Source organism: Terriglobales bacterium (assembly GCA_035764005.1).
Taxonomy (GTDB): Bacteria; Acidobacteriota; Terriglobia; order Terriglobales; family Acidobacteriaceae; genus Gp1-AA112.
Map to the genome: position 1 here is coordinate 1 of DASTZZ010000124.1, position 115,343 is coordinate 115,343.

98 protein-coding genes and 2 tRNA genes (1 of these 100 running past the window's edge) are annotated in these 115,343 nt (G+C 55.6%); 55 read left to right on the forward strand and 45 right to left on the reverse strand.

All coding sequences use genetic code 11. The features are described 5' to 3' along the window. Window positions 1-786, forward strand: a 786-nt coding sequence (locus tag VFU50_20345; GenBank protein HEU5235219.1) for an efflux RND transporter permease subunit, incomplete at its 5' end; no start/stop codon positions are given. Window positions 787-827: 41 nt separating this feature from the next. Next, the gene (locus VFU50_20350) at window positions 828-1,169 is read left to right on the forward strand and encodes a hypothetical protein (GenBank protein HEU5235220.1); all 342 of its coding nucleotides are present in this window, start codon (window positions 828-830) and stop codon (window positions 1,167-1,169) included. Window positions 1,170-1,564: 395 nt separating this feature from the next. On the opposite strand, the gene VFU50_20355 is transcribed toward VFU50_20350, so the two are convergent. The 8 genes from VFU50_20355 to VFU50_20390 form a co-directional block, all read right to left on the reverse strand. After that, complete coding sequence (locus tag VFU50_20355) at window positions 1,565-2,482, reverse strand: hypothetical protein (protein ID HEU5235221.1); 918 nt, start codon at window positions 2,480-2,482, stop codon at window positions 1,565-1,567. Between the two features lie 177 nt (window positions 2,483-2,659). Beyond that, window positions 2,660-3,037 carry a response regulator gene (locus tag VFU50_20360; protein HEU5235222.1) on the reverse strand — a complete coding sequence of 126 codons (378 nt, stop codon included), beginning with the start codon at window positions 3,035-3,037 and terminating at the stop codon, window positions 2,660-2,662. A 190-nt stretch (window positions 3,038-3,227) separates the two neighbouring features. Next, window positions 3,228-3,932, reverse strand: a complete 705-nt coding sequence (locus VFU50_20365) for a PilZ domain-containing protein (GenBank protein HEU5235223.1) — start codon at window positions 3,930-3,932, stop codon at window positions 3,228-3,230. 1,080 nt (window positions 3,933-5,012) lie between these two features. Next, entirely contained in the window at window positions 5,013-6,386 is a 1,374-nt protein-coding gene (locus tag VFU50_20370) for a sigma-54 dependent transcriptional regulator (protein ID HEU5235224.1), read from the reverse strand. Window positions 6,387-6,498: 112 nt separating this feature from the next. After that, the gene (locus VFU50_20375) at window positions 6,499-6,831 is read right to left on the reverse strand and encodes a hypothetical protein (protein ID HEU5235225.1); all 333 of its coding nucleotides are present in this window, start codon (window positions 6,829-6,831) and stop codon (window positions 6,499-6,501) included. Window positions 6,832-7,132: 301 nt separating this feature from the next. Beyond that, window positions 7,133-7,486 carry a response regulator gene (locus VFU50_20380; GenBank protein HEU5235226.1) on the reverse strand — a complete coding sequence of 118 codons (354 nt, stop codon included), beginning with the start codon at window positions 7,484-7,486 and terminating at the stop codon, window positions 7,133-7,135. 871 nt (window positions 7,487-8,357) lie between these two features. After that, window positions 8,358-8,783, reverse strand: coding sequence for a hypothetical protein (locus tag VFU50_20385; GenBank protein ID HEU5235227.1), 426 nt, complete (start codon window positions 8,781-8,783; stop codon window positions 8,358-8,360). Between the two features lie 133 nt (window positions 8,784-8,916). Further along, window positions 8,917-9,246, reverse strand: a complete 330-nt coding sequence (locus tag VFU50_20390) for a hypothetical protein (GenBank protein ID HEU5235228.1) — start codon at window positions 9,244-9,246, stop codon at window positions 8,917-8,919. Window positions 9,247-9,317: 71 nt separating this feature from the next. Here VFU50_20390 and VFU50_20395 point away from each other — a divergent pair, with 71 nt between their 5' ends. Then, window positions 9,318-9,887 (forward strand): hypothetical protein, encoded by a 570-nt coding sequence (locus tag VFU50_20395; protein ID HEU5235229.1) that lies wholly within the window; start codon window positions 9,318-9,320, stop codon window positions 9,885-9,887. A 48-nt stretch (window positions 9,888-9,935) separates the two neighbouring features. On the opposite strand, the gene VFU50_20400 is transcribed toward VFU50_20395, so the two are convergent. Both VFU50_20400 and VFU50_20405 read right to left on the reverse strand, forming a co-directional pair. Next, window positions 9,936-10,067 carry a hypothetical protein gene (locus VFU50_20400; GenBank protein ID HEU5235230.1) on the reverse strand — a complete coding sequence of 44 codons (132 nt, stop codon included), beginning with the start codon at window positions 10,065-10,067 and terminating at the stop codon, window positions 9,936-9,938. Between the two features lie 39 nt (window positions 10,068-10,106). Continuing rightward, a complete protein-coding gene (locus tag VFU50_20405; protein HEU5235231.1) occupies window positions 10,107-10,403 on the reverse strand; it encodes a hypothetical protein in 297 nt (98 codons plus the stop codon). A 1,378-nt stretch (window positions 10,404-11,781) separates the two neighbouring features. Between VFU50_20405 and VFU50_20410 the strand changes: the two genes are divergently transcribed. Both VFU50_20410 and VFU50_20415 read left to right on the forward strand, forming a co-directional pair. After that, window positions 11,782-15,246 (forward strand): arabinofuranosidase catalytic domain-containing protein, encoded by a 3,465-nt coding sequence (locus tag VFU50_20410; GenBank protein ID HEU5235232.1) that lies wholly within the window; start codon window positions 11,782-11,784, stop codon window positions 15,244-15,246. Between the two features lie 73 nt (window positions 15,247-15,319). Continuing rightward, window positions 15,320-16,966, forward strand: coding sequence for a glycoside hydrolase family 28 protein (locus tag VFU50_20415; GenBank protein HEU5235233.1), 1,647 nt, complete (start codon window positions 15,320-15,322; stop codon window positions 16,964-16,966). 352 nt (window positions 16,967-17,318) lie between these two features. Here VFU50_20415 and VFU50_20420 read toward each other — a convergent pair whose 3' ends face one another. Next, window positions 17,319-20,858, reverse strand: coding sequence for a TonB-dependent receptor (locus VFU50_20420; GenBank protein ID HEU5235234.1), 3,540 nt, complete (start codon window positions 20,856-20,858; stop codon window positions 17,319-17,321). A gap of 405 nt (window positions 20,859-21,263) precedes the next feature. Here VFU50_20420 and VFU50_20425 point away from each other — a divergent pair, with 405 nt between their 5' ends. From VFU50_20425 to VFU50_20440, 4 genes are all read left to right on the forward strand, one after another. Continuing rightward, window positions 21,264-24,035 carry a hypothetical protein gene (locus tag VFU50_20425; GenBank protein HEU5235235.1) on the forward strand — a complete coding sequence of 924 codons (2,772 nt, stop codon included), beginning with the start codon at window positions 21,264-21,266 and terminating at the stop codon, window positions 24,033-24,035. Next, entirely contained in the window at window positions 23,987-24,787 is an 801-nt protein-coding gene (locus VFU50_20430) for a type II CAAX endopeptidase family protein (GenBank protein HEU5235236.1), read from the forward strand. Before VFU50_20425 ends, VFU50_20430 begins: the two co-directional genes overlap by 49 nt. 90 nt (window positions 24,788-24,877) lie before the next feature. After that, entirely contained in the window at window positions 24,878-25,288 is a 411-nt protein-coding gene (gene tsaA / locus VFU50_20435) for a tRNA (N6-threonylcarbamoyladenosine(37)-N6)-methyltransferase TrmO (protein HEU5235237.1), read from the forward strand. A gap of 87 nt (window positions 25,289-25,375) precedes the next feature. Further along, window positions 25,376-26,710, forward strand: a complete 1,335-nt coding sequence (locus VFU50_20440) for an alpha-L-fucosidase (protein ID HEU5235238.1) — start codon at window positions 25,376-25,378, stop codon at window positions 26,708-26,710. Window positions 26,711-26,769: 59 nt separating this feature from the next. Here the strand turns inward: VFU50_20440 and VFU50_20445 are convergent, their stop codons facing one another. Together VFU50_20445 and VFU50_20450 are read right to left on the reverse strand one after the other, a co-directional pair. Beyond that, window positions 26,770-27,180 carry a type II toxin-antitoxin system death-on-curing family toxin gene (locus VFU50_20445; GenBank protein HEU5235239.1) on the reverse strand — a complete coding sequence of 137 codons (411 nt, stop codon included), beginning with the start codon at window positions 27,178-27,180 and terminating at the stop codon, window positions 26,770-26,772. After that, entirely contained in the window at window positions 27,177-27,404 is a 228-nt protein-coding gene (locus VFU50_20450; protein ID HEU5235240.1) for an AbrB/MazE/SpoVT family DNA-binding domain-containing protein, read from the reverse strand. The genes VFU50_20445 and VFU50_20450 overlap by 4 nt, the downstream gene beginning before the upstream one ends. Before the next feature lie 256 nt (window positions 27,405-27,660). Between VFU50_20450 and VFU50_20455 the strand changes: the two genes are divergently transcribed. Further along, a complete protein-coding gene (locus tag VFU50_20455; GenBank protein ID HEU5235241.1) occupies window positions 27,661-27,924 on the forward strand; it encodes a hypothetical protein in 264 nt (87 codons plus the stop codon). Between the two features lie 108 nt (window positions 27,925-28,032). Here VFU50_20455 and VFU50_20460 read toward each other — a convergent pair whose 3' ends face one another. Continuing rightward, window positions 28,033-29,643, reverse strand: coding sequence for a hypothetical protein (locus VFU50_20460; protein HEU5235242.1), 1,611 nt, complete (start codon window positions 29,641-29,643; stop codon window positions 28,033-28,035). Window positions 29,644-29,883: 240 nt separating this feature from the next. Here VFU50_20460 and aceA point away from each other — a divergent pair, with 240 nt between their 5' ends. Next, complete coding sequence (gene aceA, locus VFU50_20465) at window positions 29,884-31,314, forward strand: isocitrate lyase (protein HEU5235243.1); 1,431 nt, start codon at window positions 29,884-29,886, stop codon at window positions 31,312-31,314. A gap of 78 nt (window positions 31,315-31,392) precedes the next feature. Here the strand turns inward: aceA and VFU50_20470 are convergent, their stop codons facing one another. The 3 genes from VFU50_20470 to VFU50_20480 all read right to left on the reverse strand — a co-directional run bounded on the left by VFU50_20470 (window position 31,393) and on the right by VFU50_20480 (window position 33,715). Next, window positions 31,393-32,262: a slipin family protein gene (locus VFU50_20470; GenBank protein ID HEU5235244.1), complete on the reverse strand. Its 870-nt coding sequence runs from the start codon at window positions 32,260-32,262 to the stop codon at window positions 31,393-31,395. 3 nt (window positions 32,263-32,265) lie between these two features. Next, a complete protein-coding gene (locus VFU50_20475; protein HEU5235245.1) occupies window positions 32,266-32,682 on the reverse strand; it encodes a GntR family transcriptional regulator in 417 nt (138 codons plus the stop codon). A 232-nt stretch (window positions 32,683-32,914) separates the two neighbouring features. Then, window positions 32,915-33,715: a VOC family protein gene (locus tag VFU50_20480; GenBank protein HEU5235246.1), complete on the reverse strand. Its 801-nt coding sequence runs from the start codon at window positions 33,713-33,715 to the stop codon at window positions 32,915-32,917. A 138-nt stretch (window positions 33,716-33,853) separates the two neighbouring features. Here VFU50_20480 and VFU50_20485 point away from each other — a divergent pair, with 138 nt between their 5' ends. Beyond that, window positions 33,854-34,618, forward strand: a complete 765-nt coding sequence (locus VFU50_20485; protein ID HEU5235247.1) for a DUF4197 domain-containing protein — start codon at window positions 33,854-33,856, stop codon at window positions 34,616-34,618. Window positions 34,619-34,642: 24 nt separating this feature from the next. Here VFU50_20485 and VFU50_20490 read toward each other — a convergent pair whose 3' ends face one another. The 3 genes from VFU50_20490 to VFU50_20500 all read right to left on the reverse strand — a co-directional run bounded on the left by VFU50_20490 (window position 34,643) and on the right by VFU50_20500 (window position 39,362). Then, window positions 34,643-36,466, reverse strand: coding sequence for a glycosyltransferase family 39 protein (locus VFU50_20490; protein ID HEU5235248.1), 1,824 nt, complete (start codon window positions 36,464-36,466; stop codon window positions 34,643-34,645). Between the two features lie 3 nt (window positions 36,467-36,469). Beyond that, complete coding sequence (locus VFU50_20495; protein ID HEU5235249.1) at window positions 36,470-36,742, reverse strand: oxidative damage protection protein; 273 nt, start codon at window positions 36,740-36,742, stop codon at window positions 36,470-36,472. A gap of 118 nt (window positions 36,743-36,860) precedes the next feature. Further along, on the reverse strand, window positions 36,861-39,362 hold the full coding sequence (locus VFU50_20500; GenBank protein HEU5235250.1) for an RNB domain-containing ribonuclease: 2,502 nt from the start codon (window positions 39,360-39,362) through the stop codon (window positions 36,861-36,863). A gap of 180 nt (window positions 39,363-39,542) precedes the next feature. Here VFU50_20500 and VFU50_20505 point away from each other — a divergent pair, with 180 nt between their 5' ends. From VFU50_20505 to VFU50_20515, 3 genes are all read left to right on the forward strand, one after another. Further along, the gene (locus VFU50_20505; GenBank protein ID HEU5235251.1) at window positions 39,543-40,589 is read left to right on the forward strand and encodes a hypothetical protein; all 1,047 of its coding nucleotides are present in this window, start codon (window positions 39,543-39,545) and stop codon (window positions 40,587-40,589) included. Between the two features lie 103 nt (window positions 40,590-40,692). Further along, window positions 40,693-41,550 carry a hypothetical protein gene (locus tag VFU50_20510; GenBank protein ID HEU5235252.1) on the forward strand — a complete coding sequence of 286 codons (858 nt, stop codon included), beginning with the start codon at window positions 40,693-40,695 and terminating at the stop codon, window positions 41,548-41,550. 299 nt (window positions 41,551-41,849) lie between these two features. Continuing rightward, window positions 41,850-42,245, forward strand: coding sequence for a hypothetical protein (locus VFU50_20515; protein ID HEU5235253.1), 396 nt, complete (start codon window positions 41,850-41,852; stop codon window positions 42,243-42,245). 24 nt (window positions 42,246-42,269) lie between these two features. Here VFU50_20515 and VFU50_20520 read toward each other — a convergent pair whose 3' ends face one another. From VFU50_20520 to VFU50_20535, 4 genes are all read right to left on the reverse strand, one after another. Next, window positions 42,270-43,001 carry a tryptophan 2,3-dioxygenase family protein gene (locus VFU50_20520; GenBank protein ID HEU5235254.1) on the reverse strand — a complete coding sequence of 244 codons (732 nt, stop codon included), beginning with the start codon at window positions 42,999-43,001 and terminating at the stop codon, window positions 42,270-42,272. Window positions 43,002-43,072: 71 nt separating this feature from the next. After that, complete coding sequence (locus VFU50_20525; protein HEU5235255.1) at window positions 43,073-43,747, reverse strand: ABC transporter ATP-binding protein; 675 nt, start codon at window positions 43,745-43,747, stop codon at window positions 43,073-43,075. Between the two features lie 140 nt (window positions 43,748-43,887). Then, window positions 43,888-44,325, reverse strand: a complete 438-nt coding sequence (locus VFU50_20530) for a response regulator (protein ID HEU5235256.1) — start codon at window positions 44,323-44,325, stop codon at window positions 43,888-43,890. Between the two features lie 364 nt (window positions 44,326-44,689). Continuing rightward, a complete protein-coding gene (locus VFU50_20535; GenBank protein ID HEU5235257.1) occupies window positions 44,690-45,622 on the reverse strand; it encodes a PhzF family phenazine biosynthesis protein in 933 nt (310 codons plus the stop codon). Window positions 45,623-46,147: 525 nt separating this feature from the next. Here VFU50_20535 and VFU50_20540 point away from each other — a divergent pair. The 5 genes from VFU50_20540 to VFU50_20560 all read left to right on the forward strand — a co-directional run bounded on the left by VFU50_20540 (window position 46,148) and on the right by VFU50_20560 (window position 50,349). Beyond that, entirely contained in the window at window positions 46,148-46,834 is a 687-nt protein-coding gene (locus VFU50_20540) for a peroxiredoxin (GenBank protein HEU5235258.1), read from the forward strand. 300 nt (window positions 46,835-47,134) lie between these two features. After that, window positions 47,135-47,209 (forward strand) — tRNA-Cys (locus VFU50_20545). Between the two features lie 145 nt (window positions 47,210-47,354). Beyond that, entirely contained in the window at window positions 47,355-48,452 is a 1,098-nt protein-coding gene (locus VFU50_20550) for a glycosyltransferase (protein HEU5235259.1), read from the forward strand. Beyond that, the gene (locus VFU50_20555; GenBank protein HEU5235260.1) at window positions 48,449-49,222 is read left to right on the forward strand and encodes a sugar phosphate nucleotidyltransferase; all 774 of its coding nucleotides are present in this window, start codon (window positions 48,449-48,451) and stop codon (window positions 49,220-49,222) included. The genes VFU50_20550 and VFU50_20555 overlap by 4 nt, the downstream gene beginning before the upstream one ends. Window positions 49,223-49,539: 317 nt before the next feature. Continuing rightward, entirely contained in the window at window positions 49,540-50,349 is an 810-nt protein-coding gene (locus tag VFU50_20560) for a hypothetical protein (protein HEU5235261.1), read from the forward strand. Between the two features lie 59 nt (window positions 50,350-50,408). On the opposite strand, the gene VFU50_20565 is transcribed toward VFU50_20560, so the two are convergent. After that, window positions 50,409-51,116: a metallophosphoesterase gene (locus VFU50_20565; GenBank protein HEU5235262.1), complete on the reverse strand. Its 708-nt coding sequence runs from the start codon at window positions 51,114-51,116 to the stop codon at window positions 50,409-50,411. Window positions 51,117-51,249: 133 nt separating this feature from the next. Continuing rightward, the gene (locus tag VFU50_20570) at window positions 51,250-52,056 is read right to left on the reverse strand and encodes a nucleotidyltransferase (protein ID HEU5235263.1); all 807 of its coding nucleotides are present in this window, start codon (window positions 52,054-52,056) and stop codon (window positions 51,250-51,252) included. A gap of 185 nt (window positions 52,057-52,241) precedes the next feature. On the opposite strand from VFU50_20570, the gene ligD reads away from it, so the two are divergent. The 4 genes from ligD (at window position 52,242) to VFU50_20590 (ending at window position 56,163) form a co-directional block, all read left to right on the forward strand. Then, a complete protein-coding gene (gene ligD, locus VFU50_20575; GenBank protein HEU5235264.1) occupies window positions 52,242-53,282 on the forward strand; it encodes a non-homologous end-joining DNA ligase in 1,041 nt (346 codons plus the stop codon). Between the two features lie 41 nt (window positions 53,283-53,323). Beyond that, window positions 53,324-54,055: a DUF72 domain-containing protein gene (locus VFU50_20580; protein ID HEU5235265.1), complete on the forward strand. Its 732-nt coding sequence runs from the start codon at window positions 53,324-53,326 to the stop codon at window positions 54,053-54,055. Between the two features lie 279 nt (window positions 54,056-54,334). Then, window positions 54,335-55,258, forward strand: coding sequence for a tyrosine recombinase (locus VFU50_20585; GenBank protein ID HEU5235266.1), 924 nt, complete (start codon window positions 54,335-54,337; stop codon window positions 55,256-55,258). After that, a complete protein-coding gene (locus VFU50_20590; protein HEU5235267.1) occupies window positions 55,255-56,163 on the forward strand; it encodes a tyrosine recombinase XerC in 909 nt (302 codons plus the stop codon). The genes VFU50_20585 and VFU50_20590 overlap by 4 nt, the downstream gene beginning before the upstream one ends. A gap of 5 nt (window positions 56,164-56,168) precedes the next feature. Here VFU50_20590 and VFU50_20595 read toward each other — a convergent pair whose 3' ends face one another. Next, on the reverse strand, window positions 56,169-58,925 hold the full coding sequence (locus tag VFU50_20595) for an AMP-binding protein (protein ID HEU5235268.1): 2,757 nt from the start codon (window positions 58,923-58,925) through the stop codon (window positions 56,169-56,171). 95 nt (window positions 58,926-59,020) lie between these two features. On the opposite strand from VFU50_20595, the gene VFU50_20600 reads away from it, so the two are divergent. Continuing rightward, a complete protein-coding gene (locus VFU50_20600; protein HEU5235269.1) occupies window positions 59,021-59,593 on the forward strand; it encodes a DUF892 family protein in 573 nt (190 codons plus the stop codon). A gap of 203 nt (window positions 59,594-59,796) precedes the next feature. Here the strand turns inward: VFU50_20600 and VFU50_20605 are convergent, their stop codons facing one another. Further along, window positions 59,797-60,015, reverse strand: a complete 219-nt coding sequence (locus tag VFU50_20605; GenBank protein ID HEU5235270.1) for a cold-shock protein — start codon at window positions 60,013-60,015, stop codon at window positions 59,797-59,799. A gap of 579 nt (window positions 60,016-60,594) precedes the next feature. Here VFU50_20605 and VFU50_20610 point away from each other — a divergent pair. Beyond that, entirely contained in the window at window positions 60,595-61,518 is a 924-nt protein-coding gene (locus VFU50_20610) for a YihY/virulence factor BrkB family protein (GenBank protein HEU5235271.1), read from the forward strand. Between the two features lie 20 nt (window positions 61,519-61,538). After that, window positions 61,539-63,659 (forward strand): SpoIIE family protein phosphatase, encoded by a 2,121-nt coding sequence (locus VFU50_20615; GenBank protein HEU5235272.1) that lies wholly within the window; start codon window positions 61,539-61,541, stop codon window positions 63,657-63,659. Window positions 63,660-63,726: 67 nt separating this feature from the next. Here VFU50_20615 and VFU50_20620 read toward each other — a convergent pair whose 3' ends face one another. Beyond that, on the reverse strand, window positions 63,727-65,358 hold the full coding sequence (locus VFU50_20620; protein ID HEU5235273.1) for a Na+/H+ antiporter: 1,632 nt from the start codon (window positions 65,356-65,358) through the stop codon (window positions 63,727-63,729). 254 nt (window positions 65,359-65,612) lie between these two features. Here VFU50_20620 and VFU50_20625 point away from each other — a divergent pair, with 254 nt between their 5' ends. Continuing rightward, on the forward strand, window positions 65,613-65,990 hold the full coding sequence (locus VFU50_20625; protein ID HEU5235274.1) for a response regulator: 378 nt from the start codon (window positions 65,613-65,615) through the stop codon (window positions 65,988-65,990). Window positions 65,991-66,231: 241 nt separating this feature from the next. Here VFU50_20625 and VFU50_20630 read toward each other — a convergent pair whose 3' ends face one another. Further along, window positions 66,232-67,134 (reverse strand): DUF72 domain-containing protein, encoded by a 903-nt coding sequence (locus VFU50_20630; protein HEU5235275.1) that lies wholly within the window; start codon window positions 67,132-67,134, stop codon window positions 66,232-66,234. A 124-nt stretch (window positions 67,135-67,258) separates the two neighbouring features. Here VFU50_20630 and VFU50_20635 point away from each other — a divergent pair. Both VFU50_20635 and VFU50_20640 read left to right on the forward strand, forming a co-directional pair. Next, window positions 67,259-67,348 (forward strand) — tRNA-Ser (locus VFU50_20635). A 1,205-nt stretch (window positions 67,349-68,553) separates the two neighbouring features. Beyond that, window positions 68,554-69,972, forward strand: a complete 1,419-nt coding sequence (locus tag VFU50_20640; protein ID HEU5235276.1) for a DUF4382 domain-containing protein — start codon at window positions 68,554-68,556, stop codon at window positions 69,970-69,972. 1,188 nt (window positions 69,973-71,160) lie between these two features. Here the strand turns inward: VFU50_20640 and VFU50_20645 are convergent. Beyond that, the gene (locus tag VFU50_20645; protein ID HEU5235277.1) at window positions 71,161-72,078 is read right to left on the reverse strand and encodes a hypothetical protein; all 918 of its coding nucleotides are present in this window, start codon (window positions 72,076-72,078) and stop codon (window positions 71,161-71,163) included. Window positions 72,079-73,237: 1,159 nt separating this feature from the next. Between VFU50_20645 and VFU50_20650 the strand changes: the two genes are divergently transcribed. The 3 genes from VFU50_20650 to VFU50_20660 all read left to right on the forward strand — a co-directional run bounded on the left by VFU50_20650 (window position 73,238) and on the right by VFU50_20660 (window position 78,004). Beyond that, entirely contained in the window at window positions 73,238-74,716 is a 1,479-nt protein-coding gene (locus tag VFU50_20650; protein HEU5235278.1) for a hypothetical protein, read from the forward strand. Window positions 74,717-75,916: 1,200 nt separating this feature from the next. Further along, the gene (locus VFU50_20655; protein ID HEU5235279.1) at window positions 75,917-77,470 is read left to right on the forward strand and encodes an alkaline phosphatase family protein; all 1,554 of its coding nucleotides are present in this window, start codon (window positions 75,917-75,919) and stop codon (window positions 77,468-77,470) included. 330 nt (window positions 77,471-77,800) lie between these two features. Further along, window positions 77,801-78,004: a cold-shock protein gene (locus VFU50_20660; GenBank protein HEU5235280.1), complete on the forward strand. Its 204-nt coding sequence runs from the start codon at window positions 77,801-77,803 to the stop codon at window positions 78,002-78,004. A 174-nt stretch (window positions 78,005-78,178) separates the two neighbouring features. On the opposite strand, the gene kdpC is transcribed toward VFU50_20660, so the two are convergent. The 7 genes from kdpC to VFU50_20695 all read right to left on the reverse strand — a co-directional run bounded on the left by kdpC (window position 78,179) and on the right by VFU50_20695 (window position 86,257). After that, on the reverse strand, window positions 78,179-78,763 hold the full coding sequence (gene kdpC / locus VFU50_20665; protein ID HEU5235281.1) for a potassium-transporting ATPase subunit KdpC: 585 nt from the start codon (window positions 78,761-78,763) through the stop codon (window positions 78,179-78,181). A 9-nt stretch (window positions 78,764-78,772) separates the two neighbouring features. Next, a complete protein-coding gene (gene kdpB / locus VFU50_20670) occupies window positions 78,773-80,794 on the reverse strand; it encodes a potassium-transporting ATPase subunit KdpB (protein HEU5235282.1) in 2,022 nt (673 codons plus the stop codon). Between the two features lie 32 nt (window positions 80,795-80,826). Next, entirely contained in the window at window positions 80,827-81,024 is a 198-nt protein-coding gene (locus VFU50_20675; protein ID HEU5235283.1) for a hypothetical protein, read from the reverse strand. Between the two features lie 16 nt (window positions 81,025-81,040). Continuing rightward, the gene (kdpA, locus tag VFU50_20680) at window positions 81,041-82,837 is read right to left on the reverse strand and encodes a potassium-transporting ATPase subunit KdpA (protein HEU5235284.1); all 1,797 of its coding nucleotides are present in this window, start codon (window positions 82,835-82,837) and stop codon (window positions 81,041-81,043) included. Between the two features lie 219 nt (window positions 82,838-83,056). Beyond that, on the reverse strand, window positions 83,057-84,301 hold the full coding sequence (locus tag VFU50_20685; GenBank protein ID HEU5235285.1) for an outer membrane beta-barrel protein: 1,245 nt from the start codon (window positions 84,299-84,301) through the stop codon (window positions 83,057-83,059). A 148-nt stretch (window positions 84,302-84,449) separates the two neighbouring features. After that, entirely contained in the window at window positions 84,450-85,136 is a 687-nt protein-coding gene (locus VFU50_20690; GenBank protein HEU5235286.1) for a response regulator transcription factor, read from the reverse strand. Then, on the reverse strand, window positions 85,136-86,257 hold the full coding sequence (locus tag VFU50_20695) for a histidine kinase (GenBank protein HEU5235287.1): 1,122 nt from the start codon (window positions 86,255-86,257) through the stop codon (window positions 85,136-85,138). The genes VFU50_20690 and VFU50_20695 overlap by 1 nt, the downstream gene beginning before the upstream one ends. A gap of 81 nt (window positions 86,258-86,338) precedes the next feature. On the opposite strand from VFU50_20695, the gene VFU50_20700 reads away from it, so the two are divergent. Further along, window positions 86,339-87,754 (forward strand): DUF4118 domain-containing protein, encoded by a 1,416-nt coding sequence (locus VFU50_20700; protein ID HEU5235288.1) that lies wholly within the window; start codon window positions 86,339-86,341, stop codon window positions 87,752-87,754. A gap of 32 nt (window positions 87,755-87,786) precedes the next feature. Here VFU50_20700 and VFU50_20705 read toward each other — a convergent pair whose 3' ends face one another. The 3 genes from VFU50_20705 to VFU50_20715 form a co-directional block, all read right to left on the reverse strand. Beyond that, window positions 87,787-87,951: a hypothetical protein gene (locus tag VFU50_20705; GenBank protein ID HEU5235289.1), complete on the reverse strand. Its 165-nt coding sequence runs from the start codon at window positions 87,949-87,951 to the stop codon at window positions 87,787-87,789. A 292-nt stretch (window positions 87,952-88,243) separates the two neighbouring features. Beyond that, window positions 88,244-88,645 carry a hypothetical protein gene (locus VFU50_20710; protein ID HEU5235290.1) on the reverse strand — a complete coding sequence of 134 codons (402 nt, stop codon included), beginning with the start codon at window positions 88,643-88,645 and terminating at the stop codon, window positions 88,244-88,246. Window positions 88,646-88,869: 224 nt separating this feature from the next. Beyond that, window positions 88,870-89,559 (reverse strand): response regulator transcription factor, encoded by a 690-nt coding sequence (locus VFU50_20715; GenBank protein HEU5235291.1) that lies wholly within the window; start codon window positions 89,557-89,559, stop codon window positions 88,870-88,872. Between the two features lie 475 nt (window positions 89,560-90,034). Here VFU50_20715 and VFU50_20720 point away from each other — a divergent pair, with 475 nt between their 5' ends. The 6 genes from VFU50_20720 (at window position 90,035) to VFU50_20745 (ending at window position 95,463) form a co-directional block, all read left to right on the forward strand. Then, window positions 90,035-90,448 (forward strand): PilZ domain-containing protein, encoded by a 414-nt coding sequence (locus VFU50_20720; GenBank protein ID HEU5235292.1) that lies wholly within the window; start codon window positions 90,035-90,037, stop codon window positions 90,446-90,448. Further along, window positions 90,445-91,155 carry a polysaccharide biosynthesis/export family protein gene (locus VFU50_20725; GenBank protein HEU5235293.1) on the forward strand — a complete coding sequence of 237 codons (711 nt, stop codon included), beginning with the start codon at window positions 90,445-90,447 and terminating at the stop codon, window positions 91,153-91,155. The genes VFU50_20720 and VFU50_20725 overlap by 4 nt, the downstream gene beginning before the upstream one ends. 11 nt (window positions 91,156-91,166) lie before the next feature. After that, window positions 91,167-92,705: a hypothetical protein gene (locus VFU50_20730; protein ID HEU5235294.1), complete on the forward strand. Its 1,539-nt coding sequence runs from the start codon at window positions 91,167-91,169 to the stop codon at window positions 92,703-92,705. Beyond that, entirely contained in the window at window positions 92,705-94,042 is a 1,338-nt protein-coding gene (locus VFU50_20735) for an AAA family ATPase (GenBank protein HEU5235295.1), read from the forward strand. Before VFU50_20730 ends, VFU50_20735 begins: the two co-directional genes overlap by 1 nt. Further along, window positions 94,039-94,809 carry a CpsD/CapB family tyrosine-protein kinase gene (locus VFU50_20740; protein HEU5235296.1) on the forward strand — a complete coding sequence of 257 codons (771 nt, stop codon included), beginning with the start codon at window positions 94,039-94,041 and terminating at the stop codon, window positions 94,807-94,809. The genes VFU50_20735 and VFU50_20740 overlap by 4 nt, the downstream gene beginning before the upstream one ends. Before the next feature lie 99 nt (window positions 94,810-94,908). After that, window positions 94,909-95,463 carry a UpxY family transcription antiterminator gene (locus VFU50_20745; protein ID HEU5235297.1) on the forward strand — a complete coding sequence of 185 codons (555 nt, stop codon included), beginning with the start codon at window positions 94,909-94,911 and terminating at the stop codon, window positions 95,461-95,463. Here VFU50_20745 and VFU50_20750 read toward each other — a convergent pair. Next, the gene (locus VFU50_20750; protein ID HEU5235298.1) at window positions 95,460-95,774 is read right to left on the reverse strand and encodes a hypothetical protein; all 315 of its coding nucleotides are present in this window, start codon (window positions 95,772-95,774) and stop codon (window positions 95,460-95,462) included. The genes VFU50_20745 and VFU50_20750 overlap by 4 nt on opposite strands. Between VFU50_20750 and VFU50_20755 the strand changes: the two genes are divergently transcribed. The 12 genes from VFU50_20755 (at window position 95,764) to VFU50_20810 (ending at window position 109,806) form a co-directional block, all read left to right on the forward strand. Beyond that, complete coding sequence (locus VFU50_20755; protein ID HEU5235299.1) at window positions 95,764-97,059, forward strand: sugar transferase; 1,296 nt, start codon at window positions 95,764-95,766, stop codon at window positions 97,057-97,059. The genes VFU50_20750 and VFU50_20755 overlap by 11 nt on opposite strands. Window positions 97,060-97,139: 80 nt before the next feature. After that, window positions 97,140-98,216, forward strand: coding sequence for a hypothetical protein (locus VFU50_20760; GenBank protein ID HEU5235300.1), 1,077 nt, complete (start codon window positions 97,140-97,142; stop codon window positions 98,214-98,216). A gap of 29 nt (window positions 98,217-98,245) precedes the next feature. Then, a complete protein-coding gene (locus VFU50_20765; GenBank protein HEU5235301.1) occupies window positions 98,246-98,953 on the forward strand; it encodes a class I SAM-dependent methyltransferase in 708 nt (235 codons plus the stop codon). A gap of 3 nt (window positions 98,954-98,956) precedes the next feature. Continuing rightward, window positions 98,957-100,279 (forward strand): ATP-grasp domain-containing protein, encoded by a 1,323-nt coding sequence (locus VFU50_20770; GenBank protein HEU5235302.1) that lies wholly within the window; start codon window positions 98,957-98,959, stop codon window positions 100,277-100,279. Beyond that, window positions 100,276-101,553, forward strand: a complete 1,278-nt coding sequence (locus VFU50_20775) for a hypothetical protein (protein ID HEU5235303.1) — start codon at window positions 100,276-100,278, stop codon at window positions 101,551-101,553. Before VFU50_20770 ends, VFU50_20775 begins: the two co-directional genes overlap by 4 nt. Before the next feature lie 65 nt (window positions 101,554-101,618). Beyond that, window positions 101,619-102,965, forward strand: a complete 1,347-nt coding sequence (locus VFU50_20780) for a hypothetical protein (protein HEU5235304.1) — start codon at window positions 101,619-101,621, stop codon at window positions 102,963-102,965. 28 nt (window positions 102,966-102,993) lie between these two features. Then, window positions 102,994-104,469: an O-antigen ligase family protein gene (locus VFU50_20785; GenBank protein HEU5235305.1), complete on the forward strand. Its 1,476-nt coding sequence runs from the start codon at window positions 102,994-102,996 to the stop codon at window positions 104,467-104,469. Window positions 104,470-104,475: 6 nt separating this feature from the next. After that, window positions 104,476-105,225, forward strand: coding sequence for a polysaccharide deacetylase family protein (locus VFU50_20790; protein ID HEU5235306.1), 750 nt, complete (start codon window positions 104,476-104,478; stop codon window positions 105,223-105,225). 15 nt (window positions 105,226-105,240) lie between these two features. Continuing rightward, window positions 105,241-106,449 (forward strand): glycosyltransferase family 4 protein, encoded by a 1,209-nt coding sequence (locus VFU50_20795; protein HEU5235307.1) that lies wholly within the window; start codon window positions 105,241-105,243, stop codon window positions 106,447-106,449. Window positions 106,450-106,494: 45 nt separating this feature from the next. Beyond that, window positions 106,495-107,571: an NAD-dependent epimerase/dehydratase family protein gene (locus VFU50_20800; GenBank protein ID HEU5235308.1), complete on the forward strand. Its 1,077-nt coding sequence runs from the start codon at window positions 106,495-106,497 to the stop codon at window positions 107,569-107,571. A gap of 34 nt (window positions 107,572-107,605) precedes the next feature. Then, a complete protein-coding gene (locus VFU50_20805; GenBank protein ID HEU5235309.1) occupies window positions 107,606-108,409 on the forward strand; it encodes a WecB/TagA/CpsF family glycosyltransferase in 804 nt (267 codons plus the stop codon). Between the two features lie 170 nt (window positions 108,410-108,579). Further along, window positions 108,580-109,806: a glycosyl hydrolase gene (locus VFU50_20810; GenBank protein HEU5235310.1), complete on the forward strand. Its 1,227-nt coding sequence runs from the start codon at window positions 108,580-108,582 to the stop codon at window positions 109,804-109,806. Window positions 109,807-110,131: 325 nt separating this feature from the next. On the opposite strand, the gene VFU50_20815 is transcribed toward VFU50_20810, so the two are convergent. After that, the gene (locus tag VFU50_20815; protein HEU5235311.1) at window positions 110,132-110,578 is read right to left on the reverse strand and encodes a hypothetical protein; all 447 of its coding nucleotides are present in this window, start codon (window positions 110,576-110,578) and stop codon (window positions 110,132-110,134) included. A gap of 115 nt (window positions 110,579-110,693) precedes the next feature. Between VFU50_20815 and VFU50_20820 the strand changes: the two genes are divergently transcribed. Further along, complete coding sequence (locus VFU50_20820; protein ID HEU5235312.1) at window positions 110,694-110,840, forward strand: hypothetical protein; 147 nt, start codon at window positions 110,694-110,696, stop codon at window positions 110,838-110,840. A gap of 9 nt (window positions 110,841-110,849) precedes the next feature. Here VFU50_20820 and VFU50_20825 read toward each other — a convergent pair whose 3' ends face one another. Next, a complete protein-coding gene (locus tag VFU50_20825) occupies window positions 110,850-113,276 on the reverse strand; it encodes an ABC transporter permease (GenBank protein HEU5235313.1) in 2,427 nt (808 codons plus the stop codon). Window positions 113,277-113,422: 146 nt separating this feature from the next. Further along, the gene (locus tag VFU50_20830; protein HEU5235314.1) at window positions 113,423-114,088 is read right to left on the reverse strand and encodes a TMEM175 family protein; all 666 of its coding nucleotides are present in this window, start codon (window positions 114,086-114,088) and stop codon (window positions 113,423-113,425) included. 219 nt (window positions 114,089-114,307) lie between these two features. On the opposite strand from VFU50_20830, the gene VFU50_20835 reads away from it, so the two are divergent. Together VFU50_20835 and VFU50_20840 are read left to right on the forward strand one after the other, a co-directional pair. Continuing rightward, window positions 114,308-114,778: a VOC family protein gene (locus VFU50_20835; GenBank protein HEU5235315.1), complete on the forward strand. Its 471-nt coding sequence runs from the start codon at window positions 114,308-114,310 to the stop codon at window positions 114,776-114,778. 134 nt (window positions 114,779-114,912) lie between these two features. Further along, window positions 114,913-115,343: the beginning of an alpha-glucosidase gene (locus VFU50_20840; protein HEU5235316.1), read on the forward strand. 1,321 nt of this gene lie beyond the right edge of the window; the window shows 431 of its 1,752 coding nt (coding positions 1-431); its start codon is at window positions 114,913-114,915; the stop codon falls past the right edge of the window.

A 115,343-nucleotide genomic window follows, 5' to 3' on the forward strand; every position in this document is an offset into this window, starting at 1 on the left:
GGGTCGCAGATCCCTATCAATCAAATCGCGCGGCTTTCATACTCGCGCGGGCCAACGATGATTCGAGACGAAGAAGGCGCTCTCACTGCTTACGTTTACCTCGACCTGAACACGCGAAACTATGGAGGATTCGTTGAAAAAGCCGAACGCCTGCTCCGGGACAATCTCCGTCTGCCGGCGGGCTACAGCTATCGGTGGGCTGGCGAGTACGAATTCGAGCAGCGTGCCAAGGCCAGATTGAAGATTGTGCTTCCAGTCGTGTTCTTTATCATCTTTATGCTGCTGTACATGGTGTTCCGCTCGGTTGCGGAAGCGGCAGTCCTGATCTTCCCCACAATTTATGCGCTCACCGGAGGTCTCCTCCTGCAATGGGCGCTTGGGTACAACTTCAGCGTCGCCGTTTGGGTAGGCTATATCGCGCTGTTTGGAATTGCTGTTGAGACGGGAGTCGTGATGGTCGTCTACCTTCATGAAGCATTGCAACACCGCATCGCAGATGGTGTGCCGATCACCAACGATGAAATACATGCCGCAGCGGTAGAAGGCGCAGTACATCGGCTGAGGCCCAAACTGATGACGGTGACTGCCGTTCTCGCGAGTCTCGCTCCGATCCTGGTCGAAACGGGCATCGGCTCGGATGTGATGAAGCCCATTGCGGCGCCCATAGTGGGCGGGATGATTACATCAACTATCCACGTCCTCATTTTGGTGCCGGTGTTTTTCGTGCAGCTGAAGGAGCGGGCGCTCCGTCGCGGCACACTCATACGGTCGGATGAGGCGATGTAGCAGACAACTGAACTGAAATAGACTCCGACACCGGATGTCGCATGGCTGAATCAAAGCAAATCGAGATTGCAACAATCGATGATTGGCAATTGAAGCCGATCAACCGTCTCCAATGGTTAACAGTAGCCTGGATGTGTGTGGAGGTCGCCGTCGCACTGTTAGCTGCGATGCGTGCGCGTAGCGTCGCTCTCGCCGGGTTCGGTGCGGATAGTGGCATCGAGCTATTGTCGGCGGTAACTGTTGTGTGGAGGTTTCGCAGTGCTCGGGAACACGCCGAAATCATAGCCACAAAAATAACCGCGGGGCTTTTGGTGGCATTGGCAATCTACATCGTCGCAGCTTCGATCTTTACATTCATTATTTCGGCGGAAGCCAGAAGCTAGCTATTTGGGAACGATCTTGCTTCTGGCCGCCACGCTCGTTATGCCGTGGCTCGGCAGGCAAAAGCGAAGACTGGCCGGGGCGGCACACAGCGCAGCTCTCCGAGCCGATGCAGCACAAAGTTCAATTTGCGCTTACCTTGCATCGATTGCGCTTGCCGGATTGCTCCTGAACGCAGTCGCGCATATATGGTGGGCTGATCCGGTTGCTGCTCTGTGCCTGATACCCCTCGTCATTAAAGAAGCAAAGGAGGCGTTCGAAGGGCGGTGCGAGCGCTGTTAAGAACAAAAGCAACTATGAGCCTGTACGCAAAATATGTTCTCCCACGGCTGATCAACCCCGTTATAAGAAACAAGGACCGGCTGCAAAGCCGGGCTTTTCAAGTTTGCGACGACGACTATTGCTGAGTTGCGCTACCCGTCACCTTAAGCAGCATTTGTGTACCGCTATCCAGGCGAAGGTTTTTCCCCGCTGACGTGATGACCGACTCCTGTACTGCGGCCGAAGTGGCTGAGTTCAGCGCCATTCCAGGCAGACCTACGACTCCACTCGATGTGGAATTCAGCGAGCCTGCAAGCGATCCGCCAACAGACGTTGCCGAATTCGCCGTGCCACCGACTGTGCTTCCCAGATTGGCAGTCGTATTGGTGACAGCGCCGCCGGCTGCGCCGACTCCACCGAGTAGTCCACCTCCAGCACGCGCACCGCTTGACACCGCGCCCATTCCGTCTGCTGACATCGAGCCCGTATCATCCATGCCGGAAGCGCTGGCCGCGGTTTGCGCTGCAGCAATCGCCTGAATGCTTGTATTGAGCGGCACCTCTTGCCCGTTCTTCAGAATCGCGTGGTCGAACACGATTCCAAGGCTCGATTCGCTTGCTCCTTCACTGCGAGCGCTGGCCTGCGTCACGTGGCCGAATATCCGTGATCCTTTGGGAATCACTACGCGACCATCCGACTTCACGTCTCGCGTCGTTTTGGCAACGACAGTGTCGCCGGGCTTGTTCTTCCCGGCATCTACCGGCTTCACCAAAGCAGCATTGATGGCAGTTCCGCTCGCCAGCTCTCCGGTGCTACTCGCGCCTGCTGATTCGCCGCGCCTCTCGGGCTGGCGGCGATTGCGTTCCTGATGCGACATTTGTGCTGAGGCATCAGCGCTTGCTGATGTGTTTGACTGCGCCTGCGCGCCTGATTGGTTCGCCGATACTGAAGTGTTCTGCGATGCCGACGCATTTATGTTTGCGCCAGCGCCTGTCTGCCCAATTGCTACTCCAGAAAAAACAAGAGCAGCGACAAGAATTTGCAACCTATACATGTAACCTCCGTGATCGTCAGCGACTTGCTCGTGACCCGACCTGTTGTACGTTCCTGGATTGGGATCACCAACAACGAAGAATTTTCTAACCCCGCATCATAAGCCGAGTTGCTGAACTGGTGGCCTCCCCCCAGAGAGTAGAACTTACGTACAAACCGGAATAAATCCCAAAATTGTTCACGTTCCATATCGCTGGGCCGATGGTAATAATCGCAAAATTGCATGTCTGAGTTCTTTCGAATCCATCGGCTTGGGCAGAATCAGATCAACGCCCTTTGAGTCGTCACTCCAATTCGGCCATCCTGATGTCAGCACAACCAGTAGATCGGGACGGCTCCGCTTCATTGTCAGCGCGAGCGCGATTCCATTCATCTCCGGCAATAGGTAATCAGTCAAGAGCAGATCTACCTGATATTTCGCGAACATCCCTAGAGCGTCTTGCGGCGTAGCAGCCGTCAACACGCGATATCCGACTCCTTCGAGTTGCAATCTGCGCAACTCGAGAAGATAAGGCGCATCGTCCACGCACAAAATCGTGGGGCACTGTACCGACACGATTACTCCTCCCTGCAAGAGCGTCAGTTTGAAACACCATCGTGCTGCGTTGTGGGATGCGGCATTTCCAGCGATCAACGAGCGGACCAGAGGCGGAATAGATTACTTCGGTAATCGTGCGCTGGCGCTGAAGTACAGCGGCTTGAATCGTACTGCTGAGGTCCGCCGGCGGACACTAAAGGGGGCTGATTTAATCAAGTCCGAGGAACGAATCGATCCAGCTCTTCACTCCCTGCCGTCCCGAATCGGATGTCTCGAACTGCAAGCCCGTGCTGTCACCGTTTTGCCAACACACAACCGCTGCAACGCTCATGGACGGTTTATCGGGCAGACTGAATGAGAGGCGCACCTTGCCTGAGAGCTCAGGATTCCCGGTGAACTGAACCGACATTCCTCCACCACTGATTTCGCGTGTCGAGCCGAAGAACCTTTGTCCGCTTTGGCTTTCTGCGGAGATGGCGATCACGAGCGGAATCCTGACATAGCGACGTAATTCATGCAGCAGAAGGGCGCAGGTGGAGCGCACTGCGTTCAGAACTGAAGTGCGATCGGGCCTCGGACCGAGAAGTGTGTTGATGCCATACCTCGAGAAGGCCCGCACATCGATTCCCGCGCTCACAATTCCATACAGAATCATGCGGCGATTGGACCGGGAGGAGCGCACTGCGTCTAGGGTAATCAGCGCATGTTCATCCAAGTTAACGACGCAGCCCTGGAACTGTTCTTTAGCTAACCGAGTGGCAAAATCCTCGTAGGCAACAACTGTGTCGATCCCGCATTGCGCAAATGCCTTTTGAAGGATCTCGACCATCGCTGAATCGAGTTTGACCAACGCGACGCGAGGAGCGAAGTTGGAACTGTTTTGAGGGGGTCTGGAAACCAGAGTAGCGCTCATAAATGCACCACAGCCGCCGACTTGCGCAGATCACTGGGTGCAAGTGCGAACAGGAAGAATGGTAATACCACTTTCGTGCAATGGAAAAGTTACCGGCGTAACGAGTTCTCTAGGCCGATAGGCTCAGGAGGCGACAAACCCGCCAGAGCTCGTCGGATTCGCGGCGCGTCAGCTTATAGAACTCCAGTCCGCATCGTTCAAGGCTAGAGTGTTTGACTGTTGCGCAGACCGTGAAGTGCCATTCGGAATGAGGCAGGGTGAACTGCAAACTGATCTGCTCGCCTTCCTGGAACTGTACGGGAATTTGCAAGGCGATTCCTGCTTCACTGATATCGTGGGCGGTGCCCTCGTGAGCCTCAGCCCTTGCCAACACTCTAATTGGGAAATCAGTTCTGAATCTCGGATACCGTCTTTCAGCACTCTTTCCAAATCTGACGTCTGTGGATCCTGTGCTGGTCGCCAGCCGTTGTGGAGCACCGAATGGGATCGTGCCTTGCGCGGTTCGATTCACGCATGGAAGTTTCCCGCGATACCGCAGGACAAACAAGGCACCGAGGTAATAGGACTCATCTCAGCTGGCACGAATCATGTCCAACCAAAATCGGACGAGGAGCATCAGGCGGCTATTGGTTGCTCTTAGTGATATTAGGCTAAGTTGCGCAGGGTTGGGCGCTGAGTTGATGAGGCAGGTAATTTTGATTCTTGGAGAACGATGTTGATCAAGCGATAGAAGCGCCGCTCTTCACGAGTCAATTCTCTACCGAAGGCCGCGCGGAATTGCCGTTGAAACTCCTCAAAGGGCGGAAGGACCGAAGCGGTTTTACGAACAATACGCATGCTGAAAAAACGAGAACTCAGTTTAGAAGGGCCACAAAATCGCCGAGCCAACTCCGCTGCGTTGTGAAATCGTCTTCCCAGATAAGCACGACGACAGAGTACCCCGTGGTCCACACCAATGGACAGGTGCCTTTAGTAACCCACTCCTACTGACCGCCGAATGGAAGCGGTGGACTTCACGCCTTACCCGAATCAGGAGCTAGATGGAGCGAACTCCTCCTCCCTACTTTTCCCTTGTTGGGTTCACTCGTTGGTTACAGCAGGCAAGTCGGAGAGTATGTTGTAAAGTGTCGAACGGCTGATGCCGAGAATCTCCGCAGCTTTCTGCTTATTGCCAGCGAACGCTTCCAGCACTTCGCGCGCATATTTTCTTTCGAGTTCCTGCAAAGACACGAACTTCGTATCAACGGTCTTCTCGGGCGACATGCTTAGCGCGGCCGGAAAATCGTCCAAATCCAGCACGGGGCCTTCGCTGAGAATGCATGCACCAGCAATGACATTTTCAAGTTCACGAATATTGCCAGGCCAATCGTGGCGGGCGAGCATGTCTTGCGCACGGCGGCTGATGCCGGTGAAGATCCGTCCATATTGTTTCGCATATTTCTCAAGAAAGTGTCGCTCGAGCAAAGGCAAGTCTTCTTTCCTTTCCGAAAGCGGGGGAAGATGCAACCGTACCGCCGACAAACGATAAAACAGGTCCTCGCGGAATCGGCCTTCGGCTACCTCGGTAGTAAGGTCTCGATTGCTGGCAGCGATTGCGCGAAGATGCAGTTTACGCGACTCCACCGACCCGAGTCGTTGAACCTCATCGCTTTGCAGGACACGCAAGAGCTTCGCCTGCATCGCAATCGACATCTCGCTGATTTCATCGAGAAAGATCGTACCGTGATCTGCGCTTTCGAATAGTCCGGGCGTGTCTTGAAACGCGCCGGTAAACGCTCCTTTGCGAAACCCGAAAAATTGGCTTTCGGCCAGGGATTCAGGAAGCGCAGCGCAGTTGCAAGCGACGAACGGTCCCCGGCTTACTGGCGAGAGATTGTGAAGCGCACGCGCGACCAGTTCCTTGCCAGTTCCCGAAGGTCCGGTCAGGAGCACTCTAGTGAAATGAGGTGCGATGCGGGCAAGCTTGTTGAACACGTCAAGCATGCGGGGGCTACGCCCGATCATTCCATAAAAACTGAATGATGCTCGTAATTGCGTCTCCAACTCGCCGGTTCGACGCTTCTTGGCCGCGTCCTCCAACGCGCGAGCGACGCGGGCTCGAAGGCCAGACACATCCACTGGCTTAACTAGAAACTCTGCGGCTCCTTTTTGAATTGCTTCGATCGCAATGGCCGGAGAGTACTCGCCCGACAAAAGAATCACTTCAGCCCCCTGGTCAAAGCCAGCGATACGCGCCAGGAGATTCATTCCATTAGTGCCACGAAGCTTCAAATCGAGGAAGACGAGGCGAGGCCGATGCTGCCGGAAAAGAGACCAGCCCGCTTCCTCATCCTGGGCTACAAGGACTTTGACCGGCATGTCAGCAAAAATTTCGGGCATTACAGCGACGACGTTTTCCTCGTCATCGACCACTAGCACCCGAAAGGCTTCTTGCGACTCAGATGCTAAGACCATTGGTGCCTTTGCGAATGAGCCGATTTCGGACAGATAACTGTCGCAGCGACGATCCGATTCACTGTTGGGTTTGCCGTGCGGAAGTGGGTTGGCGAAAGGGATGTATCGGTTTCTACGATAGACAAAGCTGTAATACCGGTCGGTGAGTCACAGTGAACTTCTGCTCCAGATCGAGCAGAAGAAATGAAAGTCGGTCGCATTGGTTGAATACTGCGTCAGACAGCAGCAATTCCGAAACTTCCGAGAGCGTGCACCGCGCTTCACTCGTGCCGATGAGTTCGAGGTCCTGCGCCAGCTCGGCTGCGATCTGGCGTGCATCGAAGATCGCGCGCGCCTGCAGTGCATGGATCAGGCGCCCTGTTTTCGACCGAATTTGATCATCGACCTGAAGGCGAAGCCAGGACAGGATTTTTGCGATCTCCTCTTTTCTCGCTTTTTGGCCCATGTAGATTTCTCCTTCAAAGCCTATCTACAACTGATGGGCCATTGCAAACAAATGAGACAAATGATTCCCGCAACTGAGCGTTTCTCCCTACGCGCCGACTCTCTCAGAGCACACTCCTGAAGCTGATTTTGCCCGTGTCACGGTTTTCATCGTGAAATCGCTAACAAAGGACATTGTCCGCGGGTAACTGAAGACAGTTCCCCAAGTTGCCGAGCGAGTGAAACTTGAACACAGTTCCAAAATTCAGACACTCGGCTGGCGGCGCCCGGTCCCGTTTCGGGCTTTCTACAGCTCCAGCCAGCTAAGCTTTCGTCAAGAGTCTTGCGATCTCAGCGATCAGTTCCTTCGGGGAAACAGCTCCCTTCGTAACGCTCAGGTCGGCAAGCTCAATTCCTGTTGGAACTTCCAGCGAGCCGCTGAACACAATCACAGGCACAGTCGGTTTTACTCGTTTCAGTTCAGCGACAACATTAATGGTTGTGCCGTCCCGAAGATGCTGATCGCTTACGACGAGATCAACGGGATTTCGCGCAAACAAATCGAGTCCTGCGGTTGCATTCGTCGCGGTGATCACGTGGAACCCAGCACGCCACAACAATTCCGAATAGAGCCGGAGCTGATCCGTATCGTCGTCGATCCAGAGAATTAAAGACAATGAGCCGTAACCGCCTACTCAAAAGTTGTCGATCCAGAAAATCAACCAGCGAGGGACTCGTCCTCGGCTAGAACTGGAAGCTGGTACAGAGTCACCGAAAAGTCGCTTGCTTTATGGACAGCCGGGGCTGGTCGCACCAACTCGAAATAGATTGGATCGGAACATCGTGAGCAACGAGGAAACAACTGATCTTTAATGAGGGTGACTTCCTGCGGAAGCTTATGCTCTGGATGAATCACACGGTAGATGCCACTTTGGGAAATGGAGCAGCCCGTTCGCAGATCATCTAGTTTCGCCACTTTGCTTTGCCTGTTCTTTCTCGGCCCGTTATTTTGCGCTTCTGAATGGTATAACCCGAGCTCGCACGGTGGTCGCCTGCATGCCGAGTTGGATGTTATGCTCTGTGACGCGCAGTCGGATTTTAATTGGTCATCCGACTCTTTGGAAACACCGAAATCTCCACAGCCGTAACTGGTTTGACACAGGAAATTCAGGAACTCTGGACAACCAAATTTGACAGGTAAAGCATCAAATGCCTTTCGCCAATGGCGGCTGCCGCAGCAAGAAGAAAACGGAACTCAGAAGGAAACGCCGACGATCGGCCCGGGACCGCCGATGGCATGTGGATCGATTTGGCTCACCTTCCGACCACTTTGGCACAGAAAGGGAAGAAGAATGAATTGAAGCCGTTGGAGTCCTGGTTAGGTGGAAGGAGACGGCATCCTCCTAGTCGGCTTCTCGATTATGCCGACCTGGTGCTCGGGATCGAGCGTAGAAGACGAGCTGTGGACAAGAAGAAATGATTAGTGAGAGCCACTGGCGTATCTTGAGGGCAACCTGGCTCAAGACTGCGGCCCGCTCGTCGTAGGTCCTATTTCACCAGTGCGCTCTGACTGACAGCCGGTTCTGGTCTGACCATCTGCATCGACGTCACTGAGTATTCGTGTTCTTTGCCGTCGAGCTCGGGCACCGCCAACAAAAGCTTGTCCTTCTTAATGCGGAACTCGGCGCGTTCTCCCACCGGTAAGAGCACGGGGTGCTTCTCGTCACGTGGACGAATGCGATAGATGACACGATCGGTCTTGAGGACGTACTCCTGGCAAAGAAGCGCACGCGTCTTCTTATGCCCTGCGTCCGTGCCCAGAACTTCTCCAGCGAAACTCTTGCCACTATTCTCATCCAGACCGCATTCCACGGCATCCATGGCCGTAATCGTGCCTTGTTGGTGAAATACCGGATCTTTCGCGAACGCCGAGCTAGCAATGAACAATAATGCCGTCGCGAATATCGATTTCATCGGTGATCTCCTTCATCAAAAGGGTCGATTGGATGGTCAGATTAGCAGTGCTAGGGCGTGATTTGGAGTTACCAAAGTTTATTCCTTGCTGAGCACAGACTGGATGGCAGAAGCCTTCGCTGCAAGACGACTCTCAAGTATTCCGGTGCAGCTTGGCTCCCGTTTCGGTCCGCAAGGATACGTCCGCTAGCTCCAAAAAGCGGGCACTGGTTGGCAATTCTTCCTCGTAATGTATTCCGTCCATCAGCTTCATGCCTTGCCGGCGTGGCGTTCCGCTTCTGGTGTTCTTCGCCAGCTGTGTGGGGAGGTGGCGGGGATCAATCCATAGACCAGCCGCGCGTGGACTGTTCAGTTCGGCTTCGGGTTCTATTTTGCGGGTTTTCTTCGCTGCGGCCATCATATTTAAAGAGGGATGTCTGCCCTGAGATGAGGGTTCCAGCAGCTCCGGTTGGTCACCATTCATGACAATTCTGTGGAAATCTTAATGACCTCGGGAACTTGTGGTGGTTACACCACTCGAGTAACTATTGGACCATGAAGCTGGATGTCCCCGGAACCCGGAAGAGGGATTGGAAAGCGCGCACCGACAAAGCAACGGCCACTCGCGTTCGCAATAATGCTCTTCGCAACAGCCGCAAAGGCAGGCTCCTGTTGGTTCTTGAGAGATGCGTCTTGTTGAACCCAGGCGAATGGCAGCGAAATACTCGCGCTTTCAAGAGGGTTCTAGAAGAGCTGCGTTACGCCTGCGAACTTGCGAAAGCCGCTGGCGTTCCCTGTGGATGGCTCGCAGTCGAAGGGGAACAGTGGCTCGTAGCCTTTGGCCTTAACAAGGGCGATGTGGTCTTTAATACACAGGAAGAGCGGCTTGGACCAGCCCGCTTTCCGGCGACGATCCGGCGAGACAACAAAGAAATCGTCGCCGCCGAAATCGCGGAATTGCTGCGTCAGCAGCCGGTCATGGGCCTCGCCGAACCAGTCGACGCCAAGCAGCGTCGGCAGGCTTCTTGGATCTCGATGACGAGGTTAGGCCCAGAATCCCAAAATTGTGGACATTTGAAAAACGGGTCGAATCCATCTTCCGCTGTTCCTGAGAAATTTCGTTGAAGTCCGTTTCCAGACAGCGTCGCTATTCCGCCGCATTGGCCGCGCGGTTCATCCGCGCCAATACCGTCGTCGCGCCTTCCGCGCTTCATCGTAGGTGCTGAACTTCTTCAGGTCAATGATCTTGGACAGACCATCACGGTGCAGGACGTAATACCAAACGTTTCCGTGTCCGCGTGGCATTTCAGGTTTGTAGTATCTCGGCGACGTATCATCCTTCCGTTATTCGTTTCGGATTTTCCTCCATCGTCCGCGTCCTGCACGTCTCGCTTTGGCTTCAGCGCGTTCTGCCTTATTCGCTTCATGTTCCTTGTGGCTTTCCATGGAATTGATAACGTGGGAAGCTGCACGCAAAATGTTGGAAGCAGAATGAACGTTCGTCGCCATGCGCGAAACGATCTCCTTGTATTCCCCTGATTTCTTAGCCATGGCTGAAAGGGAATTGCGAATCTCGTCGAGCTGGTCTGCGTAATCGCGGAGTTCGAAGGGAAGGTTCGAGTTGAGAGTAAGCGCTGCCATTAGCAGCCTCAGACTTTCTGGCCGTTCATGGCTCATTACAACAGGTCTGTTGTCGGTTAGTTACGTTAACGTGCGCCAATAGCTCGCCGGTTCTACCCGGGTCTTGAAGTTGCTCGATTCGGACAGTGGTTAACTGCGCACGCAGAACGCTGCATTTTTCACGCAGTGCCTCAGACGCACGGATGAGCACTGCGGAACGTTCCTCTAGTTCTAGGGACTGGATTGAAAGTTCTTGAAAACGTCTGCACATTCTGCGCCTTTCATCTGCTCACAAAACGGTCGCCTCAGAGGGCGGAAGAATGCGGAGGTGTCGCTATCACACGCTCCTCAGTGTCGGATCTACTCTCCTTTTCTCCTTTTCTCCAACTCTGTCCGAATCGGAAATCCCGAGGATTGCTTCGGCTTTTCGTTGCATGCCAAGACGGCCTGAAAGTCCTCGATGCAGGACCGTCAGGCATAGCGGTTCGGACTTTATATCGTTGTTCACGGCTATTGCTTCCTGACCGGCTCAACGCCGGGATTCGTGTCGCGGTGATTGGCCAGCGCATGTTCAGCCCATTCGAGAACCGTGTCGAAGACCTCTATGCATTCTGCACAGCGAAACACATACTCGCCTTCCAGTGTTCGAAGGTCGCTGAGACTCGGGCCATCTCCGCTGAGAGGGAAAACGTCACTGTGTTCATTCCGCGACATCGACAGGAATTTTAGCAGCGGAGAGCAAACGCGCCGATCGAGATCAATTTCGAAAGCTTACCTGCTGCACACTTGCTGCATGCTAGGCTGCAAATGGGAACCTTCTGTGCAACTGACGTGCGGCTAATCAAACAAAACAGAGTAGGGTCGGTCTGTACGAATCGAGCAGGAGGTTGAATTAGCGAAACGCCGCCAGAAACAACTCAGTATCAGTTCGATGAGCGTGTTAGGTGCCGATTAGCATCGCTGAATCCCTATAGTGAGGGTTTACACGAAAGGGTTTACAAAGATCCCAAACTGGGATGATTGAGCAGGAATGACACGGTCGAAGCACCACTGTACAAGATTGAAAACATTCGGCACGACAACCTAATCCCTTTTTCGGGACCAGGGGGTCGGAGGTTCAAATCCTCTCTCCCCGACCATCTATTGGCGTGACCTCCGGCTATGAGCAGATTCTGCTTGGTGCCGTAGTCCGGAGATTCGGTACAACCGCGATTCCAAAATCTCGCGATCAATCCAGCGGCTAAGGGAGAAACTCTCTAGTATGCTGTGCCCGGGGGAGTATCCATCGCTCGGGTGAGTGTTACTGTTTATCGGTTTGCGGCAGCAAACGTTAGCGCCGCTATGCCTCGTATCAAGAACCCGAATGTACCAAAGCCTGAACAAGGCAGATAGGAAAAGCGTGAAGACGAGAATCTCTCTTGCAGTTACGCTTGCACTGACGTTCCCGTTGATTTCAGCCATCCTGGTCATGGCACAACAGAGCAACCCTGGTTCGCGCGTTGCTCAGCAGAGGCCCGAAGGCCCATGCGACATCTATGCTGCTGCCGGCGATCCCTGCGTGGCTGCGCACAGCACCACACGCGCGCTGTACGCGTCATACAACGGCCCGCTGTACCAGGTTCTTCGTCAGTCGGATGGCAAGACTTTGGACATTGGCGTCGTCGAGCCGGTCGCATCGCCCGTACCGGACGCGGGTGGGTATGCCGACGCCGAGGCTCAGGACAAATTCTGCGCCAACACTTATTGCTGGATCAGCAAGATTTACGATCAGTCGCCGCAACACAATGACCTGACTCAAGCGCCACGCGGCGGATTCAGCGGACCTGCACTCGGCGGGTTCAACAACCTTCCCCTCGCCGACATGGCTCCCATTACCATAATGGGACACAAAGTCTACGGCGTGTTTATCGAACCTGGAATGGGACTCCGCCAGAACGATGCCAAAGGCACAGCAGTGGACGACCAGGCGGAGGGACAGTACTGGGTCATCAACGGTCTGCACTATAACTCCGGCTGCTGCTTCGACTACGGTAACGCCGAAATCGACAGCCGCGACGACGACAACGGCACCATGGAAACGGCCTATTTTGGGAATGCTCGTGCATGGTTTCACGGTAATCCCCCGGGCCCGTGGGTCATGACGGATCAGGAGAACAATCTCGTCGGGTGTGTTAACCCGGATGGAACCAAACTGTGCGTCAACCTGCCAAGCATTACCTGGCGCTTCGTGACCGCAATCGCTAAGGGAGAACCGCACCATTGGACCTCGATGGGCGGCAACGCACAAACGGGCGAGTTGTCGGTAATGTTCAGTGGACCGCGCGTGAACCGCACGTATGACCCAATGCGCAAGCAAGGAGCGATCCTTCTCGGCAATGGCGGCGATAACAGCAACGGCTCGCAGGGAACGTTCTATGAAGGCGCAATGACAGCCGCAGGCACATTCCCTACCGACGCTACCGACCAACGCGTGCAGGCCAACATCATAGGAGCAAGATACGATGTGGCTCCTCTGACGCTTGCGCCAGCGTCCGCGACGGCTACTCCACCAGGAGTCCAGACGTTCTCACCCGGCTCTGCGCAGGAGATTACGGCAACCTTTACAAACACCGCCGATGCGCCGGTAGCGGACGTCACGTTGAGTATCGCTGTACCCAACAAACAGTGGACCTCGTTTGCTTCGAGCTCTACAGAGACTTCGAAAAAATTCAATGATCCGGTCGCGCCCGGTGCGACCGCGAGCGCGACCTTCAAAATCACGTCAGGCCAGGGAGCCTTCAATGGCGATCTCGTGGGCAATGCGTCGTGGACGAACACGAAGACTGGCGCGAATCAAACCACGACAGTGGTCGAGAAGGTGCGGAACGTGAGCCCGATCAAGATCAACGAATTCCGTATCAGCTCGGGTTCTGCGAACACAACGGATTCCTTCATCGAACTTTACAATGGAGGATCCAGTACAGTTGACATCTCCAACTGGACGCTGACCCTACACCCGGCACAGCAGGCGATCTTCTCTACACTTAAGATTCCGGCCGGCACGAAACTGGCGACCGGAGGCTTTTATCTGTTTGGTCTCTCCAACTCCGGGCTTGTGGTTCCTGCACGCGTCGGCGATAGCACTATCTACGTCAGGAATACGAATGGCATGTCGGTGGGCGATACGGTCGCTGTTGACGTGGGTTCCAATTTGGAAAGGCGCAAAATCGCAAACCTCGGAACCGCAGCCGGCAATCACACCGCACTGTGGCAGCCTCTTCCAGATGGTCCCGTGATCACTGTTCCCGCCGGTTCGACCAATGTGCCAGTCGCGAGCACGTCCGAGTTCGCGGTCGGCCAGAAGATGGCGATCGGCTACGGCGCTACTTACCCCGCCGTCGCACGAGATCTAGAGCAGTACGAGGTGGTTACGGTCACTGCGGTTGGCAAGCAGGGCACGCAAGCCTATCTGGCGGCAGACGCGCCCGCCGGCTCGACCAACATTAAAGTAACGTCAGTCTCCGACATCTCAGTAGGTGACAAGATCAGGTTGGACATCGACAGCCGCGGACACGGCGTCGAGACCGTCACGGTTACGCGCGTCGGCAAGCAGGCGTACCGCACGAACCTCGCCGCTGATGCGAGCGCCGGCGCCACCAACATCAAAGTGCGCAACGTAAATGGCCTGGCTGCGGGCGACAAACTCACCATCGGTACTCCTGCGAATAAAGAAGAGGTCACCGTCAGCACCGTTGGCACGGCAGGGCCAACGGGCACCGGGGTTGAATTCACTCCAGAACTCGCCCAAGAGCACGGCCGCGACGGGACAGTGATGGCCGTGGGCACGGGCCTCGATTTAGCCGCGCCTCTGAAGTTCAGCCATGCGTCCAATCTTCCGTTCAGTGACCGCGGAACGGGAATCAGCTTCCAACCGGCTACCGCGTTTGCCCACTCGAGCAACGAGCCCGTGCAAGCGCTGGGTACCGGCATCGCGCTCGACCGCGCATTGGCCAAAGCTCATGCCATCAATTCAGCTGTGCGTGACTCCGCAGTTACCACAGCGGGTTATCAAGGAACGCCCGCACCCAACCAGTGGTTCGGGGGACCCGAGCTAGTAACCAACTATCCTCTTTTTGGCCGCACCATCGCGCTCAGACAAGGCAGCATTGTGCTTCGAGACGCTCCAGGCCTGGTGGTCGACAGTCTCAACTACGGCGGCCTCGTCGATCCATGGGCCGCGGAAGGATACCAAGCCAAGTCCGGTTTTGATCAGAGTGGATGCTTCGTCCGTGCGCCTGGCCCGGCGGGCGGCTTTGGGCCAGCTGCCGTTAGTGCGATAAACCAGAGCGCGGGCCGCTCGCCAGACGGCGCTGAGGCAGACAGCAACTGCACTGACTTCCTTACGCAGGCGGTTACCACTCTCGCGGCTGCGTCCGAGGCTGGTGAGACCAATGTCAAGGTCGCCAATGTCGAAGGTTTTGAGGTCGGTCAGAAGATCACGATCGATACAGGCGCGAACGAAGAGAACGGTGTCATCGCGACGGTTGGTACATCAGGCGCGACCACGGTCGACACCTCCACCGGCGCTGGTGTCTCCGTACTTCCTGTCGCCAACCCAATTGGTTTCCGCGACGGCCAGACCATCACGATCGACAGCGGCGCAAACTCTGAGACAGCAGTCATTGCCTCCATCCGAAGGTTTGGCGCCAGCTCAATCACAGTCAGCGCGCCGCTCACTCATGCGCACGCTGCCGGCGCACAAGTTTCCGGTTCTGGCATCAGCGTCACAAATGCATTGACGCGGAGCCATGCCATCGGGGCTCAGATCTACGACGGTGTGCCCACACCCGGTGCGCCTAATCACTATTCAGAGAGACCTCACTGACCGCTGTGAAGGTTTGTGAGCTAACGGCAGGTGGCCTCTCTTTGGAATTCGAAGCTGTTATGCTTCTGCAACTATGGAACGTCGCGACCTGCTCAAGTTGTCTCCCTTAGCTCTTGCTGCCACCGTAGGCCATGTCTCACTCGCCGACGCGCAGAGCGTATCGCCGTCAGCACAACCGATTTACAACGTCCGGAGCTTCCGCGCTACGGGCGATGGCAAGACGGTCGATAGTCCGGCCATCAACAAAGCCATCGAGGAGGTTGCCGCGGCGGGTGGGGGCACATTGGTGTTTCCTGCCGGCACGTACATGTGCTTCACGATTCGGCTCAAATCGCATGTCGACCTGTACCTATCGCATGGCTGCACCATCCTCGCGGCCGATTCTCCCAAACCTGGCGAGACGTCTGGCTATAACGGCGGCGCGTACGACGCAGCTGAGCCCAACGATCCCTGGACTCCTTACCAGGACTATGGCCACAACCATTGGCGCAACTCTCTGTTCCACGCGGAAAACGAGCACGATTTCGCCGTATTCGGGCCCGGTCTCATCTTCGGCAAGGGGCTTTCATTCGGCTCGCGCGGCGCACGCGGAGACTATCAATCGTTCGTCGCCGAACAACCTGGTGTTGGCAACAAAACGTTCGGACTGAAGAACTGTCACAACGTCCTGCTGCGCGACTTCAGCGTGCTGAAAGGTGGACACTTCGCGCTCCTTGCCACCGGGGTAGATAACCTCACGATTGACAATTTGCTGGTCGATACCGATCGCGACGGGCTCGACATCGACTGCTGCCGCAACGTTCGCGTTTCCAACTGCACGATCAACTCGCCCTGGGACGATGCGATTTGCCCGAAGTCCAGCTACGCACTCGGATACGCGCGTTCAACAGATAACGTGACGATCGCGAACAACTACGTGACTGGCTGTTACGAACTGGGCAGCGTCATCGATGGAACGTGGAAGAAATTCCCAGATGACGCACGTGTCTCCCGCAATGGCCGTATCAAATGCGGGACGGAATCGAACGGCGGTTTCCGGAACATCACAATTACAGGAAATGTGATCGAAGGATGCAAGGGCATTTCGCTCGAAAGCTCGGATGGAGCCTACCTCGAAGATATTGCCGTCACCGGAAACACCATGCGGGACATCGTCGATGCGCCGCTCTTTCTTAGGCTGAACCGGCGCAACCGCAATCCCAAGGAGACCCTCCGCACGGGTACGCTGCGGCGCGTGCTGATCGCGAATCTTGTCAGCTACAATTCAGCGTCATCGACCTCGTCGCTGTTTTCAGGAATAGCTTCCAACCTCATCGAAGACGTGAAGCTTTCCAATTGCTACTTCGACCATCGCGCAATGCCCAGCACGGTGCGCGTGAACCGGGAAGAGTCGAAGCCGATGCCGGATTGGCATACTATTCAGGTCCCGGAGTTAGAAGACGCGTACCCCGAACTGCTCCGATTTGGTCCCACGCCGTCGAATGGCTTTTTCATCCGCCACCTGCGCAATCTGGAGATGTCGCATGTGGAGGTCGCGCCCTCCGGCCCCGATCCCCGGCCGGCGTTCTGGCTCGAGGATGTCCACCGGGCTGACTTCTTCGCCATAACAGCGCCACGGCAGGAGAACTTCTCGCTTCACAACGTGTCGGATTTTCGTTTGCTCTGGTCGCGTGCGGCTAAAGACGCGACGTTCGCGGCCGCCGGCGATCATCTCCTGTAGCAGCGGCGCCGGTCATATCAGGACCGAGAGCATTGCGAGGAGTTGCGCAACCGCTAGACGAACAGCGCTACAGCATTTTCGGAGTTAGTGTGATCTGTGTTGGTGTTGTGGCACGAGTTCTACTGGACTCATGATGGTTCTTTCGCCGACGCTTTCAGCCACTGTCATCCTGAAACGCTTCTTTTGCGTGAAGGATCTCCCGGAATGTGTCGGACTGAATTGCGCTTTCCTGGCTCTCGGCCAATGAAGACAAAGGTTTTCTGGTGAGAGCCAAGCCACAGCATTTCAGCCTGAAGCGCACGTGACTATTCTTGCCATCATCCTTGCCGAGCTCGTACAGAAATAGCACGGGTCAAAAAACGAAACGCGCGCCAAGCTGCAGCTTGCGGGGAGAGTTTGCCTGCGACGAGAACACTCCAAAGCTGGCGTTGTCGATGTTTGTTCCCGGAGCTGCGAAGTGATGTTCATTGGAGACGTTGAAGGCATCCGCCTGGAACATTAGCTTCATTTGCTCCCGAATTGGGAACTCCCGGCGAAGACTCAGATCGAGATCTTTGTTGTAGGGTACACGGAGACCGTAGGGAGCTGTGCGCGGAACGTTTCCCGCCGTGAACTGCGCCGGATCTACGAAAGCTGCTTTGTTGAGATAAACGGTTTTGGCAACGTTCGCTCCACCGCTGCCAATCGGAGTGTTCTGCCAAACGCTGCCAGAAAAACTCGGATTGTAATTGGGATAGCAAACGGCATCGATAATTCCCCCGCCGGTGCAGGTACCGGTTATCGTTAGTGGTGCGCCAGTGGCAACGGTGAATATGCCTGAGATCTGCCAGCCACCTGCAACTCCGTTCAGAACCGGATTATCGAAACTCCAGTGCCGCCCTTTGCCGAAAGGTAGCTGGTATAGAAAAGTAGAGTTGAGCACATGCGTATGGTCAATCGTTCCTACACTTCTCTCCAGGTCATTCCGGAGCGGAATACGCACATTCGCCAGATCATCCATTTCCTTACTCCACACATAGTTCACCATCGCGCTCAAGCCCGCGGATATGCGCCGGTTCAGTGACGTTTGCATCGCGTGGTAGTTCGAGTTCCCGACGTCGAGCCAGGGATTGCTCAGACCTGCATATTGAGGAAACGGCCGGAGCGATTGCGCCAGCGTTCCGGTGAAGCCGGGGAATGGTACGGCAACTTCCGGAAACTTAGCCTGAGCCTGAGTTAGTACAGAGTTATTTACCGTACCGTTTGCAGAAACCAAGGTCTGGGAAAGCAGAGCTCCCAAGGGGAGATACTTCAGAGGAATCTGATTTGTGAACTGATTGGCTACGGTTGCGCCTGGCAGCCAATGGCCTTCGTTCCCGACGTAGGCAACGCTCACCGTAGTGTTCTTGCCAAATGAATGTTGGACATTCAAAGTCCAATTTTCGTAATAGGGAGGCTTGCCGCCATTTTCCGGATCGCCATAAACCAAAGTTTGTGCGGTGCCTGGGCCTGCCCACGGATCACTGGCTGCCTGCGCCACCGACGTCTGAACGAAGCCGGTACCGAAGCTCGGGTTAAAGAATGGGGGCTGTATCGGGTTGCCGGGATAGCCGTTGTCCCAGAAATAGATGGGACTTCCAGTGGCGGTCTGGCTCAGGCTGCCGTTGCTGTTGAACCCAATCTGGCTTAATCCTTGCCTTCCATTCACACGCCCACCCACACCACCGGCGTGAGCGTAGGCAATGCCAAACGACGCTCGAATAGCAGTGTTGTCCCCAACGCGATACGCGAGGCCCACGCGTGGACCGAGGTTCACATTGTGCTGCTTGACGGGAGTACTGCAGTTACATCCATCGGTTCCGGAACCTGCGAACTGAAGGGCACCTGCTCTTCCTCCTGCGAGCGGATTGGCAAGAGTCGGATTAAAGAAGGACATGTAGTTGTTCGTTTCCGTGAACGGACCCCAGATGTCCCAGCGCAGGCCAAGATTAAGAGTCAGGCGTGGGCTTACCTGATAATCGTCCTGTGCCCAGAAGGCGTAATCTTTGTAGCGTCCTCCGGTTTCCCTCACGCTGAATATCGGTATTGCGCTTGCATCTACAGCTCCTAACAGGAAACTGGCGTATGGATTTCCTGTGGATGTATCAATCGTTCCATTCGATTTAAAGTTCGCGGTCTCGTTGGTTGCGAAGGTAAAGCTGCCTTCGGGAGCAAACGTCTCGTTGTCCTGCAGGGCCTGCCACTGAAATCCGAAGGTGAAGTTGTGCCTGCCGGTGCTCCACAGCAGATTTTCCTGAGCGGTAAATGTGGTCTGCGCTTCGTTGAAGGTATGAGAGTTTGTCCCGGCCCAACTGATGGGGGGATTATTCGCAGTACCGAAATTGATATCGGGAAAACCTACACCCGCGGGGTAGCCAGTGAAGCCAGCCTTCGATAAATAGTTGCCGCTGGCCGAAAGGCTCGTGAGCGGAATCCACAGACGGCTCATTCCCAAACTGGCCTCATTAATAAGATGGGAACTCAGCGTATAGGTGTGCTTCACCTGCGCAAGGGTGGCGTACTCAAGTACATTTCTCGCCTGAGTATAGGGCGGCGGCAGGGTAGAGGTAGTACCTACAGTGAGACTTCCGGTAAGTGGATTAGCATAGTCTCCGCGGGAAAAGAGTCCGAAGATCTTTTGTTTGTCGGACAAATTGACGTCTACTTTGGCGACGCCGCTGTTGTTAGTTACACGGTCCGGCAGAGTGGCGAGATAGTTGTTCGTAATTCCACCATTGGCGAAATTGGTGGGCAGATACGATTGCAGCGACTGCGAAACCTTGGATATCCGGGCCGGATCGATCACATTCAGTCTGCCTTGGAAGGAGAACTGCTGCCGCGTGCAGACGCCGTTGTTGCAGGTTGTGGTGGCCGGATCGAAAATCGGCTGCGGGAAAGCGCTGAAATCCCCCAAGCGTTCGGCAGCGGTCGGAATGGTCTGTAGGGCCGGCTGCGTTGCCGACGAAAAACGATACGCATCGTAGTTCGCGAAGAAAAAAATCTTGTTCCTTTTGATCGGGCCGCCCAGACTCGCTCCAAACTCATTCTGATGCTCAGGCGGACGGATAGCGGAGAAGTATGGTTTGGCGTCGAAAACTGTGTTGCGGAGGTACTCATAAACCGCGCCATGGAACGAATTCGTACCTGACCGGATGACGTAATTCGAAAGTCCCTGCCCTTCGTTCATGGCCTTAGAGCCGGTAGTCTCGACTTGGAACTGGTCCACCGCCTCAACCGAGACGCCGAACGCCAGGTTACGCGTGTCGCTCTCAGTTCCGGCGCTGGTCAGCGGAATGCCTTCGACATAAGTTTCATTCTGGAACGGTTGTCCACCGCTAAACGATCCAGTCGAAGGACCGGCAGCCTGAGTTGAGTAGTTTTGAACTCCCAAGGCGAGACCTACAAAGGCCGATGGATCTCGTGCGGATTTATTCATCGAGAGCGGAAGGGCATCATAGACCTCATTCTCCATTGTGGTGCCAAGAGCAACATCATTGGTCTGGAGCATGGCGGATTCGCCGCTGACGGTGACAGTGTCAGCGACTGCTCCAACCTGCAGAACAGGGTCTACCGAGACCACCTCGAGCGCATTCACCACTATGTGCGTCTGGCTGAAGCCTTGAAACCCATTGGCCTTCACCGTAACGGTGTATACGCCAGCGGGTAAGAGCGGAAGCACAAAGGTGCCGGCTGCAGTTGTCTGGCGCGTGATCTGAACTCCCGTCGCGTCGTTCGTCGCGGTAACGGTCGCGCCAGTGACTACGGCTCGGGAGGAATCCATCACCGTGCCCTGGATCGAACCTGTTCCTCCAACTTGAGCGAATGCCGACGCAAAGAAAATTGCCAGTCCTCCGCAAAGTGTGAGATAGCGCATACACTGCTCCTTCCTTATCTCCGTCAGCTGCAGCCGCCCATTTCGGAAATTGTCGCGTGTAGCTGTAGTCGGGTTCCGTGGCGCAAGTCAAGAAAGTACTGATGGGAAGCAAATGGTTTCTCAATGCGAAACCACCTTCAAAACCCAGGAGGCACATACGACGGAGTGAGAGCGGGTTTTTGCGGAACTATCCGTCATGCGGCCTTTGAAAGCAGTTGTGCATAGCGAAACAAAAAAAATCAGCAATGCCTCGTTTCCCACAAGACAATACTGTCCCTCGACCTGAGCGATTGCCCAGGCGGTAATCGCGCTGGGCGCGCGACTATGCGCCTCTGTCGTACGTTTCAGGTGTTTCAACCTTGGGTTCGGTTCGCCCGCTGAATGAGGAAGTTAAGGAGATGAAATTTGAAGCCTAAAACAAGACGTGATTTCCTCAAACAGACAGCTCTCGTTGTGGGAGCGATTCATGCAGACGCATTCAGTAGCTCGAAAGAATTGGACCTTCTGGCTGCATCTACGCCTGTCGAGGTACACACGGCGACTCCCGAAGAGGGAACTGACATTCGCCTCTCGTGGGTCGGCGAAAAGCCCCCATCACATGCGGCAGGGATTAGTTTCGGTGTGCCTTGGCCTCAAGGCGCAGTGCGGTCCGTATCCGCGTTTCGCCTTCGTACTGCCGGCGGGGAACTACCACTCCAGAGTTGGCCGCTTGCCTACTGGCCTGATGGATCATTGAAGTGGAGCGGATTCGCAACCGTCGTGCCGGCAGGCCTGAGCGAGGCTGCCATTCTTTCGCGCGATTCGTCCTCGGCAAAAGGAAGCGTATCCGTGAAAAAGAATGGCGCCACTGTGGTGGTGAATACGGGCCCGATGAGTTGCTCTATTCCTTCTTCCGGAACCAGTCTGTTCGATTCGATCATGCTCGGGAACAAGCAGATTGCTGGATCCGCGCAGTTGGCGTGCATCCTGCAAAACGGACCGCAAAATCTGCCCGAGGACTCGCCTGCCCGGGAGCGGTTTGTCAGCGAGGTAAAAAGCGTCATCGTGGAGCAGTCTGGGCCGGTTCGGGCGGTGATCAAGATCGAGGGTGTTCATCGCGGCGAGCGCTCCAAACGCGGATGGCTGCCGTTCACCATCAGGCTTTACTTCTATACCGGTCTGAGTTCGTTGCGGCTTGTTCACACGATCCTTTTCGATGGTGATCAGGAGAAGGACTTCATACGCGGATTGGGACTCCAAGTTGAAGTACCGATGCGGGACGATCCGAAAAACCGCAGTGTGCGCTTCGCAGGCGAGGAGAACGGTCTATGGTCCGAACCGCTCCAGCCTGGTGGTGGAAATGTCGCGCAGGAATCAGGTCAGCCTTTCGCCGGAAATCCTGTCTTCGATAAAAATGCGATTTGGGATGATTTCAGACTGGCGCAGCCAACGCCGCACGGCTTCACCATCGTCAAGCGTACAAATCCCAACAGCACATGGCTATTCTCTGCGGCAGGAAAGAGGTCGCAAGGTCTGGCTTCACTCAGCGACCTAAGTGGCGGGCTGGCGGTTGGGATAAAAAACTTCTGGCAGTCTTACCCCGCAGGACTGGAGGTGCAAGGAGCCAGTGGCACGGGCCCGAAGCTCGTTGCCTGGTTGTGGTCACCCGATGGTCCTGAGATGGATATGCGCTTCTATGATTCCCACGGCCATGGCCTCGATGCCGCATACGAGGACGTTCAGCCCGGATTGAGCACCGCATACGGAGTCGCGCGAACCAGTGAATTGACGTTGTACGCCCTCGACGGCTGGCCGCAGCGAAACGATTCCGTGATCATGGCGCAGGAAGCAAACCAATTACCGCTGCTGGCGTGCTCCCCCGAGTACATACATTCCACCGGCGTGTTCGGAGTGTGGAGTTTGCCCGATCGATCCACCGCATTTAAGAAGTCCATCGAGGACGGACTCGATTCCGTGCTCGCGTATTACCAACGACAAGTCGATGAACGCTCATGGTACGGCTTCTGGCAGTACGGTGACTTCATGCACTCGTATTCGGCGCCACGCCATCAATGGCACTACGACTGGGGTGGTCACGCCTGGGACAATACGGAACTCGCGGTCCCATTATGGCTATGGGAGAGTTATCTGCGTACCGGCTGTTCTGCCCTCTTCCGCTTCGCTGCCGACTACACCCGCAACACCAGCGAGACAGACGTGTACCACCTGGGTCCGATGCGCGGCCTGGGCTCGCGTCACAATGTCGTGAAATGGGGAGATGGAGCTAAGGAAGTTCGCATCAGTCAGGCTGCGCACTGGCGGCCATTCTATTACCTCACTACAGATGAACGCACAGGCGATCTAATGCGCGAAGCTGCGGAGTGGGCAGGAGTATCAATCGCGAACTTCGATCCGATGCGCGAGGCGGCGCCCGCCACTCCGGGTGAGCCCAAGGTCCGCATCCGCGTCGGACCTGATTGGTTTGCCATGGCCGGGAACTGGATGACTGAGTGGGAGCGTACCAATGATGTGCGTTGGCGCGATCACATTCTTGCCGGAGTCGATTCGATCCGGGCAATGAAATTCGGCTTGGAAACGGGCAAACCGACCGAGAAAGCAACGGCTGAGGCCGCGATTGTCGGCTATGACAATGCAACCGGAAAACTCTCACCGATTCCCGATATGAAAACAGGACAGTATGGAGTGGCCAACTACAACTTAGCCACCATCCAGGGAGGCGCGCATGTGATGTTCGAACTTGTTCCACTCCTGGGGCGAGAGGACTTCGCTAAGGAGTGGCTGCGGTTATGCCGGTTGGCGGTAGCTCCACCGGAGGTCTGGATCAGAGACAAGACCACCAACAGCGAAGGAATCGACGCGCAATACGTTGCTCCGGGGCAGGGTGGCGCAAGGCTGGCAGCATGGGCTTATTCCAAAACCGGCAACAAGGCTTTTGGGCAAAAGGCGCTCGAGATGTTATTGCAGCAACGTGCAGGCTTCGCAACTGTCCGGAACGTCGCCGGGCCAGACACTCTAAGTCCGATCGAGGAGGACCCGCGCATTTCGACCAACGAAGCCTCGCAAACCGGTCTGACTTGCATCGAGGTGCTCGAGTTGTGCAAGGATATTCTGCCCGCCGAAGCTGCCGTGTGGCACATCCGCGAATTTCGCAGGCGACCAGCGGCGCCGAGTCGGTAGTTGGGAATTTCATCCGGCGTAAGAGCTGCTATCGTACGAAAAAAGTGAACATGGCGACAGGCTCATTATCTCCTCAGTCGGAGAAACTCGGGGAGCGACAGAACTTTGCGGCACGGCTGCGAGGTTTTGGGCCAGTGGGCATGCTGGCGATTGCCATCATCCTGGCCGGAGCAATGATCAATTCGCTGGTTGCCGCGGCGTTGGTCATTTTGTGGGTTGTGCTCTCGAAGACGCCATGGCCTGAGGTCGGCTATGTGCGACCTGAGAACTATGTCGTTACGATCGCAGGTGGCGTGGCATTCGGCGCAGCCTTGAAGCTGTTGTTGAAGGCAGTAGTCATGCCGCTGTTGGGTGCCGATCCCATCAATCGCGCCTATCACTTCCTGGCGCACAATTCTGCGGCGCTTCCCGGATTTCTAGTCCTGGTCGTGGTCGGCGCAGGGTGGGGAGAAGAAACTTTCTGGCGCGGCTACTTATTCGAACGCTTGGGGCATAGGTTCGGTTCCAGTCCAGCGACAAAAACGATAGTTGTATTGGTGACCTCAGTGCTGTTCGGAATGGCTCATTATCAAGTGCAGGGACGCGATGGAGTCGTGCAGGCGATCATTACTGGTCTGACCTTTGGTTCCATCTTTGCTTGCACGGGCAGGTTGATGTTCGTGATGATCGCGCATGCCGCATTCGATGTGGCGGCGGTGCTGATTATCTACTTCGACATCGAGACGCGCATCGCGCATTTGGTGTTTCGATAACGTTTGCTGGCACTGAGCAGTGCCAGCCGCCAGGGTGCTATGTCGATGACTGATGCAATCAAAAAACCACACCGGAGGCGCAGCTCTCCCATGCGGATTCCGTCTTTTCGTTCCATAGGCGTCATTCATTCCACGCTGAAACAACGCAAGAACGCTCCGCGCCAGGGCGCTGAAGGCGCGCCCGACGCGTGGCTGGAGGTGCATGCGTTCGCTGCTCCTGCGCTGGAAGGTCTAGCTGTAGGCGATGCGGTGGTCGTTCTTACCTGGCTTCACCAATCGCGACGCGAGACTCTGAAAGTTCATCCGCGAGGCAACAAGCAGAATCCGCTTACCGGCGTTTTCGCCACGCGCTCTCCGGACCGCCCGAATCCCATCGGTCTGCATCAGGTGACGGTGCGGCGAATCGAGGGAAGCCGCCTGCTGGTCGGACCAATCGAAGCCATCGACGGCACCCCAGTCGTCGATATCAAGCCCTTACTGTGCCCGGGGCAGGATTCTTGAGCAGCTAAGTTATGTCGAGAAACCTCTGCGTAGCTCGAAGGAGAAGGATTGGACTCTGACCGAGATTCCAGGAAGAAAACTCGCTTCGTGCAATCTCTACTAGCCATCTCGCTTGCGCTGATGCTCACATCTTTCGCGTTGGCGCAAAATGCCGTTGATCTCAAGCCTTCGCCGCAGCAAGTCGAATGGCAGGATCTTGAATTCGGTGTGCTGATCCATTTTGGAACCAACACTTATCTCGATCGCGAGTGGGGAGACGGCACCGCCGGCCCGCAGGTCTTCAATCCGACACAGCTCGACGCGGAACAATGGTTGCAGGCGGCCAAAGCTGCGGGCGCTAAGTATGTGGTGCTGGTGGCCAAACATCACGACGGCTTCTGCCTGTGGCCCAGCAAACAAACAACCTACAGCGTAAAAAGCAGCCCATGGGAGAGCGGCAAGGGCGACGTAGTGAAGCGTGTCTCCGACGCGGCGCACAAGCTGGGCATGAAGTTCGGCGTCTATCTCTCTCCCTGGGACCGCCACGAGCCGCGCTATAAAAATTCCGCCGAATACGATGACTATTACGCAGCGCAGCTCGACGAACTCACCTCGCACTATGGCGATCTGGTGGAATTCTGGCTTGATGGCGCCGGCAGCGCCGGACACGTTTACAACTTTCCACGCATTATCGAAACATTACGCATCAAGCAGCCCAACACGCTGGTGTTCGCCGATGCCGCGCTGTTCGAGTACGGCGACATCCGTTGGGCCGGCAATGAAGACGGCACCATTCCGTACGAAAACTGGAACGTGCTTGACCGTCACGGATACTTGCGCTGGCGTCCAGTCGAGGCGGATACGCCACTGCACAAGCAGCACTGGTTCTGGCATCCCAATGACGAAGGCACGCTGAAATCGGTCGATGAATTGATTTCGATTTATGAGAACACCGTCGGACGCGGCGGCCAGCTCATGCTCGGACTTGCACCTGATCGGCGCGGCCTGGTGCCCGACGCCGACGTCAAGCGACTCGAAGAATTCGGAGCGGCAATCCGGAAGCGGTACGCGACGAATCTGATTGCAAAAGAGCACGTTCCCAATTCGGTATCCGAAGCCGCGTTCGATAACGATCCTGATACCTTCTGGTCCGCTCCCACCGGCTCACACCATGCAATTCTCGAAGCCACTCTCCACAAGCCGATCACCTTCGATCACACGCTGACAATGGAGTGGCTGAACGATGGGCAGCACGTCGATCATTACAGGATCGAGATTTGGGACGGCAAGAACTGGAAATCAGTCGCGGAAGGTCACGCACTTGGACACAAAAAGATCGACAGCTTTCCGCCCGTGACCGCGGCTCGCATACGGCTGAATATCCTCTCCAGTTCTGCGGAGGCACACATTCGGGAGTTTCAAGCTTTCCGCACTAGCCAATGATGTGTATCCGTGCGCCAACAACCCTGAGGGAGGCTTCTAGTGCGCAATACTCCGGGCGTTCACTTCTTTCTACGCGAGTCTTTATCCGCCGATGAGTGTGCGCGAAGAAAAGCCGTGTAGCCGGCTTCGTCGAGTTTGCCGCTCGCCAGTTCGATGACTGCGCGCGCCGCGTCTTCTTCGCTTGCGGTGAAGCGATAGCCGTTCAGTTCAAGAAAAAGGATTCCCGTAACAAAACCCGTGCGCTTGTTACCGTCAATGAATGGATGGTTTCGCAAGAGCCCAGCGGTGTAAATCGCGGCCAGCGCGATTACGTCGAGAGATTTGCCGTACGCAAAATGCTGTTGCGGTCTTGCCAATGCCGACTGCAGCAAAGAACGATCACGCACTCCCGCTGCTCCGCCATGCAGGCCAAGGAGGCGATCGTGCAGCGTCAAGGCGTCATGCTCGTCGATCCACAGCGGTTCCTTCACTTGGCGAGCACGTGTAGCGTGTTGCGATATCGGCGCATGATCTCATCGGCCTTCCGCATCTTTTTCGCGAATGTCGGGTCGTAGGGCGTAAGCCGATATTCGCCCTCTGGAGCCTCGACCAGAAACAACGGCTCACCATCGCCTGTGCCGAGACGGCTGATTACCTCCCTTGGCAAAACCACTCCAAGCGAGTTTCCAAATTTTCGGACTTTGAGCTCGACCATAGGCTACCTTCAGCTACGTTATTACAATTGTAATAACTCAAAAGCTCATTGGCAACCGGAATGTCTGCTCTCAGACTCATAGTTGCTCTCGTTGGCTGTCTTCTCGCGGATCAAATTACTCACTATGAGTTTGTGCACCCGACTCGCGCCTTAAATTTCTTGCTCGGTTTGGCGAGCAACCTGTGGTATGTTCGCTTTGCCGCCACTTCCATTCGCTCTCGAAGCGAAATTCCCCGGCCCCTTTGGAGGTGGTGCATTGAATACAGAAGCGCAGCAGCCCGAATTTCCCTACAACGTAAGAATCGAGACCTCGTCCGGCCAGTCAGCCAGTGTTCCCATCGCGTTCCTCACGCGGCAGCAAGTTGAAAACTTTGTTCAGTTCGACTTCAAGCGACTGGTGGAGGAGGCTGGGATCAAAGGCGCTCGTATTCACGTAGAACGCGCCACTACGGCCGACTATGACAAGGTCCTGGGCGATGTCGCGGCCTGCCTGAAGACCGCAAGCAGCAAAGTCGCATAAATCAACTATCCAATCAGGTGCGCCGCTCGTTGTGTGGTACGAGGAGCGGCGCACTCCATCATCGGGGTAGTCGTCCTTCGCCATCCAGTTTCCGCAATCGCTTGTGATTTATCGCTCTGCTGTGAGTAATCCAGCATTCCGCAGGATTCGGCGGACCTTCTTGGGCGAGACCGACAACTTCTTTGCTACACGCAGTACTTTCCGCCCTTCGCGTGCCCACACTTTTGGAATCACAATCTCGGCGAATTCCTCTGTGACCTGCTGGAAGGTCTTGTCCCCTAGCATTCCTTCCGACCAGGTGCGCAGCGTGTCATCGATCTTCGATATACGCAGAATTCGCGCTTTCAGCATTGCCATTTCTTCCCAGAGATGATCGCGGTCCTCGCTGCCGATCAGCGCGGAGGCAAGCTCGACATATTTTTTCGCCTCTTCCCAATCTTGGAAAAAGTCGTTCGCTGCTGCGCTGCCGCGCGCGAGGTAGGCTCCGGCTTTGAGACGCCGATTTTCTGTTTGCGTCGCAAGTGCAATGGCCTCCTCGGCGTATTGACGTGCAAGATTGGCATGAAGCGCCAAATCGGAATCTTCGGTTTCATCCTCCACGCGGGCGTTTTCTGCAGCCGACTGCAGCACGCGAGCGCGGGCCATGAGAATGTGATCATGCTTCTGTTGCGCCAATTCGTAAGCTTTCAGCGCTTCATGCGCCGCGCGATCAATATCCCCTTGATCGAGATGTAGCTGTCCGGCGTTGACCAGCACGGTGCCCGTCCCGCCGTGGTGCTGATGATGCGCGTAGATTTCTCCAGCGCGATGAAGTTGTTCAAGAGCATCGCGACAAAGCTTGGTGTACCGAGCGTGAGCGCCGCCGCGCGATTCGCCGTCGCCTGACTTGGCTGAGCTTGCGGCGCGCGCGTCAATCTGCTTGCGAAGCTGCAGCGCGATCAAGCGCTTCACGTAGGCGGCATTGACCAATGCCCGCGCGAGATTGCGGTGGTTGGGATAACGTTGCGCGTAGACGGCTACGGCGCGATCGAAATGATGCAGCGCCTGTGCGTATTCGCCCGAGCGGCGCACGATGCGTCCACGGGCCGATTCGATGTTGCCGAGCGCCAGATAGTCATCGGTTTGCTTCAACTCAGCCTCGGCTTGGTCGAGTACACGCAGTCCCTCTTTGGGACGACCAAGCTGGAAGTCAATCCAGCCTTCCTGAATGTGAATCAGAGCGGTAAGCTTCGATTCCTTCACACGGCTAGAGAGGCGTCGAGCTTCGGCGATGTCGTGCAATGCCGCTTCGTACTCCCCTTTTTTGCGGTGCGCTCGTCCCTTCCAGAAATGGCACAGCACCATCAATCTCGGATCGTTTAGTTCGCGTTCAGCCTGCAGGACAAATTGCAGCAGGGAGATCGCGGAATCCGCGTCTTCCTTTGCAATGCAGGAAAATGCCTCGGCCATGCGCAGCAGCAAGTACTCCGCAACCGGCATCTGGCGCCGGTAGTCCATGGAGAAGCGCGCGAGCAAAGATTCTATGAGGCGATGATCCGAGTAGCCTGCATCGACCCACTCGGCCACGCAGAGCACGATGGCTGCGGCATCGGCTTCGCTCGAGTCTGCCTGTTCGACAATGGACGAGGAACTTTCGAGAAGTCGAAATCCGTCTTCAATGCGTCGCTCGCGCACAGCTCTGTTCAGATCGCGAGTCAGTTCCTCCAGGAGTCCGGCCATGCCGGAATTGTACCGCTCTCATCCATATCGGTCTATTGGGAATCTCTAGTGCACATTGCTGATGAGCTTAAGTGTAAATATAAGTCGCATATATGCAATTGTTTACGACTCTTGCATCAGCATATATAGGCCTTAAAGACACTGGTCCGAATCGGGCTACATGGATTGCTCTCTGCTCAATTCTGGCTTCTAATGAGGTGCGCTTGAGGCAGTAAGCAATCCTCGGCTGGGAGAGAACGTATGATTCGGACTCAGGAAATAAATCAAAACGGGAATGGCACACGCTGGGCGGGCATTATTCGTCCGTATTCAAATCACGACGTAGATCGCTTGCGGGGAACGGTCCGAATCGAGTACTCGCTGGCCCGGGCCGGCGCCGAAAAGCTCTGGAAACTCTTGCACGACGAGCCATATATTGCCGCTCTCGGCGCACTGACCGGAAACCAGGCTGTCGAGATGGCTGCGGCTGGTCTGAAGGCAATCTACCTTAGCGGATGGCAGGTGGCAGCAGACGCCAACCTCAGCGGGCAGATGTATCCTGACCAGAGTCTTTACCCCGCGAACAGCGTGCCCGCCGTTGTGCGCGCCATCAACAACGCTCTTGTCCGTGCGGATCAGATTGCGCACAGCGAAGGGCGCGACGGCATCGATTGGATGCTGCCCATCGTCGCCGACGCCGAAGCCGGATTCGGCGGATGTCTGAACGCGTTCGAATTGATGAAAGCCATGATCGAAGCCGGCGCGGCTGCCGTGCATTTCGAAGATCAGCTTTCTTCCGCGAAGAAGTGCGGACACCTTGGTGGGAAGGTTCTCGTTCCCACGCAGGAAGCCGTTCAGAAGCTGGTCGCAGCCCGTCTAGCAGCCGATGTTCTCGGAGTGCCGACGCTGATAGTCGCGCGCACCGATGCCAATTCGGCACAACTGCTCACCAGCGACTGCGATCCATGCGACCGTGAGTTCATCACCGGCGCGCGCACCGTGGAAGGCTTTTACTGCATGCGCGGCGGACTCGACGCCGCTATCGCGCGCGGTCTCGTCTATGCTCCCTACGCCGACTTGATCTGGTGTGAGACTTCGGAACCCAACATGAAAGAGGCGCGCCGCTTCGCCGATGCCATTCACGCCGAGTTCCCGGGCAAGCTGCTTGCGTACAACTGCTCGCCGTCATTCAATTGGAAGGCGAAGCTCTCCGAAACCGAGATCGCCGACTTCCAACGCGAGCTAGGCAAGATGGGCTACAAGTTTCAGTTCGTGACGCTCGCTGGATTCCACGCGCTGAACCTCTCCATGTTCGAGCTGGCGCGTGACTACGCGCACAGCGGAATGTCTGCCTACTCGCAGCTTCAGCAGCGCGAATTCCAAATGGGGGAGAAGCATGGCTACGGCGCGGTGAAGCATCAACGCTTTGTCGGAACCGGATACTTCGACTCCGTCGCCACTGTGATTTCCTCGGGACAGACATCGACGTGCGCTTTGGCGGGATCCACGGAAACAGAGCAGTTCGAGGCAACGCCGACCCATCGTCATGCAGGCGCGATCCGAACCAACGGTCACGTCAGGAACGGCAATGGCCACTCACACACAAATGGATCGGCGCCGAGCTTCCATGCGGAGGAAAGCTTTCCTGCAACTGAAGAGGAAGAAATCGCGTTAATGCCTTCAGGCGACTAAAGTCTGATCTCTGGCCGCCAGTTGCGCGCAACAGCGGCTCCGCTTGAGAACCATCGGCGGAGCCGCCAACTGATTGAGCTAGGGTTTCGCGCCGCCCAAAGCCGCCGTTGCAAGACTTCCACCCAACCCCATCGTCTCGACTGCCGACGAAGGCACAATCACCATCGAGCCGCGCTCTTTGATGGCTTCGTAAAGCATGTTCATCGCGCGCAGATGCAGCGCGACAGGATTGTCCTGATAAGTCGCCGCAGCCTGCGAGAACTTGTCGGAGATCTCGGTTTCAGCTTGACCTAAAATGATACGTGCCTGTCGCTCGCGTTCTGCCTGGGCCTGACGCGACATCGCGTCTTCGAGCGCCTGGGGGATGCGTACATCGCGAATCTCTACTGACTGTACGGTGATTCCCCATGGATTCGTCTTCTCGTCCAGGATGCGCTGCAACTCGCGGCCGAGCGTCTCGCGTTCGGTGATCATCTGCGAAAGTTCGTGACGACCGATTGACTCGCGCAGTCCAGTTTGCGCGCTCATCGTGATCGCCTGCACGAAGTCTTCAACTTCGAGAATTGACTTCTCCGCGTTCCACACCATCCAGAAGACGATTGCGTCCACATTCACCGGGACGGTATCGCGCGTGAGTGTCGATTCAGCGGTTACGCTGGCGACGCGGATACGCTGATCGACGAAGCGGCTCAGGCGATCCACAATGGGAACGACGTGGAACAGGCCTGGCCCGCGCAGGCCAACGTAGCGTCCGAAGCGCAGCACGGCCACCTTCTCCCACTGATCAGCGACCTTGATGGCAAACAGCAGGTAAATTCCCACCGCCAGGCACACATAAAAACCCGTGCGGCTGCCCAGCGCCATCATCAGCGCAAATCCGATTCCGATGGAGATGACGCATAACGCCAGCGCCGTGCCGCTGATCCGATTTTGATTGATGTTCCACATAAATCACCTTCGCTTTCTTACTTCGCTCCGCATCTCTTCGAGTTGTTCGATGAGTTCTTCGACCGTGAATCCGGCTGCGCCCGCGCGCGCCGCAAAATCGGCGACGAGTTGATCGAGGCGGCGGCGCCGGTCAGCGTCGTTGTGATTTACCTTCTGCTTGCTGATGAAAGTTCCTGTCCCTTGCTGCGTCTCCAGAATTCCGCGGATTTCCAGCTCGCGATAAGCACGAATCACCGTATTCGGATTGATCGCGAGATCCACAGCAAGCTGACGCACTGTTGGAAGCTGATCGCCTGCAGCTAGCGCGCCGGCAGCGAGTCCGCCCGTAACCTGGTCAATGATCTGCCGGTACACCGGCACCCCGCTATGGACATCAAGCTCGAACCGGAACGGCTTGCGTTTTGGGAGTGCGGGACTCACGGTACATATAATGTACTAGTTTTATAGAACAGTCAAGGAATGCATTGGTTGCCCCGGAACTGACGCTGTCTTGGCTGTCGATGAAGGCCCCCTGCGCTTCACTCCGGACAAGCCTGAATCCCGTCCATGGAGCCCGCGAATTCTGCTGCAAGTACCGCAAACGGCGCGTTACTCAAAAATGATCGTGGAATGTCGATGCCGCTGAGATTTGAAATGTGGGAAATATCAGATTTCACCGCGAACCCTTGGTACGCGCAAACACAATCACAACCCCATCTGGATCGGCGACCGAAACTGAGTCGGCATTCTCCTCAGGTTTCAGACCGCGTTTCCGCAATTCGCTGGCTGCGCGCTTCACATCAGGGACTGCAAACACGACTTCGGTAGGCGCGTTGTTGCTTTGGAGTTGAATTCCTTCACCAGAATCCCCAGGCAAGCGCAGGCGAATTCCATTTTCGGAACCTGCATCCTCGAAGCCCAGCTTCTTGTAAAAGGAATGCTCGGAATCCAAATCCTTCACCGGCACGCTTGGGCGCACCATCTTGTCTCCAATGCGGTTCGCTCCGAGATGCATGCCGCGCGCCTCATAATGCAGTGAGCCAGGCATGTACTGCGTGAATTCGAAGGTCTGTCCTTCGGGATCGTGGAGGACGAACAGAAGATTGCCGGCTCGAGCTTTGCGGGGGGCAGGCGCGTCCACTCCCTGCTCAACGTAATAGGCGTGGAGCGATTCGAGATCGCTCGCCTCATAGCAGACGTGCATGAGTCCCAGCGGCTGCGATTGGTCTTTGCGCTGGTACAGCTCGATGTACTGGCGATCGTTCACCTTCACGTATGACACCGGCGGCTTGCCCGGATCGTTGAACGCAAACGCCTCTTCGAATCCGAGAGCGCGATAGAACTCGCGCGATTTGGGAACGTCAGTTACGTGAAACGCTACATGCGCGATTCCCGCGAGATTCGGCGACGGCTTTGGAGCCGGCGTCGCTTGCATTGCAAATAGCAGAAAGAGGCTTACAAGATTGGTCAGCATGGGTGAGCCGCCTGGGCGTTCACAGGCTACAACGCTGACAAATTCGTTGTGCGTGGATTTTGATAAATGAGAACACGAGGTCATGACCTCTCGTGTCTTCTGCGCACGCTCGAGGCTCGTTATTCTCATGAGAACACCATGCGTACTTCGTCTCTCGCTCGAAAGGCTGCCTCTGTCCTGATCCCCGCGCTCGCTTCGGTTGTCGCGTTTCAGGTCTGCACTGCGCAATCGACGCTCGCCAAAATTTTCCAACGCGCCAAAGCCGCACACTCAACCAGCGTAAACGGTCTCACGAACGACAAGATCGTTGCTGGATTAAAGGAAGCATTGACCGTGAGCACTCGGAACGCTGTGGCCTCGACAGGACGTCCGAATGGCTTTCTCGAGAACGAAGCGATCAGGATTCTGCTGCCCGATAAGCTCAAAAGAGTCGGCAACGGCTTGCGACTTGTCGGCATGGGATCGCAGGTGGACGCGCTCGAAGTCGGCATGAACCGCGCTGCCGAGCAAGCGACGCCTGCGGCCAAGCAGATATTTATCAATGCGGTAAAACAAATGAGCTTCGCTGATGCGCGGCAGATCCTCTCCGGCAGCGATACGGCGGCAACGGACTATTTCAAGCGGCAGAGTTCAGAGCAGCTCAGCGAGGCCTTCGCGCCGATTGTGCATCAGGCGATGGAGAACGTTGGCGTGGTGCGCCAGTACGATCAGCTCATGAAAAATCCCATGGCGGCACGAGTTGCCGCGAGCCAGAACTTCGATCTCGACGATTATGTCGTCGGCAAGACCGTCGACGGTCTCTTCTATGTGATGGCTCAAGAAGAGACGAAGATCCGCAAAGACCCAATGGCGCGGACTACGTCGTTGTTGAAGGAAGTGTTTGGAAGCGGCAATAAGCAATAGGCAATAGGCGATAGGCTGCACAGGCTACTGATTGCTCAGAATCTGCTTGCCGGATACTTCCGCGAAGACGCGGGGATCATTTCCCAGAATAGACCTGACTTTGTCACTGTCGTCCGCGGTCACGAAGAGGAATACGCGATGTGGGCCGCTCCATTCCCTCAGTAGATCTTGACTGTTCAGGAATATGTGTGGAGCGTCAGGATATTTGGATCCCCAGAGCAGGGAAGTGCTTCGTCCATTCACGAGCAGCACCTGTCGCTGAAGGTAAAAAGTCAGTGAAGACCCATATGCCTGGTCGCCGTAAATCATTACCTCGTCTCCTGGACGAAGCTCGCGCTGGATGTCGCGCGCAAGAATCCGCGAAGACATGAACGGACCAAAACGAACCAGCGCAATATGTGCGGCGAATAGAAACGTGGCCGAGCTGATGGCGAGCGTCCAAACCGCAGTTCGTGATGAGCGGCGATGAATGATCAAGGCGAACAGCGGGCCGAGCAGCAGAGCGAAAGCAGCGAGCAACGCTGGGAGACGCAAACCGGCAAACGCCGCCCCAGTCAGATCGAAGAACTTGGACATTGAGAGCGTGTTATCGGCGACGCGGCGGTCGGCGAGGACTGCTCCCAAATCTGGTGGTACCGGCAGATGCCGCGAAGACCACACACCCGCAATCAACGCCACGCCCGCTGCAGTTCCCAGAACGGAAAGCATTGCGTACGCGACCGTGCTCCAGCGACTGCGAATGCGCTCGGAACTCAGGGCGTCGGCGGCGAGCAGGAGCAACGGTAAATAGGCAGGGAATGTGTAGTACTCCTGATTGGTCGAGATCGCGAAGAAGACCAGAATCAGGCCCGACCACACGAGGCAGATCATGCGCGTGCGATCTGCGAAGGTCCATTCAGTAGGAGCGCGCTCTTTTGCGCGCTGTCGCAAGTTCTCGACTACGCGTGCGAGGAAGAGACTCCACGGAAACAGCCACACAAAGTGCAAAGTCCAGTAGGCGATTGCCGGCAGCTTGTTATAGTCCTTCGGATACCGCTTGCCCAGGAATCGCAGCACGTGCTCGTTGATGAAATAAAACCAGAAGAATCCCGTGTTGCGGACGCCGGCGAGTATATGCCAGGGCGCTGCGATTAATAAGAACAGCAACGTGCCGGTGAACAGATGAAATTCGCGCCAGCGCTTCCACTCGCCGGTCACGAGTAGATACGCGATCAGAGTTCCGCCTACGAAGATGATCGCGACCAATCCCTTCGCGAGAACAGCCAGTGCTAAACACACGTAAGCTGCATACCAAAGCCGCGACCTGTTTCCGCGCTCCAGCGCCAACACGGAAAAATACAGCGCTCCCGCGATCATGAGTGCCAGCAACGCTTCGGGAATCAGAATGCGCGTAAAGAGATAAAACCCGATCGCCGTCACTACAAACAGCGCAGCATAGATACTCGCCCGTACGCCAAAAGCTCGTCGGGACCAGTCCGCAGCGAGCAGCGTTAATAAAAAGATCGTGATCGCCGTCGGAAGTCGAGTTGATGTCTCATTAACCCCGAACAGTTCATAGCACGAGGCGACGAGCCAATATGGGAGTGGAGGCTTCTCCAAGTAACGAATGCCATCGACATGCAGCGTCACCCAGTCATGAGTCGCCACCATTTCTCGCGCGGCTTCCGCATGCGTGGCGTCAGCGTCGTCGAAGATTGCAGGCGAGGAGAGAGAGCCTAGATAAACGAAGCAGAAGATAAGAAAAACCGCCAACCACGCCGGCCAGTAGCGGCGAAGAACTTCAGGCCATGTATTGGCAGAGACCTGCGGCGGACGCAGTTCGATTATGGGTGGGGGAGCTATTGCCAAGTTCTATCTTGAAGGCGGGACGTATTCTTGCGGCAATTGGGAACCTTCGCCGAAGAAGTACGCCTGCAGTTGCTGCGCCAGAAATTCCTGCGCTTCTCTCTTCCAGGGCTGCAGCCGGTATTCGTTCATCAACATCTTCTGGTGCTCGCCCCAATCAGCCCACGCTTGCTTCGAGACATTCTCGTAAATCTTTTGGCCGAGTTCGTTGTCGAAAGGCGGTTCGTCGAGGCCCTGCATCTCCCGGCCATACTTCACGCACCGCACCATATGTGCCATGTGCTTCTACTCTCCTCCGTGGCTAAACAAACGATTTTACAAGAACCGGGCAAGAGCGAACACGAAGGTCACGGAGGCAAAGCAGGAGGTCACAAAGCTGCTTCGTGACCTTACTGCTCTACCTTCGCCACCTTCGTGTTTGCCTCTTGGTTTTTCGTTCTTCTTCCGCAATCGCGAACTGCAGCTTCCGCTGAACACGATCAATCCGGTCAAGAATGACCTGCGCGCGATCGCCGATTGAGTACGCATGCCCAGAGCGGTCGCCGATAATCTGCCGCGTGTTTTCGCGGTAGGTGTAGCGATCGTCCGAGAGTGATCCGATTGGCACTAAACCTTCGACGAAGAGATCCTCGATCTCCACGAACAGGCCGTACTTGGTCACGCTCACGATAAGCGCCGGAAACTCGTCGCCGATTTTGTTCTGCATGAACTTGATCTTTTTCCATTCGATCAGCTCGCGTTCGGCCTCGTCGGCTCGGCGCTCAGTCATGCTGGAGCCGATGGCGATGTCGTGGAGTGCATCGAGCGGAATAATTTCGGTTGGCTGCTTCTTTTGTTTTTCATCCTCTTCTCTGCGCTTCGACCAGGGCGAGGCATTTTCGCTTGAGTGGGAAACACCCGGGCGAGGGCGCCCGGCTCCACGTTGTCCATCGTGTCCACTTCGTCCACTGTGTCCATCCATCTTGTCGTTGAGCACAGCTTTCAGAATGCGGTGAACAATCAAATCGGGGTAGCGGCGAATGGGCGAGGTGAAGTGCGTGTACGTGGGCGCGGCCAGCGCGAAGTGGCCTTCGTTCTGTTCTGAGTAGCGCGCCTGCTTGAGCGAGCGCAACATCAGGTAAGAAAGAATTCGCTCCTCCGGCTTGCCTGCGATCTTCTCCGTGAGCTTCTGGTACATACGCGGCGTTATGTGTACCTCTTCGGGAATTTCGTGTTGCCGAGGATTGCGTCCACTGCCGTGGCGCTCACGCCGTTCTCCGCGGGTTTGAAATCGCCGCACAGGCAACGACACGCCGAGCGAATACCCAAAAGCGGCCGCTAGCAGTTCGAAGTCATAAACCTTCTTTGCATCAGGCTTCTCGTGAATGCGATATAGCGAAGCGATGTCATGGCTTTCGAGATATCCCGCGACACATTCGTTCGCAGCAAGCATGAACTCTTCGATGATGCGATGCGAGAATTTGCGTTCTGAGCGTGTAACGCCGCGCATGAGTCCGGCTTCGTCAAACTCGATCACGGGCTCAGGCATGTCGAAATCGATGGAGCCGCGCTTCTCGCGCTTGCGATTGAGGATCTTCGCCAGCTCCTCCATGCGCTGAAACTCGCTTACTAGATGCGCGTATTGTTTGCGCATGCTCGGATCGCCGTCGAGGATCGCCTGCACTTCGTTGTAGGTCATGCGAGCAGCGGAGCGGATCACGCCTTCGTGCAATTCGTAGCCGACGATCTCGCCGGCATGATCGATCTCCATGATGCAGGAGAGCACCAGCCGCTCGACCTGCGGACGCAGGCTGCACATATCGGTCGAGAGCTCCAGCGGAAGCATCGGCACGGCCCGATCTGGGAAGTAAACCGAGGTTCCTCGTAGCCCCGCTTCGGCGTCGATAGCCGAGCCGTCGGTCACGTAATGAGCGACATCCGCAATGTGCACCTGCAGCTCGTAATTGCCGTTTTCCAGTTTGCGGACGAGCACAGCGTCGTCAAAGTCGCGCGCAGTCTCGCCGTCGATGGTCACAATCGGTAGATCGCGATAATCCTTGCGCCGCGTGACCTCGCGTCGATCCAATACGGCCGTGAACCCCTCAGCCTCCTCCAACACCTCGGCGGGAAAAACATGAGGGATATGGTGCTTGCGAATGACGATCTCGACATCCACGCCGAAATCATCTTCGTAACCGAGCACCTCAATGACTTTTCCGCGCGCATTCTGCGTACCTGAAGGCCATTGAATTACCTCGACATCGACGACCATGTCTTCGAGATCGGAGTGCTGAGTACGTCGGGATTCTTTGCCGATTACGCGATGCCGCGACTCGCGGCCGGGTGCGGGTGGTGAGGGAGCATGGCCCGCCCTAGCTGTAGATTCGGGAATCTCCATCCCGCGCGGAATCATGATCGGATCAGCAAGCTTGTCGTCCATAGGTTGGACGTAGTTGTAACGGTCGCCGTAATGAAACGTTCCGACCACCGTCGGATGTGCCCGGCCCATCACCTTGATGATCACCCCTTCGACGCGGCCGTCTCCGCGACTTGATCCGAGTTCGACGAGGACAGAGTCGCCGCTCATCGCGGCGTTCATGTCCCGCGGAGATATATAGATGTCGCCCTGAATCCGGTCGCGCACTGCCGGATCGCGCGGGCGCACGAAGCCATAGCCGTCCCGATGAACGGACAATTCCCCGGCAACCAGGTTCTTCTTCGCTGCGGCGGTCGGCAGACCAAAGCGGTCCCGTCCGGTGCTCACAAGCTCACCCCGGTCAACCAGCTTATGCAGTCGATGTTCCAGATCGCGCCGTTCGGATCCGCCGCTCAGGCGAAGCTCGCGGACGAGTTGCTTGAATCCGGCAGCCTGGTTCGGCTGTCGCGCGATGCGCGCGAGAATCTCGCGATCAGTGGCCATATCGGGATTGTACGAAAACCTCTTTGTTGGCGACTTGTGTGCACGCTGACACAGCCGTGTACCGGCAGAAACGCGCTGCTGCTCACGATTGCGCACTAAGTCGCGTGAAATCAATGCAGGTCATCTTGGAAGACGCCTTGCAATTCTGTGGGCGACTGCGCAAGCAGCGGAGGTGACAACGTGAAACACTTCAACCGGATCTCTTCAACTTCAATGAACGTCGCGGCCAATGCGGTGACGCGCGTCGTTCCCAGCGGCAAAGCAGTGATTGCCCCATTCGCTGCCTTGCTGATTACCGCCTTCGCCCTCGGCACTGCCGGGTGCGGAAAAAGTAAGAGCAACAACCAAAGCGCGAACCAGAGCCAGCCGGTTCCACAGAGCGTTTCTAACCAGAACCTCGCGGAGACAACGCCGAGCGCGATCCGGGCCGCGGTGAACCAGCCTGAAACGGGAAAGAAGATCTCGGTGAAAGGTCCCGTCAGGAGAGCGTCGGTTCGGACCTTCAAGGACTCTGACTCCGGAGTTTCTTTCCTCTATCCGCGCAAAGCCGTGCTGAAGGCCGGCGAGAAAGCTGAGAAGGATTCAACTTCGCAGGATCGCTTGCCGATGAGCTACGTAGGTCCGGGCGGGTCAACCCTCGCGGCGATCGAATTACCGAGCAACAAGAAAGATGAACTGGGCGATCTATTTCTTCTAAACGTGAATCAGGAGCTGACTGCCGATCAGTGCAGCCAGTTCCCTGGCGATTCCCAAACCGGTTCGGACGAGTTGCAAACCGACGGCTCCGCCAATCAACAGCCAGTGTTTGTGCCAGGAGTGAAGACTAGCTTTCGCGGCGTGGAGTACTCCGAACTTGATAAGCAGAACGACCAGACCCTAATCCGCTACTATCATCGCTTCGTGCCGGGAGCGTCGGCCGACAAAGGCGTTTGCTACGAGTTCGGCATGTTGGTGAATGCTGAACCAAAGCAGGATGTCAATGTTGTATCAAACTCCGAGCACAAGGATCTGTTCACTAAGCTGGAGAGAATTCTGGCTACGGTGAAGATCGAGCCCAAAAACGAGAATGACATAGTAGAGACCGCCAAGATCGAAGCCGGCGAAAAGAAGGATGCGGTTGAAGCCGCAAAGGCCGATTCTGTGACTACCACCGATTCGTCAGTGAAAGCCGATGAACATACGGCAGAAACTGCGAAGGCGATCGTCAAAGATGAGAACCCGCGCTAGCTTTACTTGAACAGAGGCCAGAGTGGGTCTGGCCTCTGTACATCCTGCTACAAGCCTTCAGTCATCTTGTAAAAGAACAGCGGTTCGCGCATAACAGAGAGCCATGCCGGCCGTGCTCCAGGACGAGTTGTCGCTGAAGCGCAACGCAGCGTTTCGTCGCCCAAGCTTTGGCCGTCGGAGCACCCTGCAAATCATCCTTGTCGCCACATTCTTCTTCTCGACAGACGCTCTAAAGGAGCTCTCTGCACAATCCTTCGGTCCTGGTTTGAGAACGGCGGAAACGATCGAGCCACCCATTCCGACGTCCGCAGTCGCCAACAGTCGCAGTTGCGATCGTCTTGCGCATCTCTCCGGGCAATTGCAAAGCCGAATCGAAAGTGAGGATCTCTGGCACAGGCCGCCGTTGACTCCGAGCGGCAAGTTTCGACTGGCGCTCAGGAACTTTTCCGACCCTGTAAATATCGGCGGTACAGCCCTTGATTCCGAGATCTCGAATCTCACCAGCAGTCCAACGTCTGCCTTTGGGACCGGCTGGACCGGCTTCGGAAAGCGATTTGGCATGTCGATGGCGGACGATGGGCTGAATGAATTCTTTTCGACGTTTCTGGTTTCGTCGCTCGCGCGCCAGGACCCACACTATCACCGCGATCCCGGATCGAGCACGACCAGGCGCATCTTCTACGCGCTTTCGCGAGTCGTCGTCGCACGTTCCGATTTTGGGAAACCGATGTTCAACTATGCAGAGTTCGTGGGCACGACTTCTTCAGCCCTGCTCGAAACCACTTATCACTTCGAGCGCGACGAGAGCCCAGGAGCGATCTCGAGCCGGATCTTCGTGAGCATCGGCTCGGACGCGGCGTGGAACCTCATGAACGAGTTCCTGCCGGACGTTGCCAAGCACGTGAACCCACGGTTTTTCTTCCTCCGCAGGCTGGCGGAGAAAGCGGCGAAGCAAAACTAAACTGTCCACAGTGTCCACGAAGTCCATTTAGATCGGCATGATCTTGTTTAGCTCCGCCGTGGTGACGCGTTGCACGAGAAAGTGGGACTCGCCTGTTGCTTTCACCTCGCACGATGTCGAGCAAACCGCTCATACCGAGCATTCGTCCCGTCCGCCTCGTCACAAAAGCGATGCAATTGTGGAAAAGCTCCTTAGCATTTTGAGTGGAGTGGGTGAGGGATGCGAGCGTGAAGGTATTTAGGTTCTTGGTGGTATTCGCGGCGGCGGGACTGTGTGCGTGCGGAAATTATTCTTCCTCTATGCCCGGGGCCAATCAGACGGCAATTGTAACCGGCACGTGGAATGCGGTTTTTGCTGCAGGATCGACGATGCCGAGCACAACACTGACTATTGATTTTAGTCAGAATGGGAATTCACTGAGTGGGATGGTGACGGCCGTGAATAATCCGTCCGGTTCATGTTTCCCGGCGATCGCCGCGACAGGCACAAGCTTCACCGTTACTGGGCAAGTTACTTCAGCGGCAAGTTCGAACTTGACCGTGTCAGTAGGTTTTGTTTCGGGATCATCAAACGGCACCCTTATGGGGACCGGAAGTTTGGCTTACTTGAGCACCAGCGCGAACGGTACTTTTAGCTTTCCCGCCGGAGCATCCGGATGTACCAGCGGTACATTTACGATGACCAAGGTTGGTTGAGCATCACGTCATTACTGTAGACAATCAGGCACGTGGTCCTTGTGCTCTTCCATGCCCCTGCCCTTTCATCTGGGTCTTCGCGTTCACACGTGAGGTGATTTCGTTTCTTACTTCCCACAATTCGCGGTAGAGCACGTGTTGTTGACGTTGCCGTAGTATGTCGACTGGACGTCCGGTGGTGCCTAGGACGTCCCCTCCAATGATGCGGTGGGCGAGCTTCATGTGATGAAACCGGAAGAGCTGCATGCGTTCATCGAAATCCAGCAGCTTTTCGGCGACTTCGTGCAGCGTCAAGAACTCAGCGCTGCGGCGATAGAGTTCTTCGGCGCCAAGACCCGCACGGTCAAGTTGATCGAAAAATGCCGCTCCCAACCTGGGAGCGAGATGCAGAAGAGAAAGAAAGCCCGGAGAATCGAGACCGCTGCCGTGACCGAGTCCGGCGCGGATTACGTGGTACTCGTATGGCGTGAGTGTCTCGAGAACATTGAGCAGATCGATCGCTCGATCCAACAGACGAAACGACCGATCCATCAGCTTGATTGCACGAGTGTAGTCAGCGGCGACAATCGATTCGCGCGCACGATCAAGCTCATTCGCGGTGCCCTTCAGAATCAGCTCCGACGCCTGATGCACAACCTGGAACATCAACTCGTCGGCATGTGAGCGTTCGTCCGGAGGTTTTTGCAGCGACAGCAGTTCGTCGGTCCGCAGATAGCGTTCGTAGTCTGTCGCTGCCGTGCCCGGCAAAATCGGCACACTCATCTCTCGATTTTGTGGAATGAGTGGCTGACGTTTTTTCGCGGAGCGCTGCTTCGACGGCTTCTCCGTCAATCGACGATCTCTCCGTCGCGCATGTGAATGATGCGATCGCCGATCGCGGCCGCGTCAGGATTGTGCGTGATCATCAACACGGTTTGTCCGAGCTCCTGGTTCGACTGCCGCAGCATATTGAGCACGACGCTCGAATTCTTGGTGTCGAGATTGCCGGTCGGCTCATCGGCAAGGATCAGCGCTGGATGATTGATCAATGCCCGCGCCAGAGCCACGCGCTGCTGCTCGCCGCCAGAGAGCTCGCTGGGTCGATGACGAAGGCGGCCTTTCAATCCGAGCAGGCCGATAATCTTCTCGAGGTACTCATGGTTGAAGCCGCCGTTTTTACCGGCGATTTCGTGTGCGATGTGGATGTTGGTCATCGCGTCGAGCGTAGGAAGCAAATTGAATTTTTGAAAAACGAAACCGATCTTGCTCTTACGCAGCGCCGTTCGCTTCGCATCAGAAAGTTGTGCAAAATCGACGTTATCGATCAGCACGCGTCCGCTGGTTGCGCGGGTGAGACCACCGAGAATATAGAAGAGCGTCGATTTACCGCTGCCCGATGGGCCGACGATGCTGACAAACTCACCCCGTTCGACATTGAACGACACGCCCCGCAACGCCGGAACATTCACTTTCCCAACGTGGTAAACCTTGCTGACGTTCTCGGCCTGAATAATGTGCGGCATGGCAAATTTTCAGTTTACACGGGAACCAAAAACACGACACGGATCACACGGATTTTACGGATTGCACGGATAATTCGAAGATGCCGCAGCCGCAGGGGCTGAATCCGTAAAATGCGCGTGATCCGTGTCGCGTTTCGAATTCAGCTCGCCGCAACCTGGTGTGACGGCTCTGTTCCCGAACTGGGAAAGGGAGGGGTGAGTTTCCTCGGCCCGCGCTTCTTGATCAGAAGAATGCGAATTCTTTCCAGCAGCTCCGCCGCAGGATAGGTACCTTTGGGAAGGAAGATGTCAGCGACTGTGTTCTTCTCATACATCCGAACTTTGCCGCTGACGAGAATCATAGGCACTTCCGGAGCGAGTTCTTTCAGAACGCGAATCACTTCCGCGCCGTCCATCTCCGGCATGAGCAGATCGGCGAGGACCAGATCTACGGTTCCGGCTTGCTGAAAAGCTTCGAGCGCTTCGCGTCCGCTGCTCGCGGCGAGCACGCGATAACCGCGGGTTTCGAGCATGAATTTTCGAATCGAGAGAGATTGTTCGTTGTCGTCAACGCAGAGAATGACTTTCTTCGGTCGCATCTGGGGATCCTTGCAGTAAAAGCTCCGCGCTTCGGCGGAGTGCAGCGGAGGTCGGTGCTGAAACCGCGGTGGCGCCGCAATCTGATGTGGACTGACGAAAGGCGCTGCATCGTTCTTGAGATGCGCGACGCACAAGTTCCACATGAGCGGCGCCTGAACCGTGATCCAGACGGCCTGCCTGTTTTAATTTTTTCTTCGAAAGGGCGAACGTTTCAGTGAGAAACGGTTCGTGCATCCTACGGCTGAGAGAGTGTTCATGTAAAGTGCCTTCGATGCAACCCGAGAAATTTTTTTGGCATGAAAATGCGAAGAAAACTTTTCGCAAAAAATCGGCGGAAATTTATCGATTCACTGAGCGCGCGACTCAGATCCAGAGTTCTCCTTGCGCGACTTCCACACAATATCCACCGACATGCACATTGATCACTTTGTCACCTGCCTTCTCGGCGCGCACATAGATGCGACTCGGACGGTGCACTTCGATGCCTTGCTCGATGATCGCCTGCTCTCCGCGCGCGAGCACACCGTGCATCGCCATCCATGCAGCGCAACATCCTGCAGCAGATCCGGTCGCGGGATCATCGCCGTTGTAGAAAGGCATGCGTGCGTGCAGCTTCGCGTCTGAGGCAATCGTCTCTTTCGTGACAAAGTAGAAGAACCTTCCATTAGTACGTTCAAGATATTCAGCCATGCGGCTCCATGGTCCAGCCTTGCGAATTGCGGCGAGTGATGTGACAGGAACGATGGTGAAGGGCAAGCCCGTGGAGAAAGTTTGCACCGGAAGGTCGGCAACGAGTTCGTTCAGCGCTAATCCACTTGCATTAGCAACTTCTTCTTTATTGTGCACCTTCCCTGCTTCAGGATCGCGTTGCCGCATCTCGCCGAATGATCTTCCTGATTCTTCACGACGAAAGTGCACGGGAATTCTTCCGACGTTCAGATCGAGCCAGATTTCATCATTGCCGCCGAAGCGATGCAAAAAGTACGACGTACCAAGCGTCGGATGTCCGGCGAAGGGAAGCTCTTCCTGCGTGGTGAAGATACGCACGCGCGTTCCATTGCTTCGCTCTTCTTCCAGCTCTCGCGGAAAAATGAAAGTTGTTTCCGACAAATTCGTTTCGCGCGCGATGGCCTGCATTTGTTCCGTCGTGAGTCCGCGCGCGTCGGTGATGACCGCGAGCTGATTGCCTTCGAGTGGACGATCGGTGAAGACGTCCATGAGAACGTAGGGGAGACGACGGCGGGTGATGTCGATCATGAGGTCCATGGTAAACGTCGGGACTCTCTCGTTTGTCATTCCGAACGCAGGCGCACGCGAGCCTTTCGCGTGAGCCCGAGTGAGGAATCCCTTCCAACTTACAGGCAGTACAAGAAGCTTCTGTCCCTTTGTTCTCACCACGGAGACACGGAGAACACGGAGAAGGCGTTGAGAATGGCAGGACGCCTATCAAACAGGGACATGTCGTTGGATCGAAAATTTGGCTAACTAACGCGCCCAAACAGCAGCGATTGATCACGAACGAACAATCCTGACGTCTTCTCCGTGTACTCTGTGGCTCCGTGGTGAGAACTTTGGTCCGATCCATAGGGATTCCTCGCGCCAACATCAGGCGCTTCGGAATGACAAGACAAAAAAAGCGAATCGCGCTACAATTGAGCGCAATCGAATCATGCGAATGAGCTTCCCAGTCCGGCTTTGTACCTGCTGTTGTCAGGAGTCTACTTAGAGCTGCCGACCGGGAACTCGTCCCACAAGTTCTGAAACCCACCCGGCTTGGCGCCAGGTGGGTTTTCTATTTTGAGTTCCGATACAAGGAGATTTATGAGTACAGAAACGACTGTCAGCCGTATTCCTCGCATCAACGAACCTGCCCCGGAGATCGAAGGCAAGTCAACCCATGGCGTGATTCACATCACCGACTACACCTCGAAGGGCAAGTGGGTCATGCTGTTCTCACATCCCGCCGACTTCACTCCTGTTTGCACCACTGAATTTGTCGAGTTTGCCCGCCGCCATGCCGATTTTGAGCGCCTGAATGTGCAGCCTATCGGAGTCGCCGTCGACAGCGTCTATGCGCATATCGCGTGGATTCGGAACATGGAACAAAACTTCAAAGTGAAGGTTCAGTTCCCGGTGATCGCAGATCTCGATCAGAAAGTGGCGAAGGCATTCGGCATGGTGCATGAAGCTGTGAGCGATACAGCAGCAGTTCGCGCCGTCTTCTTCATCGATCCGAAGAACACGATTCGTGCTCTGCTTTATTATCCGCAGAATCTGGGCCGCAGTGTCGACGAACTCTTGCGTGTCTTCGAAGGACTGCAGACCTCCGAGCAGAACGCTTGCTCGATCCCGGCGAATTGGAAGCCGGGCGATTCAGTCATTATCGGGGCACCGATCACCCAGGCCGACGCCGAGAAGCGCGTAGCCTCGAACGGCAACGGACTCGAAGTGACCGACTGGTACTACACAAAGAAGAAGCTGTCAGCGGCAACGGCCAAGGCCAGCTAGCGCCGGTTTTGCGTTTCTTGTCTTTACGGGTGGAATGCTCTTAAGCCTGTCATCCTGAGCCCTGCTGTTGGGGCGAAGGACCTCCCGGGATGCTTCGGAGTTAAACTGCACTCGCTAGGCTCTCGGCCAAGAATCGATGTTTCTTCGTGCAGGAGCCATGCCGGCAGCAATTCAAGAGCGATACATCACGGGAGATCCTTCGCCCAAAAGGAGGGCTCAGGATGACAGGCTTAAGAGTTGTGGCTTTCCAACAAGCTTGAAGCCCTCACCCAATGCTGAGGGCAGGATCCCCAACGTTGAGCACCGGTCGCCAAGTGGCTAAGGCACGAGCCTGCAAAGCTCGTATCGCCGGTTCGACTCCGGCCCGGTGCTCCAACTTCTTCCACGCCGAATCACGTCATCCAGCTCTCCTAGCCAACGGCTCGGGGCGGAATGCATCTCACCAAAGGTAAGTACGTTGTCCTGAGGGCCTGTTTTGCCGGCCTGCTGAGCTGCACCTACCACTCTGTTGGAGGAGCGGGTGAAGATCACCATCTTCGGGCTCACGATTTCCTCATCCTGGGGAAACGGACATGCCACGCCCTATCGCGCCATCATCAAAGGCCTTTGTCGGGATGGGCACGAAGTCCATTTTTACGAAAAAGACGTTCCGTACTACGCCCGGCATCGCGACTTTTCCAGCAGCCCGCATTGTGAACTAAAGCTCTATTCCGATTGGGATTCGGTGCGGACTTCCGCCCTCGCGTGTGTGGCCGGCAGTGATGCCGTGATTTGCTCGAGTTTTTGTCCAGAAGGAGCTCGCATCATCGACGAGGTGCTCGACGTTGATGGCCCAATAAAGGTCTTCTACGACCTTGATACGCCAGTCACACTGGGAGCACTCGAACGCGGCGGTGTTGAATATCTTCGCTGCGAGCAGATTCCGAAATTGGGTCTTTATCTCTCCTTCACCGGCGGCGGAACGCTCAACGAACTCACGTCGCATTGGCATGCGCAGCTGGCTCTGCCGCTGTACGGATGCGTCGATCCAGAAGTCCACATGCGAACGACAGTCCCGCCGGAGTATCAGTGCGATCTGAGCTATATGGGAACCTATGCCGCCGATCGTCAGGACAAGCTGGAACAGCTATTCCTCGAACCCGCACGCCGGGCCTTGGGGAAGACCTTCGTTCTTGCGGGATCGATGTATCCATGGGGATGGCAGTGGCCTACAAACGTGAAGCGCTTTGAGCATGTGTCCCCGGCTGATCACTCGGCCCTCTACTCTGCCTCGCGGCTCACGCTGAACATCACGCGCAGGGAAATGGCGCGCTGGGGATATTGCCCATCCGGCCGATTCTTTGAGGCCGCCGCGTGCGGCACGCCGATCGTGACCGACTGGTTCGAAGGATTGGACTCATTCTTCGATCTTGAACGCGAGTTGATAGTGGCAAATTCAACGGAAGATGTCTTGCACGCGCTCGAACTTCCCGATTCGGAACTGGCACAGATCGCACAGCGAGCCCGCGAGCGCACGCTTAGGGACCATACCGGCGAACATCGTGCGCGGGAGCTGGTTGCCGCCATCGAACAAGCTGCAAGCGCAGATCACTCACGAGCAAGGAGCGAAGTCGCATGATCGGAATTATTCCCGCAGCCGGCGCCGGACAGCGCATTCAACCACTTGGTTGCTCGAAGGAGTTGCTGCCCGTCGGATGCCGCGTAGTCGATGGAGTGGAGCGCCCGAAAGCTGTGGCCGAGTATCTGGTCGAACGCATGATCGCCGCCGGTGTCGAGCAGATATGCATGGTGATCTCGGCGGAGAAGACCGATCTCATCCGCTACTTCGCCGAGCGCAGCTACGCCGCAGAAATCTTCTACGTCGTGCAGCAGAAGCCGCATGGGCTATGCGATGCGCTGTTTCGCGCCGAAGCTTTCGCGCGACACCATGACTCCGTGCTGATAGGGCTTCCCGATACCATCTGGTTTCCAGAAAAGGGATTCCGTCCTACACTTTCGCTCCTCGAAGGCGGCAAGGCGGATGTCGGGCTGCTCCTATTCCCGGTAGACAATCCGGACGCCTTCGACGCCGTCGTCTCTGACGACTTCGGCTACGTACAGGAAGTGGAAGTAAAGCGTGCCGACGCGCACTCGCACTGGATCTGGGGAGCGGTGACAACCACCGGCAGCGCATTCCATGATCTCAAGCTGCTGTGGGAAGCGCGCCATCGCGAAGACGAATATCTCGGCTATCTCCTGAACGCCTATATCGCCGCCGGAAACATCGTTCGCTCCACTTGCTCCGGCGAGATTTACATGGACGTGGGAACCCTGGATGGCTACCATCAAGCGCTGAATTTCCTGCGCTCCCGTCCGCCGCTGCGGGACGAGACAGCCAAGGCCGCCTAGCAAACAGAACCGCCGGCGGTAGCCGGTGGGCCGGAGACGGCCGTATCGCCGACTCCGGAGCATAAGACGCTGCGAGCATTTTCGTGACGCGCAGCCGCAACACAAGCGGCTGCCCCACCGGCTACCGCCGGCGGTTCCGTTCTTCAAGCAACCATTCGAGATTCGGGTAAAACTCACCAGTCGAGGCAGAAATTTCGCGAGATCCATTCTTCGGGAGACCAAGATCCATCCGCAAATCAGTTACTTACAAATACATGCCACTGGAAGCAAAGTTGCTCGTCGTCAACTTGGGTTAAGTCATTCCTCGGAGTTTTCCCATGCAAGAAGAAACGCCTCACATTGAAACATCCTCCCCCAGTTTTCGGCTTGGAGCCTTACTTATCGTTTTGCTCGCTTTCATCGGGCTGCTCGGATATGCCGTCCACGAGCGCAACGCCGCCCAGCAGGTCGCGGCCGAAAACGCTCAAACCGCTGCGGCTTTGAAAGATACCCGCAGCCAGATCGAAGCTCTCACCGCCAAGCTCGACGCGTTGACGGCACCACCAGTGCAAGCGGCAGAGCCGCTGGTCAAGCATTTGAGCCATGCCCGAATGATCCCTGCGGTGCGTCACGGTAAGCCCGATCCGCGCTGGAAGCGATTTCAGACGCAGCTAGATTCACAAGGCAGAGCCATCGATCAGACGCGTCAGGACCTCTCCTCCACCCGCACCGAACTGCAAGGCTCAATTGCCACCAATCACGAGCAGATCATCGCGCTCCAGCGCAAAGGCGAGCGCAACATCTATGAGTTCGACATCAACAAATCGAAGCAGTTCTCGCACGCCGGACCGATCGGAGTGAGCTTACGTAAAGCGAATACCAAGCAGCAGTACGCCGATTTGAAGCTGATGGTGGACGATCGCGAGGTTTCAAAAAAGCACCTGAACCTGTACGAGCCGGCGTTGTTCTATGCAGACAGCGTCGAACAGCCGATGCAGGTGGTGATCAACAGCATCACCAAGAACCACATACACGGCTATATCAGCACGCCAAAGTACAAGGCGTCTGAGCTGGCCGCGATGTCAAGCGATGCGCCAGGGGTTCCAGTGGGCGATTCAACGGGAAACCCTCAGTTGCATCGACGCTGAGTTTCAGACCTCAGCGAACAGGGAGGATCGAACGATTTCGATTCTCCCTTTTGCCTTTGCTAAACGTCGAATAATCGATAGGGTGCAGATGGCGTTCTGCCCATCAATAACGGCAGGGCAACGTTGTAGACAGGGATGCCTCCTGTCGTCGTTCCCTCAAGGCTGCCGTGATGCGCGTGTCCGTGGACAGCGAGAATCGCCTGATGACGGTCGATGACTTCTGCCAAGCGTCCACTGCCCAAATAGGGATAGATTTGCTCCGGCTCACCTTTCACGGTGGCGACAATGGGCGCGTAGTGGGTGATGACGATTCGCTTCTCGGTGCGCAGCATCGATAGTGCGCGCTCCAATTTGAGCGTTTCATCGACCGCGCTCTGCACGAAGGCTTTTACTTCCGGCTCCCCAAACGCGGTTAGCACGCCGCGGCCGAAGCCGCCGAGAAAGCCTTTCGTTCCCGCAAATCCGATGCCGTCACGCTCGTAACCGCTGCCGTCGAGGAGCTTCATCCCTTCGGCGATCATCATCTTTGCGAGCTCCTCGTGTTTGCCGGCCTCGTAATCGTGGTTACCGAGCACCGCCACGATGGGCACGCGCAGGCGCATGAACGTCGCCAGCAGGGACTCCATCTCTTCCGGTTTTCCCAAATTGGTCAGGTCGCCGGCAAGGATGAGCAGGTCGGCTTCATCACGCAGCCGGGTCATCTGCTCGCGGATGCGGTCGTAGCTCTGGGGAGAAAAATGAAGATCAGCGATGGCAGCGATTCTCATACGTTCTGGAATGCGCGAAGACGCTAGTCGTTGTCATTCCGAGCGAAGCGAGGAATCTCTACTATTCCCGTGCAGCCTGGGTTCAGTAGGGATTCCTCGCTTCGCTCGGAATGACAAGGCGGAAAGGACCTCCTCACGCCGCAGGCTCCTTTATATCGATCTTCGGCTGCGCTTTATCCCTATATTCCTCCAGCAGGTTCTGCAGCTTCCACTCCAGCACATCAATCGAGAACATCTTTTCGTCGATCAGGCTGCCTCGGAACTTTGCTTCGGAATCCGGACTTTCGAGATCGGCGCGGAATTTCGTGAGCAGCTCGTCCCACACCAGCATTGGCACCGCGGCCGAGGCCGGGTAAATGTAATGGAAGAGCACCAGCGACCAGAGCAGCATCTGCCAGTGGTCGCCGATTAACGAGAGTAGCCGACTCCAATCCATGGTCGTGCCAGCGGCATAAACAATGTGGGCAATGTCCGAGCCATCGAAGCGTTCGCGAAAAGCGACAAAAACTTTGGACGCGATCAGCTCTTCCGGAGCGAGTACCTTCGTAGGAATCCCCAGAACTTCGGAATCGAAGCTGCGGTCGATCCACGATTGGTCTACGCGGATTACGGCATTGCTCATTCCCGAAATGAGATCGACAAAGTAATCGCCACGGCGTATCTTGCAAAGCCAGACTGGATCGCAGATCTCGGTCTGAAAGCCACGTTCTTCGAGAAGGTCGAGCGCCGGAGAGACTTGTTCGGGCGTAAGAAAGATGTCGAGGTCCTTGGTGTCGCGCCAAATGCCTGTATGCTCATGCAGCGCGAAAGCACCGGAAATGACATGCGGGACACCCTGCTCGTTCAGCAGCAGCATCACTTCCCGAAACAGGTTTTCCTGCTCGGGCGCGAATTTCGGCGGCTCCGACGAACTGACCGGTAATGGCTTGTCCTGAGGCACGGCTTAACCTTAGATGTGCAAATTCGGGCTGCATGTTGCGGTGGAATAAGAGAAAATCAACCCGGGAACGGCGAACACGAAGTTCATGAAGGCAACAAGGTCACAACGCTCCGTGATCTCTGGTTTCGGCTCCTTCCTGACCTTCGTGTTCGCCGTTCCCCAGCATCCCATGTGAAGGAGCGTTCGTGGCCAAGAAAGACACAGTCATCGAGATCGAAGGCAAGCAGCTCAAGCTCTCGAATCTCGACAAGGTGTTGTATCCGGCGGTGGGATTCACCAAGGGGCAGGTGATCGACTACATCGTCCGCATTGCGCCGGTGCTGCTGCCGCATCTGAACGGCCGCCCGCTTACCCTCAAGCGCTATCCGGAAGGCGTGGATGGAATGTTCTTTTACGAGAAGAGCTGCCCAAAGCATCGCCCGGACTGGGTGCAGACAGCGCCGATCTGGAGCCATGGTCGCAACGATTACATCCAGTTTTGCCTCGCCCAGGACATTCCCACATTGGTCTGGGCCGCCAACCTTGCCGACTTGGAGCTGCATACCTCGTTGTCGCTCGCGAAGAAGATCGAAGAGCCCACGATGATGGTTTTCGATCTCGATCCCGGTCCGCCCGCGGATATCGTGCTCTGCTGCCAGGTAGCATTTTGGCTGCGCGACATCTTCGATCGCTTCAATTTGAAAGCCTTCCCTAAGACCTCCGGCTCCAAAGGCCTGCAGATTTACGTTCCCCTCAACACACCGGTCACGTACGACGAGACCAAAGGCTTCTCCCACGCTCTGGCGCGTCTGCTCGAAGAGGAGCACCCGGATCTGGTGGTGTCTGAGATGAAGAAAACTTTGCGCACGGGAAAGATTTTCGTCGACTGGAGTCAGAACGATGAGCACAAGACTACGGTCAACGTTTATTCACTGCGCGCGAAGGAACGACCGACTGTATCCACTCCGGTGGCTTGGGAAGAAGTCGAAAAGTGCCTGAAGAAGAAGGATGCGAATCTGCTGGTCTTCGACTCCGCTCAGGTGCTGGCGCGCGTGGCCAAGATGGGCGATATCTTCGAGCCGGTGCTCACGCTCAAGCAGCGACTGCCCAATGTAGCTGAACTCGGCGGTAGGACTGAATCGGCTGGCGCGACTCGCGCGAACTCTCCAGCAGAGCCGAAATCCAAAACGGGACATAAGAAGAAGAGCGCCAGATCGACGGTCAAAGCCGAGAAGAGGGCTGTCTAAGCCCAAGCCTGCTTTCCGACTCGCAATGTAATATTGCAACGGTGAACAGCAACTTCTCCATGCACAAAGTCCACATTGGAACCTCGGGTTGGGCTTACTCTTCGTGGAAGCCGGATTTCTATCCGGCGAAAACGCCGTCGAGCAAGTTCCTCGAGTATTACTCATCGCAGCTCAACTGCGTCGAAGTGAATTACACGTATCGCGCACGTCCGGCAGTGCAGACCTTGCAAAACTGGGCTGCCTCTACGCGGGAAGGATTTACGTTCGTTGCCAAAGCCCATCAGCGCATTACACACATTAAGCGGTTGGTCGACGTCGATCAGGATGTGGATTCGTTCTTCGCTTCCCTGCAGCCTTTATTGCATGCGCGCAAGCTTGGTCCAGTGCTCTTTCAATTGCCGCCGAACTTGAAAGCGGATGCCGAGCGCCTGGCGAAGTTTCTTAAGGGTCTTCCGAAAGATGCGCCAAGCGCGATCGAGTACCGCAACCCAAGCTGGTTCGACGAGAAGATCTATGCGCTCATGCGCGAGCACAACGTCGCGTTGTGCATTGCCGAGAGCGACGAACTTGCGGTACCGGAAGTCTTTACCGCCACCTTCGCTTATTATCGGCTGCGCAAATCCGACTACACAAATTCAGAAATAGAGGAAATAGAAGAACGCTTGCGGGCGGCTGCGCAGGAGCACGACGTTTATGCATTCTTGAAGCACGAAGAGACGGCGGAAGGTGCGATCAACGCGCGCAAGCTGTTGGAGAAAATAAACCGGGGGTGAACACGAAGGCCACGAAGGACACAAAGGATTTTGCTTCTCTCATTGCGGCGAATGGTCAGGCCCACATCTCGGGGGTGAACAGAAGAGAAGGCATTCTCTGATAGGTACTGCGCAATATCATTTTTGAGCTCGTGCAGATTGCTCATGCCGAAACTAGTTACCCGCTTTGAAATAAAGAAGAAGAACCTTCGTGAACTTCGTGCCCTTCGTGTTCACCCCAGGTTTACTGCTTAGGAACGTCAGTGCGCTGCACGAGCGCCAAAGACGACAATATCCTTGATGTCGAACCAGCATGCACTCTCCGCTTTCGTTTCGTACTTGAAGGTGGAAAAGGGGCTGTCCAGGCTTACCGCACTCGCATATGAAAGCGACTTGCTCCAGCTTGCGGAATTTCTTGAGGTTAAGAACCGCTCCCTCCAGAACGCGACCCGTCCCGATCTTCTGGCCTTCTTAGAGCAGCTCACTGCCAATCGCGTCGAGAGCCGGAGCCGTGCCCGCAAGCTCTCCGCTATTCGGCACTTTTACAAATTCCTTCTGCTGGACAAGCGCATTAAGTCTGATCCGACACTGAACATCGAGAGTCCTCGCCAGTGGAAGGTCCTGCCCAAGTCACTGGCAGTCTCCGACATTGACGAGATGCTAGCGCGCGAGCAGACGAAACCACAGCATCCGGCCTTGGCATTACGCAATAGCGCGCTGCTGGAGTTACTGTACGCGACCGGAATGCGCGTTTCAGAGATCGTCAATTTGCGACTGGAAGACGTCGACCTCGCCGGCTCGAAGGCAATTGTGCGCGGTAAAGGAGATAAGGAGCGTCTGGTCCCGTTCGGTGTGTCTGCACAGAAAATCCTGGAGACGTACCTGCGGGAGGCTCGTCCACAGCTTTGCCGCACACGAAGATCGCCATTGGTGTTCGTTGACCGGAACGGAACCGGCCTTACACGTGAGCGCGTCTGGCGCATTGTGCGCGAATCAAAGCTGGACCGCAAGGCGAGTCCGCACATGCTCCGCCACAGTTGTGCCACGCACATGGTCGGCAACGGCGCCGATCTGCGGACGGTGCAGGCCATCTTGGGACATGCCGATATTTCTACTACTCAGGTCTATACCCACGTGGCGCTCGATCGCCTTAAAGAGGTCTACAAGCGACATCATCCGCGCAGTAAAAAGCACGCTGGAGCAGCGCAAAGGGAATCGGCTTGACAGCACATTCACGCAAAGAAGCTCGCATCGAAGAGTTCCTGCGATGTTTGGAAATTCAGCGCAACGCCTCCAGACATACGGTTCTGGCGTATCAAAAAGACTTGATGAAATTCCGGGAGCACCTCGGGAAGTCGGCGGACTGGAGCAAAATCACTCATCAGCAGATCCGTGGATTTCTGGCCGAGTTGATGGCCAATGGGTTGAGCAAACCTTCGGCTGCTCGGGCGCTCGCCTCGCTACGATCGTTCTATAAATGGATGGCCCGCGAAGGCTACGTTGAACAAAATCCGGCAGCGTTGGTGTCGACTCCAAAGCTGGCGAAGAAGCTGCCGCGGGTTCCCACAATGGAACAGGTGAACGGGCTGCTCGATTCTTCACTGCCGGAGAATGCGGCTTTCCCGGCGCGTGACCGCGTCATTTTCGAATTGCTGTATGGATGCGGCCTGCGAAATTCCGAGCTGATCGGAATCGAACTTGACGACATTAGCTGGTCGAACGAGATCATTCGAGTGCGCGGCAAAGGGAAGAAGGAGCGGCTGGTACCGCTCGGCGATTCTGCCGCTGCTTCAATTCGGGAATATACGTCTGAACGCCAGCGGATTCTGGAGAGTCGCCGCCGGAGGTGTTCAGCGCTGCTGATCAACCTTCGCGGCGGGGCGCTCACCACGCGCAGTGTGGGTCGAATCGTGAAAGCGATCGCTGTTGCTCGCGGCCTCTCACCTGACGTCCACCCTCATACACTCCGCCACGCGTTCGGGGCGCACATGCTGGAAGAAGGCGCCGACCTGCGAGCGATCCAGGAACTGCTCGGGCACGCACGACTATCGACCACGCAGCGTTACACGCAGCTCACTTCGGCGCACATCACGCGGGTGTACGACGAAACCCATCCCAAGGCGCGCTGAACGATCTAGGCTGAAGCCAACGTGTGCTCGGGCTTTTGCTCGCCTCTCAACTCCAGCCACATGTCCATCACTCGTTCTCTCAATTGAGCCGTCAGACTCTCATAGGTGTTCTCCGAAGCATTGGTCGCAGATGGGGGATCGAGCGGCTTCCCAATCTGAATCTTCAGATCCTGAAAGAGTCTGATTCCTCGCCCACGGCCCCAGGCTTTTTCGAATCCATCGATCGCGACGGGAACGATCGGCACATGAACATGAGTAGCGAGAATGGCTGCGCCTTTTTTGAAAGCCTTCGGCTCGCCGGAGATGCTGCGTTCACCTTCAGGGTAGAGGACCAGCGCCTCTCCCTGCCGCAGTCCGTACGCGCCGGCGCGCATGGCTGGGATGAGGTTCGCGTCAGGATCGATAGGAACGAGTTTCATCGTGCGCGCAATGCGTCGGCGAATGCCATCACCGAAAATTTCGCTGGTGCCAACATAGAACATCTTGCGGAAGATTCGAAATGGGAAATAGCTCATGATGAGAGGCGCGTCCATGAAGCTCTGGTGATTGGGAGAGAAGATGAACGGGCGATCTTGCGGAATGTTGTCGAGTCCGCTGATCTGGATGCGATAGAGAAGTTGGCATACGTATCGTGCCAACCTCGCCGCAACGAACCAGAAAACTGTTGAGAACGGAGAGGGTTTGAGTGTCTCTTTTACCTCCTCGTCCGAGGTCTCCGAAGCAAAAACGGCGTCCCATCCCGTGCGTTGTGAAGTTGCGCCTCCACGATGTTGAAGCAGGGTGTTGGTCAGTTCGCGCACGGAATAGACGTTCGCAAGGTCGGATTCCTCAGCGTGCGCCGCGAGCGCACCTTCGAGGGCCACGACGAGTTCCACGCGTTCCATCGAATCCAAGCCGAGGTCGAGCTCGAGATTGTCGTCTGGATGAATCTCGTTCTGCTTCTTGCTTGCGTGGCGAATGACTTGCATTGCCTTCTGAACGTCATCCTGCGCGAGCCAGAGGCGATCTTCATCAGTGAATTTGCGCTCTGCTGAGATCGCCTGTGCCGCATCTCCCTGAATGGGACTTTGTAGAACACGTTTGCGGATCTCGAAGCGCTTAAGTTTGCGCGTAGTCGTACGCGGCAAATCGTCCTGCCAGATGTCATAGCTGAGAATGCGTTTTGTACTCGGAAGTTGCGCCGAGAGCCCTTCGATGTCGAAACGCAGTACTTCACGCGCGTTGACGACTTTGCGTTCGCGGAGAACATCGAAATTGGGGACGATCACAGCGTGTAAACGCTCGGCGAGTGGCTCGCCGGGAGTGCTTTCAATGCCCATCACGCAGATGTCCTTGATCAGTGGCGATTGCAGATAATGTGCTTCGATCTCCTCGGGATAGACGTTCTTGCCGTTGCTCAAAACGATCACATCTTTGCTGCGCCCGGTCACGAAAAGATTGCCTCGAGCATCGAGGTAGCCGAGATCCCCAGTATGAAGCCATCCATCTTTCAGAACTTCGGCTGTAGCGTCCAGTCGGTTGTAGTAGCCCTTCATCACGATGGGGCCGCGAATCAGGATTTCGCCCGCGCCGTTCTCAGCGTGTTCCGATTTGGCGATACGCACTTCAGTACCGGGCAGCGGCTTGCCGACGGAGCCGAGCAGGTTCTCTCCCGGCGGAGTAAGAGAAGCTGCGCCCGAGGTCTCGGTGAGGCCGAAGGCTTGCAGAACATTGAAGCCCATGTCTTCGAGATCGCGTCCTATTTTGGGATCGAAACGCGAGCCACCGGTGATCAGGTACCGCATCTTCGCGCCGAGCCGCCGATGCGCTTCGGCGAAGAAGAGCTTTCCCGGATTGAGACCGGTGATTCGCCCTGCTCGTCCTAAGCGCAGCAGTAAGCGAAATGCGATCCATGCAGCTCGCCCGCGGGTTTGCACCTGCTTCATCACCCGCTCGTGGATCAGGTAAAAGAACTGTGGAACGCAGGCGAAGAGCGTAATCCCGCGCTCTTCGAGCGCGCGCAGCAGCTCCGTTGTGTTCAGCGTCTCGAGATAAACTACCCGTGCGCCAATCGAGAGCGGCAGGAGCAGATTCCCCATTTGCGCCAGTGCGTGGAAGAGAGGCAGCACTCCCAGAATGGCATCGTCCGGACCCACATCAAGAACTTGGAAGACGCTGTCGGCTTCAGCATTCAGGTTTTTGTGCGTGAGCATCACACCTTTAGGATCGCTGGTTGTGCCGGAAGTGTAGAGGAGCACGGCCAGATCATCCGCAGAGCTGCCGGGTTGAACGAGTTCGGGAAGACTCTTACTCAGGACTCTGTCGAGAGTTTCGTGTGTACCCTCGGTTGTGCAGTCGATGACATAAACCCGGCCGAGGGCTGCCGGCTCCACGCTTGTACAGGCATTCCAAGCCGCACTCCCGATTTCGAGATGAGCAGCATCAACAAACAAAAGAATCGCGCCGCTGTCTTTCAGCAGCTTTGCTACCTGGTCCGGCTTGAAAGCAGTGTCTAAAGGAACCGCCACGCAATCGGCGGCCATGATGCCCAGGTACGTTGCGACCCATCTCGGCCCATTGCTCGCCAAAATCGCGCAGCGTGATCCCGGTGCAATCCCCGTGTGCTGCAACCATGCGCCGAGATGTTCAGCCACGCGCCGCAGTTCGGCGTAGGTGTAGCTCTCCTCGCGCGCAGACGATTCGTGTGCACGTTGCAACTCCACCGCAATACGCTGGGGATACTTCGCGGCGGTTTCGACGAATCTGCGATAGAAGCTTTCCATCTGGCGGCGCGGGGCTGACCGGAATCGGCGCGGGTGAAGCGAACCTCGGAATTTCTGACTCGCATCTTACTTAGCTCTGGTACCGGAGGACAACCATGCAAAGCGCCAAGGAGTTATTCATCCACGAACTCACCGACATGCTCGACGCCGAACAGAAGCTGGTCACAGCATTGGGCGAGCTCGCCGAAGATCATGCCGAGGAGCCGCAACTGCAAAAAGGGTTTCAGGCACATCAGAAGCAGACTGAAAAACAGGTCGAGCGTCTGCAGCAGATTTTTGAGGAAGTCAGAGAGGAAGCCGAAGAGACCGAGTGCAAGGGGATGAAAGGATTGCTAGAAGAGCGCAATTCATTCAAAGAAGAAGAGGAACCGGCGGAAGATATCCTTTCGATATTCGATGTAGGCGCCGCAATCAAGGTCGAGAGCTACGAGATCTGCGCTTATAACTCGCTCATCGAAATGGCGAAGCAATTGGATCTGACCAAGGCAATTCGTTTGCTGAATCAGAACCTCAAGGAAGAGCAACAGACGAAAACCAAGCTGGAAGCAATCTCGCGCAAACTAAAACCCGACAATCTCGGCATGGAAGAAGAGGGCGAGGAAGAGCGTCCGGCGCGCCGGACCGCGGCATCGTCGCGCGGGAAGTCGCGATCGAGAAGAGCGGCGTAGACCTTCAGGAACGGCGAACACAAAGGTCACGAGGGAAACAGAAGAGGTCACGAAAAACCTGATTACCTCATGTGTTGCCTTCGTGACCTTCGTGTTCGCCGTTCTTGGTTCGCCGTAAACGCAAAATCCCTTCCAGTTGTCCTCTGTTCTCGCACGAACCAGAACAGAACCACTGGAAGGGAAGACGTTTTGGGGTGGATGGCCTACGCGTTGCCGCGCACGACGTTCGATGCCTGCAGCCCCTTGGGGCCTTTCAGCAGTTCGAACTCAACCACTTCGCCTTCGTTCAAAGTGCGGTAGCCGTTTTCCTGGATTACGGAAAAATGGACAAATACGTCCTCGCCAGTGGAGCGCTGAATAAATCCATAACCCTTGGCTCCGTTGAACCACTTCACTGTACCCTTCTCCTTAGTAGTACTCACGCAAACTCCTTTCGCCTCGAATCAAAATCTCCCCCGATGGTTCCCCAGGCTGGTTCTCCCAAGACTGCCAACGAAGCGAGTTGAAGAGGTGAGACTCATCCGCGCTCAGGCGCAAAAAGAAAAGCCGCTTTCGCTGTGAACGATTGCAGAGCGCTTTCGTCCCAGCAAAACCGGCGTCGTCTCTTTATCGACTGCGACAGCGAACAAGAACCTCAACCTCGAAACCTGTCGTGCAAAATCTCTGCTTGTTTTAGAAGAGTTCGTTACGCGACATGCATACTGCATACAAACGAAGGGCATGATATTCAGAGACAAACGATTTTGTAAAGCAGAACTTTCGCGAAAACGGCAATAAAAAACGTTTTAATTGCGCGTGTACACAGTAACCGTGCGTGATTACCGCCATATAAAATTGCCAAATCGATTCGGCATTTCCCAGTTTCTCTGCCGCGTTTCACAATTCAGCCTCATAAAACAATAGAAAAATTTAAATAGACGCATCTCCGTGGTGAAAAAACCTCCGTAACCGAAAGACCTGAGCGACTCTCAGCTGTAGCTCTGCTAGGCTTCTGATGACTGATGTCCACTACGCCAGAGCCCGGAATCGCCGCCTCGACTCCAACAGTCGCCGAGACAAAGATTACTCGGAAGCTGCGATTGCGCATCGAATCGGAACTCCGGAAACCGGAGAACGCTGGATATCTTCGCCAAACGGCGAAATATCTGATGCACACGGAGGTGCATACCTTCGCCTTCAGCGTGGCGGCCAATGTGATTCTGTCATTCTTTCCCTTCGTGATCCTGTTGCTCACGGTTACGCGGCAGGTGTTCCAGTCGCAGATGATGTATGACGTGGTGCTGCAAGTCCTGCGCAGCTACTTGCCAGCCGGGCAGGATTTTATCGTGCGCAGCGTCGTCGCTCTGACTCCGCATCGCGGCATGAGGTTGTTCTCGCTAGCCATGCTGCTGGTGTCGTCGACCGGCGTATTTGTTCCCTTGGAAGTGGCGCTGAACCAGGTTTGGGGATTCACGACCAATCGCAAGTACCTAGGCAATCAGGCGATCTCGCTGGCATTGGCCACCGGATGCGGCCTTCTGGCGCTGATCTCTGTGGCGATAACCGCGAAGAATCAAACGTGGTTGCTGGCTATTTTCGGATCCAAGGAGAATCTGCTGTTCCGCGGAATTGGTTTTCTAATCATGAAGTTCTTCGCCTTCGCTGCCAGCATCGCGATGTTCTTCCTGATCTACTGGCTGCTGCCCAATGGAAAAGTCAGCGCGAAATCCGTTGTGCCGGGTGCGGTTCTCACCGGCCTCATCTGGGAGCTCAGCAAATACCTCTACATCCTCGCGCTGCATTGGCTCGATTTTCCGGAAGTGTACGGGCCATTTGCTCTATCCGTCACACTGATGTTCTGGGCCTTTGTCTCCGGCCTTCTGCTGCTCGGAGGCGCGCAGTTTAGCGTTTTGCGCGCGCGTCAGGTATCCTCCAGCCTCATATAATCGGCTCAGAGCAGTCGTCCATGGACCAATTTCTCCGTAGTGTGAAACGCCGCCTCATGGCTTGGGGTGTTTACCCACGCAGCGGCCTCGCGCGCTTCACTGTGTGGGTAGTTGGGCTGTACGTCATCTCGGAGGTTCTGGCGCTAGCTATTCCGTCTCCCAAATGGTCAGGAACGTTTTCGGGATGGGCCACCTTTTTTGAGTTCGTCGTGATCTGCACCGGAACCTGGCTGCTCGTTCGTTGGGTCCGACACAAGCTGCTCTGGCGACTGCGTAACCGGCTAATCGTTACCTATGTCTTCATAGGTGTGATTCCGGTTGTGCTGATCCTGACGATGGCCGTCATCGCGGGATACATTCTCGGCAATCAGCTCACCACGATGCTCGTCCATCGCGACCTGCAGGCCGAGGTTCTTAGTCTCGATACGCTGAACTCAACAATCTCATTGGAGATTTCAGATGCGCTGCAGAAAAAGTCTAGCGGTGCACTTCATCTTTCCAGCCTCGAACTGCTGGGGCCAACTCAGCGATTTCCGGATTGGACCATCGCTGCATGGGTGAACGGCCGACCGCTTCAGCTCGTGAACGGAAAGACCCCGCGTTCCGAATTGGCCGACCGCTCGCGTGACGCAGGTGGAATCATCGCCTTTGATCGCAAGTTCTTCATTCGGAGCTATCGCAGCACGAGAACACCCGCAGGCAATTTGCAGGTGGTGATACTGGTGCCCATCACTCCCGAACTCCTTTCGCGGGCGGTGCCTGATCTTGGCGTTGTCACTCTTTATCACTTCGAACAGAGCGATGGCGGAAAGGACGGCCAAAGCTCGTTCAAATTCAGCGAAGGCGACAACAAAAATCTCACACCAGTCCCCACTGTGAGCGCCGGGACAAGGCCGCTACAGGTCTATCGCTTCGATCCGATGCTCCAGTTTGGTTCTGTCTTCAAGATCACCGACTGGGCCTCAGGAGAGGAGAGTCGAGCCTGGGTTAACGTGAGCACGCGTCCATCAATTCTGAACAGCCGAGTCTTCACCGATCTCGGAGAAGTGGGCTCTGCGGTGCTCATCGCACTCGCCGTAGTTGCAATTGCGTTCGCAATCATCGAGTTGATCGCTCTCATTATCGGCGTGCGGCTCACGCGGACAATCACGGGATCGGTGGGTGCACTTTACCGAGCAACCCAACACATTAATCGAGGTGATCTGGTGCATCGCATTCGGGTGCATTCAAGCGATCAGCTTGCGTCTCTGGAGACCTCATTCAATTCGATGACTGAGTCCTTGCAGCGCCTGTTACAGGAACAAAAAGAAAAGCAGCGGCTGGAAAATGAACTGGCCATTGCCCAGGAAGTGCAGGCACAACTCTTTCCGCGCGATCCCAAGCGGCTGCACTCGCTTGAGCTGCACGGCATCTGCAAACCTGCGCGCACGGTCAGCGGTGATTACTACGATTTCGTCGCGCTGGGGGAAGAACGACTCGGTATTGCGGTGGGCGACATTAGTGGTAAGGGAATTTCCGCCGCGCTACTCATGGCTACTATTCATTCCGCGGTCCGCGTCTTCGAATTGGGAGCGATGCCGGAACGGGAACAGCTTGTCGCTGCAGGAGCGGCGGCAATCGCGTCGGCCAGCAACAACGTTCAACTTCCGCGATGGTCGGTTGCATCCGACAACGTCGAATCACCTGCTGAAGTTCTTTCGCTTCTAAATCGCCATTTGTACAGCAGCACGCCTCCGGAAAAATACGCGACGCTTTTTCTCGGCATCTTTGATGGGAACACGCGCAAGTTCGTGTATTCCAATGGTGGGCATCTCGCGCCGTTGATAATCCACGACAACGGTGAAGTACGGAAGCTCGAAACCGGCGGGTTGGTCGTTGGATTGTTTCCCGAGATCGTCCTCGAAGAAGAGGAAGTTCATCTCTCTCCTGGCGATATCTTCGTCGCTTACAGCGATGGGGTGACCGAGCCGGAAAATGAATTTGGAGAATTTGGCGAGGAGCGGTTGCTGGAGCTGGTCCGCAGCAGCCGGCATCTTTCGTTGGAGCGCATTTCCGAAATCGTGATTGCCGCCGTGCAGGATTGGATCGGTGACAACGAGCAGCCGGACGATATCACGCTTGTACTCGCGCGCGTGCGGTAGACCAAGATCGAACACCAAAATCCCGAAGGCTGTGCGTCAACGCTACCAGGACGTCCTTAGTCATCTTCTACGCTTGGAGGTTCCGATGCTTGATAGCACTGCGCAGACGCGTTTCGCTCAGATCGAGTTCCTCTTCCAGTTCTCGAGCGATCTCGCTATCGATTCGTCCTTGATTTCGTAGCTCGAGCGCAGCGTTGCGTTCGACTTCGAGCATCTCGCGTGAGAGCGAAAGATAGCGTTGGTACTGCTCTGGGTTTACGTCCTGTTCCGCTTCTCCGTTCACACTGGCGAGACGTTGTCGATAGTGCTGCGCCAGATCATCGTACGTGCCCGCAAATTCAGGCTTGTCCACCTGCCGACGTTTTTCGAGATACGCCAAGGCTTGCTCTAAAACCAAACGACGGGCTTCCTGCTCGCGCGTGTGCGGTCGAGAAGAACCGCCGAGGCCGAGTGCGCGAATTAGACCGGGCAGCGTGAGTCCCTGCAGAACCAGAGTTACCAGAATCACGCTGAACGTCAGAAAAATGATGAGACTGCGATGTGGAAACGGAGCATCGTTGGACAATGTTCGCGGCAAGGATATTGCTGCAGCAAGCGCTATCACGCCTCGCATCCCGGTCCATCCAACTACAAACAGCCCTCGTGCATTGGGAACGGAGCCCTGGCGATGCAGCATTCTGCTGCGCATGAAGCTTGCGAAGTATGCGCTGGGAAAAGTCCAGACAAGGCGTAACGCGATCAGAAAGGCGCTAAACAACGCGCCCAGCGCAATGAGACGGGGCAGGGAAGACTCGCGAATTCCCGAGAGCACATAAGGAAGCTGCAGCCCGATGAGCACGAAAACCAGTCCGTTGAGGATGAACGTCAGCGAATTCCATACGGCATTTGCCTGTAAGCGGACACTCGGCGAAAAAAAGCGTGAACTCCGTCCTCCCAAAAACAATCCGGCAGCGACGACCGCCAAAACTCCGGATGCATGAACAGCTTCTGCAGCCAAATACGCAGCGTACGGAACGAAAATACTGATCGTGATCTCGATGTTCGCGTCGTCAATATGGCGCTCGAACCACTCTACGACGATCGCGAGAGCGACTCCAATGGCGACTCCGACTGCGCCCAAATAGACGAACCGTCCGATGCCCGAAATGAAACTCGGGGTCTGCCCGTACACCACGATCGCCGTTCCAAACTCCAGCGCAAGCAATCCGGTCGCATCGTTCAGCAGGCTCTCGCCTTCGAGCACATCGACGATAGGTTTTGGCAGTCCGACACGCTTGGCAATCGCTGTAGCCGCTATTGCGTCCGTGGTGGCGACGGCTGCTCCCAGTACGAACCCAATGCGCCAGTCGAATCCGGCAAAGAACAGCGGAACGACGACCGCCACCCCAAATACGGTAAATGCCACTAGACCAATCGCCATAGAAGCAATGCTGATGAAGTTCTCGACGAAATCTCGCCACGATGTGACCCACGCCGCCGCATACAGGAGCGGGGGAAGAACGACGAGGAAGATCAACTCCGGATTAAGACTGACCCGTGGAATTCCCGGAACGAAGCCTATCACCAGGCCCGCGATGACCAGCACGATCGGATATGGAATCTTCAGACGCTGCGCCAGCCATGCGAATCCCGCCACGATGAGCAGCAACAGCAGAACAACAAGCTCAATCGAGTGGAGGCTTGATCCAGAAGTGTTCATCGGAACGCTGCATCAGTGGAAAACCAATCTACTTGCTGCTACAGAATCTACCTGCTGCTACAGAATGAACCGCCTGCCGCGATCGACCTCACGGTATTGCCAAGACCCTCGGCGAGAGCTGCGGTTTCTCGATGAGGTACATGTCCTTTCGGACAATGGGGCTATTGTCCTAAAGTAACTGTACCGAATTGGGAAGGCGCGTGCCCTTATGCAATAGATGTTGCATCCTAGGAGGTGCAACTCGCGGAGAGGCAATGATAGTCCCTCGTATCCTCTGCGTAGACGACGATCCTCGAATCAACGAGTTGAACGAGATTGTGCTTGGGCGTGCCGGATATGAAGTGCAGATCGCACTTTCACCTTCCGACGCCCTGGAACGCTTCGCCGCCGATCGCTTCGACCTGGTCATCACTGACCTGTTCTCCAACGCATCGAGCGATGCGGGCTTCATCCGTAAGCTGCGCAGCCTGGATCCCAAAGTTCCAGTGATCATAGTCAGCGGACAAACCAGTCCTTCCCCAGAAATCCTCAAGCAAGTCGATGCCTTCGTGCAAAAGGCCTATTCTCTGAATGCGCTGAAAGACGCAGTCCGCGAAGTCCTGACGCGGGAGAAGCTGCGCCGCATCGGGTAACGGCCTGAATTGAACATGGAGCGTTTTACTGTCATTCCGAACCGCTTGCGGTGAGGAATCCCTGCCTGCATCCATATTCGTCGCTGTTCTCGAACCAGTGGAAGCCGACGCACTTCAGAATTCGCCATTCATTAATGTTCTTCCGCGTCACTCATGAGTTGGTGTAGGGATTCCTCCGCTAAAATCGGGCGTTCCGAATGACAAACAAAAATAAAACCTCCGTGCCCTCCGTGTTCAATCTTTATCCCGGCTCCGCGAAATCGCGCAGCTCCGGATAGTGCTCGATCAGCGTACTCGGCGCCTTCACCTTTTCCCGTTTCAGCATCTTCTTCAACTCCAGCGCGTTCACCGCAGCTTTTCCCTTGTAGTGATTGTTCGTCACTGCAAACGTCTTCTCGACCTTCTCTCCCAAGCGCTCGATCTTCTCCTTCCATGGCTCCAGCTGTTTGGGAGTGTAGAGATAGTTGTAGCGGTCGTCGCGATTGTCAGACTGGAACCACTCCTTGTAGTTGCGCCCATGCAGGCGAACATAGCCGATGTTTGACGTTGCGTGCTCGGTCCCACGCACCGATCGACCCAAGAGCGGCTGATCGATATTGCAGAACGCAATCTTCTCGGCCGCGAATTGCGCGAGGATCTCAGGATTGTCCCAGGTCGCGTGCCGCACCTCGACGACCAGCGGATATTCTCTGAAGCGCGTGATCAAGCTTTGCAGGTACTCGCGATTCTCATCAGTATTCTTAAACGAGATGGGAAACTGAATCAGCAGCGCTCCCAATTTCCCTCGCGACGCAATCGAATCAAGACCGGCTTTTGCATTCGCCTCGTCCTCGGCAATGGGGTTAATCGTAGCCGCGGAAGTCGACTGCAAAACCGCTCCAGGCGCGTGCGTAAAGCTGCGAAACAGCTTGGCAGTAAATTCGAAGCGCGGATTCACGTCGGCCACAAACTCGCACCATTGCTTTCCCGTTTTGGGCTGAATGTGTCCGTAGAAAGATGTATTGATCTCGCAACAATCGAGGTACTGCGCCAGGAACTGCAAAGGATGCTGCCGTTTCTTGAGCCCGGCTGGATAGACGATCCCCTCCCAATCCTTGTAAGAAAACCCAGCCGTTCCTATCAGAATCTGTTGGCTGGCGCTCACCTCTTTAGCTTACCTGCGCTACCGAATTGCGTTGTCTGGAAGTCCTTTTGCCCTTGGGGATGCCGAGAGGTGTGCACGCAACCGAATCCAGTAGAATAGAAACCAGCCACGTTTCAGCCCTCACGGAGAGATGGCCGAGTGGCTGAAGGCGCACGCTTGGAAAGCGTGTATACCTTAACGGGTATCGTGGGTTCGAATCCCACTCTCTCCGCCAGCTTTCTTCTGTGTCCGGCCCGGAGACATAGGTAACAGAACGTTCCGGAGACACGGGTTACACTTTTGGCCCGAAGGGATTTTCGAGGGGCTGCAGAGTTTTTTCCTCCAAGAAAAGCGGGTTGTTCTTGATTAGATTCCATGGCCTCGCACAGCAGCAGGTAGCGCGAAGCGTAATCGGTGACCATCAGCGGATAACAATAACGCTTGTTCCCGAGTTGGAGCTCGCCTTTATAGTCTGTGCACCACAAGTCATTCGGGTTCAAGCCTGCCGAGAGCGGCGTTCCCTGGGCACGAGTCCTGGGCCGACTTGCTCGGGTGACCAGACCATATCGATCTAAGATTGCATGAATGGTGCTGCAGGCTGGGACCTTTATTTCTGAAGCCAGCCGCCGCAGTAAAGGTTCGCGGATCTTGCGAGCTCCCCAGTAGGGTTTTTCTCGTTTGGCAGCCACATGGCGGCTTCCACTGGCGCCGGCAGTTGGTTGGCATAGCGATGGGGCCGACGGGCGCGATCGCTCAACCGCCTCCACACCGCACTGCTCGTAGCGGTCCAGGATTTTTGTATCCCGTCTTTCGTGAAATGCCAAACTCACGGCACAGTGACGCCATACTCTCCCCGTCCTTGAGCCGGATTACGAAGCGCATTCGTTCGTCGATCACAGAACTTTCCTTCCATGGCATCCCCTCCTCCGCCCTCCTTCGGACCGAAAAGTGTAACCCATGTCTCCGGAACGTTCTGTTACCTATGTCTCAGGCTGGACATTCGGCAGAATGAATGAGTTCCGATTTGTTCGTGGGTCCAAAAAGTTCCAATACCTTGCTGTTCGCCTGACGCTTGCTGTCTGTCACAGTGAAATAACGACGAAGATCACTGGCTATTAGACCAGAGAGCGATTCGCAGAGATCATGCCGGAATATTGAGTCACCTCGGGCAGATTACTGCTGCGGGGCTATTCGCATCGCAACCTCTGGATGTTTTCTCGAAATTACTTCCGAGTAAATATGTAAATTTGCGCACAAAATCGACTAATTTTCTTTATAAGTTCGGTGCAAGCGCTTGAGTGCAGAAGATTTCACTCTACTTCGCAACCCGAACTCTTGTTCGATGAGCTTCGGGCGTTGATGCAGGATATTCCCGGCATATTCCCAGTAATGGCGCAGTTGGCACAGAAGTTGCACTTTCCTGTGATTTTGGAGGAAATCATGCGTCCGAAATCATGGATGGCTGGCTTAATCGCCGCGCTGATGTTAACTACAGGAGCAATAATCGTTGGGTGTGGCAGCAATAGACCCAGCAATCAAGCCGCTCAGGCGGCGAGTACAACGGTTACCGTGAGCGATCCGGCAACCTGCGGATCGATGACAGGCGGCCCTTTCAGTCACGTTTATGTCACGATCACCGATGTGCTGGTCAATAGCAGTGCAACTGCTGGAGACAACGATTCTTCCTGGCTGGACGTAACACCCGCTCTCAAAGGCAGCCCGCAGCAGGTTGATCTACTTGGCCAAGCAAACAATCAATGTTTTCTCGCGACCCTCGGATCTACTACACAGTTGCAGCCGGGGAGCTATCAGCAGATCAGAATCGTGCTTGGCGCCAACAATGTGGCGATTAGCGGCGACAAGTGCAATGGAGTCGCCAACTGCGTGGTTTTGTCCTCAGATAACAGCGTTCATCCGCTCCTACTCTCGAGCGAAGCACAGACCGGCCTGAAGGTCCCTTCCGGCCAAATCGCGAGCGGCAAGTTCACTGTGGCTGCCGGACAGACGAAAGATTTGAATATCGATTTCGACACCTGCGCCTCGATCGTGACGCAAGGCAACGGACAATATCGTCTGAAGCCTGTGTTACACGCGGGAGAAGTTTCGACAACGTCAGCCTCGCTTAACGGCAAGCTCGTCGACAAGGTGACGGGCCAGCCGATCGTCGGTGGTAAAGCGATCGTCGCGCTGGAGCAGAAGGATTCGGCTGGAATCGATCGGGTAGTAATGCAGAGCACTCCAGACGCGAGTGGCGCATTCGTCTTCTGTCCAGTTCCTGCCGGCAACTACGACGTAGTTGCAGTTGCCGTAGATGGAGCCAATGTAGAGTATGCCGCGACTATCACGACCGGAGTTAGTCCAGGGACGGCTATCGGCAATGTACAAATGTTTGCGACCACGGGTACGAGTACCGGCCCAGGTTCCATAACGGGAACCATAACCAGCGCAAATTCAGTTCCGGCAGGGACCATCGCTGACCTCACCATCTCGGCCCTGCAACAAGTCACCACTGCGGGCGGACCGCTGACGGTGACCATCCCCCTCGCTCAGCAGTCTTCCGCCACTGCCACAGCTACAACCCAAGCAGGCGCAACGTGCGCAACGAAAACGGATTGTGCCTCGTACACGTTGTCGGTGCCCGGTGTGAACCCATCGCTAGCAGCATTCAGTTCGAGTGGGACGAACTACACCGCAGGAGCCTCCGGGGCTGCAAGCTATACGGTCGAAGCACAGGCGTTCGTTCCCCAGTCAGGCGGAACGCAGGATTGCACGCCGCCTGTGCAGATGACTGCAGTCGTCTCCGTCACACCTGGCCAACCAGTACAGGCGGCTACTGTGACCTTCACCGGCTGCCAGTAGAACGGTCAGGGGAAGCGCGAAAGCAGACGACATATTCAATCGGGAAAAAGAATCAGAATGCGGGCCAAACTGCTCTAACCTCGCCAAGCGGAAGCAACAGGTTTCGATGATCGTTGGTATGAGTCGAACAGGAGTTGTGGGCGCCCGCTTCCTTATCGGTAAAGGCTCGCAGTGCGCAACAGCCACTTCGCGTTTGCACGAATTGACCGCAACGTGTACAGAGCCGCGTCGTCAAGCATCTGATATTGGCGGCTCGCCCGTAACGAGAGAATAAAGAAGCCGGAACGGCACGGATTTCTTATTTCTTTTCGGGAACGCATTTCGTCGTGCCCGGTTTCATCCTTCGCCAACTTCCTAATGCGCATGCTCTCACGGAAGCAAAGAATGCGATTAAGAACATGGGAAACGTCTTGCAGCTTTCGTTTCCGTACTTTGTGCTTATCGCCGCAATTGCGAGACTAGCATTACCCGCGTCGAAAGAGATCGGCTGGCAAGTGCCTCTGCTCGTTCTGCCGATTATGTTTGGCGTTTTCAAGTCGTATAACGCCATTTTGGGAGCGAGGTCGCGAGGGCCTCGTGAGGTGTTGCGAAAGCAGCAGCTGTCTGACGGACAATTTGTCAGCTCGTTTGCGGTACTGACACCACGCTGTGGCGAGATAACCCTGCATCTCACCACAGCCAAATCTCAGAAATCCAGAAATCGTGTAACAAGACGGGATTCTCCCTCGTAATCCGCCGCAACATCAATCCCGTCTGTCGACTCATCTCTCCGATACCGCTTCAGCCTTCGGTAAAGCACAGGCTTGTCGATTCCCCCGCCTGTATCCAGTCGCCGTTTGCACCACGGCTGGTCTCTCGACTTGAGCAAGCGTGAGACCGCCGCGGAAGATCGCCCGGTGTGAATTGCGCAGACAGCGGCTTGGGTCTCAGGTATGAAGCCGCTTCGAAATCAACGATAAAGCCGTGCCTCGTGAAGCTCATTCACGATACATGACAGACGACGAAGATGAAGCGGGCTGCAACTTATCGGTCGGGGACGATCCTCCACCAGGCTGCTACAAACAGAATGTTTTTGCTGAACCTCAAACTGCGTCTCTGCTCCGGTGTCAAAACTTCAAAAAGAAAGGACCGCGCCCCTACGTCGTTGCGCGGTCCCGGTCCACTTCGGAACGTTGCTTACCTACAACGCTATTCGCATGCTACGTCAACGCGAAGTGTGCCTGACTTCATTGAGTTCTTAACCTGGACCGCGACGCTCTGTGGGCCCGCGTTGCGCAACAACTGTCCGTTCAGGAACACATTGCCTACGGTACAGCCCGGCTGGCTATAGACGTCGATAATGTGGGTTCCCACTTCGACCGCCTCGACGTGAGCTTCGTGATTGATGTCGAGAGCGAGATTCAACAGCGAGTACTTGTTGTTGGAGCCACCCAGGGTATCGTGCCAAGTGATTTCCAAGCCATCGATCCATGATTCATCGGCGTCCATGAAGCCGTTACCGTTGGTGTCGGCGAAGAAACGTGTATCGATTTCCAAAGGGAGTGATCCAACTTTAAAGTTGTCGGTCTTGCTGAGAGAAGGCGTGAAGCCGTGCTTGGTGCCGCGGGCGGAGCAATCCGTCTGGGTGAGATCGGAACCGCAAGACTGTTGGTAATTGCTCAGCAACTCGGCCCAAACCTTGTACTCATTTCCCGGATTCGGCGTGTCAGCATACGGCATGAGTTGAACTGGGTAGCCGCCATTGGCCAAAGTTGGGGTTTGGACATGCGGGCAAGGGCCAGGCAACCCATTCACGATGTTTCCGCCTGCGACCTGGAATTGACGACAGCCAATGGCATCCTGCGATAACAGAGTTTTTCCCGAGGGCTCCGTTACCTGGAAAACATAGATCCCATCCGGCAGGCCGGCAGCACCGTCGGGTGCGTTGAGCCCTGGTCCTCCGTTAAGGTAGACATCGTTCTTGTCAGAATAAATGTTGTAGTTAACTTCAGTGCCGTCCGCGCGAGTCGTAAAGATCGCACCCGAGACAGCCGCAAAAGCATGCAGTGGCACCAGCATCGCGATGATGCCAGCGCAGAAGCCAACAGCCATACACCTCTTTACCATGTACAGCCTCCATGTTGTCGAAAGTTAGAATCTTGGGAACCGGGGAGTCAGGTTGGAAAGCACGGAACCGTGACGTTAGGTAGCATGCCAATGGCCACTTTTTTAAGCGACTCAGGTTTTGTAAGTACGAGCGATTTCAAGGCCTCCCGCTACTCAACTTGATGTCAACCTGCGGCTCATATGCAGAAGGTTGCGACTACTATGAACGGCTGGAGCATGCCTCGCCGCATTGATTTGCTTCTGATCCTATCGCGATGAAGCGAACTCGGAATACCATCGGGACACCGAGATTCTGTTTTTCTCACGTGCGTTAGGATCGCCAGTCCTCGGCGATTAGATCGTAAGCTGGCACGCCGCCCCTATCCTGCAGGCACCCCGTAATCGGTGAGCTGCGCGTCTTCCTCACTGCGTCCTCTTCCAGGTGGACGCTGCTCGGCCGCGGCTTGGACGGCGCTTCGGACGGCGGTTTCGCGCCAAACATAACACCAAACCCAGTTTGGGCACTCACCGCGCTCTCACTCGCACCCTGCCACCCTCCTTCGAACTCCGCTCTTTTCCATTCCAACAGTAAAGAACTCATCGGATGCCAGCGTTGGAGTCATCCACACCGGCACGACAATAGTCACATTCTTGATGCTTGATGGTCTTTTTCATTCAACACACTCAGAACGGCGATGCTAAGGGGATTAATCTCAAGTTGAGTGAAATTGTCTTTGCCATGAGGTGAGCCAAGAATGATCTGATCGACGCCGAAAAGATGGCAGGGAAGGAGTTGGAAGTCTCGAAGCGAAGATGCACGCATGAAATTTGCGAGATGCGTCGGCAAAAGCGCAACGCCGTTCCATCAGAAACTGCTGCCTGATCAATCTACCAATCAAGCTCTATAACTTATGTTCAACATCTCCGAGGCTTGCAGTAGGTCCAACTCATTGCGAATCGAGGTTGACGTGTCTTCGCCAGCAGCACCACTCCCGATGAGATCTGGCTTTGGTGGATGCCCGACAGCAAAGGCTTCCACCTCACTTCTAGCTAGATACGATAGCTAAGTACCACAAAATTGTGCTACTCTCCCCGCCGCCCCTGAACCACGCATCGATGGGCTTGCGTGCGAGTTCGTGCATACCCCCGATTTAGCGCGGCAGGACTTGAGGAGAACCAGATGAGAGTGATCCTTCGGGCACACGTTGTTATGTCGTTTATCTTGGCCACGACTTTACTGAGCGCGCAGTCGTGGCAGAACGTCACAGCTCCATTGCCTAAGAAAGTTTCGCCATCGGCGCCAATCCTGTTGTCAGATGGGTCGGTGCTTGTTCACAACGCCTGCGGACCAGATTGGTACAAGCTGACGCCAGATTCCAGCGGCAGCTACGTCAACGGAACGTGGTCTGCAATTTCATTGCTACCGTCTGGATACTCGCCGCTGTATTTCGGCTCGGCTGTGCTGCCGGATGGCCGGTTAGTTATCGAGGGCGGTGAATACAACGCGAGCGGAGGAAACAATTGCAAAGCAGTATGGACGACCAAGGGCGCGATCTACGATCCGGTTGCGAACACCTGGACTTCGGTGGCCCCTCCCGCTGGCTGGACCAGCATAGGGGATGCTTGGGGAGGAGTGCTCGCCAATGGCACATATTTACAAACGAATTGCTGCACCAAAGATCAGGCTCTGCTGAATCCGGCAACGCTGACGTGGACTACGACCGGCGCCGGCAAATTCGATGTGCCCGACGAGGAGCCGATGGTTCTGATCCCCAACGGCAAGCTACTGACCGTTGACGGCTACGTTTTCCAGTACGACGCTACGGGAACGAATTCCGAGATCTATGACGCGAATACCGGAACGTGGTCCAGTGCTGGCAGCACGATCATGCAACTTTGGGACTCGTTTCCGAATGCCAATCAGGCTTCTTATGAGGTGGGTCCCGCAGCATTGCGTCCGGATGGAACAGTTTTCGCTACCGGTGCGAACGGCGGCGGAGCGGCTCACACTTCGATCTACAACACAAACAGCAGTCGTTGGACTCCTGGTCCGGATTTCCCTGACAATCTGGGGATCGCAGACGGACCTGCATGCACGTTGCCGAACGGCAATGTGTTCATGATGGCCAGCCCGGGAGTCTTTCGAACCGGCGCGCAATTCCTGCGATGGGACGGTACGCGATTGATGTACGATTCAGCGCCCAACCCGTTCAGCGCTGATTCGTCGTACTACGGCAATATGGTCATGCTCCCGACAGGTCAGGTGCTATTTACAGATTTCGGCACTGTTGCGGTGTACACGCCCTCGGGCGCACCAAAAGGAGCATGGTTGCCGCACGTGATGAGCGCACCCGTAAACATGACACGTGGTGCGACGTACACGATTGCCGGTACCCAGTTCAACGGCGTGTCGCAAGGCTGCTACTACGGAGATGATTACGCTTCGGCGACAAACTTCCCGGTTGTGCGCTTGACGAACCAAAAGACAGGGCATGTGCGATATGCCCGTACGCATGGCTTCAGCTTCATGGGAGTACAGTATCCCGGCACGGTGAGCACGGAAGTCGACATTCCGGCAAACCTGGAGACGGGGGCTGCGTCGATGGAGGTTGTTGCCAATGGCATTGCCTCGCCGGCAGTCATGGTGACAATCCAGTAGCACTCAGCTAACAGAAACTGCGACCAGCGCTCCGCTGGTCGCGGTTTCGTACTTGGATGATGAATGGCAGTGCATGTGTGGGTCGTGCGGCTGCCTGGCTCAACGCGCTAAGCATCGAGGCGATCGTTCCCAACTGCGACGGGTTCAGATGTGGTCTCGAATTTCAAACGAACTCAACGAACAATTGTGAGGTGGAAGACAGAAGTAAGCACGTGAGCCTCACATAGCTGCTAAGGCGCTCCACTTTACGGTGGCGCTGATTAGAACCCGCAGAGCTGTCTCTCAACTGTGCTCCTGCTGTCCCGATATCAGTAGCTATGCAGTCCTAGATCTCTTTGCGTCATGAGGACTCGCAGACCGTTCTTGCTGGCGTATTTTTCCTTACACTCAGCCGAACATAAATGGATGGCGCCAGGTTCAGTTGCATGGCGACTGTACCAGCGGTCGAAAAACCGAATGAGCTTTCGCACGGATCCCGATCGCAGGGAATGCTTCTCCTGCTTGTTGCCGAGGATCCACTCGCGATTCGACTTCTTAATAGCCCCGCAATTGTCACAAATGATTTCTACCATGACCTCACGCTTCGAACGTTCGAGCCAGCCGCTCGGCTCTGATCTTTAGTTTCGGCTGTGCCTAGGCTGCCTTCGATCCTCTGCGCGGCATCTTCCTGCCACGGAGTTTTTTCTTCATTGAACTTCCAGCAATGTAAGCCTGTTTGCATTCGAGCGAACAGAAATGGATCGCGCCACGCTGGAGAATTCCAGAATCGTCCCAGCGATCGAAAAACGAAATTGATCGACTCACAGTTTGCGGCGTATCAACCTGCAAATCGTAGCCAAGAATCCATTCCTGCTGGCGCGGGTTCCTGATGGCACCACACGTATCGCAACTAATTCTGATCATGCGAGCTGCTCTTTTTCGATTTACTACCGCCTTTGATGCGCGGGCACCGATTGCCTGATGCATTCAGTGACTTTTCCAGCAGCTCACTATCCGCAGAGCACCACCTGAACTGAGTTTTGGAGTAGACTTCTTGCCGCTTCCGCCTGCTCTGGGCGAAGTAGTTTCACCTAAAGCGCTGCATGTTTCGGTGCGGCGACTTATGAAGTCCCGGTTGATGCTTTTCGCGTCCGCAGACTGCACAGGATTGAAATGCCTTGTTGCGAGATCGAGTATCTATGAAATCGAGGTGACTCCCCCATGCGCTCCATTCTCCGTGCTCTCCCGCTGTTGATACCTGCTCTGCTCACGATGATCGTGCCTGCCACACTGATGGCTTCGGGCAATATGCACAAGGTCAAACACGTCATCATCGTCATGCAGGAGAATCACTCCTTCGACAACTACTTTGGGGCGCTCGCGTACGCACCCGGCAGCCCGTATCACCAGCCCTCGGCTGCCCCTGGAGGCAGTCCCGCTGGCTGCCGGCAGAACGACCACGCTTGTGTCGACGGCCTGAGTTGCACTGCGGATGCAGCCGGCAATCTCACCTGCTCGAACTCCAACGTCGATGACGACGGCAGCATCGTCCACGCTTTCCACGATCCGCACGTCTGCGTGATTCCCGATTTGGACCATGGTTGGCCCGGCACGCATCACGAGATCAACTTCGCCGACGGCAACCTCACGCTGGTGCAGCCGCTCAACGACGGCTTCGTGCGCGTTAACGATGCATCGGAGCAGCACGACACGCTCGGAGAGAACGCTACTGAAGACGATACAATGGGTTTCTACAACCAGAACGAGATCCCGTTCTATTACGACCTGGCACAGAAATTCGCGATCAGCGATCGCTACTTCTCTTCCCTTCTCGGCCCCACATTTCCCAATCGCGCCTATTTCATGGCCGCAACTTCGTTCGGACACCTGAGCACGAATGAGATCATTCCGCCTCCCGGCGGTTACAAACCGATCACCGGTAGCATCTTCGACCTGATGGACACGCAGGGCGTGAGCTGGGTCGACTATTTCCAGGATCTGCCGCAGGCTGCTGACTTCCGCCTGTTTCCCCCGGTTCCGCCAGACCAGCATTTCCAGTCCGTGGCGCAATTTCTTGCGGAGGCCGCGGGAGCACCTGGCGCGAATGCGTTGCCGCAGGTGTCCTTCGTCGATCCCAATTTCGGATATTTCGGATTGGCGGTCGAGAATGACGAGCACCCACCAACCGACATTCGTCGCGGCCAGTTCTACGTCTCGCAAGTTGTGAATGCCGTGCGCAACGGCCCCTACTGGAAGGATTCAGTGATCTTCATCACCTACGACGAGCATGGCGGCTTCTACGATCACGCCAAGCCTCCGGCAGCGCCACAAGGTGGCGCGCTCAGTCCTGACGGAATCAATCCCGGACAATGCGAGGACCTATCGAATCCTCCTGCCAGCGAACAGCCCGGCGGCGGAGCTAATTGCTTCTTCAGCATGAGCGACGCGGCGGCGCTTTGCTCGAGCTTCAGTCCTACGGGTCCTTACCCAGCCGAGTGCGCCAACTTCAACCAACTCGGCGTCCGCGTGCCGTTTATCGCAGTCTCGCCGTTTTCGAAGCCACAGTACGTTTCGCATACCGTCGGCGACCACACTTCGTTGCTCTCATTCATTGAGACTGTGTTCATGGGAAGCGACGATGCCGTGCGCCCACACCTGACGCTGCGCGATCTCAATGCTAACCCGTTGCTCGACCTGTTCGATTTCAATGGTTCGCCGTCGTCGAATACGCCAGTTCAACAAGCGACACCGGCATTCCTGGACTGCACACCGTAACGCGCAGGTCCCAGCATTGTCGAATGTGAAGCGCAGCAAGAGCCATTGCATTCTTCTTTGGTCTGGCAACATGGAATCGAATATCAGTTGTTGAGTTTCGATAGAGCGCACAGTTCCATATTGGACCAGAGCGTTTTTATACCGCGTTGATCTCCAGCAAATTCGTGGGGTCCAAATCAGCGCCAATAAAAATTTTCATCATTTACTTTCAGCGACTTACAGCGCCAACTGACGGCGGGACTACACCTTGCAGTGGAATCAATGTGATAGCCTGCCAGTTTGCGCGTGGGCGCGTACATTCTTTGTGGGAGGAGAAACTCAAGGAGACACATGGCAAGAGGAACAGTGAAGTGGTTTAACGATTCGAAGGGCTACGGATTCATCACTCCGGATGACGGCGGCAAGGATCTGTTTGTTCATCACTCCGCAATTCAAGGTGGCGGCTTCAAGTCCCTCAAAGAAGGCCAGGCCGTCGAATACGACTCTGAGCGTGGGCAAAAAGGCCCGCAAGCGGTGAACGTGAGGCCCGTCTGAATCTCTGAGTTTGAGGCCAATGAGCTACCTGAGAATGGCAGCAATTCTACTCGCCTATGCGGACGAGTGTGTCGTCTAAAAGGAGGCCCTCAGCGGCCATTCGCGGTTAGTTGGGGCCCTCGATGAATTGCGTTCGGTAGGCCCGTTCCCGTTTTGGATTGCTGAGCATTCGAGCTATTTGGACGGGCTCTTCTGAGGAGCTGCGGAATCGAGATCGAGATTTAATTCGAGTACATTCACGCGGGGTTCACCTAAGAATCCGAACTGGCGTCCGTCGGTGTGCTTAGCGATCAGCGAACGAAGCTCGTCTTCGCTAATGCCCCTCACTTTGGCTAGTCGTGGGATCTGAAATCCGGCGCCTGCCGGCGTGATGTGTGGATCAAGTCCGGAGCCGGAGGTCGTTACCAAATCAATGGGTACAGGCTGCGAGGGATTCTCGGTCTTGTATTGAATCACGCTTACGTTCACGCGATCGATCAAGGCGTGGTTCGTGGGGCCCAGATTTGAGGCGCCCGAGTTTGCCGCGTCATATCCATTGCCCGCGGCGGAAGGACGAGAATGAAAGTAAGCCTCAGAGACGAACGTCTGGCCGATGATGCGAGAGCCGACTATCTTTCCATCTCGGGAGATAAGCTGGCCATTAGCTTTTTCGCGGAACAGGCCCTGCGCAAGCGCCGTGACAACGAACGGGTAGATGATGCCGAGGAGAATCGTTGCCACAATCGTCATCAAGATTGAGGTGATCAGATTGCGTTTCATTTCGGACTCCTATGCCAGACCAATGCGGGTGATGATCATGTCAATGCCTTTAATCCCAACGAACGGCGCGATGATTCCACCCACGCCGTAAATCCACAGATTTCGCCGCAGCAGCGCGGCGGCGCCCCTCGGTCGATACTTCACTCCGCGCAGCGCCAGCGGAATCAGCGCAATGATGATCAGCGCGTTGAAAATCACTGCCGACAGAATCGCCGATTCGGGAGTTCGCAGACGCATGATGTTCAGTGCGTTCAATACCGGGAATGTCGCCGCAAACATCGCTGGGATGATCGCGAAATATTTAGCAACGTCGTTCGCGATCGAGAACGTTGTGAGCGATCCGCGCGTCATCAGAAGCTGTTTGCCGATCTCGACGATCTCGATCAGTTTGGTTGGATTCGAGTCAAGATCGATCATGTTCCCGGCTTCCTTCGCCGCCTGCGTGCCCGTATTCATGGCAACACCGACATCTGCTTGAGCCAGTGCTGGAGCATCATTGGTTCCGTCGCCTGTCATGGCAACGAGTTTGCCGTCGGTCTGCTCGCGGCGGATGAGATCCATTTTGTCCTTCGGTGTTGCTTGGGCGAGGAAATCATCCACGCCAGCTTCGCGCGCAATGGCTGCGGCTGTGAGTGGATTATCACCAGTGATCATGACAGTGCGAATGCCCATGGCGCGGAGTTGGGTGAAGCGCTCTTTCATTCCTCCTTTGACAACATCTTTCAAGTGGATAACGCCCATTGCACGAGGTCCGTCAGTGACAACGAGGGGAGTACCCCCCGTGCGCGCGATGGTCTCAAGCGAAAGCTGCAACTCTCTGGGGATTTCCCCGCCGCATTCTTGCAAGTATCTCTGAATGGAGTCGGCAGCGCCCTTACGTACGCGTCTGCCATTGAGATTCACGCCTGACATTCGCGTTTGTGCCGTAAAGGGAACAAACTCAGCGTGAGGTTCTGAAAGCTCGCGTGCTCGCAAGTTGTATTTTTCTTTTGCCAAAACAACGATCGAGCGGCCTTCCGGCGTTTCGTCGGGCAGTGATGAGAGCTGCGCCGCATCGGCCAATTGATCTGCACTCACTCCCGGTGCGGGAATGAACTCGGCAGCTTGTCGATTGCCAAAGGTGATCGTGCCTGTCTTGTCCAGGAGCAGCGTGTTGACGTCGCCTGCAGCCTCGACGGCGCGGCCGGACATCGCAAGAACGTTGTGCTGAATTAATCGATCCATGCCGGCGATTCCGATCGCAGACAGCAGTCCGCCAATGGTTGTTGGAATCAGGCACACCAGCAACGAGACCAATACAAACACCGTTTGCGGGCTGCCTGAGTAGATCGCGAAGGGTTGCAGTGTAACCACCGCGAGCAGGAAGATGATTGTCAGTCCCGCGAGCAGAATGTTGAGCGCGATTTCATTCGGCGTCTTCTGACGTTCTGCGCCTTCGACCAGCGCAATCATGCGATCTAGGAATGTTTCGCCCGGATTCCTGGTAATGCTGATTTTGATCTGATCGGAAAGAACTCGGGTGCCGCCGGTAACCGCAGAGCGGTCTCCACCTGCCTCGCGAATCACAGGGGCGGACTCGCCAGTAATGGCGGATTCGTCCACTGAGGCGATGCCCTCAATGATTTCGCCATCGGATGGAATGAACTCGCCGGCGCAGCAGATCACGACATCGTCAGCGCGGAGTTTCGAACTGGGAATGGTTTCGATGGTGCCGTCGGGCATCAAGCGATTCGCTTGCGTCTCTGAACGTGCTTTGCGCAGCGTATCCGCCTGAGCTTTGCCGCGCCCTTCGGCCATGGCTTCCGCGAAGTTGGCGAACAGTACGGTGAACCACAACCAAAGAGTAATCTGCACGTTGAAATTAAAATCCGCGTGACTGGTGAAGAGTAGTGCGGTAGTGATCACACTGCCGACTTCGACCACGAACATCACGGGATTGCCCATCATCTTGCGCGGATTCAGCTTCAGTACCGAATCCCAAAGAGCACGGCGGACGATCTTCCATGCCCAAACAGCTTTCGACTTGGCCATGCTTACCTCGCTTCCTCAACTCTTCTCAACCACTACCGCTTCACTGCAATTCCTGACCACACTGCCCCAACCAATCCGAATGGCCACGCGCCCTGAAGGCATCCATAGGTCGAGCCCAGCAGGCATGAGAATGCAAATGCCAGAACAAACCAGTCGCTGCGGTCCTCGAGCGCGTAGGGGATCAACATCGCCGTCACCGCGAACAGCCCAAAAGCAGAAAGCAGCGTCATGCATTCTTATCTCCGATCAGAATGTTTTACCGGCTGCCATCAGCAGATGTTCAAGAATCGGCCCTAGGCTGAGGGCAGGAAAAAACGTGAGGGCTCCAACGATCAGGATTACTCCGATGAGCAGGGCGCTAAATAGCGGCGTCGTCACTGGAAACGTTCCCAATGATGGAGGCACATATTTCTTCCGGGCCAGATTACCCGCAATTCCCAGCGTGGGAATAATCATCAAGAAGCGCCCAATCAGGGTGTTCAGGCCCAGAGCCGTGTTGTAGTAAAGCGTATTGCCATTCAAACCACCGAATGCCGAGCCGTTGTTTGCGGCGGTTGAAGTGAACGCGTACAGAACCTGTGAAAGTCCGTGCGGACCAGGGTTGCTGACGCTGGTTGTTCCGAATTGATAGAGAACAGAGACAGAGGCGAATGACAGGATTGCGAGCGGAAATACCAGCGAAACCAACATCGCCATTTTCACGTCATAGGCCTCGATCTTCTTGCCCAGGTATTCCGGCGTGCGACCGACCATCAGCCCAGCGATGAATACGGCGAGCACAATGTAGATCAGAACGCCATACATTCCAGCGCCTACGCCGCCGAAGATTGTTTCGTTCAGCATCATGTTGGCAAGCGGAACCATTCCACCGATGGGCGTAAAGGAATCGTGAAATCCGTTCACAGCGCCACAGCTTGTGTCTGTGGTAATCGTGGCCCAAAGGGCAGAATTAGCGATCCCAAAACGGACCTCTTTCCCTTCCATGTTGCCGCCAGACTGCAACCTAGTTACGCGCTGATCGGTTCCGGCAAGTAATGGATTCCCGCGTGCCTCAGCCCAATAGGCGGTGATTACGCCTGCGAAGAAGAGAATTGCCATGGCGGACCACACTGCCCAGCCATGTCGCGGAGACCTCGTCATCCTACCGAGTGTGTATGTAAGTCCTGAGGAGATCGCGAACATGCAGAACATTTCGATCAGGTTTGAAAGCGGGGTAGGATTTTCGAATGGATGAGCGCTGTTGGCGTTAAAGAAGCCTCCGCCATTCGTTCCAAATTCCTTGATAATCTCCTGCGACGCGACCGGTCCTTGCGCGATGTTCTGATCGGTAACGGTGTCCATGACCGGCTTGCCGTTCGCGTCAACCATCGGCTTGCCGTCAGGACCTGTCTTCTGAATCTGCTGCGGTTCGACGAGCTTCGCAACGTCATACGGCCTAAAGTTCTGCGGCACTCCCTGCCACACCAGCAGCAACGCACCAAGAACACAAGCGGGCATCAATACCCAAAGAGTGCAGCGAACAAGATCAACCCAGAAATTGCCGATCGTTTCCTTCTCGCGCCGTACGATTCCGCGAATGAATGCAATCGCCAGCGCGATCCCGACTGCAGCAGAAACGAAGTTGTGGTAAGCGAGCCCGGCCATCTGCGTGAAGTAACTCATCGTGGTCTCGCCGCTGTAATTCTGCCAATTCGTATTCGTGGTGAATGAGGCGGCGGTATTGAAGGAAAGATCAGGAGCGACGTCGGCAAGCTTCTGCGGATTCCAGGGCAGGTGCAGTTGCACACGCTGCATGATGTAGAGCACGAGCATCGACACCGCGCTAAACAGCAGCATGGCGATTGCGTACTCGGTCCACCGCATTTCGCGGTTCTCATCGACTCCGGTTGTGCAATAGATCAGCTTCTCGATCGGACGCATGACCGGGTCCATGAAAGTGCGCTCGCGATTGAAGACGCGCGCCATGAAGATGCCGAGCGGTTTTGTGATCGCAAGCACCAGAGCGCAGAAGAACAGGATTTGAAACCATCCATGTACCGTCATCAGAACTTCTCCGGATGCAGCAAGGCGTAAAGCAGGTAAACCGTCAACAGAACGCAAATCACAAGCATCACAGCAGATTCGGTATGCAAGAGAACTCCTTACTTCGTCCGTTCACAAAAGTGAACGTAGGCGATCGAAAACGCGAAGAAAGCAATCGTTACCAAAATGAAAATCAGGTCTTTCATAGTTGCTCCTTACCATGCACGCGCTTGCGGCCCATCAAAACAGGATTCCCACTTCCATCACTCCGCGACGTTGGTTCGGATTCGTGCCCACCGGGCCGAAAGCGGCCCCGGGAGTAATACTGTTCGCGCGTACAAACGCGAGATCTCCGTGCGCAAAGAATCGGTGATATTGGAAAGTTGGCGTCAGCGTGAGCGACCACGCCGAGCTGCCCGGCCCGTACATCAAGTTGACGGAACCCTCTGCGCTGCTGCCGGTGCTTCCGAGATATTCGCCTCGACCTGCAAGCGAGAATCCGTGCTTCAGTCTGCGGCTTACGAGCAATGCGCCGCCATTCGTTGATGCTCCGTGGGCGATGCCGACAGCAGGATTCGTAGGAACGTTGCTGTATTGGTAGTAAGGTTGCATAACCCATCCGCTCTTCGTGTACGTGTATATCGCGGCGTAGATGACGCTGTTGTTCTGCACAGGCGTAGCGAGAGTCTGGAACGCTGTTTGTCGGAGATTGCCCATGCCAATGAATGACAGAGTATGTGCGCCGCTGACGTAAGTTAACGAACCGCTCAGCCAAGAGTAGCGATTGGAGTAGTAGCCATCGTTCCAGCTAAGCGACGCTGTAAATTTGCCGACCGCCTGGTTCACCTGGATTCCGCGATTGACATCGTTCTCCTGGTTCCACAACAGGCCGCGGTTAATGTTCATGTTCTGAAAATCGAACGTGTATTCCGCCCCTATCAATGTAGGCAATGAGCCGATCATCACGGATGTGTTCTTTGCGGGTGCCAGCTTCACGTACCAAACTGGAACTGGGCCAAAGAGATTGGAGAGTGCTTTGTCGGTTGCGAGGAAAGGAGTGCCAAGAGTAAGGATGTTGTAGACGCCGGCTTGAAGGTAAAACTGCCAAAAGTCGGTGGTCTTTTGTAGAAATATTTGACCGTTGCTGACAGCTGCCTGTGTCGCGTGATCACCGGCTACGTGATTCCCTTGCCAAACTCCCATCCCGCTCACGATCCCGTTCAAGTTCAGCTTGCCGAAGGGTCCGCTTTCAAAGACGATGGGAGGTGCCGCCTGAAGTGGTCCAGTAATGCTGGGCGTAGTGAGTGGTGTTGCGGCAGAAACGGTGGCCCCGCTGCTCGCACTTGTTTGGGAATCTGGAGAATCCTGACTATACCCCGCGGGGAGTGCCAAAAAGGAAAACGCAATGGCGATAAACAGCGCTGTGTTGGCGGGTTGCGTGAAAACGCCGCTCCGGCTTAATGCCGCAATTAACTTCGCAACCATCCAGCATCAATTTACGAACCGGGCGGTAAGGTGGGGCTAAGGCAGTCATAAAGATTTTGCTAAGAGCAGCTGATGCTTCGCAATGGAAACTTAAAGTACTGGACGCGCGGGCCAACTTCGACGGATTGCGGATTATGAGATAGCGAAGTTACTCGCCCGGAGTGAAGCGGTATCCGATCCAAGGTTCGGTAAGGATGTAGTGTTTATCGCCGCCTCCTTCGAGTTTTTTGCGGAGCTGGCCGATAAAGACGCGCAGGTATTCGTTTTGATTCACACTCTGTGCTCCCCAAACGGAACGCAAGAGCACCGCATGAGTGATGACCTTTTCCGGATGACGTGCAAAGTAGACGAGCAGATCAAACTCTTTTGGAGTAAGTCTGACCTCTTCACCGCGAACCAGGATTCGATGTCCTGCGAGATCGATTTTGAAATCCCCAACCTCGATTTCCTGCTCTTCCGCCGGCGGTGGAGAGAAGCGCCGCAGATTCGCTCGAACGCGGGCGAGCAGTTCATTCATGCTGAATGGTTTGGTGACGTAGTCGTCGGCGCCGGCGTCGAGCGCTTCGATTTTCGAGCGCTCCTCGCCCCTCACGGACAAAACGATGATCGGGACGTCGGATTTATTACGCACTCGCTTCGTGAGCTCAATTCCGCTGATGTTTGGCATGGAGAGATCGGTGATGACCAGCTCGGGCGGCCAGTCATTCACGACATCGAGTGCCGCCTCGGCGTCGTTGGCGACCCGAATCTCATAGCCATGACTGGAAAGGGTGGTGCGCAGCACGCGCGTGATCTGCGGCTCATCGTCCACCACGAGTATGCGACGGCCTGGCACTAATCTGCCCTTTGCGTAATGATATGCACGTCCACCGGCGGAGCATTCCGCATGAAACGCTGAATTGCTCCGAGATACAGATACTCGCGCCAGCCTCCGACTGCCGATCGTCCGAACACAACCTGGGTGATGTGCTCGTCGCGTACGAACTCAGCCACTGCGGAAGCGATGTCTTTTCCCTTCAGCCGCACAATCCTTCCCGAAAGATTTTCCACGAATTGGAAATTTGCATTCAAGCTGCGCGCGTTCTCCGGATTGCGATCTTTCTCCTGCTCCACATAAACGCAGAAAAAATCGGCATCGATACGATCGGCGATTCTCGCGCCTCGGGCAATGAGCTGCTGCGACTCAGGATGAGAGCTGATGCAGACTGCAATCTTCTCGCGTACGCCCCAGTTCTGATCGATGTTCTTTTTCTTGAGATATTCATCCAGGCTACGGTCAACTGCGTGGGTTACCTGACGTAACGCAAGTTCCCGCAAAGCTATGAGGTTTCCCCGTCGAAAAAAGTTCTTCAGTGCTTTTTCCGCGCGATCAAGCGGATAGATGTCGCCTCGCTGCATGCGCGTTTGCAGCGCCTCGGGAGTCAGATCCGCCATTACGATTTCATCAGCGCGTTGAAGTACCGAATCGGGAACAGTTTCCCGCACCTGAATTCCTGTGATGCTCTGAACCGTCGGGTTCATGCTCTCGAGATGCTGAATGTTCATCGTGGAGATAACGTCGATCTTATTATCGAGCAGGTCCAAAACATCTTCGTAACGCTTACGATGCTTGCTCCCTTCGACGTTGGTGTGCGCGAATTCATCGATAAGAGCCACCTGCGGCTTGCGTGCCATGATCGCATCCACGTCCATCTCCTCGAAGATGGCGCCTTTGTATTCGAGTTTGCGTCGCGGCACAACCTCCAACTGCTCAACTAATTCTGCGATGCCCTTGCGTCCGTGCGTCTCAATCAAGCCGATGACGACGTCCTCGCCACGGCGGTGCCGCCGAATTGCTTCGCTCAGCATGTTGTACGTCTTACCAACTCCGGGAGCGTAGCCGAGGATCAGCTTGAAAACCCCGACCCGCTTTTCCGGGGCGGTTTGCTCCAACCATTCTTCGGGTGTCTTTGGCACGGATTTACATTCTTGCGTGCGGCGTTGCAAGTTGTCTAATTCGGCTAAAATCGCCGCGTGCAATCTGCGCTGAAAAGAACGTTGAGATTCGCAGCCGTTGTCCTGGTTATCGCTGTTATTACATATCTCTGCAAGCGCGTGGTGAGGGTAAATCCAACTACTGTCGCGCTGTCCTTTTTGCTTGGAGTACTCATCGTTTCTGCTAATTGGGGCCTAACGGTTGCCGTGTTCATGTCGTTTGTTGCCGCCCTCGCTTTCAACTTCTTTTTTCTGCCTCCTGTCGGCACTTTCACCATCGCTGACACGCAAAACTGGGTAGCGCTGCTCGCGTTCCTGGTTACTGCTGTCGTCTCGAGCAATCTGTCTGAGCGTGTGCGGCGTGAAGCGCGTGAAGCGAATGCCCGTCGTCACGAAATGGAGCGGCTCTATTCCTTCAGCCAGCAGCTTTTGACAAGTGAAAATGTAGTCGAGTTACTGAACCTCATCCCCCGCTATCTGGCCGAGACATTCCAGGTGCGTGCCGCGTCCATCTACATCATTGATCGAGACCGTATATATCGCTTTACACATGCCGATCAAGAGATCGGGAACGATGAATTAAAGATGGCTGCCGCGCGATCTGAACTCGTGATCGATCGTGACCGCCACGTGAGCTTGGTTCCCATTCGCATGGGAACGCGCACAATAGGCGTTCTTGCCCTTGGTGGAAGTAGCTTTTCTCAAGAAACCCTGGAGGCCGTAGGAAGCCTGATTGCTGTGGCGATCGAACGTGCTGCGGCTGTCGAAAAGCTTACACATACAGAGGCCGCACGCGAGAGCGAGCGTCTGCGATCGGCGCTGCTCGATTCGGTGACGCACGAATTTCGTACGCCTCTCACGTCGATCAAAGCGTCGGTCAGCAGTCTTTTGAGCGAAGCGCAACTTGCTCCTGAACAGCGCCAAGAACTGCTTACGGTCATCGATGAAGAGAGCGAACGGCTAAACCGCCTTGTGGGTGAAGCAGTGGAGATGGCCCAGTTGGATGCTAAGGAGGTCAAACTTGAGCTTCGCCCGCATCCGATCCAAGACGTAATTGACACTGCTCTTGAAGAATCCAGGCAAATACTTGCCGGCAATCCAGTTGAGGTACGCGTTCCAGAACAACTTCCATTTGCTCTCATGGACGCTATGTGGATTACCAAAGTGCTCCGTCATCTTCTGGAGAATGCAGTCAAGTACTCGCAACCGGAATCGCCGATCTTTATCAGCTCTGAAGTAAAAGGCGACCGCCTCATCACGAACGTTGCCGACCGTGGAAGCGGAATCGATGACCTTGAGCGCTCACTTATTTTCGACAAATTTTACCGGGGACAAAGCCAGCGCTATCGTGTTCAGGGTACCGGAATGGGATTGGCTATTGTAAAAGCCATCGTCGAAGCACATGGCGGTCGCATTGACGTGGCCAGCCAGCTCGGACATGGCTCCGTCTTTTCTTTCAGCTTGCCAATCGCCTCTTAACAGAGGAAATCAACTTCGAGATTCTGAGCGACTTATTTTGCAATTTCTGCGACATCGATTTTTCTTTCGGCTGCTGACTCCTTGTCTGGCTTGAGCTCACGGATATCTTCAATAAAGGTGACAATCACAACGATCGCAGAACCGACAATCCCCAAGCCAAACAACGTCACAAAGATATCAGTAATGATCCGCAGCATCCTTTAGTCATGCTGAAGAAATGCCTATAAATAATGCATAAAGAAACCATAATGAGTTTGGCAGCAACGGGGAGTGAACCGAGATCTAGTTCGTTTGATTACGTTCCTGATCTAAGCTGAGCGGAGGCTCGCGTCGCAATTGGCTAGCTGCAAACAGCGAGAGCCCTGAATGAGTGGTTAAGATCAGCGCTATAGCGTTGTAGGCATCCCGCTTCCGTCAACGATGACTAACATGCACATCTCACGTGCGCGCGCTGACAATGCTTCGGGGATTTAGCGCGTTTGGGAATCGTCACCATTTTTCGCGCCTTGCTGCCTGTTCCGTCGCGACCAGCCCGTCCCATGACCAGTGTGGGATGATGAGGCCGTTCGGCACGTCGTCGCCGGACCGGTAGTAGCGGGACATGGTTGTCGTGGTCGCCCAGGCGAAATAATCGTGCAGCACTTGTCGCAAAACATCGTGGTTGGCCAATCCAACATCGGCGAGAGCCACATCGAAGCAGGCAATCGCACGGCGATTCATTTCATCGTGCTCCCCGTTCCCACTGTGCATCTTGACCACCGTGGTCTCGTCACCATAAGAATCGGAATACGCGGTGGGACCACCGAGAGCTTCGGCCCAATAAGCGGCGAGGCGCTCGACGTGCTGAGGGTGGAAGCCATGGCTGAACGCATGTGCCAGCTTCGTTGCCACCGGCTGCCTCGAAGACCGTCTGCATGTGCAGATGATGACAATCCTTTCGCTCCAACGCAAGACGCTAAGGCCGGTGCAAAAACGCTGACGCGCTCACAGGCTGATCCGACACGGCGAGCTGCAGTTGAGTGCGGAGCCCACCGCGCTGTGACAACCGGAATCCGCTGCCAGGGAAAATCGTCCGACGGCTAAAATCTCGCCCTGGACGTGACTGCGTTCGGCCATCACAGAACATGGCCCATAGCGGAGGCTTGAGGATGGTCCCGCTGCGCGATGGCGAAAAGAACGAGTTCTACTCGCGTTGCGACTCCAAGCTTTTCGAAGATGCGGAATAGATAATTCTTGACGGTATGTTCGCTGAGCGAAAGATGCTTTGAGATCTCTCGGTTGCTCAGCCCCTCGGCCACTAAACGAACTACTTGCGCTTCGCGGGCGGAGAGCAGGGTTCGGCCCTTCGCGTCCACAATGTTGATCGGTTTAATCCTGCGGAGTTCCTCCAGGACCGAATGCAATTCTTGCGAGCTGGCCCAGATCTGACCTGCGTGCACGCTCTCGATACAACGTGCCAGAAGTTGGGGAGAATAGAAGCGATGAAATACACCTGCGACTCCGGCGCGAAAGCTTTCGACTACCAGCTTAGGATCCCCTTGCTCCAACAGAACGACACTCCTGATGTGTGGTGCGCGCAACCGCAGCATGCGTACAACGTTGAGAGCGCTCAACGAACCACCTGCCAGCGAGATGGCTAGAACGGCAACATCGAAGGATTCCCGGCTGATCTCCTCAACGCAGTCGTCGGGATTCAGGGACTTGGCAACTGTGACTTCGAATCGTGGATTGCGGAAGCGTCGCAAGGCGTCGGCTAAAAGCTGGCTGGCCATTGGCGAGGCATCAGCCACGTAGAGACGAATCATTCCAGAGCTCCATTCGGCCCCTTGTTTCTCAAAGCTCAGGAAGCCTGCTCTGACATGTTATTGATTCAGAGTTCCTGTCCCGAGATGTTCCAGATGTTCACAGTTTAGTAAAGGGCTGCCCATTGCCGTGGAGAACGCCCCTATGCCGGGCTCCCCCTGTCGGATTCGGAGAGTTCGGTGACACTCCTGTTCATTTTTTTGCGCGGCCCTCACCCATCTCCTTCCTTTATTTGTAAACGGCCGATAATGGCGCCCGTCCGTTTCTGAGACGACTTGCTCTGCCTCGCAGGAGTAAATCTTCTCTATCTGCACCGGAGACAGAAAACCCTCTGGAACGTCGAGCACGAAAGTTTTTCAACTGAGGGAACTCTGAATCTAGCTGCGGCCCTGAGAGATCCCATCGAATTGTTCGAACGAGTTAACCAGGTAATCACTGGGAGCGCCACCCGGTGATGACCGAAATCGGCAGGTGCACGTGGACAAAAGAAAGTGTGCGCGGTATCGACTCGATCTGCCCGTTACCTATATGTGGCGCGAAAGCTCCGGAGAGTGTGCTCATGCGGCGGGGTTTATTCGAGACATCTCTGCAAACGGAATGCTGGTGCTGGGCGGCGAGTGTCCGCCCGCCGAGGCGCAGGTTTGGTGTGAGGTGATGCTGCCTCCTTCTTATAGCCGCGATTCGATTCGCCGTCTGCGCGCTGCCGGTCCTGTGGTCCGTATTGCAAATTCCCCTGGTGAGGAATATGCAAACGGCTTCGCTATCCAGGGCTCACCGTTCCTGCTCACTGCCGAAGCCGATAAAGCGGAGTGGGTTCGACTGATCGCCGATCAGCAACAAGCGCGCGCCAGGGAACAGGACACGGGCGCGCAGGCAGGAGGTTCGCGATGAGACTTCGTACCGCATTGATGGTCTGCGTATGTCTGATGTGTGGAATCGGCCATGGCTATTCCCAGTCGACATTGGCGACCGCGAGTGAGTTGCCCTCGCAAGCGAGCCCAGAGCCGGAAGGCACGGTCTCTCCGCAATTTACTGAGCGTCATCCCCGATACAAATTGCGTCCCGGAGATGTGCTCGAGCTCACATTTGAGTTGAGTCCCGAATTGAACCAGCAGATCTCGGTGCAACCGGATGGATTCGTCACGCTAAAGCAAGTAGGCGATTTTTACGTGGCTGGGGAGTCCGTTCCTAAATTCAGAGAATCGGTAACGACTGCCTACAGCAAATTCCTGCACGATCCGATCATCACGGTCGATCTGAAGGATTTCGAGAAGCCATTCTTCACCGCGGGAGGAATGGTTGCGCACCCAGGCAAGTACGAGATGCGCGGAGACGTGACTCTGGTGGAGGCTCTCGCGCAGGCAGGCGGCCTCACCGAAGAATCGAAGCACTCGCAGGTGCTGCTCTTCCGTCGAGTATCGCAGGATTGGGCACAAGCGAAGGTGATCGATGTAAAGAAGATGCTGAACCACAAAACTCTGGCCGAGGACATTCATCTGCAACCGGGGGACATGATTTTCGTTCCACAAAATCGTGTTTCCAAGATTCGCAAATTCATTCCTACGGCGGGTCTCAGCATGTACTCGCCGATCCCATGAAGGAGCACGCCATGCCAGAAGCCCTAGTACTGAGCACGAAGAGCGATGGGATACGGTCATACACCGCGCGCGAAGTGGCGGTCATTATCTTCCGACATCGTCGGGTGGCTACCCTCTGCTTCGCCGGCGTTTTTCTCGGAGCGTTGATTGCGGCGCTGATTCTGCCCAGCTATCGGGCGGAGATGAAATTCCTGGTGAAACGTGAACGCGTTGATCCAGTCATCAGCGGCGACCAAAGCACCAGCCAGATTCAGATCGCGAGTCCGGAGATCACCGAGCAGGAGATGAACTCGGAGGTGGAGTTGCTGACCAGCGAGGATCTCTTACAACAGGTCGTACTGGCCAATCATCTCGAGAAATCGGTCGGCTCTTCCTGGTTCCACAAAAATGATCAGGAACGAAAGGTTGCGATTGCGGTTCGAAAACTTCGCTCGCACCTGCAGGTCGAAGCTGTACGCAAGACCAACATCGTGAATGTCACGCTTTCGTCGCGCAATCCGAAGCAGGCTGCTGACGTTCTCTCCTCTTTGGCAAATCTCTATCTGGAAAAACATACCCAGGTCATGCGTCCCGGCGGCCAGTATGTGTTTTTCGCGCAACAGACTGAGGAAGCCAAGAAGGAGCTGACCGAGGCGGAGGAGCGGCTGCAGGCGTTCAACCGCGCACAACGCGTGGTTGCTCCCGAAATGGAACGGGACAATACCTTGGACAAGCTTTCGGACATCAGCCTGTCGCTCGAACAGACGCGGGCTGCTATCGGTGAAGCCGAAGACAGGATCGACGCTCTCAAACGTTTGCAAAGATCTATGCCTGCGAGGATCACCACGCAGTTGCGCGAGGGAGACAATCCGCAGCTCATGCAGCAACTCAAGAGCACACTGCTGAACCTGCAATTGAAGAGGACCGAGTTGCTGACGAAATTTCAGCCGAGCTATCCACTTGTACAGGAAGTCGACCGCCAGATCACCGAGACGCAAACTGCGATTGCGGCCGAGAATGCCCGCCCGGTTCGGGAAGAGACCACGGATCAGAATCCTACGGAAGCCTGGGTACGTGGAGAGCTGGCAAAGGCAAATGCCGACTTGAGTGGACTCAGGGCACGCGAAGACGAGCAACGCACATCGGTTGCCAGCTTCCAATCGAGAGCGCGCTTGCTCAACGATAAAGGCATCGTGCAGCAGGATCTGCTGCGAGCAGCGAAAGCAGCCGAGCAAAATTATCTGCTCTACCTGAAAAAACGAGAGGAATCGCGCATCACCGACGCCCTCGACCGCCGCCGGATCCTTAACGTGGCGATTGCGCAGGAGCCGCTCGTGCCGGCGCTGCCGGCTCACTCCGGAGGCTGGTATCTGCTGATCGGAACGATGTTTGCGCTTCTGGCGGCTGTGGGATCTACTTTCGGCGCCGAATACTTCGATGACAGCTTCCGCACGCCGGAAGAGATCAGGCGTGAGCTCCGCCTGCCCGTCATCGCCGCCGTTCCTTACTGTCCTCCACTGGAACTGGAAACAGATTTGCCGAACCTCGAGTCCGGCCAGGAGGTCGCGTGATGCTGCTCGACTACTTCCGCCTTCGAGAACAGCCATTCGGTGTTACGCCCGATCCGCGCTTCTTTTATCCGTCTGATACGCACCGCGAAGCGATGGCCTCTCTGCTCTACGGAGTTCAGTCAGAGCGGGCTTTCATGGCCATGGTCGCTCAGCCCGGAATGGGAAAGACGATGCTGCTCTTCCATCTCCTGGAGCAGCTCGGGAGCGGCGTTCGTACCGCATTTCTATTCCAGACGCAATGCGACTCACGCGAATTGCTTGGCTACTTGCTCACCGATCTCGGATTGAAAGTACAGGCATACGATCCCATCCAGATGCACGAACAATTAAAAGAAGAACTGCTGAGGGAAGCTCGTGCTGGACGTCGAGTCGTGGTGATTATCGACGAGGCTCAGAATCTCGATAAATCCGTTTTGGAAACAGTGCGTCTGCTATCGGACTTTGAGTGTCCCAGCCGCAAGCTCATGCAGATCATCCTCGCGGGGCAGCCGCAGTTGTCGCAGAAGATCGGAAGTCCCGAGTTGATACAACTGCGTCAGCGCTTGTCGATGATCATTCAGATTCGGCCTCTCACCGGAAAAGATGTGGCGACTTATATCGCACGTCGCCTGCAGGTCGCGGGCTATGCAGGTCCTGCACTATTTTCGCCTGAAGCCGTAGGCATGATCGCGGTGCGAAGCCGTGGAATCCCGCGCATTATCAATAACTATTGTTTCAACGCGCTGTCGCTGGCTTTCGCGATGAAGAAGACTGGGATTGATGGCGACGTCGTAAGCGAAGTCGCCCACGATCTTGAGCTGGTGGATCTCTACGCCGACGGTACAACCAATCCCGAGAGCAACGACATAATCCCGATCGAACTCCCGGTACTTCCGCCGGAACCGCGGGCTGCTGTTCCGATTCGGGCATCGGCACACTGGATTGCGAGCGAGGCCGCCGCAATGAACACGGCGCCAATTTCTCCCGAAAGCATGGGGATTCGCGATCTTCGTTCAGCGGCGCTGCCCAGCTACAACGTCGATACCAGCAAACCACCTGTGAAGCTAACACCCAGGGCTGTTCCGCGCCGCGAGCGTAATCGGTCAGCTTCCTCCCTGGCAGTCGCGAGAAAGAGGCTGCGGTCGAGAAGCGCTCGGCTCGATGCCCTTGGACGTGAAGTTGGCAGGCAGTTGAGAGGTATCTCTGCTTTTGTGATCCGGCTGACAGGTCTTGAAATTACTCGCGACCGCCTTCCCGCGATGACCGTGAAGTCAGAATCACCGCGAGTGCCCGAGATTTCGCCGCGCCAGATTGTAGAGCAGGCCGGAGCCGGCTACATGGAAGGAGCGAACGTATGAGCCGAAATTTCGAGCTCTTGCACCAACTGAACGGTCCAACGAACGCGGACGTCTCCGCGAACGTCTTAGCAACGCCCGTCTTCCATGAACCTGCCGCTGAAAAGGCGCGGTTGATCCCGCAGGAGCGCACCGCCGATCTGCTCACCGTTCGCGAACTCGAAGAAGAAAAACTTGTGCACTCCCTGTTCTTCGAAACGCAACCCAGCCCCCGAGTCGTGGTGTTCACCGGCCTGGACGCCGGCAGCGGAGCCACATCGCTATGTTCGCGCGCTGGAGCGTTGCTCGCTTCGAAGACCACCGGTTCGGTTTGCCTGGTCGACGCGAACCTGCGCCATCCGGCATTGCACCTGGGTTTCGGAGTTGAAAATCAGGCAGGGCTGGTGGATGCGCTACTTGAAGTAGGAACGATTAACAGTTTCGCGCGGCCGTTGGAACACGAAAGGCTTTGGATGGTATCAGCGGGCACAGAAGTTCCGGATGCGCACACGCTGCTTGCCTCCGAGAGACTCGCAGCATACGTCAACGAATTGCGTGAGAACTTTGATTACGTACTCGTCGATTCTCCGGCGGCATCGTTGTATACGGATTCGCTGGTGCTCGGGGCAATTAGTGATGGTGTGGCGCTCGTGCTCAAGGCAAATGTTAGCCGGCGGGCGACTGCAAGCAAGATTGTTGGGGACTTTGCCGGAGCCGGCGTACGCGTGTTGGGAGCTGTGTTGAACCAACGCACGTTCCCGGTTCCGAGCGCGATTTATAGCTGGCTGTAAGTTCCCCAGTAGCAGCCGTTATTCGGCTGTGCTGTACACGCTCGATCGAAAGTGAGTTTGTTTTCAGGGTCACCGAGATGTGACTCAGAGGGCGAAGCTATGGCCACCCAGACAGAAACTCCATTCACAACAGCTGGCGCGACAGGCAGCCGCGCACACGAAGGTTCCTGGTTTGCGGTCCACACGCGCGCCCGCCATGAGAAAAAGGTGGATACTCTGTTGCGCGGCAAGAATATCGATACATTTCTGCCGGTGGTCAGTAAAGTACAGCGATGGAGCGATCGCAACAAAAAAATACAGTTTCCTTTGTTCCCTTGTTACACGTTTGTGTACATGCCTTCTTCTGCGGAACAATTTGTCAGAGTACTTCGGACTCCAGGAATCGTGCGCATCGTGAGCTCCGGCTGCGAACCGTTACCGATACCTAAGGAGCAAATCACGAGCATCCGTCTGTTGCTCAATCAAAATGTCCCATATTGGGAGCATCCCTTTCTTTGCGCCGGCCAACGTGTGCGCGTTCGCGGAGGCTGCCTGGATGGAGTCGAAGGCATACTGTCCGAAGTGAAGTCAAATCGCACCCTGGTGATCTCCGCTGATCCAATTCAGCGTTCCATCGCGATTCGCGCTGACGACTACGACGTAGAACCTATCTAGTACTGAACACCTGATAAAGCCCTGCCAAACAGCAGGGAGCCAAAGAAATCCAGTACCCAGAACATGGCAAGCATTCCCAGCGGCGCTCCAGATTCCCTTTCCTTACTTCCGGATGTAGCAGAAACGGCCTCTCTGCCCATTTCTGTTGAGCCGCCGAAATCCGGCACGGGATTGTCGTTGGTTGCCGCGAACAATTCGCCAGAGGGAAGCGTACGCTGGCGAGAAAGTTCTGCTGGTAGTCCTATTGAATTTTCTCCGATTGCTATTGATCTGCTGTTTGCTGCAGTAAGCGCGTCAGTTATGTTCCACATTAGTACCAGCAACAGCGCAATCAGCTTTTCGTTGCTGAATCAACTCCGCGCGCTGCTGATGCTGTATGTGGCTCTGACACTTCTGTGCGCTCATAGCTTGGGCTTGTATCGGCTGCGGCGTCGGAACATCGGGGAAACCCTGGCGATCGCCAAGTCTGTTGGCCTTGCCTCGATGGTCTGCGGAGCATTTGTTCTGTGGGCCGGCCAGCCTCTTTCTCTGCCGGCAATCGGCTGCATGGGAGCGATGAATATTGGCGCATTCGCCGCGTGGCGGGCATGGGGTCGGCACACCGCCAGTCACCGTGTTGATACGGGCACAATGCGCAACGTGCTGATCGTTGGCGCCAATGCCTCCGGGACCGCCTTGGCGCACTCGATCTCGGCGAATCCGCATTGGGGGTTCGTTGTGCGCGGGTTTCTCGACGATCGCGCGCATTCGAACGGAATTCGAGTGGCTGGAACTGTGGCTCAGTTGGCAGAGATTGCGCGGGCGGAGTACATCGATGACATTTTCATCGCACCCCCTTATGATCGCGCACTCGTCTGGAAACTTACCGATCAGGCACGCCGGAATCACTGGAATGTAAAAGTAGTTCCCGAATTTTGGGAGCCGGCAATGGTGCGTCCACAAGTCGAGCTCCTGGGAGAGTTGCCGGTCTTCTCACTGCATCGTGAGCCGATTCCCGCAGTCGCACTTTTTCTAAAACGCTCTTTGGACGTGATGTTATCGCTCTGTGCCGCACCCATCGTAATTCCTCTTATTGGTGCTCTGGCGTTGCTGGTGAAACTGGATTCACCCGGCCCGGCCTTCTATTGCGCGAGCCGAATTGGGAGAAGAGGACGGAAATTCTGTTGCTGGAAGCTGCGCACCATGATCTCCAACGCGGATGAGATGAAAGAGGAACTTCGAGCCAGGAATCAGAGGTCAGGACCATTCTTCAAACTATCGTTTGATCCACGTATCACACGCATAGGCCGGCTGCTGCGCAAGAGCAGCCTCGACGAGATACCTCAGCTCTGGAATGTTCTTTGCGGAGACATGAGCCTGGTGGGCCCGCGGCCGCATCCAGTAGACGACTATGAACGCTACCAGCTCGAACATCGCCGTCGCCTGCAGGTGCGTCCGGGCATTACTGGACTGTGGCAGGTTAAGGCGCGACGAGACCCTTCATTCGATCTCAATATGGCACTTGATCTGACATATATCGAGAACTGGAGTCTATGGCTCGACTGCAAAATTCTTCTGCAGACCATCCCAGTCGTTCTCCGAGGAACTGGACAGTAGATCTCGAATACGCAACGACGCACATCGTCAATCCACTTCTCAACAATTCCCAAGCCAAGCTGCAAAGCAACAGGAGTTTTATGACGGCTACCGCCAATGCAATCAGCCTATTCGAACCACAAATCAGTTGTGCCGCTGAGTTTTGCTTTCTGGATCAAAGTGCAATTCTCGCCGCGGGCATACTCGACATGCATCGAGCCTTCGACGTCATTCAGGAAGCGCTCATTCTTCTCGAATTAGGAAAATGCGTACAACCGCACAAAGTTGTTCTGCGCAGCGAGGAAAGTGTTGAGAGCGAAAATCGAGGCCGCTTCAATGCGTTGTTTGCATCGATTAAGGGACATAGACCGGCTGTCGGAATGAAGTGGATCGGGAGTTTTCCGACAAACCGCTCTTTAGGATTGCCGCGAGCTAGCGCAGTTATTGTGCTGAACTCGCCGGAGACGGGTTTTCCTGTCGCGATCCTCGATGGGACCCTGGTCAGCGCCATGCGCACCGGCGCGATGACCGGTCTTGGGGCAAAAAATCTAGCCGCAGGTTCCGTCCATAAGATCGGCATGATCGGAGCCGGTGTGCAAGCTCGCACTCAGATCCTCGGGTTGATTTCCGCTCTGCCCGACATTGAAGAAATCGCTATATTCAATCGCACTCAGGAACACGCCGAAGCGCTCATCGAAGAATGCCGCGAGCGCTGGCAAGCTCCTGTGGTGAGAGCCAGCAGCATACCCGCTGCTCTGGCCGACGCCGATGTGGCTTTAACCATTACCACGGCCGGCGAACCTCTTATGCGCGCCGAGCACATCAAACCTGGCGCGCTCAGCATCCAGCTCTCCGGACACGAGTGCGAATTCGAAGTGATCCGGCAATCCAGCAAATTGATCGTCGACAACTGGGAAGTCATCAAGCATCGCGGCATCATCACGCCAGCGATCATGCATAACCAGGGTTGTCTGGCAGACAGCGACATACACGCCACATTGGCGCAGGTGATGCTAGGCGAGAAGCCGGGGCGGGAAGACGATCGCGAACGCATCCATTTCGCGCATATGGGAATGGGTGTTGAGGATGTAGCCCTTGGTTGGGACATATTCTGCCGCGCTTCTGAAATGGGAATTGGGCAGAAGCTGAAATTGTGGGACACACCTCTCTGGTCTTGAGTTCGAGATCGCCAAATAAATCACAACGTATGAATTTGCAAACTTCTGTACTGAAATTCCGAGTCGCATGGGGCATGTTGACGCGAAGGCCGCTGCCGGTGCGACTGCGTCATGAGTTTAACCTGTGGGCGGGCAACGGGCGTGGGGAGCGGATGGAACGCGAACATCTGCCGTTTGCCGATCGAATGTTCAATGCTATCCAGTTCACACCTGACGCCCGCATCTTGGATCTCGCGTGCGGAGAAGGATGGGCCAGCCGGCTCCTTGCGGGCCGAGTTGGCCCCAGCTGTCAGATCGTTGGCATCGATATCGCCGACGGGATGATCCAGCGGGCCTCCTTGAAGAGCGCCACCTTTCCCAATCTGAGCTTTCGGTGCGGACAAGCTCACGCGTTGCCCTTTACTTCGAACTCCTTTACGAACGCGTTTTGTATCGAATCTTTTTATTACTTCGAAAACCAGGGAATGGTGCTGCGGGAGCTCATGCGCGTACTGCAGCCGGGTCGAGAATTGTTCCTGCTGTTCTGCCTCTACAAGGAAAATCTTGGATCGCTGGAATTCCCAGATTGGGTTCGAGTACCTGTGCATCTGCGCAGCATCTCGGAGTACAAGCACATTCTCGAAACTGAAGGTTGGGAAGAGGTAAAGACGCAGGAGTTCATATCCGATACTGCATCGCCAGAGCATCCTGGCTTCCATGATCGCGCTTTGTTCATTCGTGCTAAGAAACCGCGGTGATTGATGGCTCCGTCTAAAACTGAGCATTCCAGCAAGCATACGATTGCGAACATCGACAACTCCACCCCAGCGGTAGTGCTCAAGTCGGTGGCGCATGGGGGACTCGGAATTGTGCGCAGCCTGGGCCGGCTGGGAATCCCGGCGTATACGATCGAGGCTAGTCCTTGGACTCCGGCAATTTACTCGCGCTACAACCGGGGCGTTGTAAAGCTGGACGTCGAGACCGCACCTGCAGCCCAGGCTCTCGATCAACTGCACGAATTCGCAGAAAGACTTGGCACGAAGTCCGTCCTTATCCCAAGCACGGATTACGCTGCCATTTTCATCGCCGATCATGCGGAAAAATTGAGGCGCTGGTTTCTCTTCCCGGAACAGTCTTCAGACCTCCTGAGCAAGCTTTACAGCAAATGGGAAATGTATCTGCTAGCGAAGCGAATTGGAGTACCGACGGTTGAGACCCTGTTGCCGCGCACCCGGGAAGACGTGCTGCACTTTGCCCAAACAATGAGATTCCCTGTCGTCCTGAAGGCGATCGATGGAACGCGCTTGAGTCGCTACTGTGGGAAGAAGATGTTCATCGTGCATCGCATCGACGAGTTGCTCCACCTTTATGACTCGCTCGAGGATCCAGTCAGTCCAAACTTGATTCTTCAGGAATACATTGACGGTGAAGACGACTCAGTTTGGATGTTCAATGGCTACTTCAACCAACGCTCGGAATGCATAGCTGCATTTACGGGCAAAAAGCTGCGGCAGTGCCCTGCGTTCAGTGGTTATACGTGCCTGGGTGTTTGTCTGGCAAATCCGGTGGTCCAGGAAACCGCGACTCAATTCCTGAGAGCTCTCAACTATAACGGGCTCGTCGACATCGATTTTCGCTATGACCAACGTGACGGCCAGTACAAGATCCTCGATGTAAACCCTCGCATAGGAGCTACTTTTCAGCTGTTCACTGCCCAGAATGGGATGGACCTCGTCAGACTCTACTATCTCGACGTTACCGGACAGAGAGTACCCCCGGCGGCTATCAAGGAAGGACGAAAGTGGATTGTTGGCGACCTCGATGTAGCTTCCTCTCTGCGTTATCTAAGGGCGGGTCGCCTCACCCTGTCGCAATGGCTGGGTTCATTGCAGCGCATCGAAGACACTGCCTACTTCGCCGCAGATGATCCCCTTCCAGTTCTTCTTCGGGTTGCAGATGACGCTTGCGAATTCGTTCGCCGTGCCTGTAACGGGCTCCTTCGCATTCGTCCACAATCACACCCGCACGTCGTTGCAACAGCATCGGGAACGTTGGCAGGCGATTCGGAACCGGAGGCCGCGTGATCCCGAACTTGAATAACTCAACTCCGGTGGTAATCCTGCGCTCGATTGCTTACGCGGGTCTTGGCATCGCGCGCTCACTGGGACGGCTTGGAATCCCCGTCTACACCATCGAAGGTGTACCTAATTCTCCGGTATTCAACTCGCGATATAACCGCGAACCGTTTATCTGGAGCATCGATGACAAGCCCGAACTGGAATCGATCGAGTTCCTGTGTGAGGTAAGTAAGAAGATTGATGGGAAGCCGCTCCTCATCCCAACAACCGACTACGCGGCAATGTTTGTTGCCAGAAATGCCGGACGCCTGCGCGAATGCTTCCGGTTTCCGGAACAGCCGGAAGGACTGGTCAGGTCGCTCTGCAGCAAGAAGGAAATGTATCTGCTCGCCAAGCGCATGGGGATCCCCACTCCTGAAACCGTCTTCCCTCAGAACCTGAACGACGTGAACGCATTCCTTCGTCGTGCAGTCTTTCCGGTGATGCTCAAGGCCATCGATGGCACCCGTCTGTGCGAGCAAGTAGGCAAGAAGATGTTCATCGTGAATTCCGCGCAGGAGTTGTTGGAACTTTACGGGCGAGTGGAGGACACAGCAGAACCGAATCTCATGTTGCAGGAGTACATTCCCGGCGGCGAAGACAGCGTCTGGATGTTCAATGGTTACTTCAACCAGAACTCCGACTGCCTGGCGGGATTCACCGGCAAGAAGATTCGTCAGTGTCCCGCCTACACCGGCTACACCAGCCTTGGCATCTGCGTCAGAAATGACACGGTGGATTTCCTCACGCGATCATTCATGAAAGCCATTGGATATCGCGGCGTACTCGATATTGGCTATCGTTACGACGCGCGCGACGGGCAATACAAGGTTCTCGACGTCAATCCCAGAATCGGCGCCACCTTCCGCCTTTTTGTCGGCAATAACGGACTGGATGTTGCTCGCGCTTTCTATCTCCACATGACAGCGCAGCAAGTCCCGGCTACGCACCTGTGTGAAGGGCGGAAATGGCTAGTCGAAGATCGTGATCTGAGTTCGTCACTCCGCTACTGGCGTGATGGCAAGCTAAGCGCCCGCCAATGGCTCACATCATTTCGCGGAGTTCGCGAGACCGCATACCTGGCGGCCGACGATATGCGTCCGGTATTCGGCAGAATCAAGCGAGTGCTTGCCTCTTCCACAAGGCGCCTTTGCGTGCGTGTGTGCTCGAAACTCTTTTCCGTATCGTCCCATGCTGGGAACACTACGTCCGTCACAACCGATTCCGCCAAAGCCACATAGCTCTCAAGCGGGAGCGCTGTTTATACCTTCTGTCAAGCGGGCGCGCGCCCGCTGCGAGATCACATATGTTTGACGGTGAGACCGGATCGATAAAAGCCTTAGCGGGCAAAGGGTCGATTGCCATCATTGACCAGGCATTCATTTCAGGCTCGAATTTTCTGGTCAGTATTCTCCTGGCGCGTTGGGCTTCGCCTGAGGAATACGGGGCTTTTGCACTGGCGTTCGCGGTATTCCTCCTGCTGTCGCAATTGCAGCAATCGGTTTTGCTCGAGCCGATGAGCGTCTTCGGAGGCGCTTATTCAGGCTCGCGGTTGAAGCGCTACTACGGCTCGCTGCTCCATATGCAGAACGGCTTGCTGGTGGCGATCACGGTGCCGCTGGCTCTGTCGGCTCTCATAACTCAGCAATTTGCGAGTGGGCAGCAGTTGGGAGCTGCTTTGTGGGGTGTCACGCTCGCCTCTCCGTTTGTGATGTCGCTATGGATGGCGCGACGCGCCTTTTACCTCGAGCATGCTCCCGGACCTGCTGCAGGTGGAGCTGTTGTGTACACGGTGGTGACGATCGGGGGATTAATCGTTGTTCGTCGTCTGGGAGAGGTCACCTCTTTCATGGCGTTTGTCGTGATGGGAATTGCGGCTTTGATCACCACAGCCGCAATGTTCTGGCGGTTGCGTCCGCAGTTCCATCGTGAGCCGGTGGATGCGAGCTTTCGAGTCGAATGTGGACAGCATCTGCGCTATGGAGGTTGGGCACTCGCTGGGGCTCTCGCGATGTGGGTACCGCAGAACATCTACTATGCGGTCCTAAGTGGAACTCAGGGGATCGCGGCCGCTGGAGATATTCGCGCGCTTCTGAATCTATCGCTGCCATTGCAGAGAGTCGCGCTGGCTCTAGGTCTGCTGTTACTGCCTTATACAGCTCGTATCCACTCTGAGCATGGGCAAGAAGCGGCAAAGGCATTTACTCGTAAGATCTGCTACCTGTTCGCAACTGGATCAGTGCTTTACTGGATCTTCGTGCTGGGCCTGCGCCATCAGCTTTTTCAGCTCTTGTACGCGGGCAAGTACACTTCGCTCATTTCATTGCTCCCCTGGATGGCGTTGTCTTCAGTTCTCAGCACTGTAATCTTCGCCTTGGTAATTGCATTGCGGGCCATGCGGTCTCCTGCTTCAGTTTTTTACGCTTCTGCCGCCTCCGGAGTGATTGCGATCGCAATTGGTATTCCCGCTACCTGGCTATGGGGAGTTGCCGGCGTGATCTTCAGCTTCATCATTGCGAACGTTGTCACGTTGATCGCGACCTGGTTGCTGATGAGGAGAGGAATCGAATCGACAGAGATTGCGTCTCCGGAGGAGCTTGAGCCAGCAGCCGCTTTCAGCCTGAACGCAATTCCCGATGCCAAAGCCTCTTGATTAGCCAACCATGCTTTTGCAAAACCCATTGAATCTTCGTTCCTCGCAAGGGTCTTTGAAGATGCTGGCGACGCTCGTCCTTGTGGGTAGCGCGACGGTATTCCTGCTGGCGGTGCTCCCTTTTTCGTCGCTCTCCGGTGCTCTGGTTTTCACTAGCGTTGTCGGAATCTGCTTTTGTATCGGATTGATCGCGTGTTTTGGTCGAATGAGATTCCGCGAAAACCTCACCTTCGTGCTTGGAATTTATTGCTGGTGGTTCATCATCATTTCCGAGCAGCTGTTCGTTCGCAAGGGACTTTCGGAATCGAGCCTCGAAGGTAGCTTTTCGAGCTCCGCTTATGGTGAGGTCTTTGTCTGGATACTACTATTTATCGTCATTTCGACCGTACTGGCGAGGCGAGGACTTACTGCAAGTGTCTTCAAGGGACAAACGAAATGGCTGCTGATGTTCGTCGTGGTGGCTATCTTTTCCTGCGCATATTCCCCTGCTCCTCTGTTTGCTCTGGCATGGGCTTTCAAGCTGCTGGTGGCTGTGATGATCCTCATAAGTTGCGCTGGTGAACTTAACAAAAACGGCAATCATCTGACGCTTTGGAAATCACTCTACTGGGCCTATGTAGTTCTGGTATTCGTACCGCTGGCGAGCACCCTTACGCATCCGACAAGTATTTTCGGCTGGCGCGGATTTACAGGCGACCAACCCCCGGAGTTTCGCCTCAACACCAATATCCACCCTGTAGATCTGTCCCAGCACGCGGGCTTGCTTGTCATTCTGGGAATCACGTTGCATGCTCTGGACCGTCGGCGCGGCCGGATGGTGGTGTCTATGCTGGCAGCGGCGGTGATGCTTTTAGCTGTGGGAAAGGCTGCGATCCTGTCCTGTGTCGCCTGCACTCTGTTGTTCTTCTTATTGCAAAAACGCATCAAGACAGGCGCCGGATGGCTGCTGCTGGTAGCGACAGCGGCAATACTGGTATTTTTTCTCACGCCGATCGGTTCTTACTTTCAGGATTATGGCGAACATGAAAGAGTCGACACGCTCACGGGTAGAACAGAATTGTGGGAGCTTGCCGTGCCGGCAATTAAGGCAAGTCCCATTCTGGGACATGGCTTCATGTCTTCGAAATTCATATCTGAATCGGTAGATCTGGATTGGGATGCCGGCCAAATGCACAACGCATTTCTCGAGGTTCTCTATAACAACGGATGTATCGGCCTATTGCTCGTACTCGCGATGAATGCATGTATCATACGCAACCTCTGGCGTGTGCTCCGGAACAGTCACGAGCCTGGCTTGCGCACCTTGGCTTCAGGCTGTTTCGCCCTGTACAGCTTTCTACTGCTGAATGGTTTCGTCGAACCCACTTTTGGTGGACGCCCTTCCTGTGTCTTCTTAGTCTTTGGCGCATTGCTCGTGTTGAGCGAAGGCCTGCGCAAGACTGCCGTGCCCGAATCTCCAGATGTGCGTGCTGCTGTGGTTCACTACTCTCCGGTTGAGGCTTAGACGATCGTGCCACAAACGCTGGTAACTACAAGTTGGGACGACGGGCATCCGTTGGATCTGCGCGTCGCTGAGATGCTTGTCCGTCATGGAATGACAGGTACATTTTTTGTTCCACTCCGTAATCAGACTCATCCTCGTCTCAGTGCTGGTGATTTACGTAGTCTCTCCGACGGCGGTTTCGAGATCGGCAGCCACGGTATGCTGCACCGTAATCTGTTGGCTGTCCCGCGAAGGGAGCTTCGCTGGGAAATCGCGGATTCCAAAGTGGAACTTGAACAGCTCATCGGCCGTCGGGTACGGCTCTTTTGTTATCCCATAGGCAGATATAACTCGGAGATCACCCGTGAAGTCGAGCATGCAGGTTATGACGGTGCCCGTACAATTCGCATGCTTTACACGAAGCCGGAGTTCCACTCGCTGCATATTCCCACGACGCTGCAGGTTTATCGCCATGCTCGTTCTGCGTATCTGAGGAATCTGTTGCGGAGAAGCGGAGTGCGCGATCTCGTCGACTACTGCGTGTCGTTCCGCAATTGCAATTCGTGGGTAGAGCTTGGATGTCGCCTCTTCGATCGTGCGCTCCGCGAAGGCGGCGTCTGGCACCTATACGGCCATTCCTGGGAGATCGACGAGCATGGCCTCTGGGGAGAGCTCGAACAGATGTTGCAATATGTCGCCGGTCGCCCCGAAGTTCGATATGTACGAACAGTCGATACTCTTTCGTCGAATTCTGTTTGCCTTCCGCAAATTGCCTGAATCAGCGGTCCCGAAGTGAAAATCCTTACCGCTCACAATTACTATCACTATCCTGGCGGCGAAGACGTCGTCTTTGCTCAGGAGAAGTCGCTACTCGAAAAGCATGGGCATCACGTCTTCAGCTACGAACGCAGCAACGATGAGTTAGAGTCCAAGGGCGCGCTGCCTCGCGTGCTGGGAGCGGCTGCGGCGGTTTGGTCGCGCACGACCTACTCTGAGTTTTCGCAGCTTTTGAGACGGCTGTCGCCCGATATCGTGCATGTACACAACACGTCTTTGGTCATATCGCCTTCTGTCTTCTGGGCGTGCAAAGACATGCAAGTTCCGGTGGTGCACACAGTGCATAACTACCGGCTGCTGTGTCCCAACACTGCGTTCTATCGCGACGGCCATCCTTGCGAGAGTTGTGCCGGAGGAAACATGTGGCATGGCATCGCGCGTGGTTGTTATCGTTCCTCGCGCCTCGCTACGAGCGTTGCCGCCTCTGCTGTTGCCTACCACTGGCATCGCGGAACGTGGACGCATGCCATCGATCGCTGCATTGCACCCAGTAATTTCTTACGCGAGAAGTTGATCTCGGGCGGACTAGCTCCAGAGAGGATCACGGTCAAACCGCATTTCGTGGAACCCGATCCCGGAGTTATCAGTCATCGCGAGCGCTATGCCATTTTCGTCGGACGGCTCTCCCCGGAAAAGGGAATTGCAACGATTCTCAAAGCCTGGGAGCAGCTCGGAGATATTCCGTTACGAATAGTCGGTGACGGACCGGAGCGCGCCGAACTCGAAGCTGTCTGCCGAGAAAAGAAACTGAACGTGCAGTTCACCGGGAACGTTCCTCGCATGCAAGTATTTACTCATCTACAGCGCGCACGACTTCTCGTCTTTCCCAGTATTACTTACGAGAGTTTCGGAATGGGAATCATCGAAGGCTATGCGTCTGGAGTGCCTGTGGTCGCATCCGATCACGGCGCCATGCGGGAACTCGTGCAGAACGGACATACTGGCCTCCGCTTTCGACCGGCGGACGCGGATGACCTTGCCCATACGATCCGCAGTCTGTGGCCGGATGAGGAAGCGCTGGTCCGTATGGGCCGAAACGCTCGCCAGGAGTTCGAGCGCAAGTACACGGCAGAAGCAAATTATCGCGCTCTCATCGCGATCTATGAGCACGTCCTAAGCATTCGCAATTCGTCCGTTGCTGTCACCGCCCCAGCTGCCGCGTAGCCAAGGTTTGAAAGTCATTTTCGCTAGAAGTTCAGGAGAATTCACATGAGTCTCGCAATTATCACTGGCTCTGCCGGTTTGGTGGGATCGGAGGCAGCCGCCTATTACGCTTCGCAAGGTTGGGATGTAATTGGCATCGACAATGACATGCGCAGCTACTTCTTCGGCGCCGAAGCCTCGACGCGATGGGTACGCGAGCGCCTCGAAAACAAATATCGCAACTATATCCATCGCGAGGTCGACATCCGCAACACCGAAGAGATATCCGGAATCTTTCGCCGAGCCGGCAACGAAATCGATCTCATTATTCATGCGGCAGCGCAGCCCTCGCATGATTGGGCGGCCACCGATCCCGTCACCGATCTCGCCGTCAACACAAATGGAACCTCCTCGTTGCTCGAGGCCACGCGTCGTTACTGCCCGGATGCCGTGTTCATTTACATGTCGACGAACAAAGTCTACGGAGACACACCCAATTCTCTGCCTCTTATCGAGCTTGATTCGCGCTGGGAGATCAATCCATCGCATGCCTACACAGAGGGAATTCCGGAGACGATGTCGGTAGATCACACCCTGCATAGCCTGTTTGGAGTCTCGAAGCTCGCGGCAGACATGCTTGTCCAGGAATATGGCAAGTACTTTGGCATGAAGACCGCCTGCTTTCGGGGCGGATGCCTCACCGGACCAAACCATTCCGGAACGCAACTGCACGGCTTTCTCTCCTACCTGATGAAGTGCGTCGTCTCTGGAAACTCGTACAAAATTTTCGGCTACAAGGGAAAGCAGGTGCGCGACAACATTCACAGCGCCGACCTGATTCAGGCCTTCGACGAGTTCTATCGCGCTCCCCGCAGTGGCGAGGTTTACAACATGGGCGGCGGGCGCTTCAGCAATTGCTCCATGCTCGAAGCAATCGCAATGTGCGAAGAGATCTCAGGCGAAGAGTTAGATTGGGAATATGTAGACACTCCGCGCAAGGGCGACCATCAATGGTGGATCAGCGACTGCTCCCGATTCCGTTCTCATTTCCCGAAATGGGAACAGGAGTACGATGTGCGCCGCATTCTGGAAGAAATCTACGAGGCGAGTGTGGAACGCGTCCCCATGCTGCGCGCCGCTTAGTCTTCAATAACGCCCAACCATCCTGAATAACTTCATGATCAATCGAGGCAAGCACAACCTTTTGGGCATTCTCATCGACGCTGTGGATTACGAAGCTGCGGTGGAGCGCGTTCTGGATGCAGCACGCGAGGGTCGGGGCGCCGCAGTATCTGCTCTCGCGGTCCATGGCGTCATGACCGGTGCTCTTGATCCAATACATCGCTATCGCCTCAACCGCTTCGACCTGATCGTTCCCGATGGGCAGCCGGTTCGATGGGCCCTCAATCTTATGTATGGCACCAGGCTTGAAGATCGCGTGTACGGTCCCGAGCTCACGCTTCGCGTCTGCCAGCGAGCAGCAGAGGAGCAAGTGCCGGTCTTCTTTTATGGGAGTACCGAACCGGTGCTTGATCGAATGCAGAGCAATTTGGTGGAGCGTTTTCCCACACTTCAAATCGCCGGCGTGGAGGCTTCAAAATTTCGCCGGCTCACCCAATCGGAAGCGATGGACTTGAGCACGCGAATTCGCCAATCCGGAGCAGCCATAGTATTTGCGGGACTCGGCTGCCCTCGGCAGGAAACGTGGGCATACGAATTCCGCGATCTTTTGAGTATGCCGATCCTCGCCGTAGGCGCCGCATTTCCGTTCATCGCCGGGGAGCTGCGCCAGGCTCCGCCGCGGCTGCAGCGAATCGGAATGGAATGGTTTTTCCGACTCTGCACCGAACCCAAACGCCTCTGGCGACGTTATGCATTTCTGAATCCTGCGTACGTGGCATTAGTGGTCATGCAGTGCGCGCGACTCAGAAGCTTTGATACACAAGGACTGATGCCGGAATCGACCATGCTGTTCGGATAAGCCGCAGCTTCGAACCCTATGAATAAGCCACCCATCTGGGTGGCTTTTTTTTTGCTCGTGAGTGTTGGACCGGATGTAACTTCAGTTGAGGGATTCGTTCTATTCTGCCGGGTGAAGCGCTCCGTCATCCTGAGCAGGTGACCCAACCCAATTCTCGATATGCGATCTCGATGATCTTCCTGGTAATTCTCGCCTTCTTCATTGGCTGCGGCGACAGCCAGAAGTCCACCACGACGACATTTTCTTCACCGCAGACGCCATCCACTCCATTCTCGACGTCCGGCGTGTCTGCGCAATATTTCGGGATGCACGTGCACGACATTGCAAACTGGCCGTCGATTGCATTCGGCTCATTGCGCCTCTGGGACGCAGGTGTGACTTGGCCCAGTTTGGAACCAACCCAGGGGCAGTGGAATTTTGCCAAGCTCGACGCAATTGTCTCCAAAGCCCAACAGAACAACGTCGACGTGTTGATGGTTCTCGGACTTTCCCCGCAATGGGCCTCGGCGCGACCGACCGAACCCTCAGCCTACCAGCCCGGCAATGCCGCCGAACCTGCCAATATTCAGGACTGGCGCGACTTCGTCCAGGCAGTTGCAACCCGTTACAAAGGACGCATTCACGCGTATGAAATCTGGAATGAGCCTAACGATCCGACATTCTTTTCAGGAACGCCGGCAAAGATGCTGGAACTCGCAACTGAGGCTTACAAAATTCTGAAGCAAGTCGATGCAACGGTAACGGTGTTGTCTCCCGCAGCCACTGAGCAAGGCGGACTCGCATGGCTGGATCAGTATCTCGCAGCCGGCGGCGGCGCCGTAGCCGACGTAATCGCTTATCACCTCTACGTTCATCCCAATCCGCCGGAAAGCATGCTTACGCTACTGGCGCAAGTGAAGTCCACCGCCGCACAGCATGGCCAATCCTCGAAACCGATTTGGAACACGGAAACCGGATGGCACTCGCCACCAACCTTCACTCAGGCCGATGAAGCGGCTTATGTTGCCCGAGCCTATCTCTTGGCTGCCAGTGGCGGAGTCGGCCGCTTTTTCTGGTATGCGTGGGATGATCACGATTGGGTAAGTTTGCAGCTGACCAATGCCGACGGCACTTTACGTCCTTCCGCACAGGCATTTGCGGTAGTGAGAGGCTGGATGATGAATTCCAACGTTCCCACTTGTTCCTCCGACGCCGGCGGCACATGGATCTGCTCCCTGTCGCAGGGAACCGTCACGTCACATGTGGTTTGGAATCAGAATGGAACTTCCACCTTTTCCATTCCTCAAAGCTGGAATCCGACTGTAATGATCGACGATGCGGGACAGCGCACGACACTCTCTCCCGCCCTGAGCGATATGCAAATCAGTCCTGCGCCCGTGTGGTTAGGACCCAGCTAGGTTTCTCCACGTCTATTGTTGAGCGCCGCGGTTCCACAGAATGAATGCTTTGCCGGCGGTATCTCCATGACGTCCTACCCAGCAGCTATCACGACACGAATAAAGATGTCGCGGACGGAAAGCTTCGGCCTCGCAGAGAAATATTGAGCTAACCGCGATCTAGCGGGGCCACGGCGATTGAAACTTTCAAAGAAATCACGCTTACACGACGTCGGTGACTCAGCGCGAATCGAAGCCCACTCTCGCGCAACACCGTCGCGCGAAGGTGGGACAGTCGGTCTCGAATGACCGATGCGGCTGATTTTGTTGGCTTTTCAGATAGTGCTTATTGTATGCAAGCAGTGGTCATCGCATGATCGGCATCCATCAGGATGTTTGAGGATGTAGCCATACCGCTGGCGTCCACTGCAATCCGCAATGTTCCATTCATTGTGAAGGTGCCAGCCTGTCCAGCCCATACTGAATGGAACGGCAGATCGTAGCTCGACGCGACAGTATTGTAGGTCTGGTTCGCCTCGAGGTTCAGGTTATATCCGGGGTCGGTCGTACTGTTGTGGAATATAACGTGGACCGTGGCCTGGGTACCGTTCTGCTGGTAAATGATCTCGGTGGAACCGGGGGCATTCACGATTGACTGATTGTTATCGCAGGCGTTGTACCAGGCAATTCCCCCATCCAAGGTCGTCTTGCCGTTTTGAGCGGTCATTGTGCCGGTAAGCGCGAAGACCACACCCAGAGCGAACGTGAACACTAAAAGCTTTGCGCTTCTCATGAATTCCCTCCTTCTCGGCGGGGATTTCCGAGCACGCGAAATGATTACACGAAGCGGCCCATTTTGGGACTAGACCACTTCAAACCAAAGTCGTCTGCCTTTGGTGGCGCATGCGATGCAAACACTCTTCCATCCCATCGCCTTGCTCGAGATCGAGCACTTGCGTCCTGATGCAAAGGTCTACAGCCGGAAGGACATGTCCTTTAGCGCACAAAGCCGAACCCAGACGGTCTTCATGGAATGGGACGGAGAACACATTTGAAAGCGTGCCTCACTCATGCCGCAACGCCGTCATCGGATTCAGCCGGGCAGCGCGGAGCGCTGGCCAGAAGCATGCCAGTAGACCGGCTGACACAAGAATCAAAACCACGACGCTGAACGACAGTGGATCGAAGGGAGAGACTCGCCAGACTTGTTCACGAATCAGGCGGGCTGTGGCGACGCTGCAGAGGAGTCCGATGCAGGCACCTGCAACAAGTAGTTTGGCGCCGTCGCCGAGGATCGTTCCTGCGACGTGGCGGAAGTTGGCTCCGAGAGCGATGCGTACGCCGATTTCGTGCGTTCGCGTTGATACCAGATGCGACATTAATCCATACACTCCTACCACCGCCAGCAACAAGCCAAGGCCGCCGAAGGTGGCGAATAGTGCCAGATTGAAACGTGGCTGCGACATGAGCTCCTCGCTCAATGCGGCTTCCATCGTACGCACGTCGGTCACGGGCTGGTTCGGATCGAGGGAGGAGATTTGGTTCCTGACCTCTGCCACGACTGGCGAGGGATCTCCCTGAGTGAGCACCATAACGCGACTTGCGCGTCCGAGAAAGGTGAATGGAATGTAAAGCTCCGGCGTGACCGCGCCGCCGCCCTGCCAGCCCCAGTCGAGCGTGTCTCGTACTACCCCGACGATCTGGAATGAATCCTCCGACGCATTGGAAGGCGGAGTCTTGAAATCGGGAATGCGGATCATCCGGCCGAGCGGATCGCGTCCGCTGAAGTAGCGGCGCACGAAACCCTGATTCACGAGCGCGAATGGCCGCTGCGCCTCGACATCTTCGCGGGTGAACAGGCGTCCGCTGAGCAGCGGGATGCCGGCGACGGTGGTGTAATCGGCATTGATCTGATGGAGCATGACGCGCCGGTGATCGGTCTGCGAGCTGCCGTCCACATCTACCGGCAGCCGCCAGTTTCCAAAAGGATGCATCGAGGTGTTGAGCGCGACGGCTTCTACTCCGTGCGCCGACTGCACATGTTCCAGCAGCTGCTCGAGGAACTGATCGCGCTTTGTCAGGTCGGAATATTGCTGCTCGTTCACGGGAACGCGGAACGTGAGCAGATGGTCGTGGCGGATTCCCAGATCGGCACCCTCGACCGCAAGCAGGGTGCGGACCATGAGCGTCGCTCCCATCAGGAGCATGAGGGAGAGCGCAATCTCGCCGACAACGAGCGCATTGCGAATCCAGCGCTGCCGCAGGTTCGATGCCCCGCCGGTGTCGCGATCTTTGAGCGCCGAAACCAGATTCGTGGTCCAGGCCTGCAGCGCCGGAACCAGTCCGAAGAGGAGCGCTGTAAGTACCGAAATGGCACACGCAAAAGCCAGCACAGGAACGCTCATCGCGATCACGGCTTCGTCCGGAATCGTCCCTGCAGGCACGATAGCGATGATGGCTTTCAATCCGCCATAGGCGAGCAGTCCGCCAAGAGCGCCACCCAGAATTGCCAGCAGCAGGCTTTCAGTCAGAAGCTGCTGGATCAATCGCGATCGCTTTGCGCCGAGGGCGATACGCACCGCCATCTCTCGCTGCCGTGAGGTCGCCTTGGCCAGCAGCAGATTCGAGACGTTGGCGCAGGCGATCAGCAGCAGTAACGCGACTGCGCCGAGCAGAATCAGCAGTCCCTGGCGAATGTCACTGGGAAATGTCTCCTTGAAGGAAAGCAGGCTCACGCGGAAGTTTTCCGGGAACTGTTTTGGATCCTGTCGGCGGAGGTCCGCGATGATCGGCCGCAGATCGGCGTCGGCCTGCGCCTCGGTGACTCCGGGCTTGAGGCGTCCGAGAAGATGGACGCCGGTTACGCCTTCGATAACCTTGTCGCGTTGGTAAACGATGGGGAGATACACGTCGGCTCCGCGCCACATGAATGGACGCGGCATGACTCCGACTACGGTGCGAACTGCGCCGTTGAGGTTCAGCTCGGCGCCGAGCACCTTGGGATCGCCTCCGAACTGACGCTGCCAGAAGCGGTAACCTAGCACGACTGCGGGCGGCGAGTCAGGACGAAAATCGTCGGGCGTAAGCGCTCTTCCCAAAAGGGGAGGAACGCCGAGCGTGGAGAACGTATCGCGTGTAACGAAATTGCCGCGCAGCCGCTGCGGCTCGCCTTTGCTCGTCCAGAGAATGTCGCTGATCGTCGATGCGATGGTGCTCGAAAAAATCGTGTTCCGCTCCGCGATCTCGAGAAATTGTGAAGGCGTGTAATAGAGACGTCCGCCGTTCTGGCCGGGCTCGGAGACGCGGACGCTCATGAGCGTGTCGACGTCCTTGTAGGGAAACGGATTCAGCACGACGGCGTAAACCACGCTGTACACCGCAGTGGTCGCTCCGATTCCAAGCGCCAGTGTGGCCACGGCGACAGCCGTGAATCCGGGAGACTTCCTCAGCAGGTGAAGGCCGTGTCGAAGATCAGAGAAGAACGAGTTCATGGAGCGTCCTCCACTCATAGGACTCTCGACGTGGCAACTATAGCTTGGGAAGCCAACCAGGTGCACGTGGGATCAAAAAAACGGGATGAAGGCTTCGCGTCTACGTTGCCTTGAGAAGTGGACATCAACCTGACTGGCATATTTTTCTAACCTGAAGCCTTCTCCGTTTTTCCCGTTTCAGGTTTGCGTTTTTGGCGCATTTTGAAAGCGCGCGAAATTCGGTCTATCGTGGGCCTACTCACAGGCACCTCTGGCGACAGATGAAGGATCAGAGCGCCGCATATCAGCACGAACCCGAGCCTTGGCGCGACAAATGCCACTAGCATTGCAGTAATAAAAAGCGCGAGGACAATGAGTGATCGGCGCCTCGCAAGGCGTCTTGTGTGCTTCGGCATTTGCACCGCCTCAGCGCTCGCCAACACCTCGCGCTCGAAAACGTTGTATGCGATGTCGATACAGACGAACAGTCCGGCGTAGAACACCATGGGAGATGACGCGAGCGCGGTGCGCGCAATCCATGCGGTCGCGAATGGCAGGAGCGACACCATGAAGAGATGGACGAAGTTAATCCATATCAATCGCAGGGTCGGCGGACCGGTGAACCGCATCAGGTAATGGTGGTTGATCCAAATAATAGCGATAAAAAGATAGCTGACCGCATAGCTGATGGCTGTCGGCCACAGAGGCCATAGCGCAGAGAACGTAGGTTCATCGGGTGCTTTCAGCTCCAGCACCATCACGGTCACGATGACCGCGAAGACGGCGTCTGAATACGCAGCCAGCCGATGAGCGGTTTGCCTTTCGTCGCGCATACCGTCGCATCAGTTTACTTGGACAGACTCCCTGATACATCCCTTGTAGCGCCTTGAACGACGCTCGTAGTGCTGGTTTCGCAAAATCTATGCAGGTTGGAGCCTTGTAAACTGCTTCGAGAATTTTTCTGATCCCTTGTCGATTTCCACATACCTGCGCGTCGTATAGATGAACCCGGCAAAAATGGGAATTCTTAAGACGAATGCAAGGAGACGACAATGAGCAACTCTGTGAAACCGATTCCTGATGGCTACCATACCGCCACTCCGTATCTCACGTTGAAAGATACCTCTGAAGCAATTGATTTCTATAAACGGGCGTTTGGCGCCGTGGAAATCTTCCGCATGAATGGTCCGGACGGAAAGATCGCCCATGCCGAAATCAGAATTGGCAACTCGCCCCTGATGCTCGGTGATGAATCGCCGTGCAGTGAGGCGAAGGCGCCGGAGACGTTGGACGGAACCACTTTGGGGATTTTCCTGTACGTGGACGATGTCGATGCATCATTCAAACGGGCTCTCGATGCCGGCGCTCACCAGACGGTGCCGCTGCAGAATATGTTCTGGGGCGATCGCTTTGGCCGATTGACCGATCCATTTGGACACAAATGGATGTTGGCGACTCATGTCGAAGACGTCTCTCCCGCGGAGATGGAAGAGAGAATGTGCGCCGCCGCTGCTGCGAAGTAGGTCTGAGTTCCAGACCAATGTGGGAAAGCGGCGGAGAGGTTCTGATCTACTCCGCCGCTCGGTCTGGACTCGCCATCGCCCCGCTCCCCTCTGATTTAAACTAGGGCGCTCTACCTTGAATCGGAGTCGGCCCTATGTCACGCATCCTGCTTTCCTGTTGTCTGGTTTTCTCATTCTTTGCCAGCGCGCAAGTTCCTTCCCACAAGAACGCCGGGCCAGTAATGCCGATCAACAAGTACGCTGCACGCAATGACTGGTGGAAGCACGCGGTCGTCTATGAGGTCTATCCCCGCAGCTATGGCGACTCGAACAACGACGGCACCGGAGACCTGAACGGAATCACAGAGCATCTCGATCATCTGGCAAAACTGGGCACTGATGCCATCTGGATTACTCCGTGCTTTCCCTCTCCGCAGGTGGATTTCGGCTACGATGTCTCCGACTATCGCAATATCGATCCACAATACGGCACGCTGGCCGATTTCGACCGCCTGGTGGCGGAAGCCAAGAAGCGCAAAATCAAAGTGATTCTCGATTTTGTCGTGAATCACACATCCGACAAGCA

What these genes read in the sequence shown, in the direction of transcription:
- VFU50_20350 (HEU5235220.1), top strand. Translation starts at nt 828, where the DNA reads ATGGCTGAATCAAAGCAAATCGAGATTGCAACAATCGATGATTGGCAA.
- VFU50_20355 (HEU5235221.1), bottom strand. Translation starts at nt 2,482, where the DNA reads ATGTATAGGTTGCAAATTCTTGTCGCTGCTCTTGTTTTTTCTGGAGTA.
- VFU50_20365 (HEU5235223.1), bottom strand. Translation starts at nt 3,932, where the DNA reads ATGAGCGCTACTCTGGTTTCCAGACCCCCTCAAAACAGTTCCAACTTC.
- VFU50_20370 (HEU5235224.1), bottom strand. Translation starts at nt 6,386, where the DNA reads ATGGTCTTAGCATCTGAGTCGCAAGAAGCCTTTCGGGTGCTAGTGGTC.
- VFU50_20375 (HEU5235225.1), bottom strand. Translation starts at nt 6,831, where the DNA reads ATGGGCCAAAAAGCGAGAAAAGAGGAGATCGCAAAAATCCTGTCCTGG.
- VFU50_20385 (HEU5235227.1), bottom strand. Translation starts at nt 8,783, where the DNA reads ATGAAATCGATATTCGCGACGGCATTATTGTTCATTGCTAGCTCGGCG.
- VFU50_20390 (HEU5235228.1), bottom strand. Translation starts at nt 9,246, where the DNA reads ATGAATGGTGACCAACCGGAGCTGCTGGAACCCTCATCTCAGGGCAGA.
- VFU50_20395 (HEU5235229.1), top strand. Translation starts at nt 9,318, where the DNA reads ATGAAGCTGGATGTCCCCGGAACCCGGAAGAGGGATTGGAAAGCGCGC.
- VFU50_20400 (HEU5235230.1), bottom strand. Translation starts at nt 10,067, where the DNA reads ATGCCACGCGGACACGGAAACGTTTGGTATTACGTCCTGCACCGTGAT.
- VFU50_20405 (HEU5235231.1), bottom strand. Translation starts at nt 10,403, where the DNA reads ATGGCAGCGCTTACTCTCAACTCGAACCTTCCCTTCGAACTCCGCGAT.
- VFU50_20415 (HEU5235233.1), top strand. Translation starts at nt 15,320, where the DNA reads ATGGAACGTCGCGACCTGCTCAAGTTGTCTCCCTTAGCTCTTGCTGCC.
- VFU50_20420 (HEU5235234.1), bottom strand. Translation starts at nt 20,858, where the DNA reads ATGCGCTATCTCACACTTTGCGGAGGACTGGCAATTTTCTTTGCGTCG.
- tsaA (HEU5235237.1), top strand. Translation starts at nt 24,878, where the DNA reads ATGCGGATTCCGTCTTTTCGTTCCATAGGCGTCATTCATTCCACGCTG.
- VFU50_20450 (HEU5235240.1), bottom strand. Translation starts at nt 27,404, where the DNA reads ATGGTCGAGCTCAAAGTCCGAAAATTTGGAAACTCGCTTGGAGTGGTT.
- VFU50_20460 (HEU5235242.1), bottom strand. Translation starts at nt 29,643, where the DNA reads ATGGCCGGACTCCTGGAGGAACTGACTCGCGATCTGAACAGAGCTGTG.
- aceA (HEU5235243.1), top strand. Translation starts at nt 29,884, where the DNA reads ATGATTCGGACTCAGGAAATAAATCAAAACGGGAATGGCACACGCTGG.
- VFU50_20470 (HEU5235244.1), bottom strand. Translation starts at nt 32,262, where the DNA reads ATGTGGAACATCAATCAAAATCGGATCAGCGGCACGGCGCTGGCGTTA.
- VFU50_20480 (HEU5235246.1), bottom strand. Translation starts at nt 33,715, where the DNA reads ATGCTGACCAATCTTGTAAGCCTCTTTCTGCTATTTGCAATGCAAGCG.
- VFU50_20485 (HEU5235247.1), top strand. Translation starts at nt 33,854, where the DNA reads ATGCGTACTTCGTCTCTCGCTCGAAAGGCTGCCTCTGTCCTGATCCCC.
- VFU50_20495 (HEU5235249.1), bottom strand. Translation starts at nt 36,742, where the DNA reads ATGGCACATATGGTGCGGTGCGTGAAGTATGGCCGGGAGATGCAGGGC.
- VFU50_20500 (HEU5235250.1), bottom strand. Translation starts at nt 39,362, where the DNA reads ATGGCCACTGATCGCGAGATTCTCGCGCGCATCGCGCGACAGCCGAAC.
- VFU50_20510 (HEU5235252.1), top strand. Translation starts at nt 40,693, where the DNA reads ATGCCGGCCGTGCTCCAGGACGAGTTGTCGCTGAAGCGCAACGCAGCG.
- VFU50_20515 (HEU5235253.1), top strand. Translation starts at nt 41,850, where the DNA reads ATGCCCGGGGCCAATCAGACGGCAATTGTAACCGGCACGTGGAATGCG.
- VFU50_20525 (HEU5235255.1), bottom strand. Translation starts at nt 43,747, where the DNA reads ATGCCGCACATTATTCAGGCCGAGAACGTCAGCAAGGTTTACCACGTT.
- VFU50_20530 (HEU5235256.1), bottom strand. Translation starts at nt 44,325, where the DNA reads ATGCGACCGAAGAAAGTCATTCTCTGCGTTGACGACAACGAACAATCT.
- VFU50_20535 (HEU5235257.1), bottom strand. Translation starts at nt 45,622, where the DNA reads ATGACAAACGAGAGAGTCCCGACGTTTACCATGGACCTCATGATCGAC.
- VFU50_20540 (HEU5235258.1), top strand. Translation starts at nt 46,148, where the DNA reads ATGAGTACAGAAACGACTGTCAGCCGTATTCCTCGCATCAACGAACCT.
- VFU50_20555 (HEU5235260.1), top strand. Translation starts at nt 48,449, where the DNA reads ATGATCGGAATTATTCCCGCAGCCGGCGCCGGACAGCGCATTCAACCA.
- VFU50_20560 (HEU5235261.1), top strand. Translation starts at nt 49,540, where the DNA reads ATGCAAGAAGAAACGCCTCACATTGAAACATCCTCCCCCAGTTTTCGG.
- VFU50_20565 (HEU5235262.1), bottom strand. Translation starts at nt 51,116, where the DNA reads ATGAGAATCGCTGCCATCGCTGATCTTCATTTTTCTCCCCAGAGCTAC.
- VFU50_20585 (HEU5235266.1), top strand. Translation starts at nt 54,335, where the DNA reads ATGTCGAACCAGCATGCACTCTCCGCTTTCGTTTCGTACTTGAAGGTG.
- VFU50_20595 (HEU5235268.1), bottom strand. Translation starts at nt 58,925, where the DNA reads ATGGAAAGCTTCTATCGCAGATTCGTCGAAACCGCCGCGAAGTATCCC.
- VFU50_20600 (HEU5235269.1), top strand. Translation starts at nt 59,021, where the DNA reads ATGCAAAGCGCCAAGGAGTTATTCATCCACGAACTCACCGACATGCTC.
- VFU50_20610 (HEU5235271.1), top strand. Translation starts at nt 60,595, where the DNA reads ATGTCCACTACGCCAGAGCCCGGAATCGCCGCCTCGACTCCAACAGTC.
- VFU50_20615 (HEU5235272.1), top strand. Translation starts at nt 61,539, where the DNA reads ATGGACCAATTTCTCCGTAGTGTGAAACGCCGCCTCATGGCTTGGGGT.
- VFU50_20620 (HEU5235273.1), bottom strand. Translation starts at nt 65,358, where the DNA reads ATGAACACTTCTGGATCAAGCCTCCACTCGATTGAGCTTGTTGTTCTG.
- VFU50_20625 (HEU5235274.1), top strand. Translation starts at nt 65,613, where the DNA reads ATGATAGTCCCTCGTATCCTCTGCGTAGACGACGATCCTCGAATCAAC.
- VFU50_20640 (HEU5235276.1), top strand. Translation starts at nt 68,554, where the DNA reads ATGCGTCCGAAATCATGGATGGCTGGCTTAATCGCCGCGCTGATGTTA.
- VFU50_20645 (HEU5235277.1), bottom strand. Translation starts at nt 72,078, where the DNA reads ATGGTAAAGAGGTGTATGGCTGTTGGCTTCTGCGCTGGCATCATCGCG.
- VFU50_20650 (HEU5235278.1), top strand. Translation starts at nt 73,238, where the DNA reads ATGAGAGTGATCCTTCGGGCACACGTTGTTATGTCGTTTATCTTGGCC.
- VFU50_20655 (HEU5235279.1), top strand. Translation starts at nt 75,917, where the DNA reads ATGCGCTCCATTCTCCGTGCTCTCCCGCTGTTGATACCTGCTCTGCTC.
- VFU50_20660 (HEU5235280.1), top strand. Translation starts at nt 77,801, where the DNA reads ATGGCAAGAGGAACAGTGAAGTGGTTTAACGATTCGAAGGGCTACGGA.
- kdpC (HEU5235281.1), bottom strand. Translation starts at nt 78,763, where the DNA reads ATGAAACGCAATCTGATCACCTCAATCTTGATGACGATTGTGGCAACG.
- kdpB (HEU5235282.1), bottom strand. Translation starts at nt 80,794, where the DNA reads ATGGCCAAGTCGAAAGCTGTTTGGGCATGGAAGATCGTCCGCCGTGCT.
- VFU50_20675 (HEU5235283.1), bottom strand. Translation starts at nt 81,024, where the DNA reads ATGACGCTGCTTTCTGCTTTTGGGCTGTTCGCGGTGACGGCGATGTTG.
- kdpA (HEU5235284.1), bottom strand. Translation starts at nt 82,837, where the DNA reads ATGACGGTACATGGATGGTTTCAAATCCTGTTCTTCTGCGCTCTGGTG.
- VFU50_20685 (HEU5235285.1), bottom strand. Translation starts at nt 84,301, where the DNA reads ATGGTTGCGAAGTTAATTGCGGCATTAAGCCGGAGCGGCGTTTTCACG.
- VFU50_20705 (HEU5235289.1), bottom strand. Translation starts at nt 87,951, where the DNA reads ATGCTGCGGATCATTACTGATATCTTTGTGACGTTGTTTGGCTTGGGG.
- VFU50_20715 (HEU5235291.1), bottom strand. Translation starts at nt 89,559, where the DNA reads ATGATTCGTCTCTACGTGGCTGATGCCTCGCCAATGGCCAGCCAGCTT.
- VFU50_20725 (HEU5235293.1), top strand. Translation starts at nt 90,445, where the DNA reads ATGAGACTTCGTACCGCATTGATGGTCTGCGTATGTCTGATGTGTGGA.
- VFU50_20730 (HEU5235294.1), top strand. Translation starts at nt 91,167, where the DNA reads ATGCCAGAAGCCCTAGTACTGAGCACGAAGAGCGATGGGATACGGTCA.
- VFU50_20735 (HEU5235295.1), top strand. Translation starts at nt 92,705, where the DNA reads ATGCTGCTCGACTACTTCCGCCTTCGAGAACAGCCATTCGGTGTTACG.
- VFU50_20740 (HEU5235296.1), top strand. Translation starts at nt 94,039, where the DNA reads ATGAGCCGAAATTTCGAGCTCTTGCACCAACTGAACGGTCCAACGAAC.
- VFU50_20745 (HEU5235297.1), top strand. Translation starts at nt 94,909, where the DNA reads ATGGCCACCCAGACAGAAACTCCATTCACAACAGCTGGCGCGACAGGC.
- VFU50_20755 (HEU5235299.1), top strand. Translation starts at nt 95,764, where the DNA reads ATGTTCCACATTAGTACCAGCAACAGCGCAATCAGCTTTTCGTTGCTG.
- VFU50_20750 (HEU5235298.1), bottom strand. Translation starts at nt 95,774, where the DNA reads ATGTGGAACATAACTGACGCGCTTACTGCAGCAAACAGCAGATCAATA.
- VFU50_20760 (HEU5235300.1), top strand. Translation starts at nt 97,140, where the DNA reads ATGACGGCTACCGCCAATGCAATCAGCCTATTCGAACCACAAATCAGT.
- VFU50_20765 (HEU5235301.1), top strand. Translation starts at nt 98,246, where the DNA reads ATGAATTTGCAAACTTCTGTACTGAAATTCCGAGTCGCATGGGGCATG.
- VFU50_20770 (HEU5235302.1), top strand. Translation starts at nt 98,957, where the DNA reads ATGGCTCCGTCTAAAACTGAGCATTCCAGCAAGCATACGATTGCGAAC.
- VFU50_20780 (HEU5235304.1), top strand. Translation starts at nt 101,619, where the DNA reads ATGTTTGACGGTGAGACCGGATCGATAAAAGCCTTAGCGGGCAAAGGG.
- VFU50_20800 (HEU5235308.1), top strand. Translation starts at nt 106,495, where the DNA reads ATGAGTCTCGCAATTATCACTGGCTCTGCCGGTTTGGTGGGATCGGAG.
- VFU50_20805 (HEU5235309.1), top strand. Translation starts at nt 107,606, where the DNA reads ATGATCAATCGAGGCAAGCACAACCTTTTGGGCATTCTCATCGACGCT.
- VFU50_20810 (HEU5235310.1), top strand. Translation starts at nt 108,580, where the DNA reads ATGATCTTCCTGGTAATTCTCGCCTTCTTCATTGGCTGCGGCGACAGC.
- VFU50_20815 (HEU5235311.1), bottom strand. Translation starts at nt 110,578, where the DNA reads ATGAGAAGCGCAAAGCTTTTAGTGTTCACGTTCGCTCTGGGTGTGGTC.
- VFU50_20820 (HEU5235312.1), top strand. Translation starts at nt 110,694, where the DNA reads ATGCAAACACTCTTCCATCCCATCGCCTTGCTCGAGATCGAGCACTTG.
- VFU50_20825 (HEU5235313.1), bottom strand. Translation starts at nt 113,276, where the DNA reads ATGAACTCGTTCTTCTCTGATCTTCGACACGGCCTTCACCTGCTGAGG.
- VFU50_20830 (HEU5235314.1), bottom strand. Translation starts at nt 114,088, where the DNA reads ATGCGCGACGAAAGGCAAACCGCTCATCGGCTGGCTGCGTATTCAGAC.
- VFU50_20835 (HEU5235315.1), top strand. Translation starts at nt 114,308, where the DNA reads ATGAGCAACTCTGTGAAACCGATTCCTGATGGCTACCATACCGCCACT.